Consider the following 115,343-nt stretch of genomic DNA (forward strand, 5'->3'; position numbering starts at 1 on the left):
ATATTGATAAGGTTTTTTTGTGAAAACTATCATTTGTGATTCCAATTTAATTCATCGTTCAGGACATTTTTCCGTTTGGAATAAGTTTCTAGTAGATATTGCTCTTGAACAAGAGGAAGAAACGTTTCTGGTATCACATAAATCGTTGCCTGGTGAGAACTTATGGGGTGGTACGCTGGTAAAACATTTTCAGCACACCATCATGCATGACAGTGCGGAGCAGGATAACGCCAGAATTTTAAATACGTATCTGGGGTTCAATCAGGTATTCCTCAACGATATGAAGAAGTTGCCAGCTACTTGGTTTGAAAAAGAAACCAGAGTTATTTTTTCAAACCTCTCTTATAACCAGTTGGATGGTGCCGTTCGGTGGGTAGGTTCATTTGAAGAAGGTAAACGACCACATGTGATATTTTTTCTTCATGAACCCAGTGGGTGTTACTTCAATGAAGCATCAGGTGAGTTTTTGGTAAATCATGCGCATTCGGCTAAATTTCATCAGCATTTTTTAAAAATGGCACGTGATGTTGGGGCGGAAATCTATACATGTGGTGAAACGCTTGCCAAACAATATAGCCATCTTGGCGGGCGGGAAATTTTACCGCATCCATTGATCAACAGCGCTATACAAGCACCGCTAGAAATGAATCAAAAGAAGAATTTTGCGCAGGTCCTGATGTTTGCGGGTGTGCCTGATATCTCTAAGGGATTTGGATTGATACCTGATGCGGTGTGTGATTTGACATCCAGGTGGCCAAAAATCAAATTTGCAGCCCATGCTGATAAACGTCGGTTATCTGGGGAAAATGAAGCTATATTCGGTGAGTTATCCGCTTTGAGGCAAGAGCATCAGAATTTCTTGTTTAATACACTGTTACTGGATCAGGCCCAGTATGCGGACGCTTTCTTTTATAGTTCTGTTGTGGTTGCTCCTTACATAGGCGAAAACTATGTTTATCAAACATCAGGCGTGGTTTGGGAAGCCATTGCAACGGCTAATAGATTGGTGGTGCCGAAAGAAACGTGGCTTGAAAAAGAAGTGCAAGAAATTGGCGCTGACTATGTTGTATTTGACAAGGCGGATGGAGCGTTCGGGGTTGCTGATGCAGTTTCTCGTGCCTTGACAGGATTGGATATAACTCTTCAGCAGCGTATCGAATGTGCACAAAAATTTAGAGCCAAACAAAATCGCAGGCATATGATAGAAATTCTTAAAAGACCGATATACGAGTTAGCGCGCTAAGTCAAAGATCGTTGTTACACCTCAGGAATATGCTCCATTAGACGTGGCCCCATGCGTACAGGTTCAATCCGTTTTGCAAGTCCGGTGCGGTCATCTGTTTCCACGAAAGTGCCGCACACTGTTGCTTCGCCGCTCGCAGGGTTATAGCGTTCCTTATTCATTTTCGTTAGGAAACGGCTGATAGGCTCTTCTTTATCCATGCCGATAACACTGTTGTAATCACCGCACATCCCGGCATCTGTTTGGTAGGCTGTGCCTTTATCAAAAATCTGGCAGTCTGCTGTTGGAATATGGCTGTGAGTGCCAACAACAAGGCTTACCCGGCCATCCAGATATTGGCCCATGGCCATTTTCTCGCTTGTTGCCTCACCATGAAAATCTACAACAATGGCATCAACAGTGGCACCAAGGCGGTATTTTTTCAGAATGTCGTCTACGGCGCGAAACGGGCAATCCATAGCGTTCATAAACACACGACCCATGGCGTTGATAACCAGCACTTTTTTGCCTCGCGGGGCATCATAAATATTATAGCCGCGTCCTGGCGTGCCAGGTGGGTAATTTACTGGGCGAAGAATGCGGCCATCAGCACCAATAGCTGTAAGTAGTTCTTTTTGGTCGAATGTGTGATTGCCACCAGAGATAACATCGGCACCAGCCTGAATAACCTGTCCGGCAATTTTGCTTGTAGTACCAAATCCAGAGGCAGCGTTCTCAGCGTTTACTATAACGAAATCCAGTTTCAGTTTTTGGCGGAGATCGGGCAGGGCATCTGTTGCAGCGTTTCTGCCAGAACGGCCCATCAAATCCCCCAGAAATAGTAAACGCATAATTTTTCTTTCTAACTTCTTACTCGTTACATCACTTTTTTGCGGGGAAGGATTACACCTTCCTCGGTAATGATGCCCTGCATTGGCCAATCAAATTCGCTTCTTGGTAAGTTTTCCACAAATTGGGCCCCATATGCAAACCCGAAGGCTTTAATTTCTGTGTGTGCTGCTAGCGTGCGATCGTAGTAGCCGCCGCCCCAGCCCAAACGATAACAGTCTTCATCAAAAGCGAGCAGAGGTGCTAACAGGGCGTTTGGAGTAACTTCAGGTGCATCTGTAACGGGCTGCATCGTGCCTAGAGCACCTTTCTCAAGCGGGTCCCCTTGTCCCCAAAGGCGGAACGTGAGTGGCGCGTTTTCTTCGCTTACTACTGGCAACGCAATACGGTATCCAGCCTGTTCAAGCGACAACATCAAAAACCGTGGATCAAGCTCATCCCCAATTGGCCAATAGCCAGCAATGATAGCGCCTTTGTTAAAACTGGAAAACATCTGCAGGCCGTGTTTCGCTGCTTTCTCTGCGGCTTCAAGAGCATACATTTGAGCAGCACCCGCGCGCATGCGTTTCGCCTCGGCGCGGAGATCAGCTTTGCTTGTTGGTTTTTTCATAGTGTCTTTCTGGTGGGTGCGGGACCACCTCTGCCGTTCTGACGTTTGTACTCTCCGGAACCTGATAAATCAGGTGGGCGCCGTATGAGAAGAACCACGGTTCTAACCAGTGACAGCTCCCTAGGAGTGTTTATAGCCCCGGGAATTACTGCATATCGCACGCACAGCGCAGTGCCCGCGCCGCATACTTAAGCGTTTGTGAGCTTTTCTGCAATACCTTCTACTTCTGAAGAGACTTCATTCAGAATTTTAGCGAGGTCGGTTTCGGAGATTGCGCCCATCAGTCCGCCACTCCCTCCGTTCTCAAGCGCTTCGTGAAGTTCATCTGCGATGAGTACTGCAGACATCAGAAGAAGGCGGGATTCGTTGATGTGCCCAAGCTTGCCAGCGAGATCACGCGCCTTGGTGTCAACATAGGCTGCGAGTTTGCGAATGCGATCTTCATCACCTTCAGCGCAAGCGAGCGGATAAGGTTTACCGTTAATGTTTACACTAATCTGCGCCATTATGCATCTCCCGCCAGAGGTTCAAGGCTTGCAATTGCTCTATCCAGTTCGGCTTTGATCATTTCTTTTTCAGCCTGCATCTCTTCCAGTCTCTGCTGCAAGAGGCGCATTTCCAGCTGTCCGCTAACATCAACCTCAAGCGGTTTTGGTTTATCTACCTGTTCTTGTAGATCTGCATATTTGGTTTTCAGAAGCCGATAGTTTTGCTCAAGTGCGGATTTTTCTTCCCGTAATGTGGCAAGTTGATCTTCAATTTCCGATGACGGTGTTTGTAGGGCATGTGCTGCAATTTGTTCATGCAGTTTCAGGTTTTCTGTTTCCAGTTTTGCCACGCGTTCAGCAAGCTGAACTTTCTCATTCGTGATACTGGCTGCTGAATTTAAAGCTTCGCGTGTCGTAATTACACCCTGAGCTAAGCCTGAGAGAGCTGTCTCGAGTCGCGCTCTTGCCGCTTCTAATTCTTGTGAAGATGTATGCTCTGTCATTTTCTTGTCTCAACTAACTGAAGGCGCTAAAGCCGATAATTTCAGTATGTAAAAAGCTAATTTCTCTTGAAGATAGGGTGTTTGCAGGACTGTCGTCAATCATACACAAGCATTGTTGCATCTGAAAGTAAGAAAAACACTGCTAAATTACGCTCACAAAGGTTGACTATGCAGTTCTTCCCCGCCATTTTGACCGCGATTTTCACGTCGCCTTTTTAGGGCCAAAAAGACAAGTTGATAGAAATGAGCGATATTTCACTCCAAGCTGAAAATGATCTTGAGCAAAAAATGGCAAATGCGATCCGCGCTTTGTCCATGGATGCAATCCAAAAAGCGAATTCGGGCCACCCTGGTATGCCAATGGGAATGGCCGATGTAGCAACAGTTCTTTTCTCTAAGTTTATGAATTTCGATCCCGCGTGGCCAACATGGCCAAACCGGGATCGTTTTGTATTGTCAGCTGGTCACGGCTCAATGCTGATCTATTCGCTCCTTCACCTAACAGGTTATGAAAACCCGACAATGGAAGATATTAAAAACTTCCGTCAGCTTCATAGCCCAACCGCTGGTCATCCAGAGTTCGGTGAGTGCCCGGGTGTTGAAACAACAACTGGCCCGCTAGGCCAAGGTCTTGCAACATCTGTTGGTATGGCAATCGGTGAGCGTCTATCAAACTCTGAGTACGGTGACGATATAACGAACCACCACACATATGTGTTGGCGGGTGACGGCTGTTTGATGGAAGGTGTTTCTCAGGAAGCTATCTCTCTTGCAGGTCACTTAAATCTATCGAAGATGATCGTGCTTTGGGATGATAACTCTATTTCCATCGATGGTTCGATCGATCTTTCATCAAGTGAAGATATGATGGCGCGCTTTGAAGCTGCAGGCTGGCATGTTCAGGCAGTTGATGGCCACGATATGGAAGCGATTGAAGTTGCAATTGGTCTTGCGAAGGAAGCCGATAAGCCTTCCATGATCGCATGCCGCACTACAATCGGTTACGGCGCTCCTAACAAGCAAGGTACATCTGCAACACATGGTGCACCGCTTGGTGATGATGAAATTGCTGCGGCACGTGCTTTCCTAGGCTGGGACGCTGAACCATTCGTAGTTCCGGAAGATGTGCTAAACGCTTGGCGCGCTGTTGGCGCGAAAGGCGCAAGCGCTTCTGCCGCATGGAAAGACAAATTCGGTGCGCTTGATCAGTTCGTGAAAGAAGATTTTGATCGCCGTCAGAATAAAGACCTTCCAGCAGGTTTCACAACAGCGATCAACGAATATAAAGCCCAGCTTGCTGCTGAGCCTGTAAAGGTTGCGACACGTAAAGCAAGCCAGATGGCGCTTGAAGTGATCAACGGTGTTGTGCCTGAAACAATTGGTGGTTCCGCTGACCTTACGGGTTCGAACCTTACAAAAACAAGCCAGACAGAAGGCATCACAGCTGATGATTTCTCTGGTCGTTATATGTATTACGGTATCCGTGAATTTGAAATGTGTGCAGCGATGAACGGCCTTGCGCTATACAATCAGCACATTCCGTACGGTGGTACGTTCATGGTATTCACCGACTATGCTCGCCCAGCGATCCGCCTTGCGGCGTTGATGAAGCAGCGCGCGATTTATGTGATGACACACGATAGCATTGGTCTTGGTGAAGATGGCCCTACGCACCAGCCTGTTGAGCATGTGATGAGCCTGCGTACAATGCCGAATGTGAATGTTTTCCGTCCATGTGATGCTGTTGAAACAGCTGAATGTTGGGCGCTTTCACTGGAAGCTAAAGAAACACCAAGCATTCTATCCCTTACACGCCAGGGCCTTATTCAGCAGCGTACTACGCACACTGATGAGAACCTCTGTGCTAAAGGTGGTTATGTTCTGCATGAAGCAGAAGGTGGCGAAGCGAAAGTTGTATTGATCGCAACAGGTTCTGAAGTTGAAATCGCAGCAGCAGCGCGCGATACACTTCAGGCAGATGGTGTGCCAACACGTGTTGTTTCCATGCCATGTACAGACCTGTTTGATCAGCAAGACGCGGCTTATAAAGCAGAGGTACTGCCTGTGGCTGCTTTGAAAGCTTCTATTGAAGCGGGAACTACATTCGGTTGGGAGCGTTATACTGGCCTTGACGGCGTGAATATCGGTATGACCACGTTTGGTGCTTCGGCTCCAGCTGATGAACTATATGAGCATTTCGGAATTACAGCTGATGCACTGGTTGCAGCTGTGCGTGAGAAGCTCTAATTAATTACAAATATTTTGTTTGTACGAATACACCACTATTTGGAGGACAACCTCAATGACTGTACGTGTTTCCATTAACGGATTTGGCCGCATCGGCCGTAACGTTCTTCGCGCTATCTATGAAAGCGGTCGCACAGATATCAAAGTTGTAGCGATCAACGATCTTGGTGACGTGGAGATGAACGCTTACCTTCTTAAGCGTGATAGCGTTCATGGCCCATTCCCTGGTGATGTGAAGGTAGACGGCGATGCAATCGTTGTGAACGGTGACCGCATCCGCGTTACTGCTATCCGTAACCCTGAAGAGCTTCCTTGGGGTGAAGAAAATGTTGATGTTGCAATGGAATGTACAGGCATTTTCACAGCACGCGAAAAAGCAGCAATGCACCTAACAGCAGGCGCGAAAAAAGTTCTTATCTCAGCGCCTGGTGCAAATGCAGATAAAACAATCGTATACGGCGTGAACGATGGTGACCTGACAGCAGAAGATACAATCGTATCAAACGCGTCTTGTACAACAAACTGTCTGTCACCTGTTGCAAAAGTGCTTAACGACCTTGTTGGCATTGAGCGCGGTTACATGACAACTGTTCACGCTTATACTGGTGATCAACCTGTTCTTGACACACTGCATTCAGACCCACGCCGCGCACGTGCGGCTGCACTAAGCATGATCCCAACATCAACGGGTGCTGCTAAAGCTGTTGGTCTTGTTCTTCCTGAGCTTGCTGGCAAGCTTGATGGTTCGGCGGTTCGTGTTCCAACACCAAACGTATCTCTTGTAGATCTTAAGTTTGATGCTGGCCGCGAGACAACTGCGGAAGAAATCAACGAAGCAATCAAAGCTGCTGCTGAAGGCGATATGAAAGGCGTTCTTGGTTATGAAGATATGCCTGCAGTTTCTATCGACTTTAACCACAATGCAAACAGCTCAACATTTGATTCAAGCCAGACAAAGGTAACAGACGGCACATTCGTTCGTATCCTGACATGGTACGATAACGAGTGGGGCTTCTCCAACCGTATGGCTGATACAGCTGTGAAAATGGCGAGCCTCTAAGCTCTTTCATTTAAGTGATTATAAGGGCGGTCGGTTGATCGCCCTTTTTACTATCAGCCTTCTTCGAGAGTGATAAAAATGGCTTTCAAAACAATAAAAGACCTTGGTGACCTAACAGGTAAAACTGCTGTTGTGCGTGTGGATATCAACGTACCAATGCAGGACGGCGAGGTAACAGATGCAACTCGTCTTCACGCAGTGAAGCCAACAGTGGACGCAATCGTAGCCGCTGGTGGCCGTTCGGTTCTTCTGGCACACTTTGGTCGCCCTAAGGGTAAAGTGGTGCCTGAGATGTCCTTGAAACCGATTGTGCCAGCACTTGCTGATGTTCTTGAGCGCAGTGTTGGTTTTGCTGAACTCGGTGATGATCTGCCATCAGATGAAGTTGTTGTTCTTGAAAACACACGCTTCTTTGAGGACGAAGAAAAGAATGATCCTGAATTGGCAGCTAAGTTTGCAGCCCTTGGTGATGTGTATGTAAACGATGCGTTCTCAGCGGCGCATCGCGCCCATGCTTCCACAGCTGCTATTGCAAAGTTACTTCCGGCTGCTGCTGGCGAAACCATGGGCGCTGAACTGAAAGCACTTGAAAACGCGCTTGGTACGCCTGTGAAACCGGTTGTTGCTGTTGTGGGCGGTGCCAAAGTTTCGTCAAAGCTTGCGGTCCTTGAAAACCTTGTGGAGCAAGTTGATCATCTGATCATCGGTGGCGGCATGGCTAACACATTCCTTTTCGCACAAGGTATGGATATCGGTGCCAGCCTTTGTGAGAAAGATTTGAAAGATACAGCGCTTACTATTCTTTCCAAGGCTAAGGATGCTGGCTGTAAAGTGCACTTGCCATCTGATGTTGTTGTAGCAACTGAATTTAAAGCTCATGCTGCAAATGAGACTAAAGGTGTAGATGCTGTATCCGGCGCTGAGATGATCCTTGATGCAGGCCCTGCGACTGTCGCTGAGCTTGCTGAGGTGCTTAAGGTATCCAAAACACTTGTATGGAACGGCCCTATGGGTGCGTTTGAAATGGAGCCATTTGACGCGGCTACAGTTGCACTTGCTAAGGCTGCTGGTGAACTGTCCGAGGCTGGATCTCTTCTCACTGTTGCAGGTGGTGGTGATACAGTAGCGGCACTTGCTCATGCTGGTGTGAAAGAACAGTTCACACATATTTCTACAGCTGGTGGCGCATTCCTTGAGTGGATGGAAGGTAAAGAGCTTCCGGGTGTCGCGGCGCTTGGTTAAAGCTCATTAAAGTGTTTCAGGAAAGGCTCGCACGTGCGGGCCTTTTTTATACTCGGTGAGTTTGCAGGCGAGAGAGATTGAAGATTTCTTCCATCAAATGTTCTTTGTTGATTGGTTTGGAAACAAAGCCATTAAAACCAGCAACAAGCAGCTTCTCTCTGGCAATAGGGTCATTCTGGGTTGATGTAGCGATCATTGGAAGATGCTTAAAGCGAGAGTCCATACCCCTGATTTCATGCATGGTCTCTTCACCATCCATAATTGGCATATGAATATCAATAAAGGCCAAGTCTATAGGGGGCAGGTTAGGGTAAATCAGCAAGTCTTTCATGGCTTGTATGGCTTCAGACGCATTCTTGCAGGGGTAAACCCTATGCCCGAGCTTTTTGAGAAGACTGATGAGGAAAGAACGCGTTAATTCAGAATGTTCAACAAGTAGAATATTCAGCGGTTGCTGTTCGCGAGCTGTTAAGGCGGAGTAACTGAAATCGGACTGTGGATCAGCAATAGGCACTTCCATTTCCAAACTGAATGTTGAGCCTTCTTCCAGAACGCTGGATACATGGATATCAGCGTGGAGGATATCTGCAATATCTTTACAGATGGTCAAACCAATACCAGCGCCTTTATAGTTTTTGATCCGCTGATCATTCGAGCGGTAAAAACGATCAAAGAGATGTTTTTGTTCGGTTGGTGCGATGCCGATGCCAGTATCCGATACTGATACATTCAGCAACATGCGTGAAGCATCAACAGGCTCACTGTTAACCGCGATGGTGATTGAACCTTCTTCCGTGAAGCGAACAGCATTGTCGGTGAGGTTTACAAGTATCTTCCGAATGAGAACAGGATCACTTTCCAACCAGATTGGATCATCCTGATTAGATGTAACCCTGATAGCCAATCCCTTCTTTTTGGCCTGCATGATAGTGCTGTCTACGATGTCTTGGATAAGAGAATTGATACAGAACGCTTCGGATGCTGGTTTCACAGTTCCTGCTTCAAGCCGACTGGTTTCAAGTAAGTTACTGATCAGGCCGGAAAGCGTGCGTGCGGATGCTTCTGTAGAGCGAAGATAAATTCGAGCTTCTTCATCCAGTTCCGATTCTCCGAGAAGATCAATGAAACCAAGCAACCCTGCAAGAGGTGTTTGGATTTCATGGCTCATGAAGCTTAGGAAGTTATTTTTCGCCAGATTGGCAAGCTCTGCATCATTTTTGGCATCTTCCAGTTCGGAAAGAGACTGTTCAACCTTCTCCGCCATTTGGTCGAAAGCTCGGCCAATTTCTGCAAATTCATCAGCGCCAACAAGATTAGAGCGAGCACCTTTTTTGTTTTTTGCAAGTTTGGCTGCAGCACTTAATAAAGGTGAAAGGCGCATATCCAGATGACGCCGAAGAAGGATAATAGCGATAACTGATAAAACGAGCATCAGTGTTGCCAATAATTCGGAAGGAATCGCAGCAATATCGGTGATAGATTTGTTCAGGTTGGAAAAATCATGAACAATAATCAGCGTCCACCGTTTCTGATCACTTCCAACCGTGTGCCTTAGGGCTGCATATCCTGTGAGGAGTGTTTCATCTTTATCATGCCATTCTACTGATAGGGTTAGGGTATCATTAACCTTATCAATCTCTGCCTTGGTGTAGGGTGAGTTTGTAGCGCTTAGAGGTTCGCCGATATTTCGGGAACGGTTTGAATACTGTACGATGAGGTTTTCATCTACAATGAACAGCCTCTTGATCGCAGGATCATTGTTCGCGAAATAAATCTCTTTCTCAAGTTCGCTGGTATCATCCAGATACAGAAGTTCAATGAATCTGGATTGCTGAATTTGAAGGAATGTAAGTGCCTGACGCTTGCTTAGGTCCACGGCTTCTTTTTGTGCAACAGGGAAGCCAACTGTATAGAAGAACACCACAAGCATCAGGCTGCCGCTAAAAAATAGCAGTGGAATAAGATGCCTGAGTGAAATGTTCTTCAACATTGGATAATTCTAATTTTCTGTTTCTAGCGCTTTGGCGTCTTCAAAAGGTTTCGTATTAATCTTCGGCATAGACGAAAATTGCATCCGGTCACTGATAGCCTGAAATGTCATCAACCGTTTTTCTATGGTGTCTTTCAAGCGTCTGGCATCATCCCCGAGGAACGTGGTGTTTTCAGCGATTCCGGCAAGCTTAACCTGGTTTTTTACTGCCTGAAAATCTTCGGGCTTAAGGAGACCTGCAGGTAGATCACTGCCGGTTTCTTGATTAGATATATATTCAACTGCTTTCAGCCAGCCTTGTACAAGCTTTGTAACCTTGGACGGGTTTTGTTCCAGATATTGGGTTCGAACAATAAGCACATCCAGAATTTCGCCGGGTATCTGTGAGCTATCAAAAATCTTCCGTGCACCTATTTGGGCCATATCGTTGATGGCTGGTCCAAAGGCGGAGGCAACATCAATTTCACCAGCTGCATAGGAAGAGGCAAGTACCTCATTTTCCATAGGGGCAAAATTTATATCGTCGAGCGTCATGCCGTGGTTTTCGAGCGCACGTAGCAGAAGGAACATGTTAACCGTATTGGCTTCCGCCGCAACATTTGCGCCGGTGATGTCTTCAATGGATTTTATTGGTGGACGGGCTAAAATCTGATCAGCCCCATTGGACCAATCCAGAACCAGGATAATGGAGATATCTTGCCCTTGTTGGATAAAGGTAAGGGCGCGGCTTAAGGATATAGCTGCGGCATCCACTGTACCGGCTTGCAAGCTTTGCATTAACACCATTGAAGCCGGAGTTTCGATGAGATGAATATCTTTACCTGAATAGAAGTTTAGAGCCTCTGCAATATAGAGCGGTTCATACCCCGGCCAGTTACTACTTGAAACCCTGAGGGGTTGATTAGGTTCAGATTGTTCGCATGCTGCGGTGAGACAGCAAGCAAAAAATAAGGCAGATACGCGCAGGTATCTCTGAAAAACCTTAGTCAAACCAATATCTTGAGTGCGTTTCATATAGTCCAATATGTTGATAAAATATTAGTCTACTCGCCCCTTGTCGCATAATAACCTTATCTGGTATCAGTTAACCAGTCATTAAAGATAGAATTATGCGCCTTCAAACGTTGCGAATGCTAGGGAGTTTGTGTATCAAGGGCGCACAAAGCACCGCCTATATAAACACTATAGATCCTTTAGGGGGCCCCAATGAGAGTTACTAGAACTGTCAAAAATATTCTCGCAAACTACGAATCTGATAATCCAGGTACTAAAGCAAACCTAGCCCGCATTTTGTGTACAGGTAAGCTTGCTGGTACTGGTAAAATGATTATTCTGCCAGTGGACCAAGGCTTTGAACACGGTCCGGCACGTTCATTTGCACCAAACGCTCCGGCGTATGATCCTCACTATCACTACCAGCTCGCTATTGATGCAGGCCTTAACGCTTATGCATCTACGCTTGGGATGCTAGAAGCTGGCGCTGATACATTTGCAGGACAAATTCCGACTATCCTGAAAATTAACAGCTCTAACAGCTGGGCAACAACAAAAGACCAATCAGTAAACGCTTCTGTGGATGATGCTATCCGCCTTGGCTGTTCTGCAGTTGGCTTTACTGTTTACCCGGGTTCTGAGCACGCACTGGACCTGTTCGAAGAGTTCCAGATGATTGCTGAAGAAGCGAAGGCGAAAGGTCTTGCTGTTGTTCTTTGGTCATACCCTCGTGGTGGTGATCTGTCGAAAGACGGGGAAACAGCAATGGATGTTGGCGCTTATGCAGCTCATATCGCAGCTGAACTTGGTGCACACATCATTAAAGTGAAGCTTCCAAGCGCTCACCTTGAGCAGCCAGAAGCGAAGAAGGCTTTCGAAGACGCTGGCATCGATCTTTCTGATCAGGCTGCACGCGTTCGCGAAGTTATGCGCTCTTCCTTCAATGGTCGCCGTGTTGTTGTATTCTCTGGTGGCGCGAAAAAAGGTGCTAACAGCGTTTATGATGATGCTCGTGCGATCCGCGATGGTGGCGGTAACGGTTCTATCATTGGCCGTAACACATTCCAGCGTCCACGCGAGGAAGCAATTGCTATGCTGAACGAGATTATTGATATCTATAAAGGCAAAGCATAAGCCCATAGCTTATAAAGCTCTTTAGAAATTTGGCCCTTTCCCTATAGTGTGGGGGAAGGGCTTTTAAGTTATTGAGGACCAAAAGAAATGGCAAAAACCAAAGAACCTTGTGAACTGTATCTGTTAACACCCGATACACTTGATGATGTGGCGGCTTTTGCTGCCGATTTGGATGCTGTTCTAGCAACCGAAATGGTGCCTGTGGTGCAGGTCCGCCTCAAAGATGTAGATGATGAAACATTCACGGATATTGCGAGCCAGCTGAAAGATGTTTGCCACAAGCATGATGTTGCAGTGATCATTAATGACCGAGTGGATATTGCAAAGGCTGTTGGTGCCGATGGCGTTCATATTGGGCAAGATGATATGAGCCTGGAAGACGTACGCAATATCCTCGGCGAGGATTTTGATATCGGCGTAACTTGCCACAATAGTCGTCATCTGGCCTATGAAGCAGGTGAGGGTGGTGCCAATTATGTGGCTTTCGGAGCGTTCTTTCCAAGCGTGACAAAAGCAGATGCAGAACCTGCGGAAATTGAAATTCTACAGATGTGGGAAGAAGTAACAGATATTCCGTGTGTGGCAATTGGTGGCATAACACCAGAGAACTGTCGCAGTGTTGCAGATGCAGGCGCACATTTTGTAGCGGTATGCGCGGGTGTTTGGCAGCATGAAGCGGGTCCTGTAGCTGCAGTGAAAGCCTACCATCAGGCTCTTAACAGCTAGACTAAAAAAAACGCGGCTTTGAGGCCGCGTTATCTGTTTTAAAGCTTATCTAGCTCAGAGAGGATAACTTCTGTCTCTGGTCTGTTTTTATAGCCTTCTTCAAACAACTTGGCTTTGATTGTACCGCTGTTGTCTGTGATCACGATAATTGGGTGCGGAATCCCGTATACACGGTCACCTGGTTTGTACTTTTCATTGAGTACACCAAATGACTTGATGATTGCAGAACCATCATCAGAAAGCAGCGGATAGCTGATACCGCGTTTTTTGGTGAATTTATCAAGCACCTTTACGCTGTCATAACTAACACCAACAACATTGAAACCACGCTTACGAATTTCTTCTGCAGCTGACTTCTCGATGTTGATAAGCTGGCGCTGACAATATGGGCACCACTTTGCTGAGCGGAAGAACACCAATACTGTGCCATTTTCACCAGTAAGCGATGAAAAAGACTGTTGCTGGCCTTTTTGATCCATCACTTCAAGATTATGTGGGATTTTAGAGCCGACAGCCGGCCCCAAATCGGATGCGGCGGCAGGGAAACTGCTTGCAATCAGCAGTACAATGCCGCTTAGAATTTTTTTAAACATAAGCTCCCCTGAACTTTATTAATAAACACAAGGGTGCTTATGAAACTATGTTTAGTTGAAACCAATTCACATCTAATTGATAACGATAACAGTTCCGTTATAAGAGATCGACCTGTGAGGTAGTTTCCGGGGCCTGTGCAATTGCTTCCATCAGATTAAGGAATTGACTACGCACATGATCTGGCATTCTTTCGGTATATTTAATGAGCTCTGCGATCTCTTCTGATTCTGGCACATCTTCATAGGCCATGCTGCCTTTAAAAAGTTCAGAAACGTCTACATTGAAGATGTCAGCGATTTGAACAAGTTTGCTGGCAGAGATTCGATTTTTGGCTTTTTCGTATTTTTGAATTTGCTGGAATGTTAATCCGACTGCGGCGCCTAATTCTGTTTGTGTGATGTGGCGCTCCTTGCGAAGCTGCCTTATTCGCTCGCCAACAGCGATATCTACTGGATCAGCCATGAACTCCCCCTCTAAGCTACAGGGCTTTATTATTAACCAAAAGTTAATAATGAGGAACTCTTTATTGTAGCATGATTTATCCTCATAGCTGCATGTTGGGAAAAGTCTTTATATTAATTATGCTTATATCCCAGCGGGGGTAATCGTTATTTCATAACATCAGCTATGATTATCAACGGATTGAATTCAAGACGGTGAAAAACACTGTGAATCACTCACTGGTTTGTTTTCCTTGATTGCTTTCTCCTGATAAATCTGCTATCCCCCGCCCAATTTTGTTCTTTGACTTTGAGAAATCTGAAAGGCTGTTCCATGAAGATAGATGGTAACTCTATCCGTCCGGGTAATGTAATTATTCACAATGGTGAATTGTGGCGCGCAGTAAAAATTGCACACACGCAGCCGGGCAAAGGCGGTGCTTACCTGCAGGTTGAACTTAAAAACCTGATCAATGGCAGCAAGCTTAACGAACGTTTCCGTTCCAGTGAAAAAGTAGAACGCGCTGTTCTTGAGCAAAAAGATTATCAGTTCCTGTTTGCTGATGGCGATATGTATACCTTTATGGATGGTGATACATACGAGCAGATTTCTCTCTCTTCAGAAGATATTGGTGACGATACTGTATTCCTACAGGACGGAATGCAGGTTCAGATCGAATTCCATGAAGAAAAGCCTCTAGGCGTTAGCCTTCCTGATAAAGTAACTCTTGAAGTTGTTGAAACTGAGCCTGTTGTGAAAGGCCAGACAGTTTCTTCAAGCTATAAGCCTGCTGAACTTGATAATGGTCTGCGTGTTGGTGTGCCGCCATTCATTAAAGCCGGTGACAAGATTGTTGTATCCACAGCTGAGCGCGAATACGTAAGCCGCGCTGACTAACAGCTTTTTAATGATTATTGCCGTAACCTGTTTCGCCGAAAACACAGCGAAGCAGGTTATGTGTTTTAATAAAGATTTATAGAGAGAACTCCCATGGCCCGTCGTTCCCCCCTTATTAACGTGATGGTCTCTGCCGTAATGAAAGCGAGCCGCAGTCTGCGCCGCGATTTCGGTGAAGTTGAACAATTGCAGGTTTCCCGCAAGGGTCCAGCAGATTTTGTATCTATGGCTGATAAACGTGCAGAAGATACACTGTTTGAAGAACTGCAGCGCGTACGCCCGGATTTCGGTTTCCTTATGGAAGAGCGCGGTGAAGTTAAAGGCAAGCGTGATGATGTTCGCTTCATCATTGATCCGCTTGACGGCACAACAAACTTCCTGCACGGCCTTCCGCACTTTGCGATGACAGTAGCTGTGGAAGAACGCGGCGAAATCACAGCAGGTGTTATATACGCACCGCTTACTGATGAGCTGTTCTGGGCTGAAAAAGGCCAGGGCGCTTACCTGAATGATAGCCGCCTTCGTGTATCTGGCCGTAAGCGTATGGATGAAGCGCTTCTCTCTACAGGTATTCCGTTTAAAGGCCGCGAAGGGCATGATGAGTTTAAAGCCGAGCTTGCTGAGTTTATGCCGTCGGTAGCTGGCATCCGCCGCTTTGGTGCTGCAACACTCGATCTCGCATATGTTGCGGCTGGTCGTTATGACGGTTTCTGGGAATCAAACCTTCAACCATGGGATATCGCAGCTGGTATTCTGATGGTGAAAGAAGCAGGCGGTTATGTAACTGATCTTAACGGCGGTACAGATATGCTGAAAACAGGTGATATCATTGCAGCCAACGATCAGCTTCATATGCCGATGCAGCGTGTGATCAAACGTGCGCGTCGTGGTTTAAAGTAAACTCGATTTATAATGATGTAGAAAGGCCGGGAATTTTCCCGGCCTTTTTTTGTTAGTTTGCTTGTGCGCTCAGGCTGTTGCGCGTTAGCACCCGGCCTCTGCTGATGATCATGTCAATGGCATTGTAAGCATCAAGCGATAGTGTCGGGTCTTCTTCAAGAATAAGCATATCAGCAATTTTACCTTTGCTGATCGAACCAACGTTATCCTCTAGATTAAAGGCTTTGGCGTTGTCCCATGTCGCTGCTTTCAGGATAGCGGTGAGTGGGATGCCAGCGGCTTGCCAGTGTTGCATTTCCCAGTATCCATTCAGGCCAGGCGGATTACCGAAGGTTTGATCTGAGGGTGTGTCTGTACCAAACAGGAGCAAACCACCTTCATCATAAATATGTTTGGCAATGCGGTAAGATTGCTCGGTTTTGTAGATATTGTTCGCATAGCGGGTTTGTAGATTTTTTTCAGTGGGGGCTTCATCACCAAGTATCTGGTCTCGGTACCACCGTGCCGCTGGAGTTTTATACCATTCAATCAATTCTGCCGGATAAACATGCTTGAGTTCTGGTTCATCCAACACACTGTGGTCGTACAAAACGCCTTCACCGGGCAAAACCTGAAAAGTTGGCATATAGCCAGTGCCTGCATCTGCTATTTTACCGGCAAGGTTGAAGGCGCTTTCACTTGGTTCTGTTGCTACCTTGCCGTCGATGTAATTCCAGTGCCACATGCCGTGTACCAGAATATCTGCATATTCATAGGTGGCTTTCTGGTTTGCTTCCCTGTTGGCATGTACGAGAAGTGGCATACCTGTTTTATCAGTTTCGTTTTTTAAAGCGCTAAGTGTTTTCCTGCTTGGTACAGGCCAGTTTGAGCCGGGCCGCCACCCAGCTTCATGAAATGTTTTAAAGCAAACCGCACCGTTTGCTTTTGCGCGTGCCACAACTGCCTTTGGTGTGTGTTCCGTAAGATCAATATTCGCTGGAATTAATCCTTCCTGCCCTTCATTATAAATGAAGTTTCTATTGGCGGTGTAACGGATCGCTTCCGGATAAAACCTGAGCGGATATCCATCTGCTACAGGGGCTGCGGCATCACAATCGTATATGTTCGGGCCAATTGGTAACTCTTTAAAGGCCGCCAATTGCTCTCGGCTCCCAACATTTAAATCGATCACGCTTGTATAACCGTAGTAGAGGTAACTCTTTACCGATTGTTCGTAGTATGCGCCTAAAAATTCCAGGTTTTCAGGTGAATTCCCCCAAGGTATGCCGGGGCGGCTTGCTAAATGAACATGGCTGTCAATTAAGCCGGGAATAACATATTTGCCCGTTGCATCAATGATGGTCGCGTCTCTGTATGTTTGGGGGAGCTGTCCTTGCCCCACTTCCAGAATACGGTCATCTTCAATAATAATGTAGCTGCTAGCTATTTTTGAAAGATCAGGCGCTGTTTGAACGAGTGTAGCCCCCTTGATAATAGTAGTATCTGCCAGCAATGCCTGCGTACAGGCGATAGCGGCGATACCCACACAGAGCATCGATTTTAATGACATGGATTTCCTCGCATATTTATATTTATAACTTATGAGGTGGGAAGAACATCATTCTATTCAAGAGTATTGAACCTATAAAAATACGCTTTCCTGAAGCTAGGCATTGCAAGTCATAATTTCGCCCTTAAACTAGGCTGGTATGTATTCCAACGTGTTGGTACTATTTGATTTCTTCGCCGGGGAGAGTTGCAGGCATGCAAAAGCCAAACAATTTCATAACACGCATGGCACTATTTTCACTTGCTGTGGTGCTGTTGGGTGTGCTCCTGAGGGATGCGCTGGTTGATGCATTTATGGCCAATATTGCTCTGAATGGGGTTATAGTTTTCACTCTCCTTATCGGTGCTGGTTTTGCGTTCCGCCGGGTATTTGATCTGAAACCGGAAATTGAATGGATCAATGTCTTTAAACGCCGGGATAGCGCGACCACATCAGTAACACCAAAACTTATGGCGCCCGCTGCTCAACTACTGGCAGCACAGGAAGAGGGCGGTATGCGTTTGTCCACTCTTTCCATGCGGTCTGTGTTGGATGGGATCGCTTCTCGTCTTGAAGAAAGCCGTGAAATTAGCCGTTATTTCACACAGCTCCTTATTTTCCTTGGTTTGCTTGGTACATTCTGGGGGCTTCTCGGAACTATTGGTGCAATTGGCGGGACCATTAACAGCCTTACGGTTGATGGCGGTGATATGGCATTGATGTTCGATGAACTGAAGGCTGGGCTAGAGACGCCACTTGCTGGTATGGGCACAGCTTTTTCAAGCTCGCTTTTTGGCCTAGCTGGTAGTTTGATCCTTGGATTTATGGATTTGCAGGCAAGTCAGGCACAAACGCGCTTCTATAATAATGTGGAAGATTGGCTAGCGTCGGTTACGCATCTTTCCCGCAGTGAAATGTCTGAAGGTGTCGCCAGCCCAAACAGCTATATGACAGCGCTTATGGAGCAGACAGCGGACGGCATTGACCGTTTGCAGCGTACGCTTAAGCAGTCTGAAGATGCTCGTAATCAAACACAGTCGTCTATGATCGCTATCGCAGAAACACTCGCTAGTCTTTCTGATAAAATGGAAACACAGTCGGAACTTGTACGCCATAGCGATGAAACTAACCGGTCACTGGCAACAGCAATTCAGCAATTGGCTGCTGCGCAGGCAAAGCCGCATGATGTGCCCGCGCCCGCGCCCGCAATGGATGATGCCACCAAGGGGCATATCCGAAATCTTGATTTGGGCATCAAGCGTTTGATTGAAGAACAGTCCCGCAATAGTGAAAACACTGTTGATGAACTGCGGAGTGAATTGAAACTGCTTTCTCGTACTATCGCAGCAGGGCTGGATAGCCGTCGTGATGGGGAGCAATAAGCCAGATGTTCGCTCGGCGTAAAATAGGCGCTCAAGGGGATAGTAGCTGGCCGGGGTTTGTGGATGCATTGTCCTCGCTCTTGCTGGTGATTATCTTCCTGCTGTCCATGTTTGTGCTGTCGCAATTTTTCTTGGGACAGGCACTTTCAGGCCGTGATCAGGCCCTTGCGGAACTCAGAGGGCAGGTGGCTCAACTCGGGAACCTTTTGAAACTTGAGCAGCAGGCTAATAGCTCGCTTAGGGAGAATGTGGCTAACCTCTCTTCTTCCTTAAATGCTGCGAATGCTGACCGTGATAAATTAAGTGCTGATCTTGAAGCAGTACGCAGCGCGCTTTCATCTTCTGATACACGGCTTGAAGAAATGACAGAAGCGCGTGAGCGTTTTGAAAAGCTCGCCAGTGATCTGGAGCTTAAGCATAAAATCTCGTCTGGAGCACTGGCGGAAGAAAAAGCGATTTCCCAGCGCGCGCAGCAGCAGGTGGCGCAATTACAGAACAATATTAATGTGCTCAGGGAACAGCTTGGGCGTCTTGAAGCTGCTTTGCAGGCTAGTGAAGAGCGTGACCGCCGTAATCAGGCAGTGATCGTGGATATGGGCCGCAGGTTGAACCGTGCGCTCGCCAGTAAAGTGGAAGAGCTTGCAGGATACCGTTCAGAATTCTTCGGACGCCTGAAAGAAGTGCTGTCTACACGTCCTGAAATTCGCATCGAAGGGGACCGCTTTGTATTTGCTTCAGAGCTGTTGTTTGCGAGCGGGCAGGCCGATCTGGGTCCAGAAGGCCGTGCAGAACTTCGGAAGTTTGCTGAAACACTGATTGAAATTTCCAGCCAGATTCCATCGGAGCTTCAGTGGGTACTGCGGGTTGATGGCCATACAGATAAGCGTCCGATCTCAACAGCGCAGTTCCAGAGCAATTGGGAACTATCAGCGGCGCGAGCCATTAGCGTGGTGGAATTCCTGATTGAAGCGGGTGTACCAGCGAATAGGTTAGCAGCCGCAGGCTTTGGTGAATTCCAGCCAATTGATCCTGATGATAATGTATTTGCTTATAGCCGTAACCGTAGAATTGAAATGCGCCTGACCCAAAGATAAGAGTTTTTATGCAAAGATTCGGCACCGTAATATTCCTCTTTTTGGCATTATGCACTTCAGCCTTTGCTGATGATATCAGCCTTGTTGGCGAGGAAATCAGTGAGGGAAAGCACAAAGGTGTAAAGGGCGGTATTGTTGCGGTGGATGGTAAAATCCTCTTTGAAGCTTATGCGCCGGGTGAGCAGGCAGATAAAGCAAGAGATATCCGTTCAGCTACCAAATCCATTACATCTCTTCTGATTGGGAAAATGATTGAGCTTGAAATGCTCAAGAGTGTAGATGTGCGGGTGTCGGAGATATTGCCTGATGAGTTTGCTCATATGGCAGAGGATGACCCACGGCGGAATATCCGTATTAAAGATATCCTCACCATGCGTACGGGTTTGGCCTGTAATGATTGGCAACCAGCTTCACTGGGGCAGGAAGATAAAATGTATGAAACGCCTGATTGGGCGGCATTTATACTTTCACAGCCATTATCCCATGAAACAGGAGAACATTTCAGCTACTGCACAGGTGGCGTGGTGCTCTTGGGCCGTGTGATTGAAAAACTTTCAGGCATGAAAGTACCGGCTTTTGCGGATAAGCATTTGTTTGCGCCGCTTGGTATCAAAGAAGCTAAGTGGGATGAAACTCCGAAGGGGTATACCGACACGGGAGGTCATCTGAAGCTAACCCTTAAAAGCCTGTACCGAATTGGCGAAATGATGGCGTCTGGTGGTGAAGGTGTTATCCCTGCATCATGGGTTAAGGATGCCGTAGAACCCAGAACACGGATTTACGAACGCCCTGAAGGGTATGGTTATCTGTGGTGGCTTCATGGCGGTGAAATTGAAGGTAAGAAGGTTACCCTTATTTACGCTCATGGGAATGGAGGGAATTTTATTTTCCTCGTGCCGGAGCTTAAAATCGTAGCGGCGTTCACTGGTGTGAATTTTGGTTCACGAGACCAGTTCATTCCTAAAAACCTGCTTACACGGCGCATTATTCCAGCCTTGTTAAAATAGCCAAACTCTCGGTTTTCACTGAGCATATTTGACCATTATCAAAGTAACCACTGGCACGAATGCTACTGGTGGGTTTGTGTTATTGGGGGTATGACTGAAAGGGGAAGCCGCATGACAACGACGCAATCCGAACAGCAGCAAGTAAAGCCAGCTATTAAAGCTGTGCCAAAATCTCAGCCTGTTGATGAAAAGGTGGAAAAATCATCTTTCCCTGTGGTGTCCCCGGATAAAATCCGTGAAGCATTTGAAACAGGTGAATACCCCTATAAAGAAAAGCTCTCGCGTAAAGCCTATGAAGATGAAAAAGCCAAGCTGCAGGCAGAGCTTCTTAAGGTGCAGCTTTGGGCGCAGGAAACAGGGCAGAAATTTGTAATTCTGTTTGAAGGGCGTGATGCAGCTGGTAAGGGGGGCACCATCAAACGCTTTACTGAGCATCTTAATCCGCGTCATGCGCGTGTGGTCGCGCTCAATAAGCCAACGGAGGTGGAACGTGGTCAATGGTTCTTCCAGCGCTATATCGAGCACCTGCCAACTGCAGGGGAACTCGTTTTTTATGACCGCAGTTGGTATAACCGTGCTGGCGTTGAGCGCGTAATGGGTTTTTGTCAGCCAGATGAATATCTAGAGTTTATGCGCCAGACCCCTGATCTTGAACGCATGCTCACCCGCTCTGGCATCAGGCTCTATAAATATTGGTTCTCGGTAACTCAGGATGAGCAGAAACGGCGTTTTGATGGCCGCAAAACAGACCCGCTCAAGCGCTGGAAATTAAGTCCTATTGATGAAGCTAGTCTTGGGAAGTGGGATGACTATACAGAAGCAAAGGAAGCGATGTTCTTCTATACGGATACAGCAGATGCCCCGTGGACGGTGATTAAATCAAATGACAAGAAACGTGCCCGTATCAACTGTATGAAGCATTTCCTGAGCACCATTGAATACCCTGACAAGGATTATGACCTGGTGAACGGTGTGGATCCATTGATTGTTGGGCATGCCAGCCATGTAATTCACCGATCAGAGCATATCCTGGGGCGGTCCCTTCATCCTGAACAGCGGCGCGGGAAATAACAGCAGATAGTCCTCAGTATCAAGCTGAGGGTTTTAAGTGCGCTTCCAATCCAGTAGATACTGGCCTGTTTGCTTTGCTATCAGCTGGATTTTATCAGCGCCTGAATAAGGTGAAAGTACAACCCTGAAGCCATTATGACCACCTCGGGGTGTTTTAAGGAGCTGCAGTTCCGGCCGATGTTCTGTGGCTAAGATGGTTTCTTTTAGCTGGCCGTCAATCCAAAGCTCCAGCTCTACTGGATTGTCATTGGCCTGGTAAAAAGCCCAGCCGATGATGTGCTGATCTGGAATGAAACCAAAATCGTGATAGCAGAATACTTTGTTTTCATAATATGACTGCAGCAGTTTCTGGAGATAGATTTCTACCTCACTCACAAAAACCTGATCACGGTCATTATGCGCTAAGATATCGGACCGCACATCATCAGGAACAGTATTTTTACTTGTTTTGTGAGCGATGTTTTCACGCTCTTCTGAGAAGTTTACAGCGTATTTCCCTGAAAGCCGTTCAAGGCATTTACCGTAAGATTGAAGCGAACCCACCATATCAAAGGCCCGCCAAGGTACTTGGCCTATCATTCTGAACTGTTTGTTTGTTTCAGCGGGAGAACGGTAAAATTCTTCAAATGGTTGATCCAATCCGTGTTTTTTCTTCAGGTAAAAATACTCTGAAATCACGCGGTCAACTGGCTCACGTACAAAAGAAATGGTATTTTCAGCACCGAAAAGCTGGAGGTATCTATCACTAAAGAAATGACCACCTAACAGTTCTTTTTCTTCCTTTTGAAAAGCTTCATAGAAGCTGTATTCGTCAATCGTAGGCTTCTCGTAAATAAACTGCCTTACGAGTTTGGTGCTATGTTCCACATCCGGCCCGTAATCAACCTCCACGGCATCATAGCCCGCAATATTACGCACGCTTTTTAGAAAGCTGGTTCCCGCTGTTTTAGGGATATGAATGAAGAGCATGCCGGACATAGGTTGAATTCCAAGGATTATATATTAGTGGTACTGTAAGGAATTAGCTTAGTGCATTTCGCCAAACTGTAAATCGGCCAGACGTTTATACAATCCGTCTTGTTTCACCAGTTCACTATGTGTGCCTTCCGCGACGATCTTACCCTCATCCAAAACGATGATACGGTCAGCTTTCTTTACCGTTGCAAGGCGGTGTGCGATCACGATAGTAGTTCGGTTTTTCATTAGGTTCTCAAGCGCCATTTGTACCTTTTGCTCGCTTTCAGCGTCTAGAGCACTGGTTGCTTCATCTAGAAGCAGAATTGGTGCGTCTCTAAGGATGGCACGGGCAATGGCAAGGCGCTGGCGCTGGCCACCTGAAAGTCGGGTGCCGCGCTCACCAAGGTAGGTATCATATCCTTCACCAGCTCGTTCAATAAAGCTATGGGCCGCTGCCGCCTCTGCGGCTTCAATAACCTCTTCGTCGGTGGCATCGGTGCGGCCATAACGGATGTTCTCTGCAATCGAATCGGCAAAGATAATTGTTTCCTGTGGCACGAACGCCAGATGCTGGCGAAAATCGGTTGGATCAGTATTTTTGATATCAATACCGTCGATTTTAATGTTGCCTGACTGAGGATCATAAAACCTCAGAAGAAGCTGCAGTACTGTTGATTTACCAGCTCCTGATGGCCCTACAAGTGCGATTGTTTCGCCCGGTTTGATATGCAGGTTTAGCTTTTCAAGTGCCGCATCATCTTTCTTGGTTGGGTAGTGGAAGGTCACATCATTAAAATGGATGCTGCCGTCGATATCTGCAGGAATAGCCAGCGGCTTCTCGGGAGCCTGAATTTTGGCCTCTGCGGCGAGTAGTTCTGCTAGCCGGCCAGCAGCGCCTGCTGCACGCTGAAGCTCGCTGTAAACTTCTGAGAGGGCGCCAAAAGCACCTGCTACAAAAATTGCCAAGAGGATAAACTCTACCATATCACCGCCACTCATGGTGCCGGCAATCACATCCTGTGCTCCCTTATAAAGCACAAAGGCGATGGCACCGAAAATCATGAAAATCATGATGAAAGTAAGACCAGCACGCACTTGAATACGGCGTTTTGCTGCGATGAAGGCGTCATCCACATGATCACCAAAGCGTTTTGCTTCAGTGGTTTCCTGTGTGAAAGCCTGAACAATATTAAGAGCCGAGAGCGATTCGTTTGCTCTTGCACCTACATCTGCCACTTTATCCTGACTGGTACGGGAAAGGTTCCGCACTTTCCGGCCAACAATGATGATGATGGCAAGAAGAAGCGGTATTACCACAGCGATATAAAGCATCAGTGTTGGTGATTTGATAAACAGAAGCACAGTACCCGCGACTGCAATTAACAGATTCCGCGCCCAAACAGAAACGCTGGAACCAACTATAGATTGGATCAGCGTTGTATCGGCGGTAAGGCGAGAGACAATCTCACCCGGTCTATTCTCTTCGAAGAATTCAGGAGAAAGAGTTATCAGCCGTTCGTAAACACCTTTGCGGATATCTGCTACGACTCGTTCACCAAGCCATGTCACGAAATAAAACCGGAATGCAGTAGCTACAGCCATGATGGTTACGATAGCAACGAGAACAAGGAAATAGTCATTTACCAGAGTAGCGCTCTCTGAATTGAACTCGTTATCGATTATATCACCCATAGCGCGGGGTATAGCGAGCGATGTAGCAGCAGCAATAAGCAAAAACAGTGAAGCGAGAATCAGTTGCGTTTTGTATGGTTTTACAAACGCCCACAGGGTTTTCAGCTGCTTAAGTTTGCCTTTTGGCGGTTCATGCTCTTTGCGGATGGTACTATCTGACATAAATGTTTCCTTGCTCCTAGAGTGCCAGATATAGGGGGCTAAGGGCCTAATTCCAACGAATGTTTTTGAATAAAGATGATCGGAATTGTAAATAAATTGCGAAAAAAGCGCAGGCCATGCGGAAAAGCGCATCATAGCCCTTGCATTATGTCAGAGTTTCTCTTATACGGACGGCCTGTTTTGGAGATTTGACCAATGAAACAAGATATTCATCCCGACTACCACACTATCAAAGTGGTAATGACTGATGGGACAACTTTTGAGACTCGTTCTACATGGGGCTCGGAAGGTGACACTATGAACCTTGAAATCGACCCGAAGTCTCACCCAGCGTGGACAGGCGGCGTGCGTAACGTTATGGAAGGTGGCCAAGTGGCTCGCTTCAAGAAACGTTTTGCCGGTGGTCTTTCTCTCAAGAAATAAGTGCACTGCCCAAAGTTTTCTTAAAAAAGGTACCGAGTTTCTCGGTGCCTTTTTTTATTTCTGAAGTTTTTTGATCCTCATCCCTTGTAAGCTCAAAATCGCATACCTACATGAAGTTTACCGGTCGCCGTATAGCGGGGCTGGATAGTTTTAAAGGCCTGACCATGATGGTGGGCGTTAACCAACTTGTCGCTTCATATAGGAGGACTAGACATGCGTAATTTTGACCTTTCTCCATTAATGCGTTCCAGCATTGGATTTGACCATTTATCCCGTCTTGTAGATTCCGCTTTATCCAGCGAAAGCAGTGCTGCTTATCCGCCGTATAATATCGAAAAGCTGGATGAGGACGATTACCAGATTACCATGGCTGTTGCCGGTTTTGCCCCTGATGAACTGAATGTAGTTATCCAGGAAGGCACATTATTGATTTCCGGTGCGGCTAAAGAAGATACCGGAGACCGCAAATATTTGCATCGCGGTATAGCAAAGCGCGCTTTTGAACGTCGATTTGAGCTCGCAGAAACCATTAAGGTTGGGGATGCCCACTTTGAAAATGGACTGCTGCAGATTGATCTTAAACGAGTGATCCCTGAGCATAAAAAACCGCGTAATATCGAAATCAGATCAAGTGAGCCACGCGTGAAAACGCTTGAGGCCTCGGATATCTAAGCCCTGATTTCCCTTTAAGTTGCGATTTCTCCCTATTCCACGATCCTCGCAGTCGTGAAACTTCAGCGGGAACCGACCAATCCTCCCCCGATATGGTCCGTTCCCGCCTTTTTCGTTTATGATTTGAAGAAGGCGTCTGCCGCCGCGCGGCTCGCTTTTTTGGCCTTTATTTCCTCTTCTGTACGCGTAATCTCTATTTTTAAAACGGTAATGCGTTCTTCAAGCTGATCAACGCTTGCTTCAGATAGGTCTTCTTTCTCAAGAGCAGCAGTTGGCGTATCTTTCTTCAGTGGTAAGTCATCAAAGTCCATCACGGGGTCTCTCGTATAAAAACTTGTACATGTATCAAAATTGCCCACATTATACGGGTTATTGGGAGGATGTATGCAAGCAATAGAAATTAGTAAGCCCGGGGCCCCTGAAGTTTTGGTGCCCTGCGAACGAGATATCCCTGCACCCAAAGCAGGTGAGGTGTTGATCAAGGTAAAAGCAGCTGGTGTAAACAGGCCAGATTGTGTGCAGCGAAAAGGCTTATACCCCCCACCACCGGGTGTAACAGACATTCCGGGTCTGGAAGTGGCAGGCATTATTGAAGCGATCGGTGAAGAGGTAAAGGGGTTTGCTGTAGGCGATTCGGTATGTGCGCTCGTGCCGGGTGGTGGCTATGCGGAATATTGTGTTTCCCCTATGGAAACTCTTCTTCCTGTGCCGGAAGGCTTCAGTTTTATGGAAGCGGCAGCTATTCCGGAAAACTATTTTACCGTATGGTCAAATGTGTTTGACCGCGCAGGCCTGCGGGCAGGTGAAACCATACTCATACATGGTGGATCATCAGGAATTGGTGCAACCGCTATTCAGCTCGCTAAAGCTTTTGGCGCAACTGTTATCACCACAGCTGGTAGCGATGAGAAAGTTGCTTTCTGTGAAAAACTTGGTGCCGATAAATGCATCAACTACCGAGAGCAGGATTTTGTAGAAGAAGTGCTTTCTTTCACTGGTGGCGGTGTGAACGTCGTGCTGGATATGGTTGGCGGAGAGTATATTGGCAAAAATATTATGTGCCTCGCGCCTGATGGCAGGCATGTTTCCATTGCATTCCTTACGGGGCCGCAGGTGGAAGTGAATATGATGCCTGTAATGCTGAAAAGGTTAACACTTACGGGCTCCACGCTTCGACCAAGAGATAATGGTTTTAAGGGCGATATTGCAAACGCTCTAAAAACACAGGTTTGGCCACTGCTTGAAAAAGGGCAGGCGAAGCCTGTTATTGATAGTGTGTTCCCTCTAAAGGATGCTGACAAAGCGCATGCTTTGATGGAAGCGAGCACGCATAAAGGGAAAATCATTCTAGAAGTTGTTGAATAATGAGCGTGATAAAGCTTCTTTGATGCAGTTTTTGTATGAATTAAATCAGAAACCACCATTTCGCGGTGACAGTAAGCCTGTTACCTGTTAAGAATGATTCAGGAGGATTTTCTCCACCCCCTTTTCATTACAATTGAAAACTTCAGGGGGCAGGCTGGCGGGGGCTAGTCTGTGCAAGGGAGATATCTGTTTAACAGTTAGGAAATTGGGATGACACAACCTTTAATGCCAATGGCCACTGCGGTGTGGCTGGTTGATAATACGGCCCTGACATTCAAGCAAATTGCGGATCTCTGCAATCTGCACGAGCTTGAGATTCAAGGTATTGCCGATGGTACGGTTGGTATCAATATTGTAGGACAGGATCCAACAGTAAGCGGTCAGCTTACGTGGGATGAAATTAATCGCTGTCAGGAAGATCCAAAAGCATCACTTCAGATTGAAGAAGACGATGTGAAGGCGCTCCCGCGTACAAAAGGCCCACGCTATACACCGCTTTCCAAACGTCAGGATAAACCAGATGCGATTGCTTGGCTTGTGCGTCACCACCCTGAGCTAACTGATCTACAGATCAGCCGCCTTGTGGGAACAACAAAGCCTACGATTCAAAGCATTCGCACACGCAGTCACTGGAATATTTCGAATATTCACCCGCATGATCCGGTAGGCTTGGGGCTTTGTAAGCAGCAGGAGCTTGATGAAGCGGTTCAAGCTGCTGCATCGCGCCGTGAGAAAATGCTGGCGGACGGTGAAGAAATAGCAACTCCAGAACCAATGGCTGAAGAACCAGTAGAAGAGCCAAACGCACTGGATACAGATCCAACGTTTTAGGCGATTTGAGATTTAGATAAAAAAAGAGCGCGGGAACCATCTGGTTCGCGCGCTTTTTGCTGAAAGCTTGTTAATGTTTCGTGAGCCTCGTGAGCTCTTCTTTCAGTTTCAGTTTCTTTCGCTTGAGGTTCATCAGACGAATACTGTCTGGGGAGGGCCTATGTTCTTCTCGTTCGATAGAGAGTTCAATCTCTGCATGTTTCTGGTTGAGTGATTCTACATGCGTTTCTAGGCTCATACCTGTCACTCCTCTATAAGCTTTTATGTAAGAGAAGTATTCGACCATCTGAAATGCGACTTGTCACGTAAAAGATTTACCTTCTTCAAGATAGCCTGTATCTTCGGGTACTTAGCTTGATCACTTTTTTTACCCGCGAAGGATTGTTTCAAAAAATGCGAGAGACTCATCAGGAAAAAGAGACTCGTAACAAACGCATGATCGTTGCTATCACTGGCGCGAGCGGTGTGTGTTATGGTGTGAAAGCTCTGGAGCTTTTGAATAAAGCTGGTATCGAAACGCATCTTGTTATGTCGAAAGCGGCGGAACGCACCCTTCATGAAGAAAGTGATATCAGCCCTGCTGATGTAAAAGCAATGGCCCATACGCTTTATCCCACCAAGGATATTGGTGCTGCGATTGCCAGTGGTTCTTTCCTGACGGAAGGAATGATTGTGGCGCCGTGCTCCATTAAAACAATGGGTGAGATCGCGACAGGGATCACGTCAAGCCTCGTTAGCCGAGCAGCTGACGTGGTACTTAAAGAACGGCGCAGGCTTGTGCTGATGGTGCGGGAAACACCACTCCATACCGGACATCTACGGACGATGACCAAGCTTTCTGAAATGGGCGCTATTATTGCGCCGCCGGTGCCTGCATTTTATTCAAAACCGAAAAGCCTCGATGAAATGGTTACTTTCACAACGGCTAGAGCCCTAGATCTCTTTGATATTCATATGGATATTAACCGCTGGAGCTAGGTGTTTGTTATTCCTCGTCTTCTCTTGCCAGAGAGTTCATGGTATAACCACGGCAGGGTACTAATATCAGGGCTATTCAATGAATTTGGACGAAGATGCCATTCGGGAACATCTCACCGAAGTTATAGAGCAACACCGCGATTTAGATGATGCAATCACTGCTATGGGGGCAGCTGGTTCGTTTGATGCACTTCAATTGCAGCGCATGAAAAAGCGCAAGCTTGCGTTAAAGGATGAGATTGAAAAATTCCAGAGTATGCTGGTGCCGGATATTATTGCCTGAAAGCGCACCCTAAAGCGTGGCTGTGCTTAACGCACATTTCCTTCGCCTTTAAGTTCCCGCTTGTTTTCATACATGGCTTGATCTGCTTTGTTGATAGCATCATCCGGTTGATCGCCAGAACCAAATGTATAGGTACCAAACGCCAGCGACATGGGGATGTTAATCCCGTTATGGTCCATTGGGTTTTTATCGAGAATACCTGCTAGCTGCTGTGCCTTTTGTGCACCGATAGTTTCATCTGCTTGGGCAAGCAGGATACCAAATTCATCACCGCCTAAACGGCCAATCACATCGGTGCCGCGAATATTTTCTGAAAGCAGGCGGGCTACATGGAAAAGTGCTTTATCACCCACGTCATGGCCGTAGCTATCGTTGATTTTCTTCATATCGTTCAAATCAATGAACATCAGCGTAGACGGTGTACCGTAGCGCTCCGCAAAGGAAATCATTCTATTAAGTTCGCGGATAAAGGCACGGCGATTTGGTACAGGAAGAAGGGCATCTGTATCGGCCAGATCTTCCATTTCCCGAAGGCGGCGGTTGGTGTTATCAAGTTCTCGGCGTAGGCTATCCACTTCTTCCATCAAACCGAGGATGGCTTTTTGTACGCGTTCAGTCATTTCCTCAGGGGGGATGCTTAGAACTTGAACCGTATCGTGGATTTCTCTGGGTCTGGCAACAGAGCCTGTGCTGGTGGCGCTATCCGCCTTGCGAGTTGGCCGCGCTGGGCCTGTTCTCATAATGCCAGGTGTGTTGGTTATTTTCATCTGAATACGCCTACTTCTTAGACCCTTAACTATAAGACATACCTTAAAAAATCCTGAATGTGAATCCCTTAGTGAAACTTGTGAACAAAATGAAATTGCCAGCATGCTTGCATTCGGAGAAACGGTTTCTATAATGCGCGCTCCATCGGTTAGAGGCGCTTGGGGCTTCTAATCAGGTTCGCGGATCATAAAATGGGCCAATCCATGAGCGACACTACACCACTAGTGGGTATTATTATGGGCAGCCAGTCAGACTGGCCTACCATGAAACACGCGGCAGATATTCTTGCCGAATTGGGAATTCCCTTCGAAAGTAAAATCGTTTCTGCACACCGTACGCCGGACCGTCTTTACGATTATGCAAAATCAGCCCGTGATAGAGGCTTGAAATGCATTATCGCAGGCGCGGGCGGTGCAGCACACTTACCGGGTATGGCTGCTGCCATGACACCACTTCCGGTTTTTGGTGTGCCAGTGCAGTCAAGCATGCTTTCCGGGAAAGATAGCCTCCTCTCCATCGTGCAGATGCCGGGCGGTGTTCCAGTAGGAACGCTGGCGATTGGTAAAGCCGGGGCCAAGAACGCAGGCCTTCTGGCTGCAAGCGTTATGGCGCTGATGGATGATGAGGTAGCAGCTAAACTGGATGCTTGGCGCGAAGCGCAAACCGAAAGCGTTGCTTTAGAGCCAGTTGATAGCGAATAAAGAGCTTAAAAAATGACGAAGATACAGCCAGGCGGCACCATAGGGATTTTAGGGGGCGGCCAGTTAGGCCGTATGATCGCTCTAGCCGCTGCTAATTTAGGATATAAATGTCATATCTTTTGCCCGGAAGAAAACAGTCCGGCGTTCCATGTGGCTTATACTCATACAGTTGCTGATTATACGGATCAGGATGCGCTTAAGGCTTTTGCCGAAAGCGTTGATGTCATTACCTATGAGTTTGAAAACATTCCTGCTGAAACCGCTGAGTTTGTTGCGAAGATCAAACCACTGCGCCCGGGGGCACAGGCGCTTTCGCTTACGCAGGACCGTTTGACAGAAAAAGAATTTCTCAATGATGCTGGCGTGCAAACGGCACCTTTTATGGCATTTGAAACAGAAGAAGAGCTTCTTGCCGCTTATAAAAAAATAGGCCATCCCGCTGTCGCGAAAACCCGACGATTTGGATATGATGGCAAGGGGCAGGCAATGGTGAAATCCAAGCTGGATTTTGATGATGTCTTGGCCGTTACCAAGGGTACACCAGCTATCCTAGAAGGTTTTGTTCAGTTTGACCGGGAAGTAAGCGTGATTGTTGCGCGGTCTGTTTCAGGCGATGTAGCGGCTTTCCCTGTGGGCGAAAATGTACACACCAATCATATTCTCGATACTACCACAATCCCGGCGAATGTATCAGAGCGCTTGGAAGCGACTGCCAAGGTAATGGCCACAAAAGTTGCAAATGCCCTTGATTATGTAGGGGTGATGGCTGTGGAAATGTTTGTAAACGATGATAGTGGTGAGATCGTGGTGAATGAGATTGCACCACGTGTTCATAATTCAGGCCACTGGACTATTGAAGGGGCGGAGACCAGCCAGTTCGAACAGCATGTTCGTGCTATTTGTGATTTACCGCTTGGTCAAACAGCAGCGCGCGGCAAGGTGGTTATGAAAAACCTTCTTGGTAAGGATATTCTCGATTATGAGAAATATCTGGATGACCCAAAAGCCAGCTATCACCACTACGGTAAACAGGAACCGCGCGAAGGCCGTAAAATGGGCCATGTTACTTGGGTTGATAGTGAATGACTTTTATCCCTGCTGCCGAATCCTCCTTGGGAATGATGGAGTTTGCTTTTGGCGATTCTCCAGAGTTGGCTGATGAACTCCTTGCCCTTGTGCTTGAGGGTAAGAAAACAGCGACATGCGATGAGGCAGACAGCGAGGAAGTTTTCAAGATTGGTGAGCGCCAGGTTGTTCTGAACGGCAAGGGAGGCCGTGCCTGTGTGATTGAAACTACAGCGGTTGAGCGTGTGAAGTTTGGTGATGTAACAGCGGCACATGCGGCCCGTGAAGGTGAGGGTGATCTGAGCCTGAAATTCTGGAGAGATGTTCATATCGAATATTTCACCAGAACGGGTACTTATGAACCTGATATGCTCCTAGACTGTATCACCTTCAAACTTGTGGAAGTATTTTGAACACAACAGCCTATACCGGGGCAGTGCCCCGGTATTCGTATAGTTCGCGCATCAAGCCGTCCGGCCCTTCTGCTTCATAAAGAAACTCCCAGTGTTCCAGTGCTGGTTCAATAAGTTCACTCTGAGATTTGAATATTTCCAGATGTGCTGCCCCAAAATCCGCAAGAAGTTCCTCGGTTAATAATCCCAACAGCATCTGCGCTTCCCCTGTGGAAAGCGCATTAAGGGCTGTGATCGTATCTTCCTGAGCTGTTGCTGTAGGGGCACTTCGGCCCACCAGCTTATAGTGGTGGGCACTACCGTTATATGTACATAAAAGTTCAGGCATAAATCTCACCTGTTATCCAGTTGGGCGCGTACAGCCTCAAGCCCCTGCAAGGTAATGCGGTAAGGACGGCTGTTCTGGCTTTTGATAAAGCGGCGCTTTTTGAGTTTTTTGAAAAGCTCAAGCGTAAAGCCCGCGAGATACCATCCCTCACGGTTTACACAGTTTGCTTTGATAATTTTCCGGGCGTTATCGCGTTCGATTAAAATTAAACCACCCTGAGCGAGCGCATGAAGCGCACGTTGCTCGTGTTTGGAAATATTCACTGGGGAATTCTCCGAGATCCATAAGAAAAGGGCACGGGTACGAATACGTATCCGTGTTGCTTATGAAACCTGCCGCGCTGTGGAAAAATGTGTACCTACAGGGGCAGGTGTTAGCGGGTCTCGGTAGAATTGTTCATCAAACTCACTCCAAATGTGATGGCTGAAGCATATGGAACATTGCAAAGTTTGTCTAGGTTGATTTAATGCTGGGGGTGTTTGCTGCGTATCAGGAGGTTGGAATGCTTAAATATTTTGTGGGTGTGTTGTTTGTGCTTGTTGTTTTCGGAATGCCTTCGAGAGCAGATGAAAATGCAGATGTTCGCGCCGTAACTGAGCTGGCTGAACGCTATATCAAAGCAACTTATGAAGCTGATATTCCTGCTATGCGTGAGATATTCCACGAAAATGCTGTAATGAACGGCCATCTGTTCGGGAATGAGCAGCTAGGTACACCCGAAGATTTTTTCAAAAGCCTGAGCGCAAATCCATCTATGAAATCTGCAGGCGCACCTTTTAAAGGTTGGGTCGAAGATGTGCGGGTGACAGGGAATGTAGCTAGCCTTACGGTTAAGGAAACTGGGTTTTTCGGCAAAGCCAGCTTCACCGATTATATGCACCTCATTAAACTAAAGGGCCGCTGGTGGATTATCAGTAAGACCTTTACCTCTGAATAAATTAGCTCAACTTTTGGTGATTTTGGTATCGTTCAATCCGTGTGTTAGGTGCTTATAGGATTTTTGAATGTATTGTTAAGGGATGCCCTTAAGGGGATTTTGTTATGTTTCTATTTCGCAATAAACTGGCGATTAGGTTTCTTTCAGTTTTATCTCTGCTAATGGCAATAATCGTTCTTTATTTTGTTTCATTGCAAACAGGTACTGAGGAATATGTTCAGCCAAAGAAGGTTGCAGGCTTGCCGCTATTGATATCGGTATTCTTACCTTTAGGAACCGCTTTGTTCCTTATTCTATCAAAGCATAAGAAAGATCGTCAGAATAATTCTGCATCGAAGCATTCCGCTTTACTATTTGGGATTTGGATTGGCGTTGTTTTAGTAGGCTTAACTGTAGGCGTTACGCTTCGTTAGAGATAGTGCGTAGCTAGCGCGTTAGCACCCAGGTTGCCCAATCAGCTTCCACTTTAAAGCCGTGTTTTTCCGCGAATGCATTTACGATCTGGCGCATAGGATAGCCTTTGGTGCGGTTCCAGTGCCAGTCATCACCTGTGATGCGGGCGTTTGGCCATAGTTCAATACATACATCCAGATCATCAGGCTTTTTGGTGCTGTCGATATAAATCAGATCAGGTTCAAAACCTTTTTCTTTCAGGCTCGGTAGGGCCTCTGGTGAATAAGCGCGGTAAGGCACAAAGCGCTCTTCATAGCCTTTCAGGTTTGCCATGGCGGTGGCAAAAGGGCCTTGTGTTTCAATGTCGTTTGCGAACTGTTCCTGCACTTTAATATCAGGGTAAGCGCGCGTAAGGTTCGGGCGGCCTACATATTTTTTGCACTGGTCAATAAGCCAGTCAGACCATGGGTCCACACCCACAATTTTCAGATCTTCCGAAACATTCATCCAGCGCTTGGCAGATGCACCTAGAAAGCAGCCAATTTCTAACATGAACTTGGGCTTGTCCGTGCGGATGATTTCATCAATCAGTTCGCGCCCGCCGCCGCCAAGGCTATAATCCCACGCGCGGATACCTTCCGGGTTTGGCCACGGGTTTTCTTCACGAAGTTTCTGGAATGCTGTTTCTGTCATGGTATTTTACTATACATACAAAAAGGGCGCATGGTTAAACCCCGCGCCCTTCTGGAAATCAGGTATTAAAGGATTGAGAAGCCTGTCGCTGCCCAGTCTTTATCAAAGCCTGCTAGGCCATTGTCTGTTAGTGGGTGTTTTGCAAGCTTGCGCAGAACATCAATTGGGAATGTTGCAACATCAGCACCGATGCGCGCAGATTCGAGAATGTGTGTAGGGTGGCGAACAGAAGCAACCAGAATTTCTGTATCGAACGCATAGTTATCATAGATATTGCGGATATCTTCGATCAGCTCCATGCCGTTGAAGCCGTTATCATCATGACGGCCAACGAACGGCGAAATGAAAGATGCGCCAGCTTTGGCAGCAAGAAGCGCCTGGTTTGCAGAGAAACAAAGCGTTACATTCACCATAATACCTTCAGCGCGAAGGGCTTTACATGTTTTAAGGCCCTCAAGTGTTAGTGGCACTTTAACGGCGATATTGTCAGCAATTTTCGCGCACTTAAGGCCTTCTTTCAGCATAGTTTCGTGGTCGTGTGCTACTGTTTCAGCAGAAACCGGGCCATCAACTTCCTTGGCGATTTCAGTGATTACTTCGAAAAACTCACGGCCAGCCTTTTTAATAAGAGATGGGTTTGTTGTAACACCATCCAGAAGACCAGTTGCGTTTGCTTCACGGATTTCATCAATATTGGCAGTATCGAGGAAGAATTTCATTTTATGCTCCTTGAGGCCCGTTTGGGGCTAGTCCCTTATCGCGGCCGACTATAACAAGACTATCCTATAAAGCGTGAGGATAGCTTACGCGCTGGTGTCTGCCTATTCGAGATTGGCGCATTTTTCAAGTGCTATAGGTAATTGCGCGCGTGGCTCTCTATGCTTATGGTGCGGGGAAAGAACGAAACAGGAAATTATGCAACAGTCTTCCCTTATACTTGGTGATGAAGAGGCCCTGGAGGCCACTCGGGTTAAGGTATTGTTACCACTGCCTCTTAATGGCCCTTTGGATTATCGTTTGCCGGAAGGCTCTGGCCCATTGGTGGTGGGGACGATTGTTGAAGTGCCGCTTTCGGGCCGCAAAATTGTTGGTGTTGTCTGGCCTGCGGGGAACAACGGCGGCGGTAAAACTCTGCCACTTTCAAAGCTGAAACCGATTGAGAGAATCGTAGACGTTAACCCTCTTGGGGAAGATTTGGTGAAGTTTGCCGAATGGGTTTCCGCATACACGCTGGCAAATTTGGGTGCTGTTCTCAGGATGTGCCTGTCGTCACCGGCTGCGCTCCAGCCTGTACCGACCAAACGTTATTATATGCTGGCAGACCCGCTGCCGCCCACGCTGAAGATTACCTCAGCACGCGAAAGTATTCTTGACTGTATTCAGGATGGTGAACCACGCCTTGTTTCTGAAATTGCGGAAATGGCTGGGGTGAGTGAAGCGGTGGTGCGTGGTTTCCATAAAGCCGGGGGCATGGTTTCAACTGAGATGTCTGTTGATAAGCCGTTCGGTGCGCCTGATGTTTCGATAGAAGGGCCAATTCTTTCAGGAGAGCAGGATGCGGCAGCTTCTGCGATTCGAGAAAAAGTGCAAGCGGGCGGATTCGCGCCTTTCTTATTAGACGGTGTAACAGGTTCCGGTAAAACCGAGGTCTATTTCGAAGGCCTGATCGAAGCCTTGAAAGACCCTGAAGCGCAGGTGCTGGTGCTCGTGCCGGAAATTGCGCTTACCTCCCAGTGGATGGAACGGTTTGTAAAACGTTTTGGCACTAGGCCTGTTGTTTGGCATTCGGAAATCGGGCAAGCGGGTAGGCGGCGCGCATGGAAAGAAATCGCAAATGGTAGCGCTCGCGTGGTGGTTGGTGCCCGTTCGGCGCTATTCCTGCCGTTCCAGAAATTGGCGTTCATTACGGTGGATGAGGAGCATGATCCCTCCTTCAAGCAGGAAGACGGTGTTCTGTATCATGCACGGGATATGGCGATTGTACGGGCTAAGCAGGCGGAATGCCCTGTGGTGCTGGCAAGCGCAACGCCTTCCCTTGAAACGCTCGTTAATGCGGAAGCTGGAAGATACCAGACGCTGAAGATGCGTGAACGGCACGGCAGCGCCGTGCTACCAGAAATGAAAGCTATTGACCTGAGGCATGAAGCGCCTGAGGCAGGTACGTGGCTTTCACCACCTCTCGTCAAAGCAATTGAGGAAACCGTCGCTGCTGGCGAACAGGCAATGCTGTTTCTGAACAGGCGTGGGTATGCACCGCTCACGTTGTGCCGCACATGCGGGCACCGAATCGAATGCCCAAGCTGCTCGGCATGGCTTGTGGAGCATAGGTTCAGGAAAGAACTTCAGTGTCACCACTGTGGTTTCACCATGGAAACGCCAAAAGAATGTCCTGAATGCGACACTGAAGATTCACTTGTAGCGTGCGGCCCGGGCGTAGAACGGATGTTTGAAGAAGCGACACAGCGGTTCCCGAATGCGCGAATCTCTGTGATGACCAGCGATACGATGACAACAACCAGTGAAACGGCCCGTGTTGTGGCCGATATCGCAGCGGGCAAGTTGGATATTGTGATCGGTACGCAGATTGTAACCAAAGGCTATCACTTCCCCGGGCTAACGCTCGTAGGTGTTGTGGATGCTGATCTTGGTCTACGTGGTGGTGATTTGCGAGCTGGTGAGCGCACTTATCAGCAGCTCGTGCAGGTAGCTGGTCGAGCGGGCCGTGCTGAAAAGCCGGGTACGGTATATCTGCAATCATACGAGCCTGAACACCCTGTTGTGCAAGCGCTTTTATCTGGTGACCATGAAAGTTTCCTCGCGGCTGAAAAGGATGCTCGCCGGCTCCACCATATGCCGCCCTTTGGCCGTTTGGTGGGAATCATCCTTTCTGGTGAAGATATGAAAGATACGCTGGAGCAGGGTAGAAGGCTTGCCGCTTGTGCGCCTGTTGAGCACGGAGTGGATTTTGTGGGCCCTGCGCCTGCGCCAATGGCGCGGGTAAGGGGGCAACACCGATTCCGTATGCTGGTGCATGCAAGAAAACAGATAAAGATCCAGCCGCTTATCCGGGATTGGGTGATGAAAGCCCCTAAAATTAAAGGGGTGAAAATCAAGGTGGACATCGACCCATACAGCTTTATGTAAAAGCATGAATCTTGAGCCTGAAAACAGTGGGAATTATGCCTCTTTATAAGAAGAATCGAAAATGAGGCATAAGGCGGCTTGCATGCTGGAATTCCCTGTGCTAGAGGGGTCACGCATTTTGGCTGGTTTGCGCCATGCTAAGACATTTTGTCTTGGAGAAAGCATTCCAAATTTTTTGAGCGTGTTCGGGGCCATTCGGCACCGTTTCACATATGATTAACTAGGTTCAACCTAGGGGAACGTCTGAAGTGACCTCGCACAAAGCGATAGTTTCTGGGATTACAGGCCGCTATGCGGTAGCGCTATTTGAACTCGCACAAGAGGGCAAAGCGCTTAAGGCGGTCGAATCCGATATGGCTTCACTGAAGGATCTGCTAGCAGAGAGCGCAGATCTTCGTGAGCTTGTTAGCTCTCCACTCATCAGCAGGGACGAACAGTCCAAAGGCATTGAGGCAGTTGCTAAAACTGCTGAGCTTTCCGAGCTGACTGGCAAATTCCTGGGCACACTGGCTGCGAATCGCCGCCTTGCTGCTCTTTCAGGAATTGTTACAGCGTTTGAAAAGCTTGTTGCTCACCATAAAGGTGAAATCAGTGCTGAAGTTGTTAGCGCGCATGCACTAACAAAAACACAGCTGGCTGAGCTGAAGAAAAAATTGAAATCTGCTGTCGGCCGTGATGTTGCCATCGAAGCTTCTGTCGATGAAACATTGCTCGGCGGCCTGAAGGTTAAAGTGGGTTCCCGCATGGTGGACAGCTCACTTAGAACTAAACTCGATAACCTCGCAATCGCCATGAAAGGGGTTCAGTAATGGATATCCGTGCTGCGGAAATTTCCAAGGTCCTGAAGGACCAGATTGCAAACTTTGGCAACGAAGCTGAAGTTTCTGAAGTTGGTACCGTACTCTCAGTGGGTGACGGTATTGCTCGTGTATACGGTCTTGACCAGGTACAGGCTGGTGAGATGGTTGAATTTCCAGGTGGTGTTAAGGGCATGGCTCTTAACCTGGAAACTGATAACGTTGGTATCGTTATCTTCGGCGACGACCGTGGAATTAAAGAAGGTGACACAGTAAAGCGTACTGGCGCGATTGTGGACGTACCTGTTGGTAAAGGTCTTCTAGGCCGCGTTGTTGACGCGCTTGGTAACCCAATCGACGGTAAAGGCCCGATCGAAGACGTTGAGCGTACTCGTGTGGAAGTTAAAGCTCCTGGCATTATTCCTCGTCAGGGCGTTTCCGAGCCTATGCAATCAGGCCTTAAGGCGATTGATGCTCTTGTACCAGTTGGCCGTGGCCAGCGTGAGCTTATCATTGGTGACCGTCAGACAGGTAAAACTGCTGTAGCGATCGATAGCTTCATTAACCAGAAAGCTGTAAACGACGCTGCATCTGACGATGCTGGTAAAATGTTCTGTATCTATGTTGCGGTTGGCCAGAAGCGTTCAACTGTAGCTCAGATCGTTAAAGCTCTTGAAGAGAACGGCGCGCTTGAATACTCAATCGTAATCGCCGCGACTGCTTCCGAGCCTGCACCTATGCAGTTCCTTGCACCATACACTGGTACAGCAATGGGTGAATATTTCCGCGATAACGGCATGCACGCTGTAATCGTACATGATGACCTGACAAAACAAGCTGTTGCTTACCGTCAGATGTCTCTACTTCTTCGTCGTCCTCCAGGACGTGAAGCGTACCCAGGTGACGTATTCTACCTACACAGCCGTCTTCTTGAGCGTGCTGCGAAAATGTCTGACGAGCGTGGCGGTGGTTCCCTAACTGCGCTTCCAGTAATTGAAACACAGGCTGGTGACGTATCTGCATACATCCCAACAAACGTGATCTCTATTACTGACGGTCAGATCTTCCTTGAGACTGAGCTTTTCTATAAAGGTATCCGTCCTGCGATTAACGTTGGTCTGTCTGTATCCCGTGTGGGTTCTGCAGCGCAGATTAAAGCGATGAAACAGGTTGCTGGTTCCATTAAACTTGAGCTTGCTCAGTACCGTGAAATGGAAGCGTTCGCACAGTTCGGTTCTGATCTTGATGCCGCTACACAGCAGCTTCTGAACCGTGGTGCTCGCCTAACCGAGCTTCTAAAACAGGCACAGTATACACCGCTGCCAGTTGAAGAGCAGGTTGTTTCCATCTTCGCAGGTGTGAAGGGCTACCTGGACGGTATCGCAACAACAGACGTAACTCGTTTCGAAGAGCAGTTCCTTGCTGAAGTTCGTGCGAAACACGCTGATGTTCTTGCAACAATTCGTACAGAGCAAAAGCTTTCTGACGATACGACTTCCAAGCTGAAGTCTATCCTAGACGCTTTCGCAAAGTCTTTTAGCTAAGTAACCGGACGGGAGAGGCTGAGCAATGCCAAGCCTTAAAGATCTAAAAGTTCGCATTAACTCCGTTAAGTCGACGCAGAAAATTACTAAGGCCATGAAAATGGTTGCTGCGTCGAAACTACGCCGTGCACAGGAAGCTGCTGAAGCAGCACGTCCTTATGCAGAGCGTATGGAGAAAGTTCTTGCGGGCCTCGGTTCTGCCGTGAAAGATCAACCTGGTGCTTCCCCGCTTCTGGCGGGGACCGGCTCTGATGATGTACAGCTCGTTATCGTAGCAACATCTGAGCGTGGTCTGTGTGGTGGCTTCAACACGAATATCGTGAAAGCAGCACGCCAACACATTAGCGAACTGGTTGCCGCAGGCAAAACTGTGAAAATCCTTTGCATCGGCAAAAAAGGCGTAGGCCTTCTTCGCCGTGATTACGGTGATCTGATCATCGACACCAAGGATATGTCTGGTGTTAAAAAACTTGGCTTTGCTGACGCACAGCCAATTGCACAAGAAGTGCTTGGAATGTTTGAGCGTGGTGAATTTGATGTCGCTACACTCTTCTACGCTAAATTCCAATCAGCTCTCGTGCAGATCAACACCAAGCAACAACTAATTCCTGCACCAATTCCAGAAGCAGCCAACGATGACGAAGGCGATGATCTGGCTGGTGCGATTTACGAGTATGAGCCATCAGAAGAAGCAATTCTTGATGACTTGCTTCCACGCAACGTGGCAATCCAGCTTTATCGCGGCCTTCTTGAGAATGCTGCATCAGAGCAGGGTGCACGTATGACTGCGATGGATAACGCAACTCGTAATGCTGGTGACATGATTGATAGTCTGTCTATCACGTACAACCGTACGCGTCAGGCTAACATCACTAAAGAACTGATTGAAATTATCTCAGGCGCTGAAGCGCTTTAGTAATTACACGAAGGAGTGTAAAAAATGGCTAAGAATACTGGCCGCGTAACACAGGTGATTGGTGCTGTTGTTGACGTACAGTTCGACGATAGCCTGCCGACTATTCTGTCTGCGCTTGAAACAACAAACAATGGCGAACGCCTTGTTCTTGAGGTGGCTTCCCACCTTGGTGAGAACACTGTTCGCACAATCGCTATGGACGCGACTGACGGTCTCGTACGTGGTCAAGAAGTAACAGACACTGGCGCACCGATTTCTGTGCCAGTTGGTCCTGAAACTCTAGGCCGCATCTTGAACGTTGTGGGTGAGCCTATTGATGAGCGTGGCCCTGTTGGTCACAAGCAAGTGGCTCCAATTCACGCTGAAGCGCCAGCTTTTGATGATCAGTCTACAGAACAAGAAGTTCTTGTAACTGGTATTAAGGTAGTTGACCTTCTCGCACCTTACGCAAAAGGTGGTAAGATTGGTCTGTTCGGTGGTGCGGGTGTTGGTAAAACAGTACTTATCATGGAACTGATCAACAACATCGCTAAAGGCCACGGTGGTTACTCTGTATTCGCTGGTGTTGGTGAGCGTACTCGTGAGGGTAACGACCTTTACCACGAGATGATCGAATCAAAGGTGATTAACCTGGACGGCGAATCAAAAGCTGCTCTCGTATACGGTCAGATGAACGAGCCTCCAGGGGCGCGTGCACGTGTGGCTCTAACTGGTCTTACACTTGCGGAATACTTCCGTGATCAAGAAGGTCAGGACGTACTATTCTTCGTAGATAACATCTTCCGCTTCACACAGGCGGGTGCTGAGGTGTCAGCGCTTCTTGGCCGTATCCCATCTGCTGTGGGTTACCAGCCAACACTAGCGACAGACATGGGTGCCCTGCAGGAGCGTATTACATCTACTAAGAAGGGTTCCATTACATCTGTACAGGCCGTTTACGTACCTGCGGATGACTTGACTGACCCTGCACCTGCTACATCATTTGCGCACCTTGATGCGACAACAGTACTATCTCGTCAGATTGCGGAGCTTGGTATTTACCCAGCGGTGGATCCACTAGATTCCACAAGCCGTATTCTTGATCCACGTGTACTAGGCGACGAACACTATGCTGTTGCTCGTTCTGTACAGGAAGTACTTCAGAAGTATAAGTCTCTCCAAGATATCATTGCGATCCTTGGTATGGACGAACTTTCTGAAGAAGATAAGCTTGTTGTGGCACGTGCTCGTAAGATCCAGCGTTTCCTTTCACAGCCATTCCACGTAGCGGAAATCTTCACAGGTATCCCTGGTGAGCTTGTATCTCTTGAAGATACAATCAGTGGCTTTAAAGCGATTGTAGCTGGTGAATATGATCACCTTCCAGAAGCTGCATTCTATCTTGTAGGTAACATTGAGCAGGCTATTGCGAAAGCAGAGAAACTTGCTCAAGACGCTGCATAATTAGGGTTGAAGGACATCATGGCTGAGACAATGCGTTTCGAAATCGTATCTCCAGAGCGTCTCTTGAGAGATACAGAAGTTGCGATGGTTGTGGTACCAGGTACAGACGGTGATTTCACTGCGCTTCCTGCCCACGCACCAATGATGTCCACACTCCGTCCTGGTGTTGTAGAAATCTTCGCTGAAGAAGGTGCTGAAGGTGAAGAGCTGTTCGTTAAGGGCGGTCTTGCACAAATCGGTGCTAAAGGTCTGACAATTCTGGCTGAGGAAGTGATTGCGCTTGATAGCGTGAGCGCTGATGATTTGGCTCAGAAAATTTCAGATACTCGCGAAGATATCGAAGACGCAAAGGATGATGTGGAGCGTGCATCCGCTGAAAAAGAGCTGGCTTGGATGACAGCTCTTCAGGATGTGATCGCGGCTTAATCAGCGGTTACTTCAATCGAATATTATGAAGAAGGCGACCTTTTGGTCGCCTTTTTTATTGGGCAATTCGACATGAAGTGAATGCGAAGGTTAAGACAGCAGCTCTTCAGCAACCTTTACGTACACATCGCGTTTGAAATCCACAATCTCACTGATAAGTTCTTCTCGGCTAGACCATTTCCAGCGCGTAAATTCAGGATGTTCTGTTTCAAGATTAATCAGGCTTTCGTCGCCTGTTAGTTCAAGTAGGAACCAGTGTTGCTTCTGCCCGCGAAATTTGCCGCCCCAGGCCACGCCTATGAGTTTGGGAGGGAGGTCGTAGGCAATCCAGTCAGATGTTTGACTGAGGACCTTCACAGCGCTTGCGGGTACACTGATTTCTTCCTCTAATTCCCTGAGTGCGGCCTCTTCGAGACTTTCGCCTTCATCCACACCACCTTGTGGCATTTGCCATGCGCCTGGTCTGTCGAGCCGTTCGGCGGTGAAGATATTGCCTTCAGAATTCAAAAGCACAACACCAACACAAGGGCGATAAGGAAGATCAGTCATTTATTATATCCTGAATAGAGACGGAATTAACGAGGAAGTGGCTGTAGGTCTGCCACTGCACTTACAGGTACGAATAGAATACCTTTATCGGCCAGTGTCTCTTTCCATTTGTTAATTGCGCGGATTGTAACCGGATAAGCACGTGCATGACCAAGCGCAGCTCCTTGTGCTCTAGCACGCTTCTCAAGCTCCTGCAGCTGGCTCATAATTTCGGTTTCCGAAAGTACTTCATCCAGATTACGGTTGTTGATCGCTGTTGGCATGCCTAGCGCACGAGACATATTCGCTGCCACAGAATACTGTGAAGAACGGCTATCAATAAACATCAGGCCACGACGGTTCAGTTCCGTAAGGATTGGGCGAATACTGTCTGCGGATGCAGTGAAGCGGGACCCCATGTGGTTAATCACACCTACATAACCAGTTAAACGAGCTAGTGAAGATTTCAGCAGGTTGATGTTTTCCCGTGTAGTACGCGCTGTTAACAGTGAAAACGGGCCTGGATCATTCTGTGGATAATTCACAGGTTCCATTGGGATTGTGAGATATACCTCGAAACCCTTTGTACGGGCTTCTACACCCCATTCATTTAACCGCGCTGAATAAGGTGAAAACGCTAGTCCTACCTCTGTAGGCAAGCCGTCAATCGCGCGTTTGGTGTTGCGAGATAATTTGCCAAGGTTGGTCATGATCAAAGCAACACGAGGTGAATTTCTGTCTGATGGTTGAGGCGCCGCATAAACATTACGAGGCTTGCGACCATCATCAGCAATTTTTGGAAGAAAACCTTGGCTTGTTTCCTCCAAAAGTGCGGGTATTGCTTCGATTTGAACACCTGTCGCAGCAGCTTGGGGCGCTGGTTGATTATTCACAGGTGCTGCTTGACCAGGTGCTGGCAGGCTTGGCTGCTGAGTAGCAGGCTGTGTGCTGCTATTGTTTTCAACAGGCGCCTGAACAGGCTGATTAAGCGTCGCTTGTTCTTGTGGTTGTTGCTGATGAGGAATATTCGCTTGCGCAGTAGCCTGTGCAGGCGTGTCCATGGAAGCTTTCTCCATGGTGTCAGCAGTATCCGTATCTTCTGCATGCGTGTTGGTTGATGCAGGCTGTTCTTTTGCCATGGGCGTGTGAACAGCTTCAAGCAGCACCAAACCACCAACAACGGTAATCAGGCTTAATGCCCAAGCGATTAGAAGCGCATTCAGGTTAGACGGCACGTTAGCTCGACCCTCTTTGTTTGCTACAAGCCTGAAGCAATTGCTTCAGGCAAACGGCTATTGTTTAATTTCAGCTTCCGCCACTTGCTCTTCAGGCAAGCGGGAAAGGTTTTTCAATAGCTTAATCGCATATCTCAGTTGTACGTCAACCCGTTCTGGCTCTTTTCCTGCAGTTTCTTTTGTTGCTTCTTCAACAGAAACACTATTGTCAAGAGCGCCTTCTTCACCGCTACGGTCAAGTTTACGTTGGTCGTTTTTGATTACACCGTTCAAATCTGCTTCACGGCGAGGCTGCGCATTACGCTGGCTCTTTGGGCGCGGGAACTGTAGTGGGATATCTGGCTCTACGCCGCGCTCCTGGATAGAACGGCCACTTGGGGTGAAGTAACGTGCTGTTGTCAGGCGAATGGCTTGGTTTGCGCGGCGACCTAAACGAATTTCACTTTGTACGGTACCTTTACCAAAGGTTTTGTCACCAAGCACGATAGCACGGCGGTGGTCCTGCAAGGCACCTGCAACAATCTCTGAGGCAGATGCAGAATAAGCATTTGTCAGAACAACAACAGGTAGGCCATCGAGCATATCCCCCGGTGTAGCGTACCAGCGGTTATTGTTTTCTGGACGGCGACCACGGGTGGAAACAATCTCACCGCGATCAAGGAAAGCATCTGAAATACGGATGGCTTCTTTTAGAAGGCCGCCTGGATTATTGCGAAGGTCTAGAATAACACCGTCAAGCGCACCGCCTGATTGCTCCATCAATTTTTCAATAGCGTTTTCCACACCAACGCCAGATTGCATGTTGAAAGTGGTTACACGGATATATCCGATTGTATCTTCTTCAATACGGTGGCGAACAGAGCGCACGAGAATTTTCTCGCGGATAATTTCCATATCAAAGGGGCCATCTTCACCTTCGCGAACGATGGTAACGATAATTGGCTCACCCACTTTGCCGCGCATTTCTTTCACGGCCTCTGTGAGTGTTTTACCGAGAATTGCGTCACCATCAATATGGGTGATATAATCACCGCCCTGAACACCTGCTTTGGCAGCGGGCGTGTCATCGATAGGGGAAACGACTTTCACTACGCCGTTTTCCATCTGTACTTCAATACCAAGGCCACCATATTCACCTTCGGTTTGAACACGTACCTGCTGGAAAACATCGGGGTTCAGATATGTTGAGTGTGGGTCCAGCGATTTCAGCATGCCTTGGATAGCAGCTTCGATCACTTCTTTGTCGTCCACTTCGTCTACATAATCATTTCTGACGCGCTCAAGAATATTCACAAGAAGATCAAGCTGTTTATATAGTTCATCTTCATCGGATTTAGATTTCTGTGCTTCTGCTGGCATAGCCATCATGAAAGCAATCAAGGCGCTCGTCACAAATTTACGCATTACATACCTTTCTACTCATCTGCAATCAGCGAAAAGCCAATTGCTTTTGTAACCAAGGTTCTGGGTTAATTGCGCGGCCCTTATGGCGCATTTCCAGATACAGCTGGTCTGTTTCATCACTCAGTGCCATGGTGCCTAGTGGTTCCCCTGTTAAAACCCACTGTCCAACAGCGCCTGAAAGTTCATCTAGTCCCGCAAGCAAGCTATGGTAACCGCCTGCGTGCTCAATAATCAATAGTTGGCCATAATCTCTAAACGGCCCGGCAAAAACGATTTTCCCTTCATAGGGGGCAACAACTTGTGCACCTAATCGGGTTTCAATCTTAATACCTTGTGCATTTCCAACGGGTTCCTTGTCACCAAAGTGGCTTATCAATCTCCCGATAGCAGGGAAAATCAAACTCCCTTTCCTGCGATTGATTGGCACACCCGTTAAACTGGCGTTTGCACGTTCTATAACTTTAGGCCGTTTTTCAGCTAAACGTTTCGCTTTTGCGGCCTGCTGTTCCAGTTTTGCGATCAAATCCTGCAAGTTTTTAGCATCACGTGCAAATTTCTTTAGTTCACGTTCAAGTGCTTCTGCCTGCTGAGACGCTTTTTGCGCTTCACTTCTGCGCTGTCTTACCAGTAGATCAATTTTTCCTTGATTAAGGGTTAACTGCTCCAAGGTATTTTTAAGGGCAAAGCGCTCTTCACCTAACTCCTTTTGCATATTGGCAAGCAATGTAAGCTCGCCTCTAAGTGCTTGGGCTTTTTCCCTAATATCAGGAATGATGGTACCCATCAGTGAAGCGCTTCTTGCTGTTGTAAGGGCTTCCCGTGGCTGAAGTAAGGCAAGAGCTGCTGGGCGCTTGGATAGGCGTTCAAGAGCAGAGAGCAGTTCCAGAAGTTCATCCTGTCTGCCATCTAGCCGTTGTTCTTTATCCCGCACTTCAATTTCCAAGATTTCAATACGGCTTTCTAGCCTACTGGCGTTCGCCTCTGAGGATCGGATACTTTGTGCGAGTTCAACAAGCTGAATAGAAAGCCGTTCAGCTTCACTAAGAGCGAAGGTGCTTTTATCTTCCAGTTCTTGTTTTTGAGCTTCCGTTTCTTTGATGGTTTTGGTGATCTCTTCCAAACGCCGTTTAGCGGCTTCATTTTTTTCCTGCGCCAGAAGAGGCTGGCTTACCAGGAGCGTAGTAGCCAGCAAGCCGCTTAAAACCAATCGGCTATGAGCAAAGTGCCCTTTATATTGCCGCTTAAGCAGAGGCACGAACGTCCGCTTCATTTGATACGAGTGATTGGCCTGTCATCTCTGTTGGTTGTTCAACACCCATAATAGAGAGAAGGGTTGGTGATACATCGGCAAGACTACCATCTTCAAAACTTGCCTCATGGTTTATAAGAAGCGCTGGCACATCAAAGTTTGTGTGTGCTGTGTGCGGTTGGCCTGTGTTTTCATCAACCATCTGTTCCACATTGCCGTGGTCAGCGGTGATGATCATAGCGCCGTTTACCTTTTTCACTGCTTCTTCAAGACGAGTGATGCATGCATCAATGGTTTCAACAGCTTTAATAGCCGCTGATAGTACGCCTGTGTGGCCCACCATATCCGGGTTCGCGTAATTAACAATGATTGCGCCGTACTTGCCGCTTTCAATCGCTTCTACAAGCTTATCGGTTACCTCAGGTGCTGACATTTCTGGCTTGAGATCATATGTCGCCACATCGGGTGACGGGATAAGGATACGGTCCTCACCCTCAAATGGGTCTTCAGCGCCGCCGTTAAAGAAGAAAGTAACGTGGGCGTACTTCTCTGTCTCTGCTATGCGGAGCTGTGGAATGCGGGCATTTGCAAGTGTTTCACCTAGGCTGTTTACAATATTTTCTGAAGGGAAAATTACCTTCAGAAATGCATTATGAGCGCTGGAATATTCAACCATACCGGTTTGCGCGGCAAACTTAATTGTGGTGCCGCGATCAAAACCGTCGAAGGCTGGATCCACAAGTGTGGTCAGGATTTCACGAGCACGGTCAGCACGGAAATTCGCCATAAGAAGGCCATCACCATCCTGCATGCCGGCATAACCACCAACAAGTGTTGGCTCTACAAACTCATCGTTTTCATCACGTGCGTATGCAGCTTCAATGCCTTGGGTGGAATTCTCATATGTATAAGCCGCATCACCTCTAACCATAGCGTTATAGGCTTTTTCCACACGGTCCCAGCGGCTGTCACGGTCCATAGCCCAGTAGCGGCCTGTCATTGTAGCGATAGAGGCATCGTTTGCACTTGCGATGTCATCTTCGAATTTCTCAAGGAACGGTAGGGCAGAGCGCGGAGGTGTATCGCGGCCATCCATAAAGGCGTGGATACGCACAGGCACCCCAGCTTCAGCAATAATTTTTGTAAGTGCTGCCATATGATCCTGGTGGCTGTGTACACCACCCGGTGACATAAGTCCCATCAGATGCGCTGTGCCACCGGATGCCTTAAGCGCATCAATAAAAGCAACAAGTTCAGGGTTGCTTGCAAGCTCACCAGTTTCCGCGGCTTTATCAATACGCGGCAAATCCTGCATTACCACACGACCACCACCAAGGTTCATATGGCCTACTTCAGAGTTACCCATTTGGCCGTCAGGCAAGCCAACGGCCAGCCCACTGGTTTTCAGCCATGCACGCGGCACGCTGTTCCATAAACGATCATAGGTTGGGGTATTTGCCAGTTTAATCGCATTATCCGCTTCCTGCTCGCGGTATCCAAAGCCGTCCAATATGCAAAGAACAACTGGTTTTTTCGGCGTGGCTGTGTTTGTGCTCATGGCAAATCCGTTACTCGTCTGACAGTTTAACTAGGGCGTTAATCCCTATGATAAGGGTGCCCGGTAATGATCGACCAGGCACGATATATTTGTTCTGATAGCATAACCCGCACCATCATGTGAGGCCACGTTAAACTACCCAAGGCAATTTTCAAGTCTGCACGGCTGAGAACACTGCTATCCAGCCCGTCGGCACCGCCGATTACAAAAGCAATATGGCTGTAGCCTGCCATTTGCCAGTTATCAATTTTACCAGCGAATTCACGGGATTTGAAATTCTTGCCGTTCTCATCCAGCACCACAAGGGCGGCGCCGTCTGGCACTGCTGCGAGCAAGCGTTCGGCTTCACGCTTCTTGCGTTCAGCCGCTGTGCCTGCGGGCTTTTTCATATCGATTTCTATGATATTGGTCTTCCAGGGAAGGCGCTTTTGGTATTCATCCACAAGCGCCTGTTCAGGACCCCGTTGCATACGGCCAATAGCGATAATTGAAATGTGCAAAACAGCCTCTTCGAAGCGAAAAGCTTCGGTCAATATCCTGATAGCAGAAAGGCAGGGTGATTAGTTCACCACTTCCTTGTCATCAAGATCAGCACCCCACATTTTATCCAGATTATAGAAGCTGCGAACTTCAGGGCGGAAAATGTGAACTACAATATCGTTAGCATCAATCAATACCCAGTCAGCTTGCTCCAGGCCTTGAACAACAAGGTCTCTGTGGCCAGCTTTTTTCAGATCTTTGATAACATAATCGGCAAGCGCAGCAACTTGGCGCTGAGAGCGGCCATTCGCGATAACGATATAGTCTGCAATACCTGATTTACCAGCAAGATCAATGGATACGATGTCTTCAGCCTTATTGTCATCAAGGCTGGTAACTGCTGTTTTTAAAAGATCCTCAGCAGCGAGTGCCGGGGAAGGATCAGCGACGCTTGGCGTCTCCGATGATGTGTGCAACTAGGTGTCCTTTCTTTTCCAATTCGCATACCAATTATCACCAACTTGGTTACGAATTTGTGTTGCCGAACCCGGATGACGGGGAATCGTCATAAAGGTCCATGCAGGTGTTTTAGATTGTTTAAGCTTTCGATACGGCACTTGTTTGCGAGCAAACTGCCGGGCAAAATGGCTCTTCAATCCTTTTAAAGCATACTCTGGCCGGTCAAAAACCGCAATGGGTAGGATTCCAGCTATCTTTTGCCAATCCCGCCAATGGTGGAAAGTAGCCAGATTATCAGCCCCCATCAGCCATATAAAGTTTGTGTGCGGTAGTTCTGATTTCAAGGCAGAAACCGTATGCACGCTGATGTTTGTCTCAAGTCCTGATTCGATATCTCTTACCCGGAAGCCTGCACTGCCGTCTACACGGTCGGCTACGCTTTCCATGCGTTCTTCTAAACTGGCCATCCCTTGAGTTGGCTTTAAGGGGTTGCCCGGGCTTACGAGAAACCACACTTCATCAAGACCAAAGCGTTTTTTTGCTTCCTTAGCAATATGGATATGGCCTTTGTGGGATGGATTGAAGCTCCCACCATAAAGGCCGATGGTACGGCCTCTATATTTCGCAGCTTCTCGGAACAGAGTTCCTGATTTCCAAGGGGTATTCACGGGCGGGTTTGCCCCGTGCCGCGTACTTGATACTTGAAACTGGTTAGCTGCTCTAGTCCAACAGGGCCGCGGGCGTGAATGCGGCCAGTTGCGATACCAATTTCCGCCCCCATACCAAATTCACCACCATCCGCGAACTGGGTGGAGGCATTATGCATCACAATGGCGCTGTCTACGCATTTTAAGAATTTCTCTGCGGCTTCCGAATTTTCAGTGACGATTGATTCTGTGTGACCAGAAGAGTGCACGGAAATGTGCCCGATGGCATCTGCTACACCGTCCACAAGCTTCACAGAAAGGATAGGCTCCAGATATTCTGTATCCCAATCTTCATCTGTAGCTAGTTTGTATGAAGCATCAAGTGCTGCGATGGTTTCATCACCTCGGATTTCACAGCCCAAAGCCGCGATAGGTTCGATAATCTCTGCCGCTCTATCAGCGATTTTGCGATCAATCAGCAGTGTCTCCATAGCCCCGCAAATACCTGTGCGGCGCATTTTGGCGTTAAGCGCTACGTCTTTTGCTTTTTCGATATCAGCATCCGCATCCACATATACGTGGCAGATGCCTTCAAGGTGCGCAAACACTGGCACTCGGCTTTCGTTTTGAACACGCTCAACAAGTGAACGGCCGCCACGAGGTACGATGATATCGATTACGCCTGTCATTTTCAGCATCATGCCAACAGCACAGCGATCACGGGTTGGTACAAGCTGAATGGAATCAGCAGGTAGACCTGCGCCTTCCAGGCCTTCCACCAAACATTCGTGAATGAGCGTGCTTGAATGGAAGCTTTCACTGCCGCCACGCAGGATAACTGCATTACCTGCCTTAAGGCAGAGTGCACCGGCATCCGCCGTTACATTCGGGCGGCTTTCATAGATCACGCCAATCACACCAAGTGGTACACGCACACGGCTGATGTTCAGGCCAGATGGTTGGTCCCACTGGGCCATGATATCACCTACGGGGTCATCCAATTTGATGATTTCTTCAAGGCTGGCTGCAATTGCTTCAATACGCGCATCATCCAGCTTCAGGCGGTCAATCATCGCGTCTGTCAGGCTTTTCTCTTCACCGTAGATAATATCTTTGGTGTTGGCAGCAAGCAGACGGCTTTTGTTGGCGCGCAGGCTGTCAGCCGCCAATTGCAGTGCTTTATTCTTTTGTTCTGTCGGGGCTTGAGCGAGCACACTTGCAGCTTTGCGGGCGCGTTCGCCCATGCCTGTCATCAACTCAATAATTTCCTCAGCGGTCTGCACCCTCAGTACTCCTACAATAAAACCAGATCGTCGCGGTGAATTAGGGAAGAGCGGCCAGCATGCCCAAGAATGGCATTGGCTTCGCTGCTTTTAAGTCCCATCATTTTTTCCGCATCTGATGCCGGGTATGATATCAGCCCTTGTCCGACGAGATGGCCATCTGGCCCCATGATAGCAATAAGATCACCCCGATCAAAATTGCCGTCAACTTCTGTAACGCCCGCTGAAAGAAGGCTAGCGCCTTTCTTTAAAGCGTTTACGGCACCTTCATCCACATGGATAAAGCCCTTTGGTGCCATCATGCCCTGTATCCACTGTTTTCGCACCGCCAGCGGCGTGGTGGTTGCCGGGAACAGTGTGTTGCGCTCTCCGCCCAGAAGGCGCTTCACAGGATTTGGTTTGCCGCCGTTCATAATAACCATCGAGCAGCCACCGGCTAGCGCAATTTTCGCTGCGCCGATCTTGGTAATCATACCGCCTGAACCCACTCCTTGCTGTGCAGGTGGCCCGGCCATATCCTCAATATCAGCTGAGATGTTTTCGATCACGGGAAGATGTTGTGCATCAGCATTAGAACGCGGATCAGTATCGTAAAGGCCGTCGATGTCGCTAAGGAGTAAGAGCGCATCTGCGCTTGCCATTTGGGCCACACGTGCTGCCAGTCTGTCGTTATCACCAAAGCGGATTTCAGTGGTAGCTACGGTATCATTTTCGTTGATCAGCGGTACGGCACCGTGCTCAAGCAGGGCTTCAACCGTGTTGCGTGCGTTGAGGTAACGTGGCCGGTCTTCCATATCATCAATGGTAAGTAGTACCTGCGCGATCAGCGTATCATGTTTGTCGAAAAGGGATTGGTAAGCTTGCGCTAGTTTGATCTGCCCAATAGCCGCCGCCGCTTGTGCTTCTTCAAGTTGCTTGGGGCGAGATGTATAGCCAAGTGCCTCACGGCCCATGGCAATCGCACCGGAAGAAACGAGGATAACCTGTTTTCCTTCCGCGCGTAGCATGGCTACATCTTCTGCAAGCGCTTCCATCCAAGCTTTGCGCAGGCCACCATCATCCACAAGTAAAGCCGAGCCGATCTTGATCACGACCCGGTTTGAGTTTTTCAGAAGTGTATGATGGTTTTCGGCTTGCATAATCTCTCGCTAGATTGGAGACCAGCCGCCTGTGCTTTCAGTCTCTTCTTCTTGCTCTTCTTCGATTTCTTCTTCGTCTTTACGGCGGTTTGCCATATCAACTTTCACGATTTCCCAGAGAGCACCGAGAACTTCTGGCACATTGCCGCCAGTGGCACCTGAAAGCGGGTAAACCACATCACCGGAAGCTTCCTCAAGGGCAGCTTTTTTTTCAGCGATTTCTTCGTCTGTCAGGCTATCAATTTTATTCAGGCCAATGATCATTGGTTTGCCAATCAGCTCACCGCCATATTCATTCACCTCATTCATGATGGTCTCGTAAGAGTCCACCACGTCTTCTTGCGTACCGTCGATAAGATGGAGTAGCACACCGCAGCGTTCAACGTGCCCAAGGAAACGGTGACCAAGACCAACACCTTCGCTCGCGCCTTCAATAAGACCCGGAATATCAGCCATCACAAATTCATTGTTCTTGAAGCCAACCACACCCAGTTGCGGACGAATGGTGGTAAACGGATAATCTGCAATCTTCGGGCGTGCGCGAGAAACGGCGCTCAGGAATGTGGATTTACCAGCGTTTGGCAAGCCAAGAAGGCCAGCGTCAGCGATTAGTTTCAGACGCAGAACAATCCACATCTCTTCGCCTTCACCACCTGCTGTACAGCGGCGAGGTGCGCGGTTTGTGGATGTTTTGAAATGAGTGTTACCAAGGCCACCTTCACCACCTTTTAGAAGGGTGATTGTATCACCTTCTTTTGCGAGGTCAGCGAGGATAAATTCCTGATCTTCATCATAAATCTGGGTGCCAACAGGCACCTTCAGGATCATGTCCTTGCCAGCAGCACCTGTCATGTTTTTACCCATGCCGTGCTGGCCTTTTGGCGCTTTATAGTGGCGCTTATAACGGTAATCTACGAGCGTGTTCAGGCCTTCGACAGCTTCAAAAGTGATATCGCCGCCTTTGCCGCCATCACCACCATTTGGGCCGCCAAACTCTACGTACTTTTCACGGCGGAAAGAAACAATACCGTTTCCACCCGGGCCGCTTTTTACAAAAATTCTTGTCTGATCTACAAATTTCATGGGCGCCTTGTAACAGATAGTGAGGCTGTTGATAACCCGCAGAAATGCTTATGCAGGCAATTTATTTTTGCATGAGTGGCAAATTTAGCCTGCTTTTGCTTCTGGTGTGCTGGATTGTGAGTTTTTGTTGACGGTATCAGTCAGGCATTTATCGAATTTACTATAGAGCTCTGTACGGCCCGCTTTACGAGAATATGCTAGGTAAACTGGCATCATGTTAAGTGACTGTTCTGAAGCAACCACTTTATCTTCGAGGCCTTGTAAGGAAACACCGTATTCTCCCATACGTCTGTCACCAACAAAGGCATATAGCCGATTGCGGGAAATACTAAGCGCCATGGCATCATACCGTTCGCGGGCTGCCAGTTTGAAGCGTTTTTGCTTTTTTGCGACTTCAAAAGCTTCAGAGATGTATACGTTCCTGATTGTGCCGATAGTTTTTCCATATAATTCGCGCAAGTCTGTGCTGATTGGCTGCTTGTTTTCCTTGAGTGTGAAAACGGCCATATCAAGTGTGAAAATTGGTTGCTCGGAAAAAATATAGGTTTTGTCACGCCCGTTTGTTTTAGCGAGAGGCGCAATAGCATCTGCATGCCCCATCTCCGCATGTCTGAGAGCGCGTGCCCAAGTGTGATTGCTCAGTTCGATCTGAATGTTGCAGTTTTTACCAGCAGCTTTCAGGATATCGGCTCCGATGCCGGAGACAGAACCATCATCTGCATAATTGAAATAGGGCGGTACATGAGTAGCGATCAAACGCAAAGGAGTTTGATCTTCCTTGGCATATGAACTTACGGATAAACATCCGATCGATATCGCTAATATTAATAACACTCGAAACATTTGTTTCAGTCTATCTATTTCTTGGGCTGTCAACGCAAGGCGTCGTAAGGAAAAAAGCCCAGACTGACAAGCCTAATTTGAGGGTCAGTCTGGGCAAATCACTTAAGTGATTAGTATTACGCTATATATTTTTAACATCTGTTAAGAAGCTTTTGACCAGTCTTTGTAATTCTTCATTGTATTTTGCAAGTATACTTGATGATTCTTGCACTTTTGAAGAAGAGTTACGCGTTTGACTGGCGATGGTTTGGACTGTTTCCACACGGTGAGATACGGTTTCAGTCCCTTGATAAGCTTCTTGTACACTGCGAGAAATTTCGCTGGTTGCGGCCCCTTGCTCCTGTACAGATGTTGTGATGGAGGCTGAAATTTGGCTGGTGGCTTCAATTGCCCCTTTGATAGAATCTACAACAGCAGTTACTTCGTCTGATACAGCCTGAATGTTGCGAACATGTTGTGCGATATCTTCTGTCGCTTTTGCGGTTTCATCGGCTAGTGATTTCACTTCATGGGCTACAACCGCAAACCCTTTACCGGCATCACCTGCACGAGCAGCTTCAATGGTAGCATTGAGAGCAAGAAGGTTGGTCTGTTCTGCGATATCATTGATAAGCTTCACAACCTCGCCAACCTTTTCGGAAGATTTGTTGAGTTGATCAACAATAGTTGCCGCTTTTTCAGCTTCCGATACTGCATTGTTGGATTTATGGCTGGATTCAGCTACCTGACGGCCAATTTCCTGAATAGAAGCGCTAAGTTCCTCAGTGGCAGAAGCTACGGTTTGTACGTTGGCATTTGTTTCTTCAGCAGCAGAAGCAGCAGCAGAACTTTCTGCTTCATTTCCTTCAGCCTGCTTTGCCATATCGTTCGCAGTTATATCTAGTTCCCCAGCGGCTTGAATTAAAGCTTCAAGGGCCTGGTTCACCGAAGAATCAAAACCTGCAGTAAGTTCTTCCATTTTCTGAACTTTAGCTTCCCGCTGTTTCGCTTCTTCTTGCTCTAGGGCTAGCGCAGCCGCTTTTTCTTCTTCGGCTTGAAGGCGGTCTTCTTCTTCACGTTGTCTTTGGGCTTCCTCAGCGGCTCTGGCTTCTTCTTCAAGTTTCAAGCGTTCCCGGGCATTTTGTTTGAAGGAATAGATAGATTTAGCCATCTGGCCTATTTCGCTACCGTAATCAATAAAGTCGACATGGGTATCAAGATTGCCGTCAGCTAGTGACACCATTGAGTTCCTAAGTGATTTAAGCGGGCGGGCTATACTGCGGAAGGTAATGAAGCAAGCGGCCAATAGTAAAACAGTACCAAGAACGGTTAAGATAATGATGGTGATCAGGCTTGTGTAGGCGCTGGATGAAAGCACTTCCGTTTTATTCCGAATAGTCTGATTGGCAAAATCCTCAACTTGCTTAAGGAGATTGATTTTAGCAGTGATTTGTTCGAACCATTCAGGGGCAGTATAATCTGTATTTGAAATAATGCCTTTTGTTTCAAGGGCATGGTCGCGCATTTGCTGAACGCGCCGAACAGCTGTTCCTGCGACTGTCCTGTCATACATAGCGGCTACCTCAGCAGAACTATAATCTTTGAAGGTACCCATAAAGGCATTTTGCGCTTCAATCAGCCCGACGAAACGGTTGTAAATATTGGTAGGGAAAGTGCCTTTACTGAAACCATTATTACCCATCGCGCGTTCTTGCCCGGCGCGTTCTTTCTGCTCCAGTAGGCCAATATAAGAAGTGATTTCACGCGAAATATCAGCATCGCGGCTCAGAAGGGCCATGCTTTTGATGATATCCAAAAGTTCAGCAATTGTGCCTGTATAATATCCTGCCATTTGGCCTACAGAGAGCTGGCCGTCGTTGATGGACTTACGGGTTTTGCTAAGTGATTTTAGGCTGTTTTGTGCTTTAGTGATCAGGTTGGAAAAATCGTTTCCGAAGGCGGCACTGTCAAAATCAGAAGTTGTTGACTGAAAAAGTGCTAATTTAGCGTCCGTAACTTTCCGTTGGTTATTCATATTGCGTTGACTGTCGCCCGCACCTTCCGAACCAATGAAACCAGCTGAGCGCCCGCGTTCTTTTTGTAGTTCATGCACCAGGTTGCTGACAGATGGCGCATAGTGTGAAAGCTGGCTCAATGCTGCGGCTTCTGAATATGTAGAAGCTGCATTGAAAGCCGTTGTTACTGCAAAAAATAGAGCAATGAGGAGAGGGGCTATAGCGAGGGCAGAAATACGAGCAGCTAGTGAAAGCTGATTCAGTTGTTTTTCCATAGTGGGGTACCTGATTATTAGCTATTGGAATTGAATTTTGAATTCAATTCAAAGTTTCTATACGCTTTATGTATAGTAATAGGATTACCCAATAGTTAACCATAGCTGTACAATTCAACTAACAATCAGAGAATACACAAAAAAAACGGGCTCCGAAGAACCCGTTTTCTAAATTCCGAAATTTCGGTGTGCTTAGCCTTCAACAGAAACAAAAGCTTTGTTGCCTTTGCCTTTGCTGAATTTAACCTGGCCTTCAACAAGAGCGAAGAGAGTGTGGTCTTTGCCCATGCCTACGTTTTCACCAGCATACCAGCGTGTACCACGCTGACGAACGATGATGTTACCAGCAAGAACTTGCTCACCACCGAATTTTTTCACACCAAGGCGGCGACCAATACTGTCGCGGCCGTTATTGGAACTACCACCTGCTTTTTTATGAGCCATTAGAGTGTCTCCTTAGCTTATAGCTTCAACGGACGCGGACTTAAGCCGCAGCTTCTTCAGTTTTCTTCGCAGCTTTTTTAGCTGTCTTAGCGATCTTAGTCACACGAAGTACAGTAACCTCCTGACGGTGGCCAACTTTACGACGGTAGTTGTGACGACGCTTCTTTTTGAAAACTGTTACTTTTTTGTCTTTCTTTTGCTCAAGTACTTCAGCAGTAACATTAGCGCCTTTTACAAGTGGCTCACCCACTTTAACGCCTTTGTCATCACCAACCATCAGTACTTCATCAAGAGTGATTGACTTACCAACTTCGCCGTCAAGCTTCTCAACTTTAACAACGTCGCCTTCAGTAACGCGGTACTGTTTACCGCCTGTTTTAACGATTGCGAACATTAAATGTTCCTTTCAATTCTTACCGCAGTAAACCGGGTGGGGCTTAACCCTTTGAAATATCCCACACTTTGGGCGGTTTCCGCTGGCTATAGTTACATAGCAAAAGAGGCAGCAGGAATCGCTTCCTTCTGCCGAATGGGCGGAATATACGGATTTAGGGCTAAGAGTCAACCAGAGTCTGCCTTTCAGCAAGGTAGGCTCTTTAAGTAAATTGCCTGTGAGCTTAGAATAATTGCATTGGGTATCAGAAAAAGGAAAGCTATAGCTTTTGAAAACCTATAGCGAGATACCGGGATGATACTGAACAGCTTCATATTGCTCATAAGCCTGTTTTTGCCGTCAGAGCAAAGGAGGCAGGAAGATATTCCTGTCTATAGCTATGAAATTGTGAATGTTTATCCGCATGATACTACAGCCTTTACTCAAGGGCTTTTCTTCAAAGATGGCTATCTTTATGAAAGCACAGGGCAGGTTGATCAATCCACCATCCGTAAGGTGGAGTTGGAAACAGGAAACACGGTGCAGGTAGAGAAGTTTCCAGCAGGTATATTCGGGGAAGGTATTATTGATTGGGGGGACCGTTTAATCGGCCTCAGTTGGCGGCGCCAGACGGGATTTGAATGGGATATCAATTCCTTCAAGATGAAGGGTACATTCGAATATCAGGGCGAAGGTTGGGGACTAACCCGCAATAGCACACATATTTTGATGAGTGACGGTACACCTGATATCCGGTTTCTTGATCCGGAAACGCTTAACGAAGTTCGCCGGATAGAAGTGAAAGCCCAAGGGCGCCCGTTGATAAATCTTAATGAACTGGAATGGGTGGACGGTGAGATATTTGCAAACATTTGGCAGACAGATTTTATCGCCAGAATAAATCCTGAAAATGGTGATGTGATTGGTTTGATAAACCTGAGGGGTTTGTTGAGCCGCGAAGATATTATCCCCGGTTATACGGATGTTCTGAACGGTATCGCTGTTAATGCTGAGGGCAAATTATTTGTAACTGGGAAATACTGGCCAAAGCTTTTTGAGATACGGCTCGTTAAAATAAAATAGTTGGGAGGGCTTTATGAGCACGATTATTGGTGCAGTGGTGCAGGCTGGCACGCCGCTTTATGATAAGAAAGCAACTTTTGAAAAACTGGCAGACCTGATCAGCGATGCAGCAAGCCAGGGTGCAAAGCTTGTTGTGCTGCCTGAAGCCTTTATTGGTGGCTACCCCAAAGGATTGGATTTTGGGGTAAGGCTTGGCTCGCGTGCGCCCGAGGGCCGTGTAGAATTCCAGCGCTATGCGGAAAATGCTATTGAGGTGCCTTCTGCTGATACAGACCAGATCGGTAAAATCGTTCAAAAATCTGGTGTTTATCTGGTTGTTGGTGTTGTTGAGCGAGACGGCGGTACGCTTTATTGCACCAGCCTTTATTTCAGCCCAGATGGCAGCATGATCGGCAAGCACCGCAAACTTATGCCAACGGCGCTTGAGCGTGTGGTATGGGGCTTCGGTGATGGTTCAACGCTCGCTGCTCCTAAAACCGAGATCGGCACACTTGGGGGCGCTATCTGTTGGGAAAATTATATGCCGCAGCTTCGCCTTGCTATGTACGGTAAAGGCGTGGAATTTTACTGTGCTCCAACGGTGGATGACCGCGATGTGTGGCTTCCTACCATGCAAACCATCGCTCTTGAAGGCCGCTGTTTTGTACTTTCTGCTTGTCAGTATATGGAACGTGGGTACGGCCCAGAAGATTATCATCCAGTACAAGGCGAGGCTGATGATACAGTACTGATCAGAGGTGGAAGTTGCATTATCTCTCCAATGGGGGAAGTGTTGGCAGCCCCTGTGTTTGGTGAGGAAACCATCCTTACAGCTGAGATGGATAAATCAGAAATTATCCGCGGTAAGTATGATCTGGATGTGGTGGGCCATTACGGCAGGCCAGATATTTTTAGTTTGCATGTAAACGAAGAACCACAGAGCACGTGTAAGTAGGAGTGCCGCGATTAAGCGGCAATCCCTTTTTTCACTGCAAAGAAATACTCATGCCCAAGATAGAGAGAATAACGAGGAGAGAATTTAGCGATAATTTCTTCTTGTTTTTCTTTGTTCATCAAATTCCATTCGGAGAGAATAATATTCGGGGCATGTTTATCCAGATCAAGCGCTTTAAGGAGGGCGTAATCATGCCCTTCACAATCTGTTACCAGAATGTGTAAGCCTTCATAAAATACATGCCCTAGCAGTTGATTGATTTCTACGAGTTTTGCCTTCTGAGTGTGAATAGCTTTATAGATGTCTGTTAGTGTCTGGTCATCAGTTTCCTGTATGCCTGTCGAACTCTCAAAAGTTTTGTCTAGCCCGTTTTTGTTGCGCTCAAGTGTTGCCATGCCTCTGGCCCAACTGGGGAGGTCAGCTTTTTCAATAGCTCGTAAAGGTAGGTACCGAAGTTCGGCTTCGCCATTATGATTGGAGACAGCGAGATTGAGGAAGTTTACATTTTCTCTGTAGCTATAGTTTTCAACAAGTTTACAGAAATACTCGGTGATAGGTTCTATCAATGTAATATGAATATCAGGTCGTGATTGCAAAGGATGGTAGATAGGATCGTAAGAAATGCCGTCATTGGCGCCAATTTGTAGAGCTTTTGAAGCCTGTGGGCTTTTTGCAATCGCTGCCATAAATTTTTGCAAGATTATTTCATCGGAAAAGTGCTCTGGTATAGCTAATTCTTTTAGCTCATTGTTTACGGTTTTAACAATTGGTTGCGCGGCATTCAGCTCTTCACACCTCTGTGCATATTCAGCTTTTGGGTTGTGATTAGATAGGGTCCAGAAAATTGCATTGGTACCGCATTCAATATCGGAAAGCAGTGCTGCATCAATCAGTTTTGCATCACTATGAATATGTATATAGCTACCCATCAACGCCAACTGGTCAATATACCAAAACCCTTTATCCGGATCACCGCTGTGGAAAACTGTATCAAGGAAGTTGGCACAATGATTTATAAAGGTTTGCCCAGAGTCTGAACACGGAATGAAAACAAAGGGAGCGGAAACTTTATCCCAGATAGGGCTCTCGCTTACATAATAAAGCGCTACTTTTTTTTCACTCCGGTAGAACCCTTCTAAACGCTCTTTGCTGTTTAATAGTGAATCAGCATCGATGATTAAATAATCGGTTTTAAACCTGTTGATAAAGTAAGCGGCCCGAATAAACCGGATTGATGCCAGATAGGACCGAATATTCTTACGTGTTTCCGTAAGAGTTTCGGTACTAACAATAAGATTTCCACTAAAGTTTTGATCAAGCCATTTTAAATCCTGGTCCGTAGCATCAATGATATGTACATGGATGGTGTGTATATCTTCTGTACCTTTCAATGAAAGGAGCAGGTTTTTGGTATATTTGTTGAAATAGTTACTATCACTTGAACATAGCAGGGTGGGCTTCTTTGCAGTGGCGGATTTATCTGATGGTAGTCTGTAAAACTCTATCGATGGTTCTTCAGCTAATAATGTTTTGGGGATATCCTTTGTCTCAAAAAATGGTGCGGTTTTCATGTTGCCTATTTCGCCCGGATTGCCCGTCAAAAATAAGCTGAAGATAAATGCTTTCGTGAGTGAATGGTGAAGGTGCTGGCCTTTTGATATCGCCTTTTTCGATGCCTGAATAGCCTTGCCGTAGTCTCGCGCGAGTGATGCCAAAAGCCCTTGCAGTGCCCATGCGTCAGTATGATCCTCGTTATGGTAGGTACATAACTGTAGATATGTCATTGCATCTGGATAGTGTTTTGCACTGATAAGAAGGGTCGCAATTGTAAAATAAAGTTTATCGTCACTGGGGTATGTAGAAATAAGTTTGCGTGCTGCGGATAAAATATCACCCCGGCCCATAGTTTTTGCTGATTTAATCAGTTTATCCATAAGTATAAAGCTGGCCTCATGGATGTTTCTAGGTTCCTTATCTCCGTTATTAAACCGTTCAATCACCGCGTTTCTATCTATCTCTGAATAAAAACTGGGCTGTACCGGTTTTATGGTTTGCAGAATTCTTAAGTAATAAGGATGGGAAAGACGAATGCCTTGATAGTCAATTTGTTGATGTAAATTGCCAAATGTCATTATTTTACCGAGAATAATAGAGATGAAAAACGGGCTAGAACTCTAGCATTCTAGCCCGTTTAGATTCCAGTAAAATTACCTGTCTGAATACAGTCTGGGGAAGTTTACTCCGCAGCAGCTTTTGCTGCGCTACCGCCTAAAATACGGTTCTTTGCTGTTGCATACTCATCCATCAACCGTGCAACCACTTCACCCGCTGGGCGAATATCCTTCACAGCGCCAATGCCCTGGCCGCAGCCCCAGATATCTTTCCATGCTTTGGATTTTTCACTGCCACCTGAACCGAAGCTCATCTTGGACGGATCGCTTTCAGGCAGGTTATTCGGGTCCATGCCCGCTGCTTCTATGGAAGGTTTTAGATAGTTGCCGTGTACACCGGTAAATAGGTTGGTATAGACGATATCATCGGCTGCATAATCCACGATGGATTGTTTGTAAGCCTGATCGGCGTTTGCTTCTTCAGTTGCGATGAAAGCGGAACCGATATAGCCGAGATCAGCACCCATTGCCTCAGCCGCTAAAACAGCATCCCCTGTTGCAATAGAACCAGATAGCGCCAACGGACCATCAAACCATTCACGGATTTCCTGAATAAGCGCGAACGGTGATGTTGTACCAGCATGGCCGCCTGCACCAGCGGCAACAGCGATCAGGCCATCCGCGCCTTTTTCAATCGCTTTCTTTGCGAATTTGTTGTTGATGATATCATGGAGCACAATACCACCATACGAATGGATAGCCTCGTTTACTTCAACGCGGGCACCGAGCGATGTGATGATAATCGGCACCTTATATTTCACACATAGTTCCACATCGTGCATCAAGCGGTCATTTGACTTGTGCACAATCTGGTTCACCGCAAACGGTGCTGCTGGTTTATCTGGGTTGGCTTTATTATAGGCATCAAGCTCTGTTGTGATTTTGATGAGCCATTCTTCCAGAACCGGGCCCGGGCGAGCATTCAGTGCAGGGAATGAACCTACAATACCCGCTTTACACTGGGCAATCACCAGATCAGGGTTCGAGATAATGAAAAGGGGTGAACCAATCACCGGAATACGCAAATTATCAAACTGTTCAGGTAAAGCCATGTTTCCCTCTCTACTAATTCTATTGTGCTTTTTGCTTAGCACTCTCGAAAGAGAGAATAGATTTATGGACCCAATAGTCCAATTATTATTGAAAATTAAAAAATCCATCCCGCTCGCGCTGTGATCACCGAACGGTGAAACCTGTTTATTGGTGTCATCTTAGGTACGGCCATACCATGACGGATATTGAATTAGGCAGATGTTTATGTGGTTTGTTTTTTTTAAAGGTATGTTGAAATGGGCACAGCTTTTAGCGTGTGTATCCATTCTGGCTGCGTGCGGTAAAAGCTATGTAACGCCTGAAACGGTTGTGAATGCAAAAGAAGGTGTAGGCATTAAAGGGTATGACCCTGTTGCCTATCATGCTGATGCAAAACCAACAGAAGGTAATGCCGAGCAGGCTTATGAATATGCGGGTGTTACTTACCATTTCGCGTCTGCAGAAAATAAAAGTGTTTTCGCATTGGCACCTGAAAAATACATTCCCGCATATGGTGGTTATTGTGCCTATGCCATGTCGCTTGGTAATGTTGTTGATATTAACCCGAAAAACTGGGCGGTGGTTGATGGACAGCTTTATCTTAATGCTAATGGTTTTGCTCAGGCCCTTTGGAATCTGGATAGACAAGGCAATATCCAGGATGCCAACCGAAAATGGAGCGCTATCAAAACGAAGGCGCTTGAACCCTCTCCGGAAAATGTTAACCAACAGTAGGACCTCCCCCTATGTTTGATCCTCACTTCCCTGATGCAGATATGAATTTCTGGCACAATACCAGCGAGCTTGGTGTTGCCGGTACTGGTTTTGCCCTTCCGGGCGCACCGATTTCCACGCCTGAACTTCTTGCGCATATGGAAAAACAGTTTGGGCTCGAATGCGCAAAACGTGGCCGCATTTACGCTGAGAAAATGAATATCCAGCACAGGCACATTGCGCGCGATCTTCTAGAGCGTAGGGAAGGCCCAAGAGAGGGGCACAGCAACCCTGATCTGGCTGCTCAAGCGATTAAGGAAGCCCTTGCTGATGCAGGCATGGTGGTAAGCGATCTTGGTTATATCATTGGCCATACGGCGAGTCCGGCGCGTCTTATTCCTAACAACATGGCGTTTGTGGCAGATAAGCTAGAATACCGTGGACCTTATATGGAACTAAGGCAAGCGTGTACGGGCTTTGCCAATGCACTCGCTATTGCATACGGTATGCTTTCCGGCCCAAGCGCAAAGCCCATTGCTATCGTAGGCTCTGAAACCGGTTCTGCTTACTTTGATCCTGAGCGAGTGAAAGAAGATGCAGGCCAATTAGTGAATCTGGTGCAAATGGGTGATGCGGCTGGTGCGATTATTCTTGTACCAGAAGGATACGAAAACAAAGGCAAGCTTTCCCACAGTTTCTTCGGGCATATCGGTCTCGGCCGTGAACCCGGGTTTACAGTACTTGAAGGTGGCTCAAACGCGCCCTTTACAAGTGGTGACGTGATTGAATTTGCTCATGAATTTGGTTCGGTCCGAGTGAACGGTCCTGAGCTTTTTATCGCAGGCATTCAGGCGTCGCTTTCCATCGGCAGCGGCATTGAAGATGTGAACCATATTATCCCGCATCAGGCGAATGGCAATATGGGTGCATTGATGGAAGAACATATGGGCATGGATGGCAGCCGTGTCTTTGTGAATGCGCACAAGCGCGGCAACACAGGCTCAGCTGCTATCTGGTTGGCGCTTGCGGAACTTAGAAAACAAATGGTTGGGGGGGAAACCGCATTGATACTGGGAGCTGAGGCAACCAAATATCTGTATGGTGGGTTCCGGTACACACATGGATTATGAACCACTTCTCAGCGTTTCCGTGCTTCAGAAACGCTTTGGTGAACGTATTGCAATTGATGGCTTTGATCTAACCCTTGAAAAAGGGCAGGTATATGGGCTTTTGGGGGCTAATGGTGGCGGTAAAACCACATGCCTCCGTATGCTGGCAGGGCTTTTACCGCCTGATGGCGGCTTTGGCACGGTGCTTGGCTATAACCTTGAAGGAGGGGATAGAAAAGCATTTGAAAGTATGCGTCACCGTGTGGGTTATATGGCGCAGAAGCATTCGCTCTATGATAATCTCACCGTTGAAGAAAATCTCCGTTTCCGGGCTGATGTTTATTGCCTAAGGGATGCCAAAGCGGCGGTTGCGAAACTTATTGAAGAATTTGAACTAAGTGAATACCGAAATGCCCGTGCGCGCGAGCTTTCTGGCGGTTGGGCACGGAAGCTTCAGCTTGCAGCGGCGTTGGTGCACGGCCCTGAACTAGTGCTGCTTGATGAACCAACGGCCGGGCTTGATGCTTATGCCAAAGCCGAGGTGTGGGAATGCATCAGCAAACTGGCTGATAAGGGTGTTGGTGTTATTGTTTCTACCCATGATCTGATGGAAGCACAGCGGTGTGATAAAGCCAGTTTCTTTGTGGATGGTTCTATTGTTGCGAGCGGTACTCTGGATGAGATTATTGGGCAATCTCTCGTAACCCGAGTGACTTTCCTGAGCACGGATTATGAAGGGTATTTCAAAGAGCTTTCAGAACAGCCTTATGCGCTTAGCATAGTTAAGAAAACAGATGGTTCTTGCCTCGCGCTGCCCTCTGAAGAACTACCAGCGTTGATGGAATTTTCAGAACGAAAAGGCATCCCCGTACAGATGCAAACCCCAACTATTGAAGATGCGGCCCTTGCGCTCGTTCGAGGTTGGTCAGAAGAAAAGGGCGGGCTTTATGTTCAGTAATATTAAACGCCGCCTACACCGGATTATGGCTGTAGCCCGCCTGGAAACCATACAGTTGATGCGGGAACGCACCACGTTTTCCCTGATTGTGTTGATCCCTCTTGTACAGATTGTTCTTTTTGGGTTTGCGGTAAATATGAACCCAAAAGATGTGCCAATGGCAATTGCGGGTACGCAGGATGGGCTTTATGAGCGGCTGGAAACGATTGCAGAAGGAACAGGTTATTTTCTTCCGCTGGATGGGCTCCTGCCGCAGGGAAGTGCCGAAGCACGCGTGCGCAGCGGACAGGCGCTTATCGGTATTGAACTGGCGGAAGAAGTCGATTTTGATGATCTGGAAGCAGATGCAAAACCGCTTACGGTGTATGTTGATGCGTCTGATGCACAAGCGGTGGCAGCGGCAGCTAGCATGATGGAAAATGCTTACCTGAAGCACCTGCTGATGGGGGAAGTTGGGAATGCTACTTCCAATACGGTTTGGCTCTATAATCCGGAACGAGAAACCGCCTGGACAATTGTCCCCGGCCTTGTGGGGGTGGTGATTATGATCAGCATGCTTATGCTTGGCGCGCTTTCACTGGTGAGCGAGCGGGAGCGAGGCACATGGGAAACACTCCTCACGACCCCGGTTGAAGGACTTGATGCGCTCTTTGGTAAACTCAGCCCTTGTGTGGTTATGGCGCTTTTGCAGGCGGTGCTTGTTGTTGTGGCAGCAAATGTGTTGTTCAGTGTACCTATGAGCGGCGTTGTATCGCTCCTTTTAATCGTAGTGCCATTATTTGCCGTGGCGCATTTAATGCTTGGCTTTGCTTTTTCAGCGCTCGCACAAACACAGTTGCAGGCGGTGCAGGGGGCTGTGGCTTTTTATCTGCCCTCCATGCTGCTTTCAGGTTTTATGTTCCCCTATCAGGGGATGCCGCTTTGGGCCAAAGTGATCGCTGAAATGCTGCCGCTTACGCATTTTGTAAGGATGGCACGTGGTTTGATGCTGAAGGGACAAAGTTTTGCAGCCGTGGCACATGAACTACTGCCTATTCTTATCTTTATGGTAATTGCGATGCTGTTTGCTCTCCGGGCTTACCGCGCGAAGCTGGATTAGCTTTATCCCGAATAACTGTTTGGCAAATACTACTTGTGCCTATCGGCTCTGGCATTCAGTATCCGTTTTATTGCCAAACGGTTTTCGGGGGTGAAAGCATAATGAAGCTGAAATTTCTTGGTATTGCTGCCGCGTTTATGATTTCAAGCGCCAGTGTGGCTGCAGATAAAGCAACAGAAACAGTGGTGCTTATTACTATTGATGGTCTCCGCTGGCAGGAACTGTTCACGGGCGTGGATAAGGCCTTCTTCGACCAGAAGGATTATATCGCCTACAAGAAAACGCATGGTGATTTTAAAAAGAAATACTGGCGGGCAACTGGTGATGATCGCCGCCGTGTGATGATGCCGTTTTTCTGGGATACGGTCGGCAAGGAAGGCCAGTTATACGGAAACCGCACTAAAGGCAGCATTGGTAACATCACGAACCAATTTCATTTTTCCTATCCGGGATATAGTGAAATCCTCACTGGGTATGCCGATGATGCCCGTATCACCAGCAATGATAAAATACCAAACCCGAACCGCACCATTCTTGAATGGTTGAACGGTAAGCCTGTACACAAAGGGAAGGTTGCAGCGTTCGGTTCGTGGGATGTATTTCCGTATATTGTGAATGAAAGCCGTTCCGGTGTGCCTGTAAACGCGGGGTTTGAAGCGTATGATGAAAGTGTTTCACCAAAGGTGAAAGAACTGAACAAGCTGCAGGAACAAATCCCAAGCCCTTGGGATACAGTACGCCTTGATGCCTTCACCATGGGGTTCGCCCGCGAAGCAATGGCAAAAGAAAAGCTCGATCTCGTCTATATTGCCATGGGGGAAACTGATGATTTCGCTCATGATGGCCACTATGACCTCTATGTGGATGCTGCATACCGAACTGACCAGATGATTGGTGATTTGTGGGCATGGCTCCAGTCTGACACGCGCTACAGCGGCAAAACCACCATGATCATTACAACAGATCATGGGCGCGGCAGTGAAGGCCTTGAAACATGGAAATCACACGGCCGCTTTAAATACCGGAAAGAAGACGGTGCAGAAGCTATTTCTAGCTACAAAGGTGATACGGAAATCTGGATGGCGGTGATAGGGCCAGATACCCCTGCGACAGGGGAGGTATCCGGCGGGCCTGTCGTAACCCTTTCCCAAATAGCAGCAACAACTGCTCGCTTCCTTGGTTATGATTATAAGGGTGACCACGCAGGGAAAAAAGTAGGCGCTCCTATCAAGGAAATGATGAAGTAAGGAAAGACTTCATATTTTAAGACTGGCGCAGTTTTATTCACCTATCAAACTTGAAAACGGCTGATTGATTTCTGAAAAATATGTCCTAATCGTCCGAACAGGTCGCTTTAACCGTCTGTTTTCTATAGGTCGTGCGCCCAAGATTGAATTTTGCACAAAGTTCGAATTATATTCATTTTTATAATCGAAAGTTTGGCATCCTGTGATGTTCAGTGTAGGGTAAAACCCAGATATTGAACCCATTAACCAAGAAAGTTTTGAAATGCGTGTTCTAACCTCCCTTCTTCTCGTCGCATTCCTTGCAGCTTGCGGCAGTTCGGAAAATGAAACTCAGAAAGAAGCGCCTGTTAAGGGGCTTCGGGTTTTTGAAGTAACCCAGTCGGCATCAAAGATGCTGCGTACATACCCAAGTGTTATTCAGCCATCAGAAGAAAGTAAGCTTTCTTTTGAAATCTCAGGCCAGCTTGGTGAAGTTTCACTGGAAGTGGGAGAACGGGTGAAGGCTGGTGATGTGTTGTTGCAGCTTGATGATACATCGCTCAAGCTTGAAGTGCAGCAAGCGCGCGCGGCCCTTGAGCAGGCGGAAGCTTCCGAGAAAAATGCCCGTACAGATTTTGAACGTAAAGCAGCGCTTCTTCAATCAGGCAATGTAACCCGAGCGGCATACGATTCCGCTGATACACAGCTTAAAAGCTCTGTCGCGCAGGTAGAACAGGCACGCCAGCAACTTGGTCTGTCAGAAGAAAAACTCGTTAAATCAACCTTGAAGGCACCGTTTTCCGGTGTGATTTCAGCCCTTAATGTAGACTCCTTTAATACGGTTTCGCCGGGCAATGCAGTGCTCACCCTTTACGGTGAAGGTACGTATGAAGTTGCTTTTAATGTGCCGTCTACTGTGATCAATGACCTGAAAGTGGGTGACCAAACGAGCGTTGAGGTTTCTGATCTGAACCTTACTGGCCTGAAGGGGCACATTAAGGAACTAGGTTCCCGCGCACAGCAGGTTTCAGCGTTCCCGGTGGTGGTTGTTCTTGAAGACAGCAACAGTAACTTGAAGGCTGGCATGCCAGCTGAAGTGGAAGTTTCCGTGAACCTCATTGGCGGTACAGAAGGGTTCCTTGTGCCTATCCACTGTTTTGTGCTGAGCGAAGCGGGTGAAATGGACCGTGCTCGTGCCGTGCGGGATGAGCATAAAGATACAAACCTTCTTTATGTGTTTGATCCTGCCTCCTCAACAGTGAAAGCCCGTGAAGTGGTGATTTCTGGCGTACGCGGCAATATGGCGATTGTAACATCTGGCTTGAACGCTGGTGAGCTTATCGCTTCTGCCGGTGTATCTTACCTAAGCGACGGCCAGAAAGTTCGCCGTCTGCCAGACCTGCGCTAGTTAGGGGAATTTTCATGTCTCTTACTGAATTTGGATTATCCAAATCACGGTTCGCCTATTTGCTTATGGTAGGCCTCGTGATGGCTGGTTTTATTCTGTATCCGAACTTCTCCAAGCGGGAAGATCCGGAAATTACCATCAGAAATGCGCAGGTGGATGTAAAATTCCCCGGCCTGCCGCCGCAAAAGATGGAAAAATTGATTGCCGAACAGCTGGAACGTAAGGTTCGGGAAATCAAGGAAGTGAAGGAAATCAACACGGTTATTAAAACCGGTAGCCTTCGCACAAGCGTTACGCTGAAAGATGAATATTCTGATCTGGACGGTATCTGGCAGGACCTTCGGGATAAAATGAATGACCTGAAGCGTGATTTGCCGTCTGGTGCACAGGGGCCGTTTGTAAACACAGATGTGGGCGATGTGGCGATTGCCACTATTGCGCTTACGGCTGAGGGTTTTTCCTATAACGAGATGGAAGAAACCGCGAAGGATCTGCAGCGCACGCTTTATACCGTGAAAGGTGTGGCCAAAGTTGAAGTTTCTGGTGTGCAGGAAGAACGCATCTGGCTTGAACTTGATGCCCGGCGGTTCGCCACTATCGGGGCGCAGGTAAATACACTTATCGATAACCTGCAGAAGCAGAATATCATTCTGCCAGCGGGTGAGCTGAATGCAGATGGCGCTTCTTTCCAACTTGAAGCATCGGGTGATTTCCAGAGCGTTGAAGAAATTGAAAATATGCTCATTAAGATTAATGATGCAGGTGATTTCGTACGCTTGAAGGATTTGGTAACGGTGAAACGCGGTTATGTTTCACCGAAGCAGAAACCGATTTTCTATAATTTGCGTCCTGCTGTTGTTGTAACGGTGCAGATGCAGCCAAGCTTTGATATCCAGCAGGTTGGTGACGGTGTGAAAACTGCCACCGAAGCTTTCGAAGATGGCCTTCCGATTGGGTATAAGCTTGATTTCGCTACCTTCCAGCCAGCTGAGGTAACTAAATCCGTCAACAATGCACTTAGCAACGTGGGGCAAACCTTCGTTGTGGTGCTTGTGGTGGTTCTTTTGTTCCTTGGCGTTCGTTCAGGTATTGTTATCGCCTCCATCGTGCCGTTTGCGATTATGTTCTCGCTGATTGGCATGTCTGTGCTTGGAATTGCGCTTGAGCAGGTTTCCATTGCTGCGGTGATTATCTCCCTTGGTCTCCTTGTGGATAACGGGGTTGTGGTGGTGGAGGATATCCTCCGCCGGATCAAAGAGGGGCAATCAAACCATGAAGCAGCGGTTGGCGCTGGCAAACAGTTTGCTGTGCCGCTTCTTGTATCGTCGCTTACAACCATGTTTGCTTTCACGCCTTTCTTCCTTCTTGTGGGGAACGAAGGTGAATATGCCTTCTCGCTAGGTACCGTTGTGGTACTTACACTCACGGGTTCATGGCTTTCTGCCATGTATTTCATGCCGCTTATCGCTGCCAAGGTGTTGAAGCTTTCAAAGAAGGATATGATACCTGAGGAAGAACGTAAGCCCTCTAAACTGGCGGAGATTTACATGCCGCTTCTTCGCCCCTTTACCAAGCGTGCGGGTGTTGTTGTGCTGGTGTGTTATGCCCTTGTATTTGGTTCTATGCAGCTCTTTGGGTATGCGAAGAATGAAATGTTCCCAGCAAGTGAGCGCGGTGAAGTGCTGATTTATATGGATATGCCAAAGGGTGTTCATATTGAAGCAACAGAAGCGGTGGCCAAAGCAACGATGCGCTATATCGCTGATAAGGATATCAACCCTGAAGTGGTTGATCATATAGCCTATGTTGGTGATGGTGGCCCCCGTTTCTATCTGGCGCTTAGCCCTGAGGACCCTGATCAGGCATTTGCTTTCTTCCTTGTGAACACAAGCTCGAATGAAGGCGCAAATGAGTTTGGCGAACGCTTCAAACGGTATGCGTTTGAAAATATCCCTGATGCTGTGTTCCGTGTGAAACGCCTTAGCATGGGGGCGGGCGAAAGTGGCACGGTTGAGATTGAGCTTTCCGGTCCTGATGCATCCCGCCTTCTTGATATGGGTAATGAAGTGAAGGAAATCTTCGCGCAGGCTCCAGGTGTGATTGAAAACAAGCATGACTGGGGCCAACGGGTAATGAAATTCCTGATTGATGTTGATCAGGATAATGCTCGCCGCCTTGATATTACGTCAGAGCAGATGGCGCAGGTGCTCAGTGCTTACTTTGATGGATATCAGATTTCTGATTTCCGTCAGGCATCAGAAACTATTCCGATTATGCTCCGTGCTTCGGAACGGGACCGTAACAGTGTTGAAGACCTTCTGAACATTGTGCTTCCGGGCCCGGATGGTTTGATGTCGCTTGAGCAGGTGGCAACGCTGAATACCCAGCTTGTTATGTCACAAATTCGCCGTAAGGATCAGGTGCGCACAATCACTGTTCGGGCGAAAAGCAACCAGCTTACTGCGCAAGAGCTCTATAACACCATTGAAGCTGATCTGAACAAAGTTGACTTATCGGGCGGCTATAAAATCACGATTGGTGGTGAGCTGAAGGATTCTTCTGAGATCTACGGCAAACTTGGTGCAGGCCTTCCGTTTGCTTTCCTTCTGATGATCCTTGCAGTGGTGTTCCAGTTCAACTCCATGCGCCGCAGTGCTATCATCTTTATGTCCGTACCGTTGGCGCTTATTGGGGTGCCGGTTGGGCTGCTTGTAACGGGTGAGCCGCTTTCCTTCTTCGCAACGCTTGGCATTATCAGCCTTGCGGGTATCGTGATTAACAACTCCATCGTGCTTGTTGATCAGATCGATATTGAGCGAGAGGAAACGGATTTGTTGAGCGCGATTGTTGCCGCGGGCGGAAAACGCCTTCAGCCGATCCTGCTTACATCCATCACGACGGTGGTTGGCCTCTTGCCGCTTTACTTAACGGGTGGTGCGCTGTGGTCTCCACTTGCTGCCGTGATGATGTTCGGTTTGGCGATTGCGTCTGTTCTCACGCTCTTCTTCGTGCCAGCGCTTTATTACATGTTCTATCGCCGTGAGGCTGTTGAAGCGTAAGGCACAAGAAAGCTTATCAAGGAAAAGGCGCTCCAGGAGGCGCCTTTTTTATTTCGATAAACATTACTCTTTGGTTTTGTTATATTGCCGATCATGAAATGTATGAAATAGGTACATTGATGTATGTATTTCAACATACTGATCTATTGTAGAGCCAACGGTATGGCCGCCGTCCGGTCTGTAGAGTGTTTCTATGCTATACCCTTCATTAACGAGGGTTTTTTCTAAACTTTTTGAGTGAGCAAAAGAAACGCGATCATCATTTTTATTTGCAATAATTAAAAAGGTTAATTTGTCCAGAGTTTTACCGTAAATTGGAATCTGTTTTGATGGGATCAAAAGATTACTTAATTGTTTGCCTTTTGTGTCTGGGTCTGAAAGTTGTGCATCTTTAAGCGGAGCTAAATAAGCATTACAAGCATCGATAGCTTGGACAGTAATATCATAGCATCCAGCTCGTGCAGAAACCGAGGTAAATATATCTGGGTTTAATAGTGCGGCATTCACAACGAGAGATGCACCGGCACTTGCTCCTGTGGCATGAAGTGATCCTGGTCTTGTATAACCTTTTGCCAATACATCCTTTGCAATCAAGATGAAATCATCAACGGTTTTAAGGCGTTGCTCTATCTTCGTACTACTATATGCAAAATCCCGTTTATATTCGCCACCTCCTCTGGGATGAGCAATTACATATAAGCCACCCCTTTTTAACCACCCCTCAATTACAGGAGCATGATATTCCGGTTTGAGGGGAATATGATCATAAGCATATGCGGTAATTAAAGTAGGGGCAGATCCTGTTTCAAACGCTTTTTCTGTCCCGATGATTTCGTAATAAATTTCTATGCCGTCAAAGGTGGTGACAGAATTTTGGTGAGTTTTAAATTCTGTGGCTGTAAGTGAATTTAAACTGCTTGGTAGTGCAGTGATTTTTGTATGTGCAGCGTCTTTATTGGGGGATATTCGGTAATATGTAATTGGTTGTGTTGTATTTTCTACATAAATAACAGCATCTTTAGATGTAATGGATGTACCCCAAATATTTATTTTGCCTGATACAGGTAATGGGATTTCCTGAATATTTTTCTGGTTTTCATTATGGATGAAATATAATTTTTCCCTAGCTTCTTGCGGGGCGTAGGTTTTGATGAAGAGCCCTGTTTCTGTCGGAACCGCTTCTTCAAAAAATTCAGTATCATTATCCTGAAAGATTTGAGTTATTTCTGGTTTTTCATGAGATACAGGTAATAGGCTTGAAGTGGGTACGGTGGTAACTGCTGTGATTGGAACATCATTTCCTTGTTGGTCTTTACCGTAATATGAAGCTGAGCAAAATACTCTACCGGATAATGCAAATAACGGGTTACATGAGGGATAAATATTTTTAAGTGTTAGCTGTTTTTGGTTTTTGTCGGAAAATATTTTCCCCGATGGGTTAACAAATATCGTTTCGATAACTGCCCCATTCTTGCTGTAGTTTACAAGTGCCCCGTGTTTTTTTGATAATACTCTTGTGAAAGAACCGTCCGCATCTAGTGGTGGCTCTGTTAAGATAGAGGATACGCTACCTTCATCGTTTTGCTGCCAGATTTTATAGGTTTTTGCATATTTCAGAAGCTTTGGTGAATGCGAATATAATATATCACCATGTTTATTTAGGTAATTAGCACTGTTGTATCCTGTTGAAAGGATAAAACCTCTGGGGTTCAGGGCGCCTGTTTTAAGGTTCGCTTCATATATAGTAGTTTTGTCAGTCCCCCCTTCGTTGAACGTGATCAGGCATAAGTCCATATTATCTGATAAACATTCAATGTCTGTGATGATTTTGTTTTTAAGTCTTGGTTCTTGATCATATTTCACAGAAGGATATTGGGTCCATTTTTTATCACCATATACTTGTTCATCAAATGAGCTGGTTCCAAGGCCTATTGAGCCATTTGATATTGTGATGTTAAGAAAATAACCGTCACGATAGCCGTTACCCCAATAATCATATTGTTGAAGCCGGTGTGATAGATTTTTGGCGATTTCTTTGTATGTAGTCTCTTGAGCTAAGGTAGAAGTAGGGTGGCTCATAGCGAGATTGGCTTGATCGCTGGCGTTTTGGCTTTTAGTAGCCGTTGTTATCCATACAGCGGCTACCACCAATAAAGCTTGTGCTGTAAGTCTCATTATATACTCCCACACCTTACAAATATTCAGCTATCGTGAACACTTGATAAACATATGATGTATTATGGCAGTATAATGGCTTTTGGGTGTAAAAGATGAGTGGGGCTGGATCATTTGGAACTGTTGTATTACGGCCCTTTTAACTGCTGTAATTAACGCGATATGTTAAAACGCCCGCAGCCAATTCTTCTTACTTCCGTCACAACAGTGGTTGGCCTTCTGCCGCTTTACTTAACGGGTGGTGCGCTGTGGTCTCCGCTCGCTGCCGTGATGATGTTCGGTTTGGCGATTGCGTCTGTTCTCACGCTCTTCTTCGTGCCAGCGCTTTACTATATGTTCTATCGCCGTGAGGCCGCTGAAGCATAAGGCACTGGAAAGCTTATCAAGGAAAAGGCGCCCCATGAGGCGCCTTTTTACATTATGGCATGCGAACGCCGTTGTAGGCTTCAATGATGCTGTACCAGTCTTCCCTGTCCAGGGTGCACTCAAGCGCTGCAACAGCTTCATCGAGGCGTTTGGTTTTGATCGTTCCTGTTATAGGGATAATCTTCGCAGGGTGTGCCAGAAGGAAAGCAAGGCAAACAGATGCATTATCTGTTTTATGCTTGAGGGCGATGGCATCAATCACTGCTTTTATGCGGAGGAGACGTGCGGCTTTATCTGTGCTCAAGCCTTCCGTATTCCCTGTAATCAAACGGCCGTGCCCGAGGGGGGACCAAGCAATAGGCGCGATCTGCATTTCCATACATTGATCAAGTAGGCCACCTGTCATTGGGCTTATCTCAAACGGCGAGATTTCAAGTTGGTGTGCTACAATGGGGCTATCTAAATAGGATGCAAGCGCGCTTACCTGAGGCGCAGTGAAGTTTGAAACACCGATGTGCTGGATTTTCCCTGCAGCTTTAAGAGCTTCAAGAGCACCAGCAAGTTCTTCTGGGTGTGTGAGCATATCAGGGCGGTGGATATAGTAGAGATCAATGGTTTCTACCCCAAGGCGCTTTAGGGAAGCTTCGCAGGCGCTGGTGATATAATCCCGAGACTGCACATAAGGTGCACCTAGTTCTTTGTTGATGCCGCCCTTGGTCGCGGTGAAGGTTCCTTTGAATGCTTCAGGCGATGCTTCACGTGCTTTGCCAAGCAGTGCTTCGATGCTGCCGAAACCTAAAGGTGATTTGTATCCATATATGTCAGCGCTGTCAATTTGGTCAAAACCAAGAGAGCGAGCGTGTTCGATAACAGCCACCGCATCGCTGACAGATTCTGGATTAAGGCCCATGGTACCAAAGGCGAGAGGGAAAGATGTTAATCCTGATTGGCCCATAGGGCGTGCGTCTTTTGAAAGGGGGAGAGAGAGTGCCATGTGATTCTCATGTAATAATAACAAGTTGCAAAAATGGAGGGGTTATAGTGGCTTAATTTTGGTCGATGTCTACCAAAATGTCGCACCGCAAAGCTCAAATTGGGGACAAACTGACGCAGTTAAAGGCATTTTTTGTGACAAGCTGCCGCACAGACATTCCCTTTTGACAAAAGTCAAACCAACTTCTGGCCCAACAACTTACACCTTTAAGCATGGTGTAATACCTATAAGGGCCAATATTGTGGAATACTTCTTACAGCAATGCCAAGTTGCGTTAGACGCAAACGGCAGCATTATCTTTTCGCTGTTCCTTGGCGGGCTGCTGGGAAGTGCGACCCACTGTGTTGGTATGTGTGGGCCCTTTGTTATGGCTCAGGTTGGCGGTAAAAAATCGGGCGGTGAAGAAGGTGTATTAAAACGTCTTCAAGCTGCGGCGCTTTTGCCGTATCATCTTGGCAGGGTCACAACATACATTCTCCTTGGGATAGTCGGAGCAAGTCTTTCCCAATTCTTGGTAGGTACACCTGTGCAGCGCGGCGTAGCTTTTGTGCTCCTAAGCGTTGCAGGACTTTTGTTTCTAGTTAATGCAGTTCCGAGTTTAAAGCGCTTGGTTAAAGCTAACACTGGATTGGTGGTTGGCCAGAAGTTTGGACATATTATCGGAAGATTGGCCCGTCCTTTTTTCGCGAACCCAGATCCTTTGCAGCGGTATGCTCTTGGCATTCTACTTGGCTTCTTGCCTTGTGGCCTTGTAGTTGCCGCGGTGATGGCAGTTGCTGCTACAGGGCACGCCGCTACAGCCGCGTTTGGCATGTTAGCTTTCGGGGTAGGAACCGTACCTTCGCTTTTTCTTGTTGGAACTGGAACTCAATTTGCGCTTAACCGCTGGCCCGCCCAGGTCCGTTCGGTTGCAGCGTTTGTTATGGCCGTAAATGGCGTCAGCTTAATGGTAATGGCTGGCGGCATGGTCTTGTGAGGGAAGAGGCATGAATAAACTCACGGAAAAACCAATCTATAATGACGAGATCGTAAAGAAATTTACGCTCGCCACTGTTTTTTGGGGTGTCGTTGGCTTCGCGGTCGGGGTATTTATCGCGTTGCAAATGGCGTTCCCGGAACTAAACTTCGGTGAATATTTCACCTTCGGTCGCTTGCGTCCGCTCCATACTTCAGCTGTGATTTTTGCATTCGGTGGTAACGCACTGTTCGCAACCAGCTACTTCTCAGTTCAGCGTACTTGCCGTACGCGGTTGTGGGGTGATGGTTTTGCAAACTTTACTTTCTGGGGATACCAGTTCTTTATCGTCTTAGCGGCTGTTGGTTATGTAACAGGTGTTACACAGGGTAAAGAATATGCTGAACCTGAGTGGTATGCCGATCTATGGCTAACCATTGTTTGGGTTGTGTATCTGGTTGTGTTCCTGATGACCCTGAAGAACCGCGAAGAAGCACACATTTATGTGGGTAACTGGTTCTTCCTGTCGTTCATTGTAACAGTGGCGGTTCTGCACCTTGCGAACAACGCAGTGATCCCTGTGTCTTTCACAAGTGTGAAAAGCTACCCACTATGGGGCGGTGTGCAGTCTGCACTTATCCAGTGGTGGTACGGCCATAACGCTGTGGGCTTCTTCCTGACAGCTGGTTTCCTGGGTATTATGTATTATTTCGTACCAAAGCGTGCTGAGCGTCCGGTATATTCTTACCGTCTGTCTATTCTGCACTTCTGGTCGTTGATTTTCATCTATATCTGGGCTGGTCCTCACCACCTTCACTACACATCTCTTCCAGATTGGGCGCAAACACTGGGCGCAACATTCTCTATCATGCTTTGGATGCCTTCATGGGGCGGCATGGTAAACGGTATGATGACCCTTTCTGGTGCCTGGCATAAGCTACGTGAAGATCCTGTACTTCGTTTCATGATCATTTCACTTGCTTTCTACGGTATGAGCACATTTGAAGGCCCACTGATGTCTATCAAAACAGTGAATGCCCTCAGCCACTATACTGACTGGACTATTGGTCACGTACACTCCGGTGCGCTTGGTTGGGTTGCTTTCATCAGCTTCGGTGCCCTTTACCACTTGGTTCCGGTTCTCTGGAAACGCGAAGGTCTTTATTCACTCAAGCTTGTGAATATGCATCTGTGGATCGCGACAATCGGTATCGTGCTTTATATCGCAGCAATGTGGGTATCCGGCATCATGCAAGGCCTGATGTGGCGCACATACGACGATATGGGCTTCCTTGAGTACAGCTTTGTAGAATCTGTGATGGCTATGCATCCATTCTATCTGATCCGTGCACTGGGCGGCATCCTGTTCCTCGTTGGCGCACTGATCATGGTTTACAACTTCTACAAAACAATCAAAGGCGACAGAACTGAAGAAAGTGAATCTCGCTTTAAGGAGGTAGCTCATGCTTAAGCATCACGAGAAGTTAGAGAAAAACTCAATCCTTCTGCTCCTTTGTACTGTGATTGTGATCTCAATCGGTGGGATTATCGAAATCCTGCCACTCTTCCGCATGGAAACCACTATCGAGCCGGTGAAAGGGGTTCGCCCTTACACACCGCTTGAGTTGGCTGGTTACAATGTGTACCTGCGTGAGGGTTGCTATAACTGCCACAGCCAACAAATTCGTCCACTCCGTGACGAGGTTGAGCGTTATGGTCATTACTCTCTTGCAGCAGAAAGCATGTATGACCACCCATTCCAGTGGGGTTCAAAACGTACGGGGCCTGATCTCGCACGTGTAGGCGGTAAATATTCTGACGAATGGCACATTCAGCACATGAAACGCCCGAAAGATCTGGTACCGGAAAGCATCATGCCTCCGTACCCGCATCTGGCTGAGCGTGGTGCTGATCTGGAAAATATCGCCAGAGATATGCAAGTGCTGCAGACCATTGGTGTTCCGTACACTGATGAGATGATCGCCAATGCTCATAATGATGCCTATGCACAGGCGGCAAACGAAAGCGATTATCATGATGGTCTGGTTGAGCGTTATGGTGAGAAAGTGAATTACCGTAATTTCGACGGTAAGGAAATGACCACCGAACTCGACGCACTTATCGCTTATCTGCAGGTTCTTGGAACAATGGCAGAGCTGAAAGACTATAAAGCTGCGCCTCCGAAAAGAGGAGGTGAGTAATGGTTGATTGGCTTGCCAACAACGCCGGCACAACGGGACTTTTGTTCTTCTTCGGCACGTTCCTTGTTATCGCCATTTGGGCGTTTCGTCCAAAAGCGAAGCAGCAGATTGAATCCTATAAAAACATTCCTCTAGCGGAGGATGACGCATGAGACCTGAGAAAAAAGATATTGATGAACTAAGTGGTATTGAGACCACAGGCCATAGCTGGGACGGTATTAAAGAGCTTAATACACCTTCCCCGCGCTGGTGGCTGATCATCTTCATCGTTAGCTGTGTTTGGGCGGTTGGGTATTGGTTCTATTACCCGGCATGGCCAACTCTAACCGGTAACGGTGAACGTGGCGGCACCGAAGGCACTGCAGGCTGGACCCAGTATAAACAGCTTGAAGAACAACAGGCAGAGATCGTAGCTCGTAAAGCCGCTTACCAAAGCCGTTTTGATGCTTCGGATTTCTCAACAATCCAGAATGATGAAGAGCTTTATGCCTTCGCCATCGCTGGTGGTAAATCTGCCTTCAAGGATAACTGCGCAACTTGTCACGGCACTGGCGGTGCAGGTGGCCCTGGTTATCCGAACCTCAATGACGATGATTGGATTTGGGGCGGTACCATCGAAGATATTCAACAAACTCTTCAATATGGTATCCGTGGGAATCATGACGAAACACGTTTCAATGAAATGCCAGCTTATGCTGATATTCTGGATGCGGAAGATATCGAAGCTGTTGCCGACTATGTTGTGGCAAAAGCTGCCGGTAATGCGCTTCCTGAACGTGGTGCCGTTGTGTTCGAAGAAAACTGTGCTGCATGTCACGGAGAGGACGCCAAAGGTCTTCGCGAGCTTGGTGGGCCAAACCTCGCTGATGCGATCTGGCTTTATGCCGACGACCGCAATGCCATTGTGTCACAGATCAGAAAGCCAAAACACGGCATTATGCCGGCGTGGGAAGGCCGCCTGAGCCCAAGTACTATTCGTCAGCTTACAATTTATGTTCACAGCCTTGGTGGCGGTGAGAAGTAAGAGTAACTGAAAGAAAACATTATGAGTGATACTGCTGCACCCTTGAAGCTGTTCGCCAAAAAAGAACGCGTTTTTCCAAAGCGTGTTTGGGGTACATTCCGTAAGATTAAATGGGTGGCTATGGTCACCCTCCTCGGAATTTACTATCTCGCACCGTTCCTGCGGTGGGATAGGGGAGAGTTCGCACCAGATCAGGCTATTCTTATTGATATGCCTGCGCGTCGTGCCTACTTCTTCTTTATCGAGATTTGGCCTCAGGAGGTATATTACCTCACCGGCATTCTTATTGTCGCGGCGGTGTCACTCTTCCTTGTTACCAGTTTGTTTGGCCGCGTTTGGTGCGGTTATGCTTGCCCTCAAACAGTATGGACAGATTTGTTTGTGTGGGTTGAGCGGATTGTGCAGGGCGACCGTGCCAAGCGCATGAAGCTTCATAAAAGCAAATGGACTTTTGAAAAAATCTGGAAGATGGCGCTTACCCATTCTATCTGGCTGGTGATTGGTATGCTCACTGGTGGTGCCTGGGTTTTCTATTTTAATGATGCACCAACGCTTCTGGAGCAGATTATCCACCTTGATGTACCGATGAGCGTGATCAGCTGGGTAATTGCCCTTACGCTCTCTACATACATCATGGCGGGTTTTGCGCGCGAGCAGGTGTGCGAATATATGTGCCCGTATGCTCGTTTCCAATCAGCCATGTTTGATAAAGATACGCTGATTATTTCTTATGATGAAGATCGTGGTGAAAAACGCGGTAAGCATAAGAAAGGTGAAAGCTGGGAAGGCCGTGGCCATTGTATTGACTGTACAGCCTGTGTGCAGGTTTGCCCGGTTGGTATTGATATTCGTGATGGTTTGCAGATGGACTGTATCGCCTGCGGCCTGTGTATTGATGCTTGTGATGATATTATGGACAAGATCGATCTGCCGCGCGGCTTGATCAAATATGATACCACCACGCAGCTTGAAAAACGCCGTGAAGGTATTCATGAAAAGCTACAGATATTCCGTACCAGAACTTTCTATTATTTTGGTATTCTTGCCGTTGTTGGAAGTGTGATCCTTTATGGTCTACTGAACCGCGCGGAAACAGAATTGCATGTGCTTCATGACCGTAACCCACTGTTTGTTCAGCTTTCTGACGGTACTGTGCGGAACGGCTATGATATTAAGATCCTGAATAAAACCCATGCGGACAGGCATTTCACACTGAGTGCAGCTGGGATTGACGGTGCGAAAATCCGTATGCAGGGCGCTGGTAAAATCGAAGCGGATGACCTGACAGTGTTTGCAGATAGCGTGGGGCATTTCCGTCTGTTCCTTTCTGCGCCGAAACCTGCGGCAAAAAGGCATGAGATTGTGTTCGAACTTCGTGATACATCTGGCGCACTTGTTGAAACATATGACAGTGTCTTTATTAGTGAGAAACCATAATGACTGACGCGACAAAACATAATGCTGATATGGCAGAGGGCGGCCCACGCAAGCGTGATAGGTTGATCCCTTGGTATTTTGTCGCGTTCTTTGTTGTGCTCGCGGTCCTCGACGGCATCTTCGTTTATGTAGCCACAACAACCCATACGGGGGTGGTTACAGATGATGCGTATAATGAAGGCTTAAACTATAACGAAACGATTACCGCAGTGGCCAAGCAGGAAGCACTGGGCTGGTCGAGCGATATCTCTCTGGAAGGCGGTATGATTAAAACCCGCCTTCTGGACGCAAATCAAAATCCAATTAACGGGGCGAAGGTAAGTGCCTTTTTTATGCGCCCTGTTGTAAGCGGCAAGGATTTCACCGTGTCCTTAACTGAAAACGGTGATGGCCATTATGCGCTTCCGGTTGATCTGGAACAAGGCCAATGGAATGTGAGGGTTTTTGTAGAGTGGAAGCAGCAAACCTATCAAGCGTCGACACGACTTGTTGCAAAACAAAAATAGAGTGCAAGCATTGCGGTGAACCTGCGGGCGAGAACGGTTTTTGCTGCTCTGGCTGTGAAGCGGCGTATCACGCTGCGGCGGAAGCACATCAGTCGACCATATTTTCTGGCCTCGCACACGAGCTTGAAGACGGTGAATACCGCCTTGAACTGGGGGTGGAGGGTATCCACTGTGCATCCTGCATTCGTTTGATTGAAAACGCGCTCGCTTCAGAAGATGAAGTAACTTACGTGCGCGTGAATATGACAACAGAACGCCTTTCCTTTTCCTGGAAAGGGGTACGCGAGCGTGGTGATGCGCTTTCTGCTAAAGTCAGCAAGCTTGGTTACAAACTCCATGCACTTGGGGATAATGACAAGCACGGCGAAACTTCTGAAACTGAAAAGAACCTGATCCGCGCCATTGCAGTAGCTGGCTTTGCAGCCGGTAACCTTATGTTGGTTTCCATCGGTCTTTGGTCGACAGATGCCGTAACCATGGGTGTTGCAACGCGGGATTTGTTCCACTGGGTATCTGCGCTGATTGCACTTCCTACTGTTATTTATTCGGGTATGCCGTTTTTCCGCTCTGCGCTTTCTGTACTGAAGGAAGGCCATACCAATATGGATGTGCCGATCTCGCTGGCGGTTGTTCTTGCCTCCGCCATGAGCATTTCAGAAGTGATGCGCAGCGGTGAGCATGTGTATTTTGATTCCGCTGTGATGCTCCTTTTCTTCCTCCTTATCGGGCGATATCTGGATGCGCGCGCGAAAGGAAAGGCTCGCACCTCTGCTTCTAGGCTTCTTTCAAAACTCGCCGGAACCGCTGCGATACTTGAAGAAGGTAAAATTAAGCGTGTGCCGATTATGGAACTGCATAGCGGTATGACGGTTGTTGTCGCTGTCGGGGAAAATATTCCAGCAGATGGCACAATCACCAAGGGTGAAACCGAGGTTGATATGTCACTCATCTCTGGTGAAACCCTACCGCAGCATGTGAAAGAAGAAGGCCAGGTATTCGCAGGAACGCTTAATCTGTCAGCGCCGTTTGAAATGGTGGTCACTAAAGCATCTGAAAACAGTCTTCTGAGTGAAATCGTGCGCATGATGGAAGTGGCCGAACAAGGTGCTGCCAAATATGTACGCCTCGCTGATCGTGCCGCTAAGTTATACACACCAGTTGTGCACACATTTGGCCTGTTTACATTCCTTGGTTGGTGGCTCTTGATGGGGGCGGATTGGCAAGTAGCGCTGTTAAACGCTGTTACTGTTCTAATCATCACATGCCCTTGCGCGCTTGGCCTCGCGGTGCCTGTTGTGCAGGTACTTGCGTCTGGTAATCTCCTGAAAGCTGGTATTCTGCTTAAATCCGGTGATGCGCTTGAACGATTGGCGACTGTTGATACCATTGTGTTTGATAAAACCGGCACGCTTACTCTCGGTAAACCGGAGCTGCTTGACGGTGATTACGCGCCTGAGCACCTGAAGCTAGCGGCGTCACTTGCCGGTAAAAGTAACCACCCGCTTTCTCAGGCAATTACCCGTGCTTATGACGGCGAAATTGAAACCCTTGATGTGAAAGAGCTTCCGGGCAAGGGCTTGCAAACTGAATGGAACGGAAAAAACATCCAACTGGGTAGCCGCCGCTGGTGTGGTGATGAAAACCACGGTGGTGATGCGGTTCTTGAACTATGGCTCGCTATCGATGGTAAGCCCGAAGCGCGTTTCGCCTTCGCAGATCAACTGCGCAGAGATACTGCGGACGTGATTAAAAAGCTGAAGAAATTGGGTGTTGATACATATCTGCTTTCTGGTGACAGGCAAGTGGTTGCGGATGAAATTGGCCGTGAGGCGGGGGTTGACCATGTAACCGCAGAAGTGAACCCGACAGAAAAAAGCGCTTTCCTTAAAGATCTGCAAACCAAAGGCAAAAAAGTGCTGATGGTAGGCGATGGCCTTAACGATGCACCAGCGCTCGCAGCAGCAGATGCTTCCATGTCGCCGTCAACCGCGGTGGACATCAGCCAGAATACAGCGGATATTGTTTTCCAGGGTGAAAAACTGATGCCAGTTTATGAAGCTGTTTCCGTGGCACGTTATTCCACCAAACTGGTTGCGCAAAACTTCGGCTTGGCGATTATTTATAATATCATCGCTATACCGCTTGCGATTATGGGGTATGTTACCCCGATGGTGGCTGCTGCCGCTATGTCTGGTTCGTCGCTTGTGGTAATTTTGAATGCGTTCCGTCTGAACTTAAGGAGCAAAAACTAATGGGTGTTCTCGCTTATTTAATTCCTATTGCATTGTCCCTTGGTGTGATCGGTTTGGCGGCGTTTTTATGGTCTATGAAGTCTGGTCAATATGATGATCTGGAGGGGGCCGCACACCGCATTCTACTGGATGACGATGAATAATTGAAAATCGTCTGAAAACGTTGGTTTTCTTAGGAAAAATTGACTTTCATCAAAGTGAAATACGCTAGAATCGCTAAATTCCACTCATACACTATCAGAGAGGAAAAAGAGATGCGTATTTCTCCTTTATTTAAGATCCTAACTTGCGCTGCTGCACTTCAAATGGGCGCTGTAGCAACTCTTGCTGACGACGAAAAAAGCCCATGGCAAATCCGTGTGCGTGCGATTTCTGTAACTCCAGATGAGAGCAGCACAACTTCAATCGGCGGAGAGGCGACAGCAGACTCCTCTATCGTGCCAGAACTGGATATCACATACTTCTGGTCAAAGAATTTTGCGACTGAACTGATCCTTGCAACTTCAAAGCACAATATGGGTGCTCGTGGTACTGCTCTTGGTAATCTGAGCCTTGGTGATACTTGGGTTCTGCCTCCAACCCTGACATTCCAGTATCACTTCAACCCTGAAGGTGGTGTTCGCCCATATGTTGGTGCGGGTATCAACTACACTATCTTCTACGGCGGTGATGAAGGTGATGTGGATTCTGTTGAATATGATGACGGCTTTGGTTGGGCACTTCAAGCCGGCGCAGATTTCAAGATTGATGACAACTGGGTATTTAATATTGATGCCAAAAAGCTATGGCTGAACACAGATGTTGAGATTAACGGCGGTGCTGTAACTGCTGATGTTGATCTGGACCCATGGGTGTTTGGTGCTGGTTTCGGTTACCGCTTCTAAACCCCTGACAGGTTAGAGCAAAAAAACACCCTGCGGGATGATCCTGCAGGGTGTTTTTGTTTGTAAGCAGTTTATTGCTGGCTAAGACACTGCAAAGGAGCAAATATGATGAGGAAACGGCTATTCTTAAAGCCGTTCCCGGATAGGTAAGTGTTTAAGCCACTTGTGAATGTTGGGCTGCCTGCGGCTGAATGTAGGCATCAAAGGCGGCGCAAACAATCCGAGACACCTGCGCTGCATCAGTTTTGATGCGGATTTCAGAACCACGCATTTCCACAAGACCATCAGCAATCAGTGGTGTAAGTTCTGCCATGTAATCACCAAGGGAAGCATGATCGATACCGTGTTCCTCACAAAAACGAGCAACATCTATTCTTTGGTAGCACATGATATGTTCAATAAGGGAACGGCGGGCCTTATCATCGTCTGAGAGTTCTAAACCACGAGCAATATAGAGATTGCCATCATCTAGTGCACGGTAATAATCTCGGTTGTTTGGTGTATTCTGGTAATAGCCCTGTGGTAGGCTACTGATCGCGGATGGCCCAAAACCGATAAGAGCTGGGGCTTTATCTGTTGTGTAACCTTGGAAGTTACGTTGTAGTTCACCCTTTAGGTAGGCGCGCGCCATTGTATCTTGCGGTTGAACAAAATGATCAAGCCCGATTTGAACATATCCTTTTTCAAGGAGGGCTTCGCGCGCTGCTTCAAACTGCAGCAGGCGCTGTTTGCCGTCAGGCAGTGTTTCTTCAGCAATCAGCTGCATATGTTTTTTCATCCAGGGCACATGCGCATACCCAAAGAGTGATATACGGTTTGGCGAAAGCCCGGCGGCGATACGAACATTCTCTCTGATCTTTTCAATGTTCTGATGCGGGAGGCCATAAAGTAGATCAATGCTGATATCGCTGATCTCATACGCTCGAAGCAGGCTAACGCATTCAAATACTACATGAAGAGGCTGAATACGGTTGATAGCCTTTTGCGTGTCTCGATGGAAATCTTGTACACCCAGACTCGCACGGTTCACCCCCGCTTGCGCATATGCTGCTACTTTGGGCTCAGTGATCTCACGAGGGTCCATCTCAATGGCGATTTCACAGTTGTGCGCAATCTTAAAGTGCGTGCGCACTGTGCTCATAATATCCCTGAAATCATCGGGCTGTAGATAGCTAGGCGAACCGCCGCCAAAATGAATATGGGTTACACTTGGCGCGGCTTGCAGCTTGGATGCCGTTAATTCAATCTCTTTCTTGAGGTAAGAAACAAATGTGGTAACCGGATCATACTTTTCTGTCGCTTTAGTGTGGCAACCGCAATACCAGCAGATTTTCTTGCAAAAAGGCACATGAAAATAAAGGGATAGATTAGTGCCATCATCAAGTGTGCTCAGCCATGAAGATACCGTTTCGCTATCTACCGCGTCTGAAAAATGCGGGGCGGTTGGATAACTGGTATATCTAGGCACTTGATTATTGTGCTTGAGTAATGCTTTTAAGGTTGTTGCTTCCACGGTTTTATCTCACAAATTTGTCTCACGATCCTCCTATAAAACAGCCGGGAATAGGGGTATTTGACTCATGTCAATTGCATCTGCTTCACCTTGTGGTTTTCTGCGCGCAAGGGAAGAGAAAAGAGCAATGGTGTGACAGCTTTGGAAAAGCTTTTGGAAAGCTATGTCACGGTTTGTAATGATGTGATCAGTGCAAATCGGGATAGATTTCCATATGGACAAATTTGGGAGGCGGCAGAACAAAAACTGTTTGGTCGTTGTTTCCGGTTTGAAATTAATGTCGAAGGCAGGTTGGAGTTTTATTCCTGCACTCTTCATGACGGGCGTATATATCCGCTTCAGTCAGAGGCAGCATGCCTGACGGTACGCTTCACGGAAGATTACGTGCGTTCTGTGGTCGATAATCCCGCTAAATTTATTGAAAACCCAACCCTCATCAATTGGGATTGGCTCCAATTTTCACCAGAAAAAGATTGCAAATGCTCTTTAATGAAGGTCGTCGCAGGGAAATTCGCTGGAACAAGCAGTACAGGCATAGTGTGACAGAGCGTCAATTTCCGGTATTTCCACGTTTGAACCCTTAACCGCAATGCTCGTATCATTTCTAAGCTTGTTAAGCGCGCGGGAAAAGGTTTCGCTTTTCATACCAAGGCGCGCTGCGATCAACGATTTATCGTACGGCAATTGAAGGCTGATCGGTTCCACATCATTCACCCGGCACAGGCGCAACAGGAAACAGCCAATACGCTGTGAAGCATTCTGAAGGTTCAGGCTTTCGATTTCCCGTGTTTGTTGTTTGCGGTGGCGCGACATGGAGCCCAGCATTGCAAGAGCCACAGCATGGTTTTCTGCAACTGCTGCTTTCAGCATTTTTGATGGGAACCGCAGTAGATCGCATTCCTCAACAGCAGTGGCACCAAAGGAGTGAATGCCGTCATCAATAATCGCACTTTCACCAAATATATGGCCAGTGGTTACCATGTCGATTACTGCTTCATCGCCGTCTAGTGTTTCGCGGAACAGCTTCACCCAGCCTTTAGTGATGATATAAAACCATTCGGCTTCGTCATTTTGCATGAAAAGGGTTGAACCCTTCGAGACAGTAATGGGCTGAGCTGCGTGAACAAAACCTTCTACAAGTGTATCAGGCATTGCAGCAAATAAAGAATGTCTGGCAATAATGTCTTCAAAGCAGAATTTTGTATCCGCTTTTTTGCAGTTCACGGCAGCCATATGTGTACCCCTGTCTTTACACATTCGGTTATTTCAGTGCTCACATAACCGTGATCGCGTTATTTTGCAATGCGGCAACGTGGCGCACTCATAAGATAGTGTATGTATTAAGCCGTTAAATTGCAATTAACACAGCAAGATTCTTCTTATTGTCAAAGTGCGCGAATTGTCGCGTTTCTCTTCCGATTTAATCTGAATTTGCTATGTTAGCGCAACTAATTTGTCAGGTCCCCTATGTCCGGAAGGATTTTTTATGCGTACATTCGTTAAAGTGGCGGCGGTAGCAGCCCTTGCAACAGTAGCTTCAGTAAGTAGTTTTGCGGAAGGCGATGCCGCCAAAGGTGAAAAAGTGTTCCGTAAGTGTAAAGCGTGTCACACTCTTGAGGCAGGTAAAAACCGTGTTGGCCCATCACTCGCTGGTTTTATTGGCCGCAAGGCTGGTGGTCTTGATGGCTACAAATATTCCAAAGCTATGAAGGCGGCTGATTTTGTTTGGGATGATGCAAGCTTTAGCGAATATATGAAATCCCCACGTAAGTTTGTGAAAGGCACAAAGATGGCGTTTGTTGGTCTTAAAAAACCACAAGATGTTGCCGATCTTCTTGCATATCTACGTGCGAATGGTGGCTAGAGAAATAGTCGACATCATACGGAAAGAAGAAGGGCCGGAATTTCCGGCCCTTTTTATTTAGAAAGTAAATCCAACATTATTCAGGCTTTCCAAGGTTATACCTTGGAGGAACACAGTATCCCCACTTCCGAGATCAATAAGTACACCTGATATACCGTCTACTATTGTTTCGCTAGAAGCAGCAGTTACAGCACCTAGATTGAGAAAATCTGTTGAGGTATTCGATAGGTCAAGAATGTCTTCCTGCACATTGAAATCAGTAACGGTATCTTGGCCGCCACCAGCGGTGAAGAAGAATGTATCACTACCATCACCGCCCGTTAGTTGATCATCTCCAGCATTGGCTCTTAAAGTGTCATCACCGCTACCGCCTGTAACCGTATCATTGCCAGCACTGTTGAAAATATCATCATCACCGCTACCGCCGTCAATGGTATCATTGCCGCTGCCGCCGAAAATTGTGTCGTTACCTGCGCCGCCAAAAACACTGTCATTACCGAAGGATGCGAAGATTTCGTCGTTGCCGTCTTCACCGTTTAATACATCATTCAGTGTAGTTCCATTGGTATCGCGACCGCCAAAGATAACGTCATTGCCATCCCCAGCTAAGACAGTATCATCACCAATACCACCACCAAGAACATCAGAACCAGCATCACCATAAATCTGATCATCGCCAGTGCCTGCAAAAATGGCATTTGATGATGATGCTGAGAAAACAAGCTCTCCCGCATCTACAATGAAATCTCCATCTGCATCATCGAATTTAGCGCCAATCAGCGTGTCGTTGCCTGACCCGCCAAATAGGGTATCTGAACCAGCTGCTGATGAGATATCTTCGAAAGCAACCAGGCCATCAACCTGCCCAGTGAAAGTGCCGCCCACAAGGAGATCGTTTCCTCCACCACCGGCTAGAATATCATTTCCGCTTTCTCCAACAACCAGATCATTCCCTGTGTCGCCGCTGCCAGCGAAAACCTCATCGTCTCCCTCGCCGGCGGAAACAGTATCATCACCGGTGCCGCCAACAATGAAATCATTTCCAGCATTTCCCTGAAGCCTGTCATCACCACCGTCGCCACGAATACGGTCATTGCCATCGGCACCTTGCACCGTATCTTCACCTTCACCACCTTCAATGCGGTTATTGGCTGTATTACCTACAATACGATCATCTTCCACAGAGGCGATGATATTTTCAATTACTGTTTCAGGAGAGACAAAAACGGTGTCTGTGCGGGTACCAACAACCTGGCCACCACCAAAATACCGAATGGTTGTTCCCACATTGATAAAGGCACCACCCAGGAAATCCTGATTAGGTGTGAGGTTAATATCCACACCAGCGCCTGTGCCGGTAATTTGGATTGTATCAGTTCCCCCTAAATCATAGATAGTTTCAAAATATCGATTGGATAGATCAAAGACATAAGTGTCGTCCCCGCTGAAAGCGGTATCGAGGCCGTCATAAAGGTGTCGAAGGGTTAGGATATCAGCATAGCCAAAGGTGGTTGGGAACAGATCAGCTGATGTTACCCCATCGAAGAAAGCCGATTGAAAACTTGGCACAAGCAAGGTGAATTCAGCACCAAAGAATTGGTCGGGAAATTCACTGCTTGGATGGCTTAAGCCAAGAGCATGGCCAAGTTCATGCAGTGTCACAAAGTCTAGTCTTGTACCGCTGCCTATGAAATCTTCGAAAAGGAAAATATCGCCCGCGGCATTTGAACGACCAGGAAAGCTTGCGATACCCAGTACGTTCCCTGAATCAGCAGAGTTGCCAGAAAGCCTTAAAACACCGAAATTGGCCCCATCTTCTTCAATTTCTTGGAATTCAACATTTGCTACTTCTGAAATGAAGTTAAGCCCGTTTCTGAAAATTTCGACAGCGCGGGCTGAAGCCTCCACATTGGTTTCTGTCAGGTCAATTTCTGTACCTGCATCATCATCTTCAAGAATAAAAGGTTCTGTAAAAACAGCATCTTCATCAGGAAAACTGAAAGTGATCCGAGTGACACCGTCATCTCCCTCGGAAAATTCTCTGCTAGTTGTCAGCCCATCAACAACATTGTTCCCGTTCCTTGGTGTGAAATTGGTTTGATGTTGATCTGGGCGCGTAGAATTTTCTTCAGTGTCTACGAATAAAGTGTATGTGCCAGTATCCGTTTGGTTGGCATTGTCGAAGTGTGAGGCACCAATAATGTATGTGCCTGAAACAGTGGGTGTGAAAAGAATTCTACTATTTGTAACCAAACCGCCATCATCGTTAGCTGCGGCAGCACGGGTGACACCATCTTCAAAGAAGATACCTGTAAGTAAAGGGTCGGTCAGTGTGCCTGATGCAGTTGGGGTGCCTTCAAGGTCGATCTGATAAGTAACGCCAGCTTCAAGTACAACGGAGATAAAATCTACTTCACCTTCTGTACCGATTATGCCGGTGACGCTACTGCCAACAGTGACGCTGGCTTCCGCCGTCATTTGTGCAGTTTGTGTATCTTCAGTAGTGGCTTGAGCGCTGCTTGAGGCTTGATTGGTTGTTTCAGTATTCGTTGAGGCTTGTGCTTCAAAACTTGAAGCACACTCATCACTACAAAAATTGCTTTCACCACTGGCGTCACCACAGGATTGGCAACTACCGCCAGTGTTTATTAGAAGAAGATCACTAGTGGTTACCTGATCCGCGGGTAGGGTCGTTGTTTCAGTATCATTTTTTGATGTATCATAGGACGATTTACAATCATCGCTGCAAAATTTACTGGAACCACATGAGCTGCCACATGTTTGGCAACTACCGTTATTATGATTATGCACTATATCTCACCTGATTGAGGCAAACACCGCGATCAAATGTTTGCGTTTACTATTCAACCCTGTCTGCTATTTCAAACTAAAGTTAGGCAGATTTAAAGAAAGACCTGTACACATTTCTGTGTAAAAGTTGAGAGATTTTATACAACTAAGCGCCGCTTAGTGACTGTTCCAGTGAATAGGTTAGAACAACAGCCCGTTCAAACTCATCAAGCTTCTGTGGGATGGAGGCGAGTAGTTTTGAGGCATAATCAAATGACTGATTTGTCAGTGCTTCTTCTACTTGTTTGAAGGCCGTATGTATCTTCAGTGCGCCGACCGATCCTGCCGCTCCTTTAGCGGCATGAGCACTTGCTTTCGCTTCTTCATATCCCTGTTTTTGGAGTGCTGCTTGTGTTTCAGCGAGTTTCTCTGCAAGAGTTTGCAGAAACTTGGATACAAGTAATTGGCCTTCAGAAACGTTAGTTTCAAAAATGAAATCAATTCGGCTTGAATCAAAAATTGCTTCAACATCCAGCATATGATCCGGTGTGGATTCGGTTTGAATGCTATCATTTCCCGAGGATGCTTCCTGAAGTACCACTGGTTCGCCTTGTATGCGTCTTAATTGATCTGCTGCTGGCAGCCATTCACAAATAGTAGCTTCAAGGTCATCCATTTCAATAGGTTTACTTAGAAAACCATTCATACCGATTTCTCGGCATTTATCCTTGGTCTCTTTCAAGATATCTGCTGTAAGGGCGATAACAGGAATATTGGTATGACGTTTATTCTCTAATTGCCGCAATGCAATTGTGAAATCCATACCGTTCATAACCGGCATATGAAGATCAGATAAAATCAGGCCATAGTTATTCTGCTGTATTTTTTCCAAAGCCTCTTCGCCGTTGGAAGCAATATGAAACGCAAAGCCAAGGTGCTTCAGGGTCTTTTGAATTACGATCTGGTTAACAGGGTTATCTTCCACCACCAATACCAAGCATCCATGGGAAGCCGCGTTAGCATCACTTGGCTGAGTGTAATTCAGTGCGGATATTTCATCAGCACCCACAGTGTTCAAATGAACGCCGTCGCGAACGGACGCAAGCAATTCAGTAAGTGTTTGTGGGTGGGCAGGCTTGCTGATGTTCCCGTCAAAAGGCAGCAGGTTCTGTAGAGAATTACCATAAAGACCCGCAGGAGTGAGGAGGGCTACTTTGCAGCCTTTTTGGCTGACTGTACGGCGTACGAGGGTGCGCAGAACTTCATCATCACTTAACTGATCATAATCCAGAAGCAGGATCGTATCGCTTGTGGATAACTTGCTGATATCATCATGGCGCTGCGCAACAAAAGCATTGCCGCCAGCCATTTCTACCCATTCTTTCCACAGGTCAGTGTTTTCCGCTCGGCTGCGCATAATGATATGAGCACTGTTCAGTGGTGCCAGAGTTTGCTTGGAACGCTCATCTACCACCTCGTAAGGAATGGTAAAGAAGAAATCGCTACCAACGTTCACAATACTGTTTACACCGATAGACCCACCTTGAAGTTCTGTAAGACGTTTACAGATACTAAGGCCAAGGCCTGAACCACCGAACCTGCGAGCAGTTGAGGTTTCTGCTTGTTCAAATGGTGTGAACAGTCTTGGCAGTACGTGTTCATCAATGCCAATGCCTGTATCAACAACCTGAAAAGTAATCTCAGCTACATTTTGAACTGAAGCAGCCATCATATGAGATGCTTTGAGTGTTACATGGCCCGTTTCCGTGAATTTCTCAGCATTCCCGATAAGGTTGATCAAAATCTGTCTGAGACGGTTAGGATCACCATTTATCAAAGAAGGAATGGAGATATCCACATCCACAATCAATTCAAGCCCCTTCTCTGAGAATTTAGGTGCCATCAAATCGGCCACTTCCCGGATAAGGGTATGAAGATTGAACGGCGTTTTCTCTATATCAAGCTTGCCAGCTTCGATTTTAGAGAAATCAAGAATGTCATTGATGATAGATAAAAGCGCTTGAGCCGAACGGTTAATAACGCCCGTCATATTTGCCTGCTCTGAATCCAGTTTGCTCTGTGACAGCAAGTCAGACATGGTGATAATGCCGTTCATAGGAGAGCGGATTTCATGGCTCATAGTAGCAAGGAATTGGCTCTTAGCTTCAGTTAGTTCTTCCGCACGAGCTTTTGCCGAGGCGAGGGATTTTTCAGCAAGCATATGCTGGGTTACATCAGCTAATATCATTTGCAACGCAGGAGTATCGTTCCAGATCAATCCAGTGGTAACCAAATCTACCCATTTTTCTTCGCCGCCTATATCGTCCAGATGAATACGGCTATAGCTGTTTACTTCACCAAGTTCTGGAACGGAAAAGACTGTTTTCGGGAGTTTTTGGAAAATATCCCTATGGCTTTCCATCGTATCATCTGTATTCAAGCCAAATAATTTCGAGAAAGCACTGTTCCAGAATAAAGGGTTATCATCGGCAATAATGATAATCGCCTGAACTGATCCTTCAACGATAGAACGGAACTGGCGCTCATTCGCCAGAATACGTTCTTGCCGTTCATCAATTTCCTTGATGAAATAGCTAACGGAATTACCAATTTCTGCGATTTCATCATTGCCCGAAGTTGGAATTGGTTTGGCTTCCCCTTCAGCGCGAGCAACCACAGCTACGTTGAGATCTAGTAAGCGGCTGGTAATGTTCCGGTCAAAATAAACAAAAATAACAATGCCAATGGTAAAAGCCAGGAGTGACGCAACCATAATATACTGAATTTGCTCGTCAGCCAGGGTAATGAGTTCGGATGTGTTTTCTGAAGCGGTACTGTTGATTGTCTCTGACAAGGTTGCCATCGACTTAATCATCTCATTTACAAGCACTCTTGTCTGGCGTTCTAGGCCTTGTACCCTGAGGCGTAGACGAACGGCATCCGTTGCCGTTTTAAAAAGCCCTTCACGGCCTAAAATAATCTGCTTCAATTTATTTTCGGTTGCGAGCTGATAAGATAGAAGTTCAGGATTTGAACTAAGATGATTAGCTTCAAAAGAAGTGAACTCGCGCCTGATTTCCTTCTGTATAGAACGGATATTCTTCAGGTTTTCAGTGCGGCTGATCTGGAAAGATTCCAGTGTAATCAGGGATAAATTTGATTGCCATTTAAAGAGCTTGTGCTGAAGAGGGCTGTCGTCAAAATTATCTTCAACCTCCTGAAGATACTGCCCAATCTCGATTGTGAAGGTGTTTAAATCTCCTTCGATTTTATTAATTTCAACAGTTTTATCCAGATGGCGGGATTTTATGGTGTTCAAGTCCTCGACAGAGGTGGAGAGCACATCAACCATCGAAGTGAACAACAGGTCTTTATACTGCCCCTTCAGGTTATCAGTAATCAGCTGTACGCGCTCAAGCGCTTCACGGCTTTCTGAGATGCTGATCCGCCGTTCCGCATGGCTTTGTACTCTAGCCAACTGCACAACATTCAATACAACATTTTCAAGCTCAGTATTTAACTGAGCTGCGCCAGATAAAGCCGGTAATGCTTCGGAAGACAGGCTTTTTACATCGTCCTGGAACCGTGTAAGTGAATAATAAGAAATGGAAGCAAGCAGTAAAACAAGGGCCACCAGAGTTAAAACCCCAAGGGTAATGCGAACGCTGATGCCGAGTTTACTTTTACTAATAACCTGATGTTGCACGCTATTTCCTATGAAGCAGAGCTTCCTGTTGCCTGATCATTTAATCTGTTTTCTAACTTCGGGGCTATGGTTTGTTGTTCTTCTAACTGATTTGCCACAACTTCCCAGAGTAGTTTACCTGATAATAGATTAGTTTTCTTTGGCATGTTTTGTAGCATTTTAAAACCATCACCTCCATTTGCGAGGAAGTTTAATGTTGCAGCCGTATAGGTTTTTCCGATTTCCAGCGGCTGCCCGCCAATAAGAACATTAACAACACGCTGCCCAGAGGGCGCTTTGCTGTTATATTCCATTTGAATGTTTGAAACCTGAAGGAAGCAGCCATCGGTTTCATCAAGGCAGCTCAAGCCGTGTTCAAGCGCCCCCATAATTTGCTCACCCGTAATTTCAAAAAGCTGTACCGTATTATTGAAGGGTAATTCTGACTGAATATGCTCACGGGTTAAAATAGTACCCGCCGGATACCGGGTGTTTCCTCTAATGCCTCCGCTGTTAATAAAGGCAATATCTGCTTTCATCGCGTTTCGGATTGAATCTGCTACAAAATTCCCAAAAGCATTCTCGCCCGTACGTACGGTGTTTCTTTCTGTATTGATGGCGGTGTCTGTTGTACCCAGTTTCTGCCTGAAGAGAATGTTTAGCCGTGCACCATAGGATTCAACGATTGATTTGATCTCTGGGTCTTCTTCAAAAGAGGCAATATCGGAAAGTTCAATAGAAGCTTTCTTGCCTTCAGGATTATCCAGATCCACATCAATGGTGATGAGCTGGCCGTCTAGCATGCCTTTGCTGAGTTTTTCTGCACCAGTATCAACAGAATAGGGGTTGCCAATATTATGTGCATAAAGGATCAGATCGACTGTGCCGTCGGCTGTATAGGCTGAAAGATCATCATAGTCTGTATCCGCCATAAGCACGACATATTCAGCGCCTTCAGAGCGAAGCTGATCGGCTGTTTTCTTTATGGAGTTTTCAAGAGGTAAAGCTTCCAGTTTATAGGAACCATACTCGTCGATAACATTTTCGGATGTTACCGCCATAAAGCCAATGCTGTGGGCCAGCGTATCAATCACATAATATGGCTCCAGTCCGACAATAGGCGTTTGGCCTTCTTTCAGCTGGATATTAGAAGAAATGAACGGGAACATTGCTGACTGTGCATGGAGGGAAAATTGATCTTCCTTGTAGGAAAATTCTCGTTTGCCAACGCCCATCACATCAGGTTCAAGGATGTTCAGGACATCAATCATATGCGCGCCATTATCCATTGCACCTAGTATAGAAGGTCCAAGAGAGGCGCCGCCGTGGACAAAAATAATATTATCGGATTTAGCGCGTTCTTCGCGCACGGCTGTAGCGATTTGAGCTAAAGAAAAGTCATGCTTGTTTTTTATGATCTCAGGTAACGAGGAAATATAGAGAATTTTTACCTCTTCAGCTGTACTTAAAACTGAGAAAAAACATAATGTTCCCAGAGCACATAGCGTCTTTAGAAGCTTTCTCATTTTTCTATCCTCATGATCATTCCTTAATCATCTTGGTATGGGAAAGTTAACTAAGCGTATAATTACATGATAAAATAGATAGTTGCACAGTAAAAACAAAATGCTGTTACAAAACCGGGAGTAGTTTTGCCTGTGGTTACTTTGGGCAGTGAAACTATCTTTTGATCTGTTTTGTTCATATATGCAGATTAACGGCTCGATTGATTTTTAAGCCTTTGTTGACGGCATGATAAGTAGGAAAAGGTGCGCGGTGGGATAGATTAATATCGCGTTTCAGCCATTCTTGTTCTTCAAGAATACTAAGAGATTTTGATAACGCCCGATCTGTTATGGTCTCAAGCCCTGTTTTAATATGGGAAAAACGCTGTGGTGTTTGCGTTACAGCAAGAATTGGTACAGCCCAGTTGCGGCGGATAAGCGAAAAATCAGTTTCCTTAGGTACAATTTCAATAATACTGCTGGCCATTGCTGCTGCGATAATGCCTTCTGGCGTAAGTCTGAATTCAGGCCTTAGAGGATGGCCGTGCCCCGGGTTTTTCTCAACAAGGCCAAGTTCCATCAGGTGCGTAAGGCTGGATGTGAAAGAACTGCGGCTTGCCTCAGTCGCAGCCAAAAGCGGCGCTTGCCGCGCTGGGGTGCCTGAATCCAGTAAAGCCAGAATTTTAAGAGACCAGGCTTTCGATGTGAGCTTGACAAGGTACGCGATATTCATAAAGTATAGTTACTATACTTTCGCTACAAGGGGAAGCATTATGTCGGTGGTATCGCTAGATAAAACAATCACACTCTCACTTTCCGTGAAGGATAGGCATGCAAGTGCCAATTGGTATGAGCAAAATCTCGGCTTTAAACTTCTGTTTCATATTGATGAAGCTGGCTGGAGTGAGATGCAGACCAATACAGAAGGTGTAACACTGGGTCTTGGTGAACAGATAGAGCCCACACCGGGAAACTGTGTTCCCGTGTTTGGTATTGCGGATATTGCCTCAGGACGGAAAGCCCTGGAGCAGGCTGGTGTGAAGTTTGATGGGCCGACAGAAACGATTGAAGGCATGGTGAGTATCGCGACGTTCCATGATCCTGATGGTAACGCGCTCATGCTGGCGCAGGATTTATCTCAGTGAATAATAAAAAAAGGTGTGACCACTGTGGCCACACCTTTTCTGAAGGAAGTGCGCTTTTGTCTAAAGGGCAAGAACCAGCGTCTCCGCCCGCGCACTGCGGACGGTAATAATCTGTTTGATTTTGCTAAGAAGAACGTTGGCATGCTGGTCTGCTACATCTGTGCAATCCAGTTCAATCCACTGCATACCATCGTTAGTCCGGCGGGCAGATACACTATCACACGCTAGGCCGCGGATAGAGAACAACTCAAGCACTCGGGCAAGGGTGCTGGCTTCATACTCCGCTTGCACGGAAAATTTCGTTTTAGTCGATCCTAACAAAACCATTTGATTTCTCCCTTCATTATGGCTGCAAGAAAAATAGCCAAAACGGGCTGAGAAAAATTCTCTAATATTGACGATATATAAAAAAATATGAGAATATATCTCAATCAATTTAATTTATGTGAGAATATATCTCGTATGTTTGATGATCTTGATGCAAAAATCCTGAATGAACTGCAAGATGATGCTCGAATCCCGCTTGTGGATTTGGCTGAAAAAGTAGCCTCAAGCAGGTCGGCTGTTTGGCGGCGTATCCAAAAGCTGGAGCAGGACGGTGTGATTGAACGTCATACAGTTATCCTGAATCCGGAGAAGGTTGGCCTTGGAGTAATGGTGATAGCCCAAGTGAAAATGCAGGCCCATACCCGAGATAGTTTGCCCCTATTTATTGAAAAGGTGAGGCAGTTTGATGAGGTGGTAGAATGTCATACCCTGATGGGGGATGTAGACTTCTTCCTGAAAATCAGGGTGAAAGATGTACAGGCCTACGAAGACTTCTTCTGGAACAAACTGTCACCTATTGAAGGGGTGCGGGAAATCAGCTCATCTATCGCGCTGACCAACTGGAAAAACACCACTAAATTCAATGTAAGCCTATAATAAAAGCCAGCACCGCGTTTGCAGTACTGGCTTTTTGAAAGCTTTATCTGTGCTTATTGTGCGCGTACCTGTGCCAGGAAGTCATGCACATTTTTGGAAATGTCGGTGGATAGTGCTTCAAGTTCTTCGGATGCTTGCTGCACGTTTCCTGATGCTTCACCTGTCTGGTTCGCGCCGTCACTTACCATGGCGATTTGCTCTGTAACCTCGTTGGTCTTTTCAGCGGCAAACTGAACGCTACGACTAATCTCTTGGGTCGTTGCTTCCTGTTCTTCAATAGAAGCAGAAACCGCTAGTGTAAGTTCATTCAGGCTGCCGATGGTTTCATCAATAGCGCTCATAGCTTCAACGGCTTTGCCCGTTAGGCCCTGCATCTCAGCTATCTGGTTTGTGATTTCTTCTGTCGCACCAGCTGTTTGGTTTGCGAGCGATTTCACTTCGCTTGCGACCACTGCAAAGCCTTTACCGGCATCACCCGCGCGGGCTGCTTCGATAGTTGCGTTAAGGGCAAGAAGGTTGGTTTGTTCGGCAATATCATTAATCAGCTTCACTACATCTTCGATTTTGCTGGAAGCCGCAGAAAGGGTAGAGATGGCATCAGAACCACTGTTCGCTACATTTACTGCCTCCGAAGACATACGGCCTGCATTCTGGATTTGGTTGGAAACCTCTGCAATGGATGCCGCGAACTCTTCAATGGCTGATGCCATGGTTGAGATATTGCCCTGCATTTCGTTGGAAGCTGCTGTTACTGTGCCAGCTTGATCACGGGTCATGTCTGCGATCGACACCATGTTTCCAGCTGTATTACGCATTTGCCCGGCATTGCCATCCAAACGGCCAATGGCGTTAGAGATGGTTTCGTCAAACTGGGCAATAAGCTGTTCTACACGCTCTGCTTGGCGTTGGCGGCTTTCTGAAGCAAGGCGTTCTCGCTCCATCTTCTCGCGTTCTTCTTGCTGTCGTAGCTCGGACTCTCTGATTTGTGCTTGTTGTGCCGCTTCTCGTTCTTCTGTGAGCTTCTCTGTTTTGGAAAGTTCATCACGGAAGAAACTGAGAGCTTTGCTCATATCACCGATTTCATCGTCACGGTCCGCATAAGGGATATCAGTATCCAGTTTGCCAGCCGCGAGTGAACGCATAGTGCCAGTGATTTCCTGAAGTGGCGGTGCGATAGAACGGCCGATGAAACGCGCAATATATATAGCGAGGAACACGCCAGCGATAAAGGCCACGGCGAGGGAGATGTTCTGTACAAGGAAGGCATTTGACATATTACTATCTGTCAGTGCCTGCTCCTTTGTTTGCAGTTCAACCAGATCATTAATGGAGAACAGCACCTTCTCAAGCGGAGGCCAGCTTACGCCGTCAATTTCCATTTGAATGGCTTGCTGTTGTCCGTCAGCAGCATCGCTGAGCGCCAGCTCCATCTGCTCTGCAAACACTTTACTCATAGCGGTAACATTACGGCCAAGTTCACCCGCGAGCTTCAAGCCTTCAGGGTTTTCGGCGAACAGTTTTTTCAGTTCGGCCAGATCTTGGTTAAAGGTTTGCTCGCGTTCTTTATAAAGCCCGCTCAGGAATTCATTCTTTGTCAGCATTACACCACGGGTAAGCGCCAGCATATCCGTTACATCATACTGCACTTGGCGTAACATCGCCGTAGATTTCAGGCGGTTTGTTGCTTCATTCGCTGTGTTCTGCACATAAAGAATCTGGGCCCAGATAACGATAAGCAGCAAAGCAAAAAGCCCTACAAGGGCCCCTTGGCCGCGTGAGAGTTTCCGAGTGATTGGGAGGTTATCAAATTTAGATGTTGGTGAACCTGACATACGAGCATACCCTAACCTCCCAGCCGGAGGTTTATAAATTCATTACAGTGGAAGGTAAAACAGATGTGCTTCCCCAGTGTTGCACGTTTCTGCCAATTTTCCGCGATCCCTGCTTTTTGACCATAAAGTCAAGAAACGAATAAAACCTATAATGGTTAAGAGTCTGTTACAAGTCTGTACAATAAGCAAAAGCTTCATTCTACTTGCAGCTGCCCACATCTTCACGGTATATCCATAAGTGGTGGTGCCTTATATCATTGAGGTTAAAAGGGAACTCAGGATGCCAGCTTGGTTTGTCTGGGGCTGTACCCGCAACTGTGAATGGAAAGCTTTGCTGCAAAACCACTGAACACATTTCTGTGTTTGGGAAGGGTAGTCAGGTGTTTGATCCATAAGCCAGGAAACCTGCCACCGTGTCGCCTCTTCACAGGCCGGGTTAGCCAGGTGAAAGCGGAAATCCGTATTGGCGACAATCCCATGATGTATGGAGATTGTAATTGTGGCCAATATCGTTTTGATATTCATAAGTTTTATAGGGATGTTGTTCTCCTCTCGCGCTGTTATCGCAGAGGATACGGACCGAATAGCGTCCATTGATTTTTGTGCGGATCAATATCTGCTTGCGCTTACTGAAAATAGAAGGATCGCTGGCGTTTCGGAAGATGCGGTGGGGGACCGGTCCATGTTTCGGGAAAAAGCCCGTGATCTAAAGGTTGTGTCCGCGAACCTTGAAGAATTACTGTTGCTTGATCCTGCTTATGTGTTGCGTTCGTGGCGAGGGAGTTCGCGTGGAGACGCTCTTCTAAAAAAAGCAGATATTGAAACTATCCAACCGCCCTATGCCGCGACTTTTGAAGCAGCGATCGAAAATTTTGAAAAAGTGGGTGAGCTAATAGGTGAAAAGGCCAACGGCGCTAAACTGCGAGCGATCTATAGCCAGCGCTTGAAAGAGTTGCAGCAGCTTTCATCCTATGGGCTTAAGGCAGTGTATGTCACGCCAAGCGGGTTTACTGCAGGTACGGAAACTTACGTTTCCAAGATGATTGAGCTGGCAGGGTTTAAATCTTATGTGGCTGATTATGGGCTTCAGTATTGGGCACCGCTTTCTCTTGAGCATATCGCTAACAACAAACCAGATGTGGTGATTGCGAGTTTCTTCGGTGATGAAGATGTGCATATCTCCCACTGGAGCAGCGGCAGGCATCCTATTTATCGCCGTCTTATGGCTGATATCCCAACCATTCACCTGCCAAGCCGTTATTTTTCCTGCGGCAGTACCTTCGCGGTGGATGCAGTCGAAGATATCCGGAAGCAAGCCAAGCTGCTCGGGCTTAAAGCAGAAGGAGAAAGCCGGTGAAATCTGTTTCCAGACTACAGCAGAATATGCTGCTTATCGGCCTTTCGGGGCTTCTCCTGGTTGCTGTATTAGCTTCCAGCATGTTTGGCGCTGTGAACCTGTCCCTTAGCCAAGTGATTGAGGCGCTATTTGGTGGTGGCGATACGGGTGTGAACATCATTGTGCAGGAACTCAGAATGCCGCGCATTATCCTTGGTCTTATGGCTGGCGCGACGCTCGGGTATACAGGGGCCGCACTTCAGGGGCTGCTCAGGAACCCACTTGCTGATCCTGGTGTGATTGGGGTTTCATCTTCTGCAAGCTTTGGTGCGGTGGCTGCTATTTATCTGGGGTTAAGTGCTTATTCAGCGATGGCAATTCCCGGCATGGCGATGATGGGGGCGTTGGTAGCGACCTTGATTTTGATGCTGCTTGCATCACGGGACAGCAGCGTGCTTACGCTTATTCTTGCAGGTGTAGGTATTTCCAGTATCGCTACAGCGGGCATTTCGCTCATTATGAATTTTGCGCCTAATCCTATTTCCCTTCAGGATATGATTTTCTGGATGCTGGGTTCCCTTGAAAACCGCACCTATGATGACCTGATGCTCGCAGGGCCATTCATTATAATCGGCTGGTTGATGATGATTGGTGTAGGGCAAGGGCTTAACGCGCTTAGTCTTGGTTCAGAAGCTGCGCATACTTTAGGGATTGATCTCAAGCGTCTCAGATGGCGCGTGGTGCTGGGCACGACGCTTTCAGTGGGGGCTACAGTTTCTGTATGCGGTGCAATTGGCTTCATTGGCCTTGTTGTGCCGCATCTTATTCGGGCTCTTATTGGGTATGAACCGCGTAAGCTCCTTCTTCCGAGCGCACTCGCAGGTGCCGTGCTTATGACAGCTGCTGATATCCTCACTCGCTTGCCTATTGGCCACGGCCAGTTGAGGCTCGGTGTGGTTATGGCGGTTATCGGCGCGCCTGTCTTTATCTACATAATCTTTAAAACACGGGAGAGCATGAGATGATCGGTCTTGAGATCAATAACCTTGGCGTTGTGCTTTCTGGCAGAGAGATTGTGCGCGGCGCTAGCTTCACCGTAAAGCCCGGTGAAATTGTGGGCCTTATTGGCCCTAACGGCGCGGGGAAAAGCACGGTGATTAAAGCCATTTTGGGGCTCGTGGAAAAAGCTTCAGGCGATGTGCTTCTAAGCGGTGTGGGAACCGATGAATTTGAAGCGAAGGAACGGGCGAGGAAGATCTCCTATGTGCCGCAAGGTGCGCCGATCCACTGGCCACTTACCGCAGAACGCACGGTAGCGCTTGGGCGCACGCCGCACCTTAATCCGTGGCAGGATATGCGGGATGAAGATCAAACAGCAATCCGGAAAGCCATGAAGCAAACTGATTGCTGGCATCTGAAGGACAGGTTAGTCACCAACCTGTCTGGTGGTGAACGGGCGCGCGTAATGCTCGCGCGTACCATGGCTGTGGGCGCTGAATATATGCTGGCGGACGAACCAACTGCATCCCTTGACCCGTTCCACCAATTACAGGTGATGGATATTATGAAAGCACAGGCGAAAGCCGGCGTTGGTGTGCTTATTGTAATGCATGATCTTAGCCTCGCGCTTCAGACCTGTGATAAGCTTGTGTTGATGCATGAAGGCGCTGTACTCGCCAAAGGCACATCTGCTGAGGTACTGACAGACGAGAACCTGAAAACTGCTTTCGGTGTTGCTGTTACCCGCTGGTCAGAAAATGGTCTTGAGTATATTGCCCCAAGGGCTACAGGCTAAATCATGGTCGCGAAATCACTGATGTTTCAGGGCACGGGCTCTGATGTAGGGAAATCTATTCTCGTGGCTGGTTTGTGCCGCGCCTATACTCGGCGCGGGCTGAAGGTGTTGCCGTTCAAGCCGCAGAATATGTCGAATAACGCAGCTGTCACACCGTGTGGTGGTGAAATTGGTCGTGCACAGCATTTGCAGGCACTGGCAGCGCGCGCTGAACCTACGGTGCATATGAACCCTGTGCTTTTGAAGCCTGAAAGCGATACAGGCGCACAGGTGGTGGTGCACGGCAAGCGGTATGACCGGGCGGAAGCTGGTTCTTATCAAGCTATGAAAAAGCATTTGCTTGGTGCGGTGATGGAAAGCTTCACCAAGCTTAAGCGAAACGCTGATCTCGTATTGATTGAAGGGGCAGGCAGCCCCGCTGAGGTGAACCTGCGGGCGAACGATATCGCCAACATGGGTTTCGCGCTGCCAACCAATACGCCTGTTGTGCTGATCGGAGATATAAACAGGGGCGGCGTAATCGCGGCTGTTACTGGCACGCATAAGCTACTGCCGCCCGAAGAGCAGGCGCTTATTAAAGGCACGATTATTAATCTGTTCCGCGGTGATGTAGGTCTTTTCGACGGTGGGCTTGTGCGCATGGAAGAAGAAACAGGATGGCCAAACTTTGGTGTGGTGCCGTTTCTCAGGTGCGTTGGTGATTTGCCGCCTGAGGATGCTGTGGTGCTCGAAAAATCCGCGTATTCGCAGAAGGAAAAATTCCGTGTGGTGGTGCCTATGCTGCCGCGCATCGCGAATTTTGATGATATTGATCCCTTAAAGAATGAAGAAAATATTGAAGTGGTTTTCTGCAGGCCCGGAACGCCTTTGCCGCGCGATGCTGACCTCATCATCATCCCGGGCAGTAAAGCCACAATCGCCGACCTTCGTTTTATGAAATCAGAAGGGTGGGATATTGATATTTTGGCCCATGCCCGCGCGGGTGGTGCTGTGCTTGGCATATGCGGTGGCTACCAAATGCTGGGTGACGTAGTGGCTGACCCAAAAGGGATTGAGGGGCAGGTGACCCACGAAAACGGCCTTGGCCTCTTGCCTATCAGCACACTGCTGGCGGAAGAAAAGCAAACCCGAGTGTGTGAAGCGAAAGTAATGGGGCTGGACTGTAGCATTACAGGCTATGAAATTCACGCGGGGGAAAGTGATACTGGTGGCGAGTTCGAACCTTTCATGACTGTGGGCAATGAACTTATTGGTTTAAAGGCCAAGGGCGCGCCTGTGTGGGGCACATATTTGCACGGTTTGTTTGAAAATGGCGCCTTCAGAAAAAGCTTCTTCGCTGGTATCGGTGCGGAAATCTCGGGCGCGGATTTTGGCCCCAAGGTGGAAGCAGCGCTGGATGCCCTAGCTGACGCGCTTGAGGAGCATCTTGACCTTGATGCAATGCTGCTGCACGCTCAGTGATGGTTGACCTGAAAGCTGCCTTCGGGCATTTGGCGGTTAACGGTATTTAGCTGAAAGAAAACCTTATGGAGCAGTTGCTGACATTCTTTGATCTCGCTGGTGTGTTTGTGTTTGCCATCTCTGGTGCGCTCGCAGCTGTGCGCAAAGGTATGGATGTATTCGGCATTATGGTGCTTGCGCTTATGCCAGCTGTAGGCGGCGGTACGCTCCGTGATCTGGTACTTGGTGAACCTGTGTTCTGGGTGCAGAATACGGCTAGTATCTGGGCTGCTCTTGCGGCGGCGGCGCTTACTTTTTTTGTGGCGCCAAAGCTTGAAAGCCGTATGCGCTGGCTCATCTGGGCGGATGCCGCGGGGCTCGCGCTTTTCTGTGTGGTAGGGGCTGAGAAAGCTTTAACGGTTTCTGGCAGCCCGCTTATCGCAGTGATGCTGGGCGTTGCAACAGGGGTTGCGGGCGGTATTGTGCGCGATATCATCTGCAATGAAATCCCGCTCGTGCTGAAAAGCGAGAGCGAGATTTATGCGACCGCTGCTTTTGTAGGCGCGGGGCTTTACTGCATCATGATTTTCTTTGCACTCCCCCCAACCTACGCCCTTTGGGCAGGCATGTTAGCTGCTTTCCTTACACGTGCTGCTGGCATCAAATACGGCTGGCGCTTGCCGAAAGCGCTTTATTAAAATCTTGATTGATAAATTGCCTTTTAACTCGTATTGATTGTTTTTTACAATTATATGATTGCGGGATTTATGAGCGATAAATTGTTGCAGGTCGGGGTTTTTCTAAAACATTTTGAAGTGAACGGTAAGACAGTTAGAGAGTTTTCTGTCGCTGCAAGATTAATGTTTAAGCATATTGATATTTGGGAAGATATGGAACGGGCAGAAGCTGAAGAAGGCTTTAGTTTTCAAATGATTGCTAGATATTTGTCTAAAACAGATGCAGATAAAGTGAAGGATGAGCTAGAGAACTTATACCAAGCATATGGTTATACTAAAATCACTCGTCTTGGTGTCCGTAAAAAAGAAAATAAGAAGAAGGTTGATGATCAAAAAACGGACTATTTGAGTTCTTCATGTAATGGAAAAACGCCTCATTCATGCCAATTTCGTGTCTATCTGAATGATAAAGTGCAGTGTCTGCATATGGTGAATACATTCCAGAAATAACGTTCGTACCTGTATGGAGTGAAATTTGAACTAAAGAAATTATTGGGGGGGTTTATGTCTTTGAAAAATTGGAAAAAAAAGGACATCGAAAGTTTTATAGCTAACTACAAACGTCTGGGAAAGACAGAAGGTGGTAAATATTCTCTTGCAGAACTCGAAGAAGAACTAAGAGAGAGGAAAGCAAAAAGCGCTAATTTAGAACCTAAATATGTACTTAGCCAAATTTGTGAGCTTTCAAAAAAGAGTAAAAATGGTTTTCTGTTTTATGGCGACTTATGGAAAAGGATATTTCCAGATGAAAAATGGAGTGGGCATAAATCGCTTAGAAAAATTGCTGACGAATTATACGCCGTGATACGGTACTGCGTTAAAAATGATTTGCCAATTATGACAGCGCTGGTGATTAATTCTGTTACCAAAGATCTTACAGAAGAAGCTATCCAGAATATTTATGAAGAATGTTTACGTGAAGGTAAGGTTATCTCTGTATCTGCCGAAAAATTCGTCCGCAGCGAAGTTTTAAGAGCAAAAGAATTTGCCCAGAATTATCGTGGATAGAAACAACAGGCAGGATTAATGGAATTTTTCAGGGTGTGGATAAACTATAGTGTTGTTTAAACCATGTCATAGCGGGGCTTGATCCCGCTATCTATACGGCGAATGAAATTAAGCTCAATCCACCGAATGTAAGTGGATATTGCCAAGATTTATGGGTACCGTGGTCAAGCCACGGTACGACATTATTTAGTGACCGATACCTATATTACCAATCTGAAAGCGCGAGATGATTGTCTCTAAAACTTCAGGATATGGCCATCTTGTGGGCTGGCGGTGCCGCGGGTGACGGCATCATAAATCTCGCCCATTTTGTCTGTGCCTTCTGAGGTTACGATGTTGGTCCAGCCGCTCGCTTTGGTGATGAATTTAATCCATGCGTCTGCTGTGCGGGCCTGAAAACCTTCCGCGCCCCAATCCTGCTGGCGTTTCTGGCCCTGGGCTGGCGCGAAAAACAGTGTTGGCTGCGCGCCTGGCAGGTTATCATTTGATCCCATCTGGTCCCAGTGGGAAGCGCCTACGGAGCAGCTGTATTTCAGATTATCCCCGAAATGCACATGCACATCACGGCGCACATCGCCGTTCCCGGCCATATCCACATAAACAGTTGGTTTGCTGGCGTCCAAGGTGTTGATATCACCGTAGGTAACTGTTTCACCGTAGCTGCCCATGCCTTTCACGAAATCAACATTGCCGCCTGATGTAAGGCCGATCACCTTCACACTGCCGCGCATGGCGAGAAGGAAAGCAAGGCCGTAAGCGGTTTTGGAAGATGCGCTTGAAAGCACAATTTGTTCCGCGCCGAAGAAGCCGTTGTCATCAAGGAAATCATCAATAAGGAAGCTGGTCATAAACAGTGGACGGAACACCATCTGCAAGCCTTCCATATCCGCGCGGTAGGCTGGATCACCCGTTGTGCGGTTATAGAAATTATAGATAGGGCTCAGGTGTTGGCGGTGGGCAGCACCGTCAAAGAAACCAGCGGCTGATGCTTTCACAGGCTGTACCTTCAGGTGTGACGACATGGGATAGTAACCATATAGCCGCTCGCCCACTTCCACGCCTTCGCATTTTGATGCCACCACATCAGCAAAGCCCCACACTGGCACACGGCCCATGCCTTCACGCGTAGGGAAGAAATCCCAATATTTCATATGCACACCAAAGGCGGCATATGTGGTGTTGTTGGCGGTGAAGGCGAAATGATCCACTTTCAAAAGCACTTCACCTTCTGTGATTTCCGTATCGCCGGAGTTTTCAACCGTATGTTTGTGGATATCCGCGCGGTCCACGAGGAAATGTGTCATTTCAGCCATGCTGCTTCCCTTCAAATTTCATTTACACTGAGGCTAGGGCAGCAGCTTTCGGTTTCAACCCAAAACGCTAATTATCCGTTCAATTGTCCAGAATGCCGCGACGGAACCTGTGGGATAAAGTGCGAGTTTGTGCAGCCGTTTTTTATGGGGGGTGAGCGGTTTTATGTGCAGTAATAGCCAGTAGAAACCATAAGCCAGTAAAACGAAAACTATCTGCCCGATTTCCACGCCGATGTTGAAGAAAGCAAGCGCCTGTAGCTGGAGACCATACGGTAGGCCAATTTCTGTGAGTGCGCCGCCAAACCCGAAACCATGGAGGAGGCCAAATCCTGCGGCCACCAGAATAGGGTAGCGGTATGTGAGTGTGGTTTTATCGCCTTTCATAATTTCTGCGGCAAGCATCAAAATGCTGAAGGTGATAAGGGGTTCCACCAGCTCAGGCGGCAAGCTTAGTTGCGCAAGTGCTGACATGCCGAGGGTGATAGAATGCCCAAGCGTGAAGCCAGTTACAGTTAAAAGAACCCGCTTCGGTGTGGCAGCCAACAGCATAAGGCACAGCACAAACAGCAGATGGTCATACCCTTCCAGAATATGGTCTGCGCCGATGATAGTATAATCATAGGCCACGCTCCAAAAGGTGCGTGCTTTGGGAAGAGGAATTGTAAGCTCTTCGGGGCCTTTAATAATCGTGTGTTCTTCCCCTGAAAACTTTTGGTACAGAACCAGCGTGGAAAGCGCAGGGTTGGTATGAGGGTAGGTGAGCGTAACCGCTGCAACACTGCCCCTACATTCATAAAACTTTGCACCAAGAAGCTGAGGACGGTGGGTGCCTGCGGTTAACTGACAATCTCCGATCAGGTCAATGTTGGGTTCAGCCCCTGTGGGCAGTACAGGCGGGATTTTCCAGCGTAGCTGCCACTGTTTCTCCGTTCCTTCGATTACCTCCACATAAACAGGCCTGCCTTCGTGCGCACTGGTGGGTAAAGAGAAAATAAGTAGTAATAATCCGAACAGCAGGCGCATTTAGTTGGTCCCGCTTTTGTGGACGATGGTGTATTTACGCTTGAGCTTTTCAATAGCGTCTGCTTTTGCCTGGTCACGTTTTGTGCGCCTCAGATCATCAAGCACACGGGCTGCTACCTGCTCGAGCAATGGCTGACGTTCGGGCTTAATGTTTTGAGCGTATATCAGGTGATATCCGTATTCTGATTGAAGCGGCCCTTGCCATATGCCTGTTTGCGCTGCCCCAAAAAGATGTGAAGTTATTTCTGATCCGAAATGATCATTGATAAGCGCGCGAGGTTGCTCAATATAATTACGGTGAAAATAAAAACGGTCTGCCTTGGGTGTGCCAGCTGCTTTCAGTGCTGTGAGTGCTTTTTCCGCGCGATCTTTCGCGACATCTAAGCCGCCTTTTTCTTTTGAGAAAAACAGGTGGGTGAAACTGATTTCTGCAGGCAGTGTATAATCCCGGTGGTTGGCTTCATAAAAAGTTTTCAGTTCCTGTTCCGTAATCTGTTGATCAGCCGTGGCAAAGCCTTCAATGATAAAATCCATTTTCTGGATCAGCCGACGCCGGATGATTTCATCGTCCTTGTTAAGTCCGAGGTTTTCAGCTTCACGCACCAGTATTTCATCGCGGATAAAATCAGTTTCAAGCCGCGCCCTATGTTTCGTATCCATGCTGCCTAGCAGCTGAGTACTCCTTGCTGCATCAAAGCTTTTGTTCTGGAACTGAAGGTAGGTGAGAAGGGCTTCTTCACTCACTTCAATCGTATACGGATTGTCCTCAGGCTCACTGCCTTTCAGGTTCAGGAATGCATAGAGCAGCAGCCCGCCAACAAGGAACTGGACCAGCGGTTCTTTTATCAGGTTACGCATATGCGGGCGGCCTTATGGTTTATACCAGATAGCGGATGTATAGGCACGTTCCTGTATCACTTCCGGGCCTTCCTCCGGCGCTTTATCCAGCCCCAGTGCGATAGCATCAAGAAGTGAGTGTCGTGCGGTTGGGATTTGGAGTACTCGTACATAATAAAAGGCGCGTTCATTCGGGTTAAATTCAGGGTCGCTCCATTTGGTTATCAGCTCAGGTGTGCCGATGGTATTGGCGGTTTTTCCTGTTGTGCGGTCTACCGTATCGCCAACCGCAGGCAGTTTGCCATTCGCATCAATGGTACGGCTACCCGACCACGCAACGTCAAATACCTTTTCATGAAGTTGCCCGCCTGCATCCAGCCAGCCTTTTATTACTTGTACGCGGTCAAGGTTTGCGCCAACCGGATCTTTCACCGCTTGAATGAGGAATTTTGGCGCCGCGCCTTCCTCGTTTGAGCGAGAGAAATCGCCACCCATAGGCACACCGCCGGCATAACCAACTTCCGCGATATTACCAGCTTCAGCATCAAAACCATCAAAGCCCCAGCCAGCGAAGAAACGCACACGCATGCGGGGCCCGGTGGTGCCGTAAACCTCTTTGCGTTTGAAAGCGTTGAAGATGCTTTCGCGGGTATTTTCTTCTGCCCAAACGGCAGCTAAACCCTGTGCCGCCATGTTCCAGCCGTTTACCGTGCGGCGGCCAATACCGAAATCCTTTTTCGCCTCAGGTATACTATCACGCGCCATCTTGCCCCAGAAATTATCTTCATCAGCAGACGCCAGCCCGCTGTGGCTATCGGTGGAGCCGATCACGCCAAATTGGTATGGGTTCACGCCAACTTTGCTTTCGAGCTTAAGGCCGGTTTTTAGGGCTGACCGAATATAATCTCCCTTACCCGGTTTATAGGTGTAAGGCTTTTCGCTGTTTTGGATATAGAAGCCGTAAGTTTCAAAATCAGCAAATTCATCTTCTGGCGAAAGGCTTGGGTGTGTTTCACTGTCTCCCTTGATTTGGGTAATCTCGGTAACTGGTTCCCAGAAGCTGCGGCGGGTGGCGTATTCTTCCGTTATTGGCTCACCCTTCAGGGTCGTTTCCTGGAACATATACCCTTTGGAAATATTGGAATTATGTGGGATGGCCAGAAACTTGGCGCCTGTACGTTCTGAGGTTGCTTCAAGCCAGGCCCACAGGTCTTCTGGGTATTGGCTTTCATCTGAACCGTAGGGCAGATACTGCTTGGCGGTGTCGCCGCCGTCGGGGGACATAACAATCCGGTGGAGATTGGCGCCTGTTGGAATGCTGCTCCATTCCCAACCAATGAGGCTGGTGAATTTGCCCGGTTCATTATGCTTTTCCGCCGCATCAACAATTTCATTCCAGGCAATTTGTTCAATGGCGTTTGTGTTGCCAAAGGTGCGTGTAGGCATTCTGTTGTTTGGATCTTGCACCGGGTCACCACCCGGGTTGGCCATTTCCTTTGGGAGCAGATCCACGAAAACATCAGCTGCGGTGCCTTCTTCAATCTTATCGTTCAGGGTGTTGATAGCAAACCAGCGGTACAGGCTATCCCACCATCCCATTTCAGGTAGTTCTTCAACCAAATCAAAATTAATAGCGCGGATCACGCCCATCAGTTCCGCATGATCAGCCACCACAAGGAAATCCAGTGGGCGCTCAAGCTGTACCCGTGCCCGGTTATAGGGGTGGATCACAGGCTGCCCTTTAGCCCAGCGGTAGGCAGTGTCCGGATCAGCAGACTTATTCTCGTTCATGAAGGCATCAAAAGAATAGGATGTATGAAGGTGAGTATCCCCCCAATAGAGATTGGTGGGTTCTTTATCCCGTGCCGCGGCGGTTAATGAAAGCGCGAGTAGCGCACAGCCACCAAGTAATTTCTTTATCATTTTTCCCTGCTTCCCTTTGGTTGATCTATGTCTTTGATCAATTTAAATCATATGATTTAAATAATGTGTATCATTAACCCTAATTCTTAGCAAGCGCGAGAAATGCTCTGGGGTTTTAAGCTGAAATCAAGATAGAAAACAAAGAAGGTTTAGGTTGTATCAAGTCATTTGTTGACAGTTTTTGGTTGTGCTGACCTAATGTAGTAATCGGACCAATATGGAAAAGGGCTGTAATAACTAATTGGTTTCGTTACATATCTTTGGGGGAATTATGAAAAATACATTGAAATCTGCGGTGGCGGTATCTGCGCTTATGTTTACTGCTGCCTGTTTTGATACCGAGCCTGAACAGGCTGTGGCCATAGGCAAGGATAAGGTTGTTGCTGATGTACCAAAACCTCAAATAGGAGCGTGGGGGGTTGATCTGTCAGCGATAAAGGAAAGTGTACGCCCCGGGGATGATTTTTACGAATATGTAAATGGTGTGTGGCTCGATACAACTGAAATCCCTTCTGATAAGGCGCACTTTGGCCCTTATTCCACATTGAATGACAGAGTGCTTGATCATGTCAGGAATATTGTTGATGAGCTGGTTCCTGCATCTTATGCATCTGGTACAGTAGAGCAAAAGATTACTGATTATTATCATAGCTATGTAAATATTGAAAAACTCAATGAGCTGGGTGTGAAGCCTTTACAGCCGAGACTCCGCGAGATTAAGCAAATGGCTTCGGTTGATGATCTGTCGGTTTTACTTGGCAAATACTATATCAGGTCACCTCTCTCTTTTTCGCCCCAGCGGGATACGGCTGATCCATCCAGATACTATATGGAAGTGTATTATTTTGGTTTTGGGCTGCCGGATAAAGAATATTATCTGAGCGAAGACGAACGCTTTATAGAAATTCGCAAAGTATATCTTAGCTATGTTGAGAAAATGTTGGGATTTGTTGGAGAAGATCAGTTTGAGCAAAAAGCGCGAGAGATTCTGGCGCTTGAGACTGAGATGGCAAAAATTCAATGGGACCGAAAAGATATATTCGACTCTGAAAAAACCTATAATCCGATTAATTTCTCTGACCTTGCTTTAGAATATCCCAATTTTAACTGGACGCTATTATTTGAAGCTGCAGGGTATGATAAATTCGACAATCTGAATATATACCAGCCTTCGGCAATCAAAGGTTTCATAAAACTACTGAATGAACAATCAATTGAAACTTGGCAAGCATACCTGGCCTATCGCTTAATCACATCTAATTATGAGTTCCTGTCGCAGGAAATATATGATGCCTATTTCGATTTCCATGGTGTAAAACTGGCAGGGGGAACAACGCCTCCACCCCGTTGGAAGAGAGGTGTCGAGAATATATATTATTCGGATGCGCTCGGAGATGCGCTAGGTAAAATCTATGTAGCACGCCATTTTCCAGAATATGCCAAAGATCAGGTGTCTGAGATGACTGAGAATCTGAGGACAGTTTTTGGAAAGCAGTTGGAAAGTACTGATTTAATTGGAGATGCTACCAGAGCCGAGGCTTTGAAAAAGCTACAGACGCTTGAAAAATCCATTGGATATCCGGACCAGTGGCGAGATCATACATCAATTCAGATGAAGCCAGATGATTTATATAGCAATACCGATGCCTTGAAGCAGGCTTATCGTAAGAAAAATATTAATCGGTTAAAAGTCGGCGCGTATAAGGACGACACTCGATTATTTCCTTTTGCGATTAATGCTTTTTTTGACCCACAAGGTAATAGAATCATGTTTCCAGCAGGCATTTTACAGCCACCATACTTTGATCCCGCGGCTGATATGGCGGTAAATTACGGTGCAATTGGTTCTGTTATTGGCCATGAAATTGGTCACGGTTACGATAGGCGGGGATCACGGTTCGATAGTGCTGGGGTAAGCAGAAACTGGTGGTCAGCCGATGATTTGGAGAAATTTACCGCTCGTACCAATATGTTGGTAGAGCAATATAGTAAGTTCGAGGCGTTACCTGATCAATTTATCAATGGCGAACTGACAGTTCACGAGAATGCTGCTGATCTGATTGGTTTGCGCATGGCTTATGATGCCTACCATTTAGCGTTGGACGGAAAGGAAGCTCCTATCATTGATGGCCTGACTGGCGATCAACGTTTTTTCCTCGCGTTTGCACAGTCTTATAAACATAAATATAGAGATGAAAATCTACATGAACGCCTCAAAACAGATTCGCATGCCCCAGCAAAATTCAGGGTGAACGGTGTGGTGCGTAATATACCTGAATGGTACGTGGCTTTTGATGTGAAAGAAGGTGATGCGCTATATTTACCACCGGAAAAACGGGTATCAATTTGGTAATTCTACGTAGCGAGAAAGCTTAAAAGGAAAGGGCCATTTTAATGGTCCTTTTTTGTACAATGTTTCACAATTTCGGGAAAACACGGCGAAACGAAAGTTAAATCAGAGGAAATGCAGGGTTCTATTACTAAAGTTTATTGACGTAACAGTGTAAGCCGCGCTTAATGTGGCCCCAATGGCGTATGGTGGGTCAACGCTATAAAAATCAACAATAATGGTTACAGTTCCAAAGGGGGAACACATGAAGAATTTACTAAAAATGTCTGTTGCGACAGCAGCGCTTTTGATTGCGGGCGCATGCTCAGAAGGTACAGAAACTGCATCTGCTCCAGCAGAAGAAAAAGCAACACAGGTTGCTGCTGCAAAGCCTGAGCTTGGCACTTGGGGCGTTGATATGACAGCGCAGAAAACAAGCGTGAAGCCGGGGGATGATTTCTTCCAGTATGCGAACGGCACATGGCTAGACACATTTGAGCTGCCAGCAGATAAAACAAACTACGGTGCGTTCAACGTACTTGGTGATCGTTCTCGTGATCAGGTAAAAGCAATCATTGATGAACTTGCTTCTGGTTCGTACCCAGCTGGTTCCGTTGAGCAGAAAATTTCTGATTACTACAACAGCTATATGGATGTTGAGACAATCAACAAACTTGGCATCGCACCGCTTCAGCCAACGCTTGATTATATCGCGGGCATTAGCGATGTGGCTGGCCTTACAGAGGCATTCGGTCGTCAGGATATTGATAGCATCACATCGCCACTTGGTTTTGGCCCGGGTATTAACCGTACAAACCCTGACGCATACCAGATGAACCTTGGTTTTGGCGGCA

111 protein-coding genes and 1 riboswitch (1 of these 112 cut by a window edge) are annotated in these 115,343 nt (G+C 47.3%); of the genes, 62 read left to right on the plus strand and 49 right to left on the minus strand.

All coding sequences use genetic code 11. The features are described from left to right. The first annotated feature begins 19 nt into the window (after nt 1–19). Complete coding sequence (locus tag KFE96_RS05085; protein WP_255834910.1) at nt 20–1,243, plus strand: hypothetical protein; 1,224 nt, start codon at nt 20–22, stop codon at nt 1,241–1,243. A gap of 14 nt (nt 1,244–1,257) precedes the next feature. On the opposite strand, the gene KFE96_RS05090 is transcribed toward KFE96_RS05085, so the two are convergent. The 4 genes from KFE96_RS05090 to KFE96_RS05105 form a co-directional block, all read right to left on the minus strand. Then, complete coding sequence (locus tag KFE96_RS05090) at nt 1,258–2,073, minus strand: TIGR00282 family metallophosphoesterase (RefSeq protein ID WP_255834911.1); 816 nt, start codon at nt 2,071–2,073, stop codon at nt 1,258–1,260. Nucleotides 2,074–2,099: 26 nt separating this feature from the next. After that, nucleotides 2,100–2,681, minus strand: a complete 582-nt coding sequence (locus KFE96_RS05095; protein WP_255834912.1) for a 5-formyltetrahydrofolate cyclo-ligase — start codon at nt 2,679–2,681, stop codon at nt 2,100–2,102. A gap of 188 nt (nt 2,682–2,869) precedes the next feature. After that, nucleotides 2,870–3,187 carry a cell division protein ZapA gene (locus KFE96_RS05100; RefSeq protein ID WP_255834913.1) on the minus strand — a complete coding sequence of 106 codons (318 nt, stop codon included), beginning with the start codon at nt 3,185–3,187 and terminating at the stop codon, nt 2,870–2,872. Then, nucleotides 3,187–3,672, minus strand: coding sequence for a hypothetical protein (locus tag KFE96_RS05105; protein WP_255834914.1), 486 nt, complete (start codon nt 3,670–3,672; stop codon nt 3,187–3,189). Before KFE96_RS05105 ends, KFE96_RS05100 begins: the two co-directional genes overlap by 1 nt. A gap of 243 nt (nt 3,673–3,915) precedes the next feature. On the opposite strand from KFE96_RS05105, the gene tkt reads away from it, so the two are divergent. From tkt to pgk, 3 genes are all read left to right on the plus strand, one after another. Further along, entirely contained in the window at nt 3,916–5,919 is a 2,004-nt protein-coding gene (tkt, locus tag KFE96_RS05110; protein WP_255834915.1) for a transketolase, read from the plus strand. A 55-nt stretch (nt 5,920–5,974) separates the two neighbouring features. After that, entirely contained in the window at nt 5,975–6,979 is a 1,005-nt protein-coding gene (gap, locus tag KFE96_RS05115) for a type I glyceraldehyde-3-phosphate dehydrogenase (protein WP_255834916.1), read from the plus strand. 78 nt (nt 6,980–7,057) lie between these two features. Further along, nucleotides 7,058–8,221, plus strand: coding sequence for a phosphoglycerate kinase (gene pgk, locus KFE96_RS05120; RefSeq protein WP_255834917.1), 1,164 nt, complete (start codon nt 7,058–7,060; stop codon nt 8,219–8,221). A gap of 46 nt (nt 8,222–8,267) precedes the next feature. On the opposite strand, the gene KFE96_RS05125 is transcribed toward pgk, so the two are convergent. Then, nucleotides 8,268–10,211 carry an ATP-binding protein gene (locus KFE96_RS05125; RefSeq protein ID WP_255834918.1) on the minus strand — a complete coding sequence of 648 codons (1,944 nt, stop codon included), beginning with the start codon at nt 10,209–10,211 and terminating at the stop codon, nt 8,268–8,270. A 9-nt stretch (nt 10,212–10,220) separates the two neighbouring features. Further along, nucleotides 10,221–11,201 (minus strand): ABC transporter substrate-binding protein, encoded by a 981-nt coding sequence (locus KFE96_RS05130; RefSeq protein WP_255834919.1) that lies wholly within the window; start codon nt 11,199–11,201, stop codon nt 10,221–10,223. 216 nt (nt 11,202–11,417) lie between these two features. On the opposite strand from KFE96_RS05130, the gene KFE96_RS05135 reads away from it, so the two are divergent. Then, a complete protein-coding gene (locus KFE96_RS05135) occupies nt 11,418–12,338 on the plus strand; it encodes a class I fructose-bisphosphate aldolase (protein WP_255834920.1) in 921 nt (306 codons plus the stop codon). Between the two features lie 87 nt (nt 12,339–12,425). After that, complete coding sequence (gene thiE, locus KFE96_RS05140) at nt 12,426–13,064, plus strand: thiamine phosphate synthase (RefSeq protein WP_255834922.1); 639 nt, start codon at nt 12,426–12,428, stop codon at nt 13,062–13,064. A 38-nt stretch (nt 13,065–13,102) separates the two neighbouring features. Here thiE and KFE96_RS05145 read toward each other — a convergent pair whose 3' ends face one another. Continuing rightward, nucleotides 13,103–13,657, minus strand: coding sequence for a peroxiredoxin family protein (locus KFE96_RS05145; protein ID WP_255834923.1), 555 nt, complete (start codon nt 13,655–13,657; stop codon nt 13,103–13,105). Nucleotides 13,658–13,754: 97 nt separating this feature from the next. Continuing rightward, a complete protein-coding gene (locus tag KFE96_RS05150) occupies nt 13,755–14,120 on the minus strand; it encodes a helix-turn-helix domain-containing protein (protein WP_247015658.1) in 366 nt (121 codons plus the stop codon). A 312-nt stretch (nt 14,121–14,432) separates the two neighbouring features. On the opposite strand from KFE96_RS05150, the gene efp reads away from it, so the two are divergent. Beyond that, nucleotides 14,433–14,996 (plus strand): elongation factor P, encoded by a 564-nt coding sequence (efp, locus tag KFE96_RS05155; protein WP_247015656.1) that lies wholly within the window; start codon nt 14,433–14,435, stop codon nt 14,994–14,996. A 93-nt stretch (nt 14,997–15,089) separates the two neighbouring features. Next, a complete protein-coding gene (locus KFE96_RS05160) occupies nt 15,090–15,896 on the plus strand; it encodes an inositol monophosphatase family protein (protein WP_255834924.1) in 807 nt (268 codons plus the stop codon). A gap of 52 nt (nt 15,897–15,948) precedes the next feature. Here the strand turns inward: KFE96_RS05160 and KFE96_RS05165 are convergent, their stop codons facing one another. Continuing rightward, nucleotides 15,949–17,445, minus strand: a complete 1,497-nt coding sequence (locus KFE96_RS05165) for an amidohydrolase family protein (protein WP_255834925.1) — start codon at nt 17,443–17,445, stop codon at nt 15,949–15,951. Between the two features lie 194 nt (nt 17,446–17,639). Here KFE96_RS05165 and KFE96_RS05170 point away from each other — a divergent pair, with 194 nt between their 5' ends. The 4 genes from KFE96_RS05170 to ppk2 all read left to right on the plus strand — a co-directional run bounded on the left by KFE96_RS05170 (nt 17,640) and on the right by ppk2 (nt 21,978). Further along, nucleotides 17,640–18,806 (plus strand): hypothetical protein, encoded by a 1,167-nt coding sequence (locus KFE96_RS05170; protein WP_255834926.1) that lies wholly within the window; start codon nt 17,640–17,642, stop codon nt 18,804–18,806. 5 nt (nt 18,807–18,811) lie between these two features. Beyond that, entirely contained in the window at nt 18,812–19,900 is a 1,089-nt protein-coding gene (locus KFE96_RS05175) for a peptidoglycan -binding protein (protein ID WP_255834927.1), read from the plus strand. A gap of 8 nt (nt 19,901–19,908) precedes the next feature. Next, nucleotides 19,909–20,907 carry a serine hydrolase gene (locus tag KFE96_RS05180; RefSeq protein ID WP_255834928.1) on the plus strand — a complete coding sequence of 333 codons (999 nt, stop codon included), beginning with the start codon at nt 19,909–19,911 and terminating at the stop codon, nt 20,905–20,907. A gap of 111 nt (nt 20,908–21,018) precedes the next feature. After that, entirely contained in the window at nt 21,019–21,978 is a 960-nt protein-coding gene (gene ppk2 / locus KFE96_RS05185; protein ID WP_255834929.1) for a polyphosphate kinase 2, read from the plus strand. 33 nt (nt 21,979–22,011) lie between these two features. Here ppk2 and KFE96_RS05190 read toward each other — a convergent pair whose 3' ends face one another. Further along, the gene (locus KFE96_RS05190; protein ID WP_255834930.1) at nt 22,012–22,956 is read right to left on the minus strand and encodes a sulfotransferase family 2 domain-containing protein; all 945 of its coding nucleotides are present in this window, start codon (nt 22,954–22,956) and stop codon (nt 22,012–22,014) included. A gap of 48 nt (nt 22,957–23,004) precedes the next feature. Then, nucleotides 23,005–24,789 (minus strand): ABC transporter transmembrane domain-containing protein, encoded by a 1,785-nt coding sequence (locus KFE96_RS05195; RefSeq protein ID WP_255834931.1) that lies wholly within the window; start codon nt 24,787–24,789, stop codon nt 23,005–23,007. Between the two features lie 195 nt (nt 24,790–24,984). Here KFE96_RS05195 and rpmE point away from each other — a divergent pair, with 195 nt between their 5' ends. Next, complete coding sequence (rpmE, locus tag KFE96_RS05200; protein ID WP_247015640.1) at nt 24,985–25,212, plus strand: 50S ribosomal protein L31; 228 nt, start codon at nt 24,985–24,987, stop codon at nt 25,210–25,212. Nucleotides 25,213–25,425: 213 nt separating this feature from the next. After that, a complete protein-coding gene (locus KFE96_RS05205) occupies nt 25,426–25,884 on the plus strand; it encodes an Hsp20 family protein (RefSeq protein ID WP_255834932.1) in 459 nt (152 codons plus the stop codon). A gap of 116 nt (nt 25,885–26,000) precedes the next feature. Here the strand turns inward: KFE96_RS05205 and KFE96_RS05210 are convergent, their stop codons facing one another. Then, complete coding sequence (locus KFE96_RS05210) at nt 26,001–26,195, minus strand: DUF1192 family protein (RefSeq protein WP_255834933.1); 195 nt, start codon at nt 26,193–26,195, stop codon at nt 26,001–26,003. A gap of 73 nt (nt 26,196–26,268) precedes the next feature. Between KFE96_RS05210 and KFE96_RS05215 the strand changes: the two genes are divergently transcribed. Together KFE96_RS05215 and KFE96_RS05220 are read left to right on the plus strand one after the other, a co-directional pair. Then, nucleotides 26,269–27,249, plus strand: coding sequence for an NAD(P)H-quinone oxidoreductase (locus tag KFE96_RS05215; protein ID WP_255834934.1), 981 nt, complete (start codon nt 26,269–26,271; stop codon nt 27,247–27,249). A gap of 210 nt (nt 27,250–27,459) precedes the next feature. Then, on the plus strand, nt 27,460–28,080 hold the full coding sequence (locus KFE96_RS05220) for a DUF1013 domain-containing protein (protein WP_255834935.1): 621 nt from the start codon (nt 27,460–27,462) through the stop codon (nt 28,078–28,080). A gap of 70 nt (nt 28,081–28,150) precedes the next feature. On the opposite strand, the gene KFE96_RS05225 is transcribed toward KFE96_RS05220, so the two are convergent. Beyond that, on the minus strand, nt 28,151–28,318 hold the full coding sequence (locus KFE96_RS05225; RefSeq protein WP_247015631.1) for a DUF465 domain-containing protein: 168 nt from the start codon (nt 28,316–28,318) through the stop codon (nt 28,151–28,153). A 155-nt stretch (nt 28,319–28,473) separates the two neighbouring features. Between KFE96_RS05225 and KFE96_RS05230 the strand changes: the two genes are divergently transcribed. Continuing rightward, on the plus strand, nt 28,474–29,058 hold the full coding sequence (locus KFE96_RS05230; protein ID WP_255834936.1) for a UbiX family flavin prenyltransferase: 585 nt from the start codon (nt 28,474–28,476) through the stop codon (nt 29,056–29,058). Nucleotides 29,059–29,137: 79 nt separating this feature from the next. Next, entirely contained in the window at nt 29,138–29,341 is a 204-nt protein-coding gene (locus KFE96_RS05235; RefSeq protein ID WP_255834937.1) for a YdcH family protein, read from the plus strand. Between the two features lie 26 nt (nt 29,342–29,367). Here the strand turns inward: KFE96_RS05235 and KFE96_RS05240 are convergent, their stop codons facing one another. After that, on the minus strand, nt 29,368–30,108 hold the full coding sequence (locus tag KFE96_RS05240; RefSeq protein ID WP_255834938.1) for a GGDEF domain-containing protein: 741 nt from the start codon (nt 30,106–30,108) through the stop codon (nt 29,368–29,370). A gap of 204 nt (nt 30,109–30,312) precedes the next feature. Here KFE96_RS05240 and purE point away from each other — a divergent pair, with 204 nt between their 5' ends. Genes purE through KFE96_RS05255 form a run of 3 tightly spaced genes read left to right on the plus strand, consistent with a single transcriptional unit; the run spans nt 30,313 to nt 32,288 of the window. Continuing rightward, nucleotides 30,313–30,810, plus strand: coding sequence for a 5-(carboxyamino)imidazole ribonucleotide mutase (purE, locus tag KFE96_RS05245; RefSeq protein WP_247015623.1), 498 nt, complete (start codon nt 30,313–30,315; stop codon nt 30,808–30,810). A 12-nt stretch (nt 30,811–30,822) separates the two neighbouring features. After that, nucleotides 30,823–31,896, plus strand: coding sequence for a 5-(carboxyamino)imidazole ribonucleotide synthase (locus KFE96_RS05250; protein ID WP_255834939.1), 1,074 nt, complete (start codon nt 30,823–30,825; stop codon nt 31,894–31,896). Further along, nucleotides 31,893–32,288 (plus strand): ASCH domain-containing protein, encoded by a 396-nt coding sequence (locus KFE96_RS05255; protein ID WP_255834940.1) that lies wholly within the window; start codon nt 31,893–31,895, stop codon nt 32,286–32,288. Before KFE96_RS05250 ends, KFE96_RS05255 begins: the two co-directional genes overlap by 4 nt. A gap of 10 nt (nt 32,289–32,298) precedes the next feature. Here the strand turns inward: KFE96_RS05255 and KFE96_RS05260 are convergent, their stop codons facing one another. Further along, complete coding sequence (locus KFE96_RS05260; RefSeq protein WP_255834941.1) at nt 32,299–32,616, minus strand: hypothetical protein; 318 nt, start codon at nt 32,614–32,616, stop codon at nt 32,299–32,301. Between the two features lie 5 nt (nt 32,617–32,621). Beyond that, nucleotides 32,622–32,879, minus strand: coding sequence for a YjhX family toxin (locus tag KFE96_RS05265; protein WP_255834942.1), 258 nt, complete (start codon nt 32,877–32,879; stop codon nt 32,622–32,624). A 239-nt stretch (nt 32,880–33,118) separates the two neighbouring features. Between KFE96_RS05265 and KFE96_RS05270 the strand changes: the two genes are divergently transcribed. Further along, nucleotides 33,119–33,553, plus strand: coding sequence for a nuclear transport factor 2 family protein (locus KFE96_RS05270; protein ID WP_255834943.1), 435 nt, complete (start codon nt 33,119–33,121; stop codon nt 33,551–33,553). A gap of 104 nt (nt 33,554–33,657) precedes the next feature. After that, nucleotides 33,658–33,966: a hypothetical protein gene (locus KFE96_RS05275; protein ID WP_255834944.1), complete on the plus strand. Its 309-nt coding sequence runs from the start codon at nt 33,658–33,660 to the stop codon at nt 33,964–33,966. A gap of 13 nt (nt 33,967–33,979) precedes the next feature. On the opposite strand, the gene KFE96_RS05280 is transcribed toward KFE96_RS05275, so the two are convergent. After that, complete coding sequence (locus tag KFE96_RS05280) at nt 33,980–34,639, minus strand: class I SAM-dependent methyltransferase (RefSeq protein ID WP_255834945.1); 660 nt, start codon at nt 34,637–34,639, stop codon at nt 33,980–33,982. Between the two features lie 65 nt (nt 34,640–34,704). After that, nucleotides 34,705–35,358, minus strand: a complete 654-nt coding sequence (gene fsa, locus KFE96_RS05285) for a fructose-6-phosphate aldolase (RefSeq protein ID WP_247015607.1) — start codon at nt 35,356–35,358, stop codon at nt 34,705–34,707. A 196-nt stretch (nt 35,359–35,554) separates the two neighbouring features. Between fsa and KFE96_RS05290 the strand changes: the two genes are divergently transcribed. The 6 genes from KFE96_RS05290 to KFE96_RS05315 all read left to right on the plus strand — a co-directional run bounded on the left by KFE96_RS05290 (nt 35,555) and on the right by KFE96_RS05315 (nt 42,909). Next, the gene (locus tag KFE96_RS05290) at nt 35,555–37,783 is read left to right on the plus strand and encodes a primosomal protein N' (protein WP_255834946.1); all 2,229 of its coding nucleotides are present in this window, start codon (nt 35,555–35,557) and stop codon (nt 37,781–37,783) included. Between the two features lie 248 nt (nt 37,784–38,031). Then, nucleotides 38,032–38,592: a F0F1 ATP synthase subunit delta gene (locus tag KFE96_RS05295; RefSeq protein WP_247015602.1), complete on the plus strand. Its 561-nt coding sequence runs from the start codon at nt 38,032–38,034 to the stop codon at nt 38,590–38,592. After that, nucleotides 38,592–40,124, plus strand: a complete 1,533-nt coding sequence (gene atpA / locus KFE96_RS05300; RefSeq protein ID WP_255834947.1) for a F0F1 ATP synthase subunit alpha — start codon at nt 38,592–38,594, stop codon at nt 40,122–40,124. The genes KFE96_RS05295 and atpA overlap by 1 nt, the downstream gene beginning before the upstream one ends. A gap of 25 nt (nt 40,125–40,149) precedes the next feature. Continuing rightward, nucleotides 40,150–41,040, plus strand: coding sequence for a F0F1 ATP synthase subunit gamma (locus KFE96_RS05305; RefSeq protein ID WP_247015598.1), 891 nt, complete (start codon nt 40,150–40,152; stop codon nt 41,038–41,040). Between the two features lie 24 nt (nt 41,041–41,064). Further along, a complete protein-coding gene (atpD, locus tag KFE96_RS05310) occupies nt 41,065–42,483 on the plus strand; it encodes a F0F1 ATP synthase subunit beta (protein WP_255834948.1) in 1,419 nt (472 codons plus the stop codon). An 18-nt stretch (nt 42,484–42,501) separates the two neighbouring features. After that, complete coding sequence (locus tag KFE96_RS05315; protein WP_247015594.1) at nt 42,502–42,909, plus strand: F0F1 ATP synthase subunit epsilon; 408 nt, start codon at nt 42,502–42,504, stop codon at nt 42,907–42,909. 90 nt (nt 42,910–42,999) lie between these two features. Here KFE96_RS05315 and KFE96_RS05320 read toward each other — a convergent pair whose 3' ends face one another. From KFE96_RS05320 to rplU, 15 genes are all read right to left on the minus strand, one after another. Beyond that, complete coding sequence (locus tag KFE96_RS05320; RefSeq protein WP_255834949.1) at nt 43,000–43,458, minus strand: RNA pyrophosphohydrolase; 459 nt, start codon at nt 43,456–43,458, stop codon at nt 43,000–43,002. 26 nt (nt 43,459–43,484) lie between these two features. Next, a complete protein-coding gene (locus KFE96_RS05325; protein WP_255834950.1) occupies nt 43,485–44,672 on the minus strand; it encodes a divergent polysaccharide deacetylase family protein in 1,188 nt (395 codons plus the stop codon). Between the two features lie 57 nt (nt 44,673–44,729). After that, the gene (locus tag KFE96_RS05330; protein WP_255834951.1) at nt 44,730–46,076 is read right to left on the minus strand and encodes a S41 family peptidase; all 1,347 of its coding nucleotides are present in this window, start codon (nt 46,074–46,076) and stop codon (nt 44,730–44,732) included. A gap of 25 nt (nt 46,077–46,101) precedes the next feature. Further along, nucleotides 46,102–47,331 (minus strand): murein hydrolase activator EnvC, encoded by a 1,230-nt coding sequence (locus KFE96_RS05335; RefSeq protein WP_255834952.1) that lies wholly within the window; start codon nt 47,329–47,331, stop codon nt 46,102–46,104. Further along, complete coding sequence (gene gpmI / locus KFE96_RS05340) at nt 47,318–48,883, minus strand: 2,3-bisphosphoglycerate-independent phosphoglycerate mutase (RefSeq protein WP_255834953.1); 1,566 nt, start codon at nt 48,881–48,883, stop codon at nt 47,318–47,320. Before gpmI ends, KFE96_RS05335 begins: the two co-directional genes overlap by 14 nt. Before the next feature lie 38 nt (nt 48,884–48,921). After that, nucleotides 48,922–49,377 carry a 23S rRNA (pseudouridine(1915)-N(3))-methyltransferase RlmH gene (gene rlmH, locus KFE96_RS05345; RefSeq protein ID WP_370650565.1) on the minus strand — a complete coding sequence of 152 codons (456 nt, stop codon included), beginning with the start codon at nt 49,375–49,377 and terminating at the stop codon, nt 48,922–48,924. 66 nt (nt 49,378–49,443) lie between these two features. Then, nucleotides 49,444–49,839 carry a ribosome silencing factor gene (gene rsfS, locus KFE96_RS05350; protein WP_247015580.1) on the minus strand — a complete coding sequence of 132 codons (396 nt, stop codon included), beginning with the start codon at nt 49,837–49,839 and terminating at the stop codon, nt 49,444–49,446. Then, entirely contained in the window at nt 49,840–50,490 is a 651-nt protein-coding gene (nadD, locus tag KFE96_RS05355) for a nicotinate (nicotinamide) nucleotide adenylyltransferase (RefSeq protein ID WP_255834958.1), read from the minus strand. Then, complete coding sequence (locus KFE96_RS05360; protein WP_370650566.1) at nt 50,487–51,722, minus strand: glutamate-5-semialdehyde dehydrogenase; 1,236 nt, start codon at nt 51,720–51,722, stop codon at nt 50,487–50,489. The genes nadD and KFE96_RS05360 overlap by 4 nt, the downstream gene beginning before the upstream one ends. Before the next feature lie 41 nt (nt 51,723–51,763). Further along, nucleotides 51,764–52,891, minus strand: coding sequence for a glutamate 5-kinase (gene proB, locus KFE96_RS05365; RefSeq protein ID WP_255834960.1), 1,128 nt, complete (start codon nt 52,889–52,891; stop codon nt 51,764–51,766). Nucleotides 52,892–52,900: 9 nt separating this feature from the next. Further along, on the minus strand, nt 52,901–53,974 hold the full coding sequence (obgE, locus tag KFE96_RS05370; protein WP_255834961.1) for a GTPase ObgE: 1,074 nt from the start codon (nt 53,972–53,974) through the stop codon (nt 52,901–52,903). 84 nt (nt 53,975–54,058) lie between these two features. After that, nucleotides 54,059–54,736, minus strand: coding sequence for an ABC transporter substrate-binding protein (locus tag KFE96_RS05375; RefSeq protein WP_255834962.1), 678 nt, complete (start codon nt 54,734–54,736; stop codon nt 54,059–54,061). A gap of 202 nt (nt 54,737–54,938) precedes the next feature. After that, entirely contained in the window at nt 54,939–57,086 is a 2,148-nt protein-coding gene (locus KFE96_RS05380) for a methyl-accepting chemotaxis protein (protein ID WP_255834963.1), read from the minus strand. Nucleotides 57,087–57,278: 192 nt separating this feature from the next. After that, nucleotides 57,279–57,530, minus strand: coding sequence for a 50S ribosomal protein L27 (gene rpmA, locus KFE96_RS05385; protein WP_247015559.1), 252 nt, complete (start codon nt 57,528–57,530; stop codon nt 57,279–57,281). Between the two features lie 40 nt (nt 57,531–57,570). Next, nucleotides 57,571–57,924, minus strand: coding sequence for a 50S ribosomal protein L21 (gene rplU, locus KFE96_RS05390; protein ID WP_247015557.1), 354 nt, complete (start codon nt 57,922–57,924; stop codon nt 57,571–57,573). Nucleotides 57,925–58,218: 294 nt separating this feature from the next. Here rplU and KFE96_RS05395 point away from each other — a divergent pair, with 294 nt between their 5' ends. Further along, nucleotides 58,219–58,986, plus strand: a complete 768-nt coding sequence (locus KFE96_RS05395) for a glutaminyl-peptide cyclotransferase (RefSeq protein ID WP_255834964.1) — start codon at nt 58,219–58,221, stop codon at nt 58,984–58,986. Nucleotides 58,987–58,999: 13 nt separating this feature from the next. Beyond that, nucleotides 59,000–59,920 carry a carbon-nitrogen hydrolase family protein gene (locus KFE96_RS05400; protein ID WP_255834965.1) on the plus strand — a complete coding sequence of 307 codons (921 nt, stop codon included), beginning with the start codon at nt 59,000–59,002 and terminating at the stop codon, nt 59,918–59,920. A gap of 11 nt (nt 59,921–59,931) precedes the next feature. Here the strand turns inward: KFE96_RS05400 and KFE96_RS05405 are convergent, their stop codons facing one another. Both KFE96_RS05405 and KFE96_RS05410 read right to left on the minus strand, forming a co-directional pair. After that, the gene (locus KFE96_RS05405) at nt 59,932–61,854 is read right to left on the minus strand and encodes an FkbM family methyltransferase (protein WP_255834966.1); all 1,923 of its coding nucleotides are present in this window, start codon (nt 61,852–61,854) and stop codon (nt 59,932–59,934) included. A gap of 302 nt (nt 61,855–62,156) precedes the next feature. Beyond that, a complete protein-coding gene (locus tag KFE96_RS05410; RefSeq protein WP_255834967.1) occupies nt 62,157–63,143 on the minus strand; it encodes a nitronate monooxygenase family protein in 987 nt (328 codons plus the stop codon). A gap of 205 nt (nt 63,144–63,348) precedes the next feature. On the opposite strand from KFE96_RS05410, the gene KFE96_RS05415 reads away from it, so the two are divergent. From KFE96_RS05415 to KFE96_RS05445, 7 genes are all read left to right on the plus strand, one after another. Continuing rightward, nucleotides 63,349–63,858, plus strand: a complete 510-nt coding sequence (locus KFE96_RS05415) for a YHS domain-containing (seleno)protein (RefSeq protein ID WP_255834968.1) — start codon at nt 63,349–63,351, stop codon at nt 63,856–63,858. 11 nt (nt 63,859–63,869) lie between these two features. Next, nucleotides 63,870–64,967 carry a 3-oxoacyl-ACP synthase III family protein gene (locus KFE96_RS05420; protein WP_255834969.1) on the plus strand — a complete coding sequence of 366 codons (1,098 nt, stop codon included), beginning with the start codon at nt 63,870–63,872 and terminating at the stop codon, nt 64,965–64,967. Continuing rightward, nucleotides 64,957–65,904 (plus strand): ABC transporter ATP-binding protein, encoded by a 948-nt coding sequence (locus KFE96_RS05425; RefSeq protein WP_255834970.1) that lies wholly within the window; start codon nt 64,957–64,959, stop codon nt 65,902–65,904. The genes KFE96_RS05420 and KFE96_RS05425 overlap by 11 nt, the downstream gene beginning before the upstream one ends. Next, nucleotides 65,894–67,003, plus strand: a complete 1,110-nt coding sequence (locus tag KFE96_RS05430) for an ABC transporter permease (RefSeq protein ID WP_255834971.1) — start codon at nt 65,894–65,896, stop codon at nt 67,001–67,003. The genes KFE96_RS05425 and KFE96_RS05430 overlap by 11 nt, the downstream gene beginning before the upstream one ends. Before the next feature lie 101 nt (nt 67,004–67,104). Beyond that, the gene (locus tag KFE96_RS05435; protein WP_255834972.1) at nt 67,105–68,250 is read left to right on the plus strand and encodes an alkaline phosphatase family protein; all 1,146 of its coding nucleotides are present in this window, start codon (nt 67,105–67,107) and stop codon (nt 68,248–68,250) included. 262 nt (nt 68,251–68,512) lie between these two features. Continuing rightward, nucleotides 68,513–69,637, plus strand: a complete 1,125-nt coding sequence (locus KFE96_RS05440) for an efflux RND transporter periplasmic adaptor subunit (protein WP_255834973.1) — start codon at nt 68,513–68,515, stop codon at nt 69,635–69,637. 14 nt (nt 69,638–69,651) lie between these two features. Next, the gene (locus KFE96_RS05445) at nt 69,652–72,696 is read left to right on the plus strand and encodes an efflux RND transporter permease subunit (protein WP_255834974.1); all 3,045 of its coding nucleotides are present in this window, start codon (nt 69,652–69,654) and stop codon (nt 72,694–72,696) included. A gap of 63 nt (nt 72,697–72,759) precedes the next feature. Here KFE96_RS05445 and KFE96_RS05450 read toward each other — a convergent pair whose 3' ends face one another. After that, nucleotides 72,760–74,871 carry a prolyl oligopeptidase family serine peptidase gene (locus tag KFE96_RS05450; protein ID WP_255834975.1) on the minus strand — a complete coding sequence of 704 codons (2,112 nt, stop codon included), beginning with the start codon at nt 74,869–74,871 and terminating at the stop codon, nt 72,760–72,762. Nucleotides 74,872–75,033: 162 nt separating this feature from the next. Here KFE96_RS05450 and KFE96_RS05455 point away from each other — a divergent pair, with 162 nt between their 5' ends. After that, entirely contained in the window at nt 75,034–75,237 is a 204-nt protein-coding gene (locus KFE96_RS05455) for an efflux RND transporter permease subunit (protein ID WP_255834976.1), read from the plus strand. A 52-nt stretch (nt 75,238–75,289) separates the two neighbouring features. On the opposite strand, the gene KFE96_RS05460 is transcribed toward KFE96_RS05455, so the two are convergent. Continuing rightward, nucleotides 75,290–76,231, minus strand: coding sequence for an aldo/keto reductase family oxidoreductase (locus tag KFE96_RS05460; protein WP_255834977.1), 942 nt, complete (start codon nt 76,229–76,231; stop codon nt 75,290–75,292). Between the two features lie 241 nt (nt 76,232–76,472). Here KFE96_RS05460 and KFE96_RS05465 point away from each other — a divergent pair, with 241 nt between their 5' ends. The 10 genes from KFE96_RS05465 to KFE96_RS05510 all read left to right on the plus strand — a co-directional run bounded on the left by KFE96_RS05465 (nt 76,473) and on the right by KFE96_RS05510 (nt 85,490). Then, nucleotides 76,473–77,207: a sulfite exporter TauE/SafE family protein gene (locus KFE96_RS05465; RefSeq protein ID WP_255834978.1), complete on the plus strand. Its 735-nt coding sequence runs from the start codon at nt 76,473–76,475 to the stop codon at nt 77,205–77,207. 10 nt (nt 77,208–77,217) lie between these two features. Continuing rightward, nucleotides 77,218–78,657, plus strand: coding sequence for a cytochrome-c oxidase, cbb3-type subunit I (gene ccoN, locus KFE96_RS05470; RefSeq protein WP_247015528.1), 1,440 nt, complete (start codon nt 77,218–77,220; stop codon nt 78,655–78,657). Continuing rightward, nucleotides 78,650–79,387: a cytochrome-c oxidase, cbb3-type subunit II gene (ccoO, locus tag KFE96_RS05475; RefSeq protein WP_247015526.1), complete on the plus strand. Its 738-nt coding sequence runs from the start codon at nt 78,650–78,652 to the stop codon at nt 79,385–79,387. Before ccoN ends, ccoO begins: the two co-directional genes overlap by 8 nt. Beyond that, complete coding sequence (locus tag KFE96_RS05480; RefSeq protein WP_247015525.1) at nt 79,387–79,539, plus strand: cbb3-type cytochrome c oxidase subunit 3; 153 nt, start codon at nt 79,387–79,389, stop codon at nt 79,537–79,539. Before ccoO ends, KFE96_RS05480 begins: the two co-directional genes overlap by 1 nt. After that, nucleotides 79,536–80,411, plus strand: a complete 876-nt coding sequence (ccoP, locus tag KFE96_RS05485; protein ID WP_255834979.1) for a cytochrome-c oxidase, cbb3-type subunit III — start codon at nt 79,536–79,538, stop codon at nt 80,409–80,411. Before KFE96_RS05480 ends, ccoP begins: the two co-directional genes overlap by 4 nt. A 21-nt stretch (nt 80,412–80,432) precedes the next feature. Next, on the plus strand, nt 80,433–81,848 hold the full coding sequence (gene ccoG / locus KFE96_RS05490; RefSeq protein WP_255834980.1) for a cytochrome c oxidase accessory protein CcoG: 1,416 nt from the start codon (nt 80,433–80,435) through the stop codon (nt 81,846–81,848). Then, entirely contained in the window at nt 81,848–82,354 is a 507-nt protein-coding gene (locus KFE96_RS05495; protein ID WP_255834981.1) for a FixH family protein, read from the plus strand. The genes ccoG and KFE96_RS05495 overlap by 1 nt, the downstream gene beginning before the upstream one ends. Beyond that, nucleotides 82,300–84,606 carry a heavy metal translocating P-type ATPase gene (locus tag KFE96_RS05500; RefSeq protein WP_255834982.1) on the plus strand — a complete coding sequence of 769 codons (2,307 nt, stop codon included), beginning with the start codon at nt 82,300–82,302 and terminating at the stop codon, nt 84,604–84,606. The genes KFE96_RS05495 and KFE96_RS05500 overlap by 55 nt, the downstream gene beginning before the upstream one ends. Beyond that, nucleotides 84,606–84,749, plus strand: a complete 144-nt coding sequence (gene ccoS / locus KFE96_RS05505; RefSeq protein ID WP_247015513.1) for a cbb3-type cytochrome oxidase assembly protein CcoS — start codon at nt 84,606–84,608, stop codon at nt 84,747–84,749. Before KFE96_RS05500 ends, ccoS begins: the two co-directional genes overlap by 1 nt. 111 nt (nt 84,750–84,860) lie before the next feature. Continuing rightward, a complete protein-coding gene (locus KFE96_RS05510) occupies nt 84,861–85,490 on the plus strand; it encodes an OmpW family protein (protein WP_255834983.1) in 630 nt (209 codons plus the stop codon). Nucleotides 85,491–85,644: 154 nt separating this feature from the next. On the opposite strand, the gene hemN is transcribed toward KFE96_RS05510, so the two are convergent. Beyond that, entirely contained in the window at nt 85,645–87,003 is a 1,359-nt protein-coding gene (hemN, locus tag KFE96_RS05515; protein ID WP_255834984.1) for an oxygen-independent coproporphyrinogen III oxidase, read from the minus strand. A 132-nt stretch (nt 87,004–87,135) separates the two neighbouring features. Here hemN and KFE96_RS05520 point away from each other — a divergent pair, with 132 nt between their 5' ends. Beyond that, a complete protein-coding gene (locus tag KFE96_RS05520) occupies nt 87,136–87,546 on the plus strand; it encodes a hypothetical protein (protein ID WP_247015507.1) in 411 nt (136 codons plus the stop codon). Here the strand turns inward: KFE96_RS05520 and KFE96_RS05525 are convergent. Then, a complete protein-coding gene (locus tag KFE96_RS05525) occupies nt 87,490–88,236 on the minus strand; it encodes a Crp/Fnr family transcriptional regulator (RefSeq protein WP_255834985.1) in 747 nt (248 codons plus the stop codon). The two genes, KFE96_RS05520 and KFE96_RS05525, sit on opposite strands and share 57 nt — an antisense overlap. Nucleotides 88,237–88,489: 253 nt before the next feature. Between KFE96_RS05525 and KFE96_RS05530 the strand changes: the two genes are divergently transcribed. Next, entirely contained in the window at nt 88,490–88,867 is a 378-nt protein-coding gene (locus tag KFE96_RS05530) for a cytochrome c family protein (protein ID WP_255834986.1), read from the plus strand. 57 nt (nt 88,868–88,924) lie between these two features. On the opposite strand, the gene KFE96_RS05535 is transcribed toward KFE96_RS05530, so the two are convergent. From KFE96_RS05535 to KFE96_RS05550, 4 genes are all read right to left on the minus strand, one after another. After that, on the minus strand, nt 88,925–91,678 hold the full coding sequence (locus KFE96_RS05535) for a matrixin family metalloprotease (RefSeq protein ID WP_255834987.1): 2,754 nt from the start codon (nt 91,676–91,678) through the stop codon (nt 88,925–88,927). Nucleotides 91,679–91,823: 145 nt separating this feature from the next. After that, nucleotides 91,824–95,363 (minus strand): ATP-binding protein, encoded by a 3,540-nt coding sequence (locus tag KFE96_RS05540; RefSeq protein WP_255834989.1) that lies wholly within the window; start codon nt 95,361–95,363, stop codon nt 91,824–91,826. Nucleotides 95,364–95,371: 8 nt separating this feature from the next. Next, nucleotides 95,372–96,868: a bifunctional UDP-sugar hydrolase/5'-nucleotidase gene (locus KFE96_RS05545; RefSeq protein ID WP_255834990.1), complete on the minus strand. Its 1,497-nt coding sequence runs from the start codon at nt 96,866–96,868 to the stop codon at nt 95,372–95,374. A 175-nt stretch (nt 96,869–97,043) separates the two neighbouring features. Beyond that, a complete protein-coding gene (locus KFE96_RS05550; protein WP_255834991.1) occupies nt 97,044–97,580 on the minus strand; it encodes a winged helix-turn-helix transcriptional regulator in 537 nt (178 codons plus the stop codon). 40 nt (nt 97,581–97,620) lie between these two features. Between KFE96_RS05550 and KFE96_RS05555 the strand changes: the two genes are divergently transcribed. Further along, nucleotides 97,621–97,992, plus strand: a complete 372-nt coding sequence (locus KFE96_RS05555) for a VOC family protein (protein WP_255834992.1) — start codon at nt 97,621–97,623, stop codon at nt 97,990–97,992. A 60-nt stretch (nt 97,993–98,052) separates the two neighbouring features. Here KFE96_RS05555 and KFE96_RS05560 read toward each other — a convergent pair whose 3' ends face one another. Further along, the gene (locus tag KFE96_RS05560) at nt 98,053–98,319 is read right to left on the minus strand and encodes a hypothetical protein (protein WP_255834993.1); all 267 of its coding nucleotides are present in this window, start codon (nt 98,317–98,319) and stop codon (nt 98,053–98,055) included. Nucleotides 98,320–98,454: 135 nt separating this feature from the next. Here KFE96_RS05560 and KFE96_RS05565 point away from each other — a divergent pair, with 135 nt between their 5' ends. After that, nucleotides 98,455–98,916, plus strand: a complete 462-nt coding sequence (locus tag KFE96_RS05565; RefSeq protein WP_255834994.1) for an Lrp/AsnC family transcriptional regulator — start codon at nt 98,455–98,457, stop codon at nt 98,914–98,916. A gap of 53 nt (nt 98,917–98,969) precedes the next feature. Here KFE96_RS05565 and KFE96_RS05570 read toward each other — a convergent pair whose 3' ends face one another. Continuing rightward, nucleotides 98,970–100,748 (minus strand): methyl-accepting chemotaxis protein, encoded by a 1,779-nt coding sequence (locus KFE96_RS05570; protein WP_255834995.1) that lies wholly within the window; start codon nt 100,746–100,748, stop codon nt 98,970–98,972. A 225-nt stretch (nt 100,749–100,973) separates the two neighbouring features. After that, nucleotides 100,974–101,176, plus strand: a riboswitch (cobalamin riboswitch). 71 nt (nt 101,177–101,247) lie between these two features. Between KFE96_RS05570 and KFE96_RS05575 the strand changes: the two genes are divergently transcribed. The 7 genes from KFE96_RS05575 (at nt 101,248) to KFE96_RS05605 (ending at nt 107,064) form a co-directional block, all read left to right on the plus strand. Next, a complete protein-coding gene (locus KFE96_RS05575) occupies nt 101,248–102,105 on the plus strand; it encodes an ABC transporter substrate-binding protein (protein WP_255834996.1) in 858 nt (285 codons plus the stop codon). Beyond that, a complete protein-coding gene (locus tag KFE96_RS05580) occupies nt 102,102–103,109 on the plus strand; it encodes an iron ABC transporter permease (RefSeq protein ID WP_255834997.1) in 1,008 nt (335 codons plus the stop codon). The genes KFE96_RS05575 and KFE96_RS05580 overlap by 4 nt, the downstream gene beginning before the upstream one ends. After that, nucleotides 103,106–103,879: an ABC transporter ATP-binding protein gene (locus KFE96_RS05585; protein ID WP_255834998.1), complete on the plus strand. Its 774-nt coding sequence runs from the start codon at nt 103,106–103,108 to the stop codon at nt 103,877–103,879. The genes KFE96_RS05580 and KFE96_RS05585 overlap by 4 nt, the downstream gene beginning before the upstream one ends. 3 nt (nt 103,880–103,882) lie before the next feature. After that, nucleotides 103,883–105,340, plus strand: a complete 1,458-nt coding sequence (locus KFE96_RS05590) for a cobyric acid synthase (protein ID WP_255834999.1) — start codon at nt 103,883–103,885, stop codon at nt 105,338–105,340. A gap of 65 nt (nt 105,341–105,405) precedes the next feature. Further along, entirely contained in the window at nt 105,406–106,017 is a 612-nt protein-coding gene (locus KFE96_RS05595; protein WP_255835000.1) for a trimeric intracellular cation channel family protein, read from the plus strand. A gap of 69 nt (nt 106,018–106,086) precedes the next feature. Next, a complete protein-coding gene (locus tag KFE96_RS05600; protein ID WP_255835001.1) occupies nt 106,087–106,506 on the plus strand; it encodes a hypothetical protein in 420 nt (139 codons plus the stop codon). 54 nt (nt 106,507–106,560) lie between these two features. Continuing rightward, nucleotides 106,561–107,064 (plus strand): hypothetical protein, encoded by a 504-nt coding sequence (locus KFE96_RS05605; protein ID WP_255835002.1) that lies wholly within the window; start codon nt 106,561–106,563, stop codon nt 107,062–107,064. Nucleotides 107,065–107,300: 236 nt separating this feature from the next. Here the strand turns inward: KFE96_RS05605 and KFE96_RS05610 are convergent, their stop codons facing one another. Genes KFE96_RS05610 through KFE96_RS05625 form a run of 4 tightly spaced genes read right to left on the minus strand, consistent with a single transcriptional unit; the run spans nt 107,301 to nt 112,160 of the window. Next, entirely contained in the window at nt 107,301–108,377 is a 1,077-nt protein-coding gene (locus KFE96_RS05610; protein WP_255835003.1) for a DUF2855 family protein, read from the minus strand. Between the two features lie 54 nt (nt 108,378–108,431). Continuing rightward, complete coding sequence (locus tag KFE96_RS05615; protein ID WP_255835004.1) at nt 108,432–109,400, minus strand: HupE/UreJ family protein; 969 nt, start codon at nt 109,398–109,400, stop codon at nt 108,432–108,434. Further along, complete coding sequence (locus KFE96_RS05620; protein ID WP_255835005.1) at nt 109,401–110,258, minus strand: peptidyl-prolyl cis-trans isomerase; 858 nt, start codon at nt 110,256–110,258, stop codon at nt 109,401–109,403. Nucleotides 110,259–110,270: 12 nt separating this feature from the next. Beyond that, complete coding sequence (locus KFE96_RS05625; RefSeq protein ID WP_255835006.1) at nt 110,271–112,160, minus strand: DUF3604 domain-containing protein; 1,890 nt, start codon at nt 112,158–112,160, stop codon at nt 110,271–110,273. Nucleotides 112,161–112,431: 271 nt separating this feature from the next. Between KFE96_RS05625 and KFE96_RS05630 the strand changes: the two genes are divergently transcribed. Continuing rightward, a complete protein-coding gene (locus KFE96_RS05630; RefSeq protein ID WP_255835007.1) occupies nt 112,432–114,513 on the plus strand; it encodes a M13 family metallopeptidase in 2,082 nt (693 codons plus the stop codon). Nucleotides 114,514–114,754: 241 nt separating this feature from the next. After that, nucleotides 114,755–115,343: the 5' portion of a M13 family metallopeptidase gene (locus KFE96_RS05635; protein ID WP_255835008.1), read on the plus strand. It continues 1,502 nt past the right edge of the window; the window shows 589 of its 2,091 coding nt (coding positions 1–589); its start codon is at nt 114,755–114,757; its stop codon lies off the right edge, out of view.

Source organism: Kordiimonas sp. SCSIO 12603 (assembly GCF_024398035.1).
GTDB lineage: Bacteria > Pseudomonadota > Alphaproteobacteria > Sphingomonadales > Kordiimonadaceae > Kordiimonas.

What these genes read in the sequence shown, in the direction of transcription:
- KFE96_RS05430 (WP_255834971.1), top strand. Translation starts at nt 65,894, where the DNA reads ATGTTCAGTAATATTAAACGCCGCCTACACCGGATTATGGCTGTAGCC.
- ccoS (WP_247015513.1), top strand. Translation starts at nt 84,606, where the DNA reads ATGGGTGTTCTCGCTTATTTAATTCCTATTGCATTGTCCCTTGGTGTG.
- KFE96_RS05210 (WP_255834933.1), bottom strand. Translation starts at nt 26,195, where the DNA reads ATGGACTTTGATGACTTACCACTGAAGAAAGATACGCCAACTGCTGCT.
- rpmA (WP_247015559.1), bottom strand. Translation starts at nt 57,530, where the DNA reads ATGGCTCATAAAAAAGCAGGTGGTAGTTCCAATAACGGCCGCGACAGT.
- atpA (WP_255834947.1), top strand. Translation starts at nt 38,592, where the DNA reads ATGGATATCCGTGCTGCGGAAATTTCCAAGGTCCTGAAGGACCAGATT.
- KFE96_RS05305 (WP_247015598.1), top strand. Translation starts at nt 40,150, where the DNA reads ATGCCAAGCCTTAAAGATCTAAAAGTTCGCATTAACTCCGTTAAGTCG.
- KFE96_RS05615 (WP_255835004.1), bottom strand. Translation starts at nt 109,400, where the DNA reads ATGCGCCTGCTGTTCGGATTATTACTACTTATTTTCTCTTTACCCACC.
- KFE96_RS05510 (WP_255834983.1), top strand. Translation starts at nt 84,861, where the DNA reads ATGCGTATTTCTCCTTTATTTAAGATCCTAACTTGCGCTGCTGCACTT.
- pgk (WP_255834917.1), top strand. Translation starts at nt 7,058, where the DNA reads ATGGCTTTCAAAACAATAAAAGACCTTGGTGACCTAACAGGTAAAACT.
- KFE96_RS05405 (WP_255834966.1), bottom strand. Translation starts at nt 61,854, where the DNA reads ATGGATAAACTGATTAAATCAGCAAAAACTATGGGCCGGGGTGATATT.
- KFE96_RS05095 (WP_255834912.1), bottom strand. Translation starts at nt 2,681, where the DNA reads ATGAAAAAACCAACAAGCAAAGCTGATCTCCGCGCCGAGGCGAAACGC.
- purE (WP_247015623.1), top strand. Translation starts at nt 30,313, where the DNA reads ATGAGCGACACTACACCACTAGTGGGTATTATTATGGGCAGCCAGTCA.
- KFE96_RS05240 (WP_255834938.1), bottom strand. Translation starts at nt 30,108, where the DNA reads ATGAAAATAACCAACACACCTGGCATTATGAGAACAGGCCCAGCGCGG.
- KFE96_RS05625 (WP_255835006.1), bottom strand. Translation starts at nt 112,160, where the DNA reads ATGATAAAGAAATTACTTGGTGGCTGTGCGCTACTCGCGCTTTCATTA.
- KFE96_RS05380 (WP_255834963.1), bottom strand. Translation starts at nt 57,086, where the DNA reads ATGGAAAAACAACTGAATCAGCTTTCACTAGCTGCTCGTATTTCTGCC.
- KFE96_RS05270 (WP_255834943.1), top strand. Translation starts at nt 33,119, where the DNA reads ATGCTTAAATATTTTGTGGGTGTGTTGTTTGTGCTTGTTGTTTTCGGA.
- KFE96_RS05260 (WP_255834941.1), bottom strand. Translation starts at nt 32,616, where the DNA reads ATGCCTGAACTTTTATGTACATATAACGGTAGTGCCCACCACTATAAG.
- KFE96_RS05525 (WP_255834985.1), bottom strand. Translation starts at nt 88,236, where the DNA reads ATGGCTGCCGTGAACTGCAAAAAAGCGGATACAAAATTCTGCTTTGAA.
- KFE96_RS05620 (WP_255835005.1), bottom strand. Translation starts at nt 110,258, where the DNA reads ATGCGTAACCTGATAAAAGAACCGCTGGTCCAGTTCCTTGTTGGCGGG.
- KFE96_RS05190 (WP_255834930.1), bottom strand. Translation starts at nt 22,956, where the DNA reads ATGTCCGGCATGCTCTTCATTCATATCCCTAAAACAGCGGGAACCAGC.
- KFE96_RS05425 (WP_255834970.1), top strand. Translation starts at nt 64,957, where the DNA reads ATGGATTATGAACCACTTCTCAGCGTTTCCGTGCTTCAGAAACGCTTT.
- KFE96_RS05255 (WP_255834940.1), top strand. Translation starts at nt 31,893, where the DNA reads ATGACTTTTATCCCTGCTGCCGAATCCTCCTTGGGAATGATGGAGTTT.
- KFE96_RS05440 (WP_255834973.1), top strand. Translation starts at nt 68,513, where the DNA reads ATGCGTGTTCTAACCTCCCTTCTTCTCGTCGCATTCCTTGCAGCTTGC.
- KFE96_RS05250 (WP_255834939.1), top strand. Translation starts at nt 30,823, where the DNA reads ATGACGAAGATACAGCCAGGCGGCACCATAGGGATTTTAGGGGGCGGC.
- KFE96_RS05225 (WP_247015631.1), bottom strand. Translation starts at nt 28,318, where the DNA reads ATGAGCCTAGAAACGCATGTAGAATCACTCAACCAGAAACATGCAGAG.
- KFE96_RS05180 (WP_255834928.1), top strand. Translation starts at nt 19,909, where the DNA reads ATGCAAAGATTCGGCACCGTAATATTCCTCTTTTTGGCATTATGCACT.
- KFE96_RS05445 (WP_255834974.1), top strand. Translation starts at nt 69,652, where the DNA reads ATGTCTCTTACTGAATTTGGATTATCCAAATCACGGTTCGCCTATTTG.
- KFE96_RS05410 (WP_255834967.1), bottom strand. Translation starts at nt 63,143, where the DNA reads ATGGCTTTACCTGAACAGTTTGATAATTTGCGTATTCCGGTGATTGGT.
- thiE (WP_255834922.1), top strand. Translation starts at nt 12,426, where the DNA reads ATGGCAAAAACCAAAGAACCTTGTGAACTGTATCTGTTAACACCCGAT.
- KFE96_RS05415 (WP_255834968.1), top strand. Translation starts at nt 63,349, where the DNA reads ATGTGGTTTGTTTTTTTTAAAGGTATGTTGAAATGGGCACAGCTTTTA.
- KFE96_RS05290 (WP_255834946.1), top strand. Translation starts at nt 35,555, where the DNA reads ATGCAACAGTCTTCCCTTATACTTGGTGATGAAGAGGCCCTGGAGGCC.
- KFE96_RS05495 (WP_255834981.1), top strand. Translation starts at nt 81,848, where the DNA reads ATGACTGACGCGACAAAACATAATGCTGATATGGCAGAGGGCGGCCCA.
- KFE96_RS05315 (WP_247015594.1), top strand. Translation starts at nt 42,502, where the DNA reads ATGGCTGAGACAATGCGTTTCGAAATCGTATCTCCAGAGCGTCTCTTG.
- KFE96_RS05460 (WP_255834977.1), bottom strand. Translation starts at nt 76,231, where the DNA reads ATGGCACTCTCTCTCCCCCTTTCAAAAGACGCACGCCCTATGGGCCAA.
- KFE96_RS05205 (WP_255834932.1), top strand. Translation starts at nt 25,426, where the DNA reads ATGCGTAATTTTGACCTTTCTCCATTAATGCGTTCCAGCATTGGATTT.
- KFE96_RS05555 (WP_255834992.1), top strand. Translation starts at nt 97,621, where the DNA reads ATGTCGGTGGTATCGCTAGATAAAACAATCACACTCTCACTTTCCGTG.
- KFE96_RS05630 (WP_255835007.1), top strand. Translation starts at nt 112,432, where the DNA reads ATGAAAAATACATTGAAATCTGCGGTGGCGGTATCTGCGCTTATGTTT.
- KFE96_RS05135 (WP_255834920.1), top strand. Translation starts at nt 11,418, where the DNA reads ATGAGAGTTACTAGAACTGTCAAAAATATTCTCGCAAACTACGAATCT.
- ccoN (WP_247015528.1), top strand. Translation starts at nt 77,218, where the DNA reads ATGAATAAACTCACGGAAAAACCAATCTATAATGACGAGATCGTAAAG.
- KFE96_RS05320 (WP_255834949.1), bottom strand. Translation starts at nt 43,458, where the DNA reads ATGACTGATCTTCCTTATCGCCCTTGTGTTGGTGTTGTGCTTTTGAAT.
- KFE96_RS05480 (WP_247015525.1), top strand. Translation starts at nt 79,387, where the DNA reads ATGGTTGATTGGCTTGCCAACAACGCCGGCACAACGGGACTTTTGTTC.
- atpD (WP_255834948.1), top strand. Translation starts at nt 41,065, where the DNA reads ATGGCTAAGAATACTGGCCGCGTAACACAGGTGATTGGTGCTGTTGTT.
- KFE96_RS05160 (WP_255834924.1), top strand. Translation starts at nt 15,090, where the DNA reads ATGGCCCGTCGTTCCCCCCTTATTAACGTGATGGTCTCTGCCGTAATG.
- KFE96_RS05395 (WP_255834964.1), top strand. Translation starts at nt 58,219, where the DNA reads ATGATACTGAACAGCTTCATATTGCTCATAAGCCTGTTTTTGCCGTCA.
- KFE96_RS05530 (WP_255834986.1), top strand. Translation starts at nt 88,490, where the DNA reads ATGCGTACATTCGTTAAAGTGGCGGCGGTAGCAGCCCTTGCAACAGTA.
- KFE96_RS05215 (WP_255834934.1), top strand. Translation starts at nt 26,269, where the DNA reads ATGCAAGCAATAGAAATTAGTAAGCCCGGGGCCCCTGAAGTTTTGGTG.
- KFE96_RS05150 (WP_247015658.1), bottom strand. Translation starts at nt 14,120, where the DNA reads ATGGCTGATCCAGTAGATATCGCTGTTGGCGAGCGAATAAGGCAGCTT.
- KFE96_RS05435 (WP_255834972.1), top strand. Translation starts at nt 67,105, where the DNA reads ATGAAGCTGAAATTTCTTGGTATTGCTGCCGCGTTTATGATTTCAAGC.
- ppk2 (WP_255834929.1), top strand. Translation starts at nt 21,019, where the DNA reads ATGACAACGACGCAATCCGAACAGCAGCAAGTAAAGCCAGCTATTAAA.
- KFE96_RS05170 (WP_255834926.1), top strand. Translation starts at nt 17,640, where the DNA reads ATGCAAAAGCCAAACAATTTCATAACACGCATGGCACTATTTTCACTT.
- KFE96_RS05545 (WP_255834990.1), bottom strand. Translation starts at nt 96,868, where the DNA reads ATGAGAAAGCTTCTAAAGACGCTATGTGCTCTGGGAACATTATGTTTT.
- ccoO (WP_247015526.1), top strand. Translation starts at nt 78,650, where the DNA reads ATGCTTAAGCATCACGAGAAGTTAGAGAAAAACTCAATCCTTCTGCTC.
- KFE96_RS05550 (WP_255834991.1), bottom strand. Translation starts at nt 97,580, where the DNA reads ATGAATATCGCGTACCTTGTCAAGCTCACATCGAAAGCCTGGTCTCTT.
- KFE96_RS05610 (WP_255835003.1), bottom strand. Translation starts at nt 108,377, where the DNA reads ATGGCTGAAATGACACATTTCCTCGTGGACCGCGCGGATATCCACAAA.
- gap (WP_255834916.1), top strand. Translation starts at nt 5,975, where the DNA reads ATGACTGTACGTGTTTCCATTAACGGATTTGGCCGCATCGGCCGTAAC.
- efp (WP_247015656.1), top strand. Translation starts at nt 14,433, where the DNA reads ATGAAGATAGATGGTAACTCTATCCGTCCGGGTAATGTAATTATTCAC.
- KFE96_RS05280 (WP_255834945.1), bottom strand. Translation starts at nt 34,639, where the DNA reads ATGACAGAAACAGCATTCCAGAAACTTCGTGAAGAAAACCCGTGGCCA.
- KFE96_RS05330 (WP_255834951.1), bottom strand. Translation starts at nt 46,076, where the DNA reads ATGCGTAAATTTGTGACGAGCGCCTTGATTGCTTTCATGATGGCTATG.
- KFE96_RS05400 (WP_255834965.1), top strand. Translation starts at nt 59,000, where the DNA reads ATGAGCACGATTATTGGTGCAGTGGTGCAGGCTGGCACGCCGCTTTAT.
- KFE96_RS05360 (WP_370650566.1), bottom strand. Translation starts at nt 51,722, where the DNA reads ATGACAGGCATGGGCGAACGCGCCCGCAAAGCTGCAAGTGTGCTCGCT.
- KFE96_RS05090 (WP_255834911.1), bottom strand. Translation starts at nt 2,073, where the DNA reads ATGCGTTTACTATTTCTGGGGGATTTGATGGGCCGTTCTGGCAGAAAC.
- KFE96_RS05175 (WP_255834927.1), top strand. Translation starts at nt 18,812, where the DNA reads ATGTTCGCTCGGCGTAAAATAGGCGCTCAAGGGGATAGTAGCTGGCCG.
- fsa (WP_247015607.1), bottom strand. Translation starts at nt 35,358, where the DNA reads ATGAAATTCTTCCTCGATACTGCCAATATTGATGAAATCCGTGAAGCA.
- ccoP (WP_255834979.1), top strand. Translation starts at nt 79,536, where the DNA reads ATGAGACCTGAGAAAAAAGATATTGATGAACTAAGTGGTATTGAGACC.
- KFE96_RS05230 (WP_255834936.1), top strand. Translation starts at nt 28,474, where the DNA reads ATGCGAGAGACTCATCAGGAAAAAGAGACTCGTAACAAACGCATGATC.
- proB (WP_255834960.1), bottom strand. Translation starts at nt 52,891, where the DNA reads ATGCAAGCCGAAAACCATCATACACTTCTGAAAAACTCAAACCGGGTC.
- KFE96_RS05105 (WP_255834914.1), bottom strand. Translation starts at nt 3,672, where the DNA reads ATGACAGAGCATACATCTTCACAAGAATTAGAAGCGGCAAGAGCGCGA.
- KFE96_RS05585 (WP_255834998.1), top strand. Translation starts at nt 103,106, where the DNA reads ATGATCGGTCTTGAGATCAATAACCTTGGCGTTGTGCTTTCTGGCAGA.
- KFE96_RS05220 (WP_255834935.1), top strand. Translation starts at nt 27,460, where the DNA reads ATGACACAACCTTTAATGCCAATGGCCACTGCGGTGTGGCTGGTTGAT.
- KFE96_RS05605 (WP_255835002.1), top strand. Translation starts at nt 106,561, where the DNA reads ATGTCTTTGAAAAATTGGAAAAAAAAGGACATCGAAAGTTTTATAGCT.
- KFE96_RS05565 (WP_255834994.1), top strand. Translation starts at nt 98,455, where the DNA reads ATGTTTGATGATCTTGATGCAAAAATCCTGAATGAACTGCAAGATGAT.
- KFE96_RS05600 (WP_255835001.1), top strand. Translation starts at nt 106,087, where the DNA reads ATGAGCGATAAATTGTTGCAGGTCGGGGTTTTTCTAAAACATTTTGAA.
- KFE96_RS05195 (WP_255834931.1), bottom strand. Translation starts at nt 24,789, where the DNA reads ATGTCAGATAGTACCATCCGCAAAGAGCATGAACCGCCAAAAGGCAAA.
- rpmE (WP_247015640.1), top strand. Translation starts at nt 24,985, where the DNA reads ATGAAACAAGATATTCATCCCGACTACCACACTATCAAAGTGGTAATG.
- KFE96_RS05570 (WP_255834995.1), bottom strand. Translation starts at nt 100,748, where the DNA reads ATGTCAGGTTCACCAACATCTAAATTTGATAACCTCCCAATCACTCGG.
- KFE96_RS05450 (WP_255834975.1), bottom strand. Translation starts at nt 74,871, where the DNA reads ATGAGACTTACAGCACAAGCTTTATTGGTGGTAGCCGCTGTATGGATA.
- gpmI (WP_255834953.1), bottom strand. Translation starts at nt 48,883, where the DNA reads ATGAGCACAAACACAGCCACGCCGAAAAAACCAGTTGTTCTTTGCATA.
- KFE96_RS05455 (WP_255834976.1), top strand. Translation starts at nt 75,034, where the DNA reads ATGTTAAAACGCCCGCAGCCAATTCTTCTTACTTCCGTCACAACAGTG.
- KFE96_RS05125 (WP_255834918.1), bottom strand. Translation starts at nt 10,211, where the DNA reads ATGTTGAAGAACATTTCACTCAGGCATCTTATTCCACTGCTATTTTTT.
- KFE96_RS05560 (WP_255834993.1), bottom strand. Translation starts at nt 98,319, where the DNA reads ATGGTTTTGTTAGGATCGACTAAAACGAAATTTTCCGTGCAAGCGGAG.
- KFE96_RS05275 (WP_255834944.1), top strand. Translation starts at nt 33,658, where the DNA reads ATGTTTCTATTTCGCAATAAACTGGCGATTAGGTTTCTTTCAGTTTTA.
- rplU (WP_247015557.1), bottom strand. Translation starts at nt 57,924, where the DNA reads ATGTTCGCAATCGTTAAAACAGGCGGTAAACAGTACCGCGTTACTGAA.
- KFE96_RS05165 (WP_255834925.1), bottom strand. Translation starts at nt 17,445, where the DNA reads ATGTCATTAAAATCGATGCTCTGTGTGGGTATCGCCGCTATCGCCTGT.
- KFE96_RS05590 (WP_255834999.1), top strand. Translation starts at nt 103,883, where the DNA reads ATGGTCGCGAAATCACTGATGTTTCAGGGCACGGGCTCTGATGTAGGG.
- KFE96_RS05100 (WP_255834913.1), bottom strand. Translation starts at nt 3,187, where the DNA reads ATGGCGCAGATTAGTGTAAACATTAACGGTAAACCTTATCCGCTCGCT.
- KFE96_RS05145 (WP_255834923.1), bottom strand. Translation starts at nt 13,657, where the DNA reads ATGTTTAAAAAAATTCTAAGCGGCATTGTACTGCTGATTGCAAGCAGT.
- tkt (WP_255834915.1), top strand. Translation starts at nt 3,916, where the DNA reads ATGAGCGATATTTCACTCCAAGCTGAAAATGATCTTGAGCAAAAAATG.
- KFE96_RS05420 (WP_255834969.1), top strand. Translation starts at nt 63,870, where the DNA reads ATGTTTGATCCTCACTTCCCTGATGCAGATATGAATTTCTGGCACAAT.
- ccoG (WP_255834980.1), top strand. Translation starts at nt 80,433, where the DNA reads ATGAGTGATACTGCTGCACCCTTGAAGCTGTTCGCCAAAAAAGAACGC.
- KFE96_RS05595 (WP_255835000.1), top strand. Translation starts at nt 105,406, where the DNA reads ATGGAGCAGTTGCTGACATTCTTTGATCTCGCTGGTGTGTTTGTGTTT.
- KFE96_RS05235 (WP_255834937.1), top strand. Translation starts at nt 29,138, where the DNA reads ATGAATTTGGACGAAGATGCCATTCGGGAACATCTCACCGAAGTTATA.
- obgE (WP_255834961.1), bottom strand. Translation starts at nt 53,974, where the DNA reads ATGAAATTTGTAGATCAGACAAGAATTTTTGTAAAAAGCGGCCCGGGT.